Origin of the sequence: Streptodolium elevatio (assembly GCF_040649515.1) — a bacterium.
Lineage (GTDB): Bacteria > Actinomycetota > Actinomycetes > Streptomycetales > Streptomycetaceae > Yinghuangia > Yinghuangia elevatio.
This window is the reverse complement of sequence record NZ_JBEZFP010000028.1, coordinates 1-82,308: the sequence shown is the minus strand read 5'-3', so window position 1 is coordinate 82,308 and position 82,308 is coordinate 1. Positions and strand designations below refer to the sequence as shown.

The window sequence follows — 82,308 nt, the reverse complement described above, 5'->3', positions numbered from 1 at the left end:
GGGCTCCCGACCCCTGTTCGGGAGCCGACCGGCCGCACGACTGGAACGTGTTACAGAAGTGGGGCGGGGACATTCAGCCGTGAAAGACCGCCGAAGTCAATACCGCAATTACTTCCGGTAACACCGGACTTCGCCCGTCCGCAACGCGCTGACCTGCGGTGACACGTGTCGATCCAGACGGCCGCCGACGGCCGTCGGAGCCGGGCGCGGGGTCCGGAAAACCACGGAGGGTGCCGCCGGCATCCCGCACAGGATGTCGGCGGCACCCTCCGAGGTGCCTCCGGTCGGGCCGTCGTACCGGCGTTGCGCCGGCGCCGAGATCAGCGCCCGATCAGCGCCCGTTCCGCGTCAGGTCCCCCGTCAGATCAGCGTGAGCGTCAGGGTCGCCGTGTACGTCCCCGCGAGCGGGAACCCGGGCACGTGGAGCGCGAGCCCCGCGTCCGCCGAGAACTCCCCGCCGCTCGGCAGGCCCGGCGTCGTCTGCGCCGGCATGCCGCACAGCCGCGAGCCGTCGACCGCACCCGGCACGCCGGTGAGCACCGGGCTCGGCGAATCCGGGTTCACCACCGCGCAGTTGGGCGTCCAGTACAGCGCCGCGCCGGGCAGGGTGCCCGTCGTGCCCTGCGTGTCCGAGACGAAGTCGCCTATGCGTCCCGTCAGTTCCCAGCCCAGGGTGCCACCTCGGAAGTCCTGCACGACGACCTGGTTCAGGGCGCCGTTCATGGTCTGCGGTCGTCCGTCGATGGTCACCGGGGAGAGCTCGACGAGCTTGTCCGACGCCCCCGTCCGCTTGAACCCCAGGTGTCCGGGCAGGACTTCGCCGTCCGTGTTGCCGCCGCCCTCGACGGTGAACTTGGCCGCGGCGGCCTTGTTCTGGTCCACGCCCTCGGCGGCGGCGATCTGGTCCGTCTGCGCCTTGGTGACGGTCAGCTGCCCCACGAAGGTGCCGTCCGGCCCAGAATCGAGGAAGGCCAGGTCGAACGTGGGCTGAAGGTCCTTGTCCACGCCCGCGATCGAGATCGCCGTGTTCGGCGTGTAGCCGGTGCCGCGTACCGTCACCACGGTGCCCAGCGGCCCGTGATCGGGCGTCAGCTCCACCTTGCGCAGGTTGGGTGCGGGCGGCTCCACGGTCAGCGGTGCGGTGGCCGTACCGGCCCCGGGGCCCGATCCGATGGTCACCTTGACCAGGCGAGCCCCCTGCGGTGCGGTGGGCGCCAACGTGGCGTTGCCGCCGAGTGCCCCGTCGGGACCCACGCTCAGGGTGTTGGCGCTGAATGCCGTCCCGTCGCACGCGCCGCCGTCCGCCGCGCACAGCTGCACGGCGACCGTTCCGGCGCCCACGGCGGGCCAGTTGACGCCCGACAGCGCGACCGTCTCACCGGCCTTGACCGGACTCGAGGCGGCCGCGAGCGTCGGTGCCGGCGGGACCGGGAGGCCGACCTGCGCCGTCGAGGAGACGCCCGGCGTACCCGAGACCGTGCACGGGGTCGTCTGGGCGATGAGCTTGAGCGCGTAATCGCCCGGACTCACGTCGATCGCGCCGTTCGCGGTGACCGTGAACGTGCCGGTCATGTCGGAGACCTGGACGACCGCGGGCGGCGCACCCGCGCTCGGGTTCTTCTTCGGGCCGTTGACCGTGACGTTGCCGGTCTGGGCACCGGACAGCTTGACGACGCCGGACGGCGTGACGGTGTCCTTCAGCAGGATCACGCCCGGCATCTGCGGATTGCGCGGGTAGTCCTTCCAGCGCCACGTCACGTTCACCACGTCGCCGACGCTGTAATACGGCTTCTCCGGCGTCAGTTCGAGTACCACGCGCGGCTTCCACGGGAAGACGCTGCCGTTCGTCGCCTGCTTGCAGCTGACGTCGTACGCGACCGGCTCCGCCCACGCGGGCGCGTTGTTGCGCACCTTGAGCGGCACCGCCACGGCGGTCGTGCCGGACGAGACGCGGACCTTGTAGTCGCCCTCGCTCGTGGTCGGCGGCACGGACGCGCGGCCCGCGAGGTTGCCGCCGGCGTCGACGCCGACACCGGCCGAAGTGATCCGCGAGGCGGCGCACGCGGTGCCGTCCGCGGCGCACAGCTCCACCGTCGGAGCGGCCCCGCCCGCCGGCCAGTTCGCGCCGACGAGTTGGAACGGCGCGCTGCCGGGCCGCACTTCGGTACGCGTGACACCGAGCGTCGCGGGCTGCACCGAGCCGTCCACCTGGAGAGTGGTGGACACCCCCGGTGTGCCGGTGGCGTTGCACGGGGTCTCCCACGTGCCCAGCATGCTGGCGACGTTCTTGTAGCTGCCGGGCGACAGGTGGAGCGCGCCGGGCTTCGCGATGGTCAGCGTTCCGGTCATGTCCGACAGCCACAGCGGCCGGCCGCTCGGCGTCGAGGCGTTCTTCTTCGGCCCGGACACGGCGACCGTGCCGCCCTGCGCGCCGGAGACGTTGACGGTGCCGAACGGCTGCACCGAGTCGGCGTTGACGGTGACGCCCGACGGGTTGTCGGCAGCGGCCTTCCAGGACCAGGTGACGGTGACCTGGTCGCCGACCGCGTACGCCGGCTTGCTCGGGCTGACCGAGAGGTCGACCTGGGCGGCGAAGTCGAACGGGCCGCCGCCGACGCTGGGCGGTGTGCAGTGAACGTTGTAGGTCACGGTCTCGGCGTGTGCCGCCGGGGAACCCACCGTGACCACAACCCCGACGGCCGCGACGGCGGTGCCGACCACCGCCGCGAGGCCCTTCGCGGGTTTGCGCATAGAGAGCTGTCCCTCCTCGGGATCGTGCCCGTCCCGCCCCGGGGTGAGCGGTCCGTATGCCCGGTCTCCGGGGCGCGGAGGTGCACGCGTACGCCTCGGAGTGCCGTGCGGTGGACGGCGGATGGCCCGGCCGGCGCGGGGCGGGCCGAGCAGGGGTGGATCCGTCGACGCGGGTCGGCCGGCGCCCCACACGCCGGTCTCCCGATCCCAGACTGGAACGTGTTCCAGTTGGGGCCCTGCTATTCAGCGCCGAGATCGCCGGGAAGTCAAGACCGGTACGGGCAGCGGCGGGCGTTCCGTTTCCGCAGGTCGGCGCGGACGGCAGCGGCCCGGGACGCCCGGGCGGAGCACTCCGGGCAGGCCGGGGCGCGGGACCCGTCACGGGCCGTCCGGGCCCCGACCGCGCCGGACGATCGGGCCTCGCTCAGATCAGACTGAGCGTCAACTCCGCGGTGTAGGGCGTTCCTTCGGTCGTGGGGCCGGTCACGCCGAGGGTGAGTGCGGCGTCGACCTGGAACTCCCCGCCGGTCACCTCGCCCATGCTCGGGTTCTGACGGCACAGCAGTTCGGGGCTCGCGCCGGCGGAACCGGGCAGCCCGTTGGACACCGCACTCGACGCGGCCCCGGTCGCCAGGCAGTTGGGGGTCCACGCGAACCCGGACGAGGGGATCCGCGAGCCGTCGGGGGCCAGGAAGTCGCCGATCTGCCCGGTGAGCGTCCAGCCCAGCGTGCTGCCGCGCTGGTCCACGACCTGCAGCGGGTTCAACTGCCCGGTGACCTGGCGGGGCCCGGTGCCGGGCGGCAAATCGCCCATGACCACCGCCTGTTGATCGGCCGTCATGAACAGCGGTCCGGCAGGCGGCGGACCTCCCGCGGCGGGCGGGAGGTCGCCCGGAGCCGGGGCGCCTGCGGGGGCGCCCGTTGCGGTGCCGTTGTCCGCGCCGGGGGAGGGGCTTCCGGTCGCGCTGGCCGTCGGGGCCCCCGAGGCGCCCGGAGTGCCGGTGGCTCCCGGCGTCCCCGTGGGCCCGCCGGGTGCGCCCGGGGTGCCGGTCGCCCCCGGCACGCCGGGAGTTCCGGTGGCCCCGGGCGTCGTCCCGGGCTGACCCGTGGCGGGCGGCGTGGTGCCGGGACCGCCCGGGTTGCCCGGCCCGGTCGGCTGCGGGCCGGGCGTCGACGTCGTACCTGACTGGATGCTCAGCGAGATCGGGGTCGCACCGGTGGGCGTACACGGGGACGGAGGGCCCCACAGCCAGGAGTCGATCGCGTACGCGCCGGGCGCCAGGTCGATGCGGCCTTCCGCGGCGACGGTGAACTTTCCGGTCATGGCCTCGACGGGCAGGGGCTGCCCGCCTCCCGTCGTGGGGTTCTTCGTGGGGCCGGAGACCTTGACCTCACCGGACTGCGCGCCGGACAGCTTCACCACACCGCTCGGCTGGGCGGTGTTCTCGGCGATCAGGACCCAACTGGAGGGGTTGCGCGGCGGCGTGCGCCACGACCAGGTGACGGTCACCTCGTCGCCCACGGCGTACGCCGTCTTCAAGGGCGCGACGGTGAGCTCGATTTTCGGGTTCCAAAGGAACTTGGATCCGTTCGCGAACGTCGGATCGCATTCGACGGCGTTGGTGACGGCGGCAGCCTGCGCCGGCGGGGTGCCGGTGCCGAATCCCGCTGCGGCGGCGACGACTCCGAGGGCCAGGAGAAGTCCGGTGCGCCGTGAAGCCATGGTGCGGTCGCTCCCTATCTGCGTTCCTTGCGGTTCCAGGTGGGCTTACTGACCCGGAGTCGAACAGCAATTCATCCGGTTCCCTGATGGTGTGTCAAGGGTCCGTGTCCGCACGCTTCGTCGCTTTTGGCGGCAGTGGCCACAACAAACCAACCAGGTAGGTGACACGTGGCTCGAAGTTGCGTGTTCCGCCGCACTCTCAAGAGTCCGCCGTGTGCCCTACTCGCCCGTAGTGGTGACACGTGTCGATCCGCGCCACCTCGGCTTTCGCCCGTCAAGCGGCATGTCGACACAGCGATTTCCCGGATTCCGAATGATGCCGAACTGTTTTCCGACGCCACCGTTTTTTCTGTCGATGACTGTTGTTCGCTCATGGGACTTGTCGTACCGTCACCCCATGATCTGACATGACATCAATGACTGGCACAGTCTTGATGTCTCTCGGGGTGCGGTGCGGACGGGGACTTCGATCTTCTGATTCCCAGGTCAGCGTGCCCAGGGCCTGTGCGCTGGTACGGGCCGTCGAGTCCGTCCGAACCATGCGACACGGTGCGGGCGGGGGGACGATCGCAACTCCGGTCCCTCGGAGGCGCGAACGGTCCGTGCAGGACGAGAAGGCCGGAGCGGTCGGGCTGCGCACGCAACGCAGACCGCGCCGGCCGTCGGAAGACGACAGGCAAGTCCCCGAAGGGAGAACCACCCCTATGGTCAAGCTGACGGGTCGAGCGGCAGGCAGCATTGCGGCTGCCGCACTCGCCACCGGTGCGACGCTGATGTTCGCGCCCACCGCGCATGCGGGTACGACCACCGGCCAAGCCAACTGCCCAGTGCCTGCGAACATCCAGCAGATCATGGGCGGCAAGACGAACCTGGCCGGCCCGCAGGCTTACACAGTCAACGGTCCCGCGACAGGCGCGGCCGGCGCGGACGTCGAACTCGACGTCGACCTGGGGCCGAGCCCCGCAGAGGTACCGCTCGACGTGCCCGGCGCCAAGTTGACACCGACGGTGGAGCTCAAGACCGCAGGTGCGTCGACGGCGCCGATCAGCGTCAAGGCCGCGCAGATAACGATGGACCTGAAGAAGGGTGGCATCGACCTGCCGGCCTTCAAGCTGAAGATCAAGATCCCCGCAAGCGCGACCGCGGGCAAGCTCGACCTGACACCGACCAAGCTGACCCTCGACGTCGACGCCATGGGCTTCAAGCTGCCGATGGTCTGCACGGCGACCGGCACTGGCGTCGTGCACAGCATCACCGTCACCGCGGCGAGCACCACGGGCGGTACGTCGTCGGCGAGTTCGTCGTCCAGTTCGTCGAGCTCGACGGGGACCAGCTCGACCGGCACCACCGGCACCACCGGCACGACCTCGGGCAGCAGCACCGGCAGCCTGCCCAAGACCGGTCCGCTGGACGACGCCCTGTCGATGGGTCTCGTCGGCGGCACCGTCGGCCTCCTGGGCATCGGCGCGGTGCTGATCGCGACCCGCAAGGTCCGTGCGTCGCGCAACACCCCCGCCTGACAAAGCGCTTCGGCGGCGCGGTGCGAACCGCGCCGCCGACGGCGGTAACGGCGCAAATGCGGTTTCGACCGCCGCCCGCGAACAACAGGTCATCGGCCCGTCGAGCACGGCCGAGTGATCCCACAAGGAAATGTGCGTGCCGTCGCGCCCGAACTCCCGGGCCGGCGGCACCGTTTCCGCCTGTGCGAACCCGTTTTTCAAGATCGGACTTGTCGGGCCTTGTTGGTGTATTACGCAACTGTTAACGCGAGGCAGCCAAAGCCTTGACATCTGAGGCGCGTAAAGGCATCAATGGCACGCCTGGTTTTTGAAACAGGTTCCACCCGCACGTCGGTCCCGCGCACCTCTACCAGAGCCTTGGGGGCGCAAGGGCCGCGAGACGGCCGCCTCGGCCGTGTGCGACGGAAATTCGAGGCGACCGTCCCAGGACGGCACCGGAGCGCCTGAGTTCATGGTAGTGCGCTCTCGGCTCAACTCCGGTGTGGTGTTCGACTGCCCCGCCCCCCGGCGGCGGCAGCAGCCCCTGGAAGGGAGTAGCACCTCACATGTTCAAGTCCCGTAAGAAGGTCGCCGCGGGCCTGGGTGCCGCGGTGATCGCGGGTACCGCGGGCCTGGTGGCCGTGGCTCCGGCCGCGTCCGCCGGCACCGTCACGGTCAACGCCGTGTGTCAGGTCCCGGTTCTCGGCGAGAAGGTCGGGCCGCAGACGGTCACCGTCGACCTGACCCCGGTGACCGGGCCGGCCGGCATCACGGTCACGGCCAACGTGGACCTCGGTCCGCCGCCGATCACCAGCCCGTTCGCGTTCGCCAACGCGAAGGCCCAGAGCACCCTCCACCTGACCATGTCGGGCGCCGCCACCGGCGTCGTCAACCTGGCGGGCCCCGAGGTGACCCTCGACCTCCCGGCGAACGTCCCGATCGACCCGGCGCCGTTCACCACGACGTTCACCATTCCGGCGAGCGCGGGCGTGGGTGCCATCAACTTCGAGCCCACGGGTTCGACGAATGTCACCGACATCCCGGGCGTCGGCAAGCAGACCGCCCCGTGTGTCTACACGGGCGGCGGGACCGTCGCGACGTTCACCACCAAGGCTCCTCCCGGCCCCGTGACGGCGGTCGTCGCGCCCACCACCATCAAGCAGGGTGAGAGCGGCACCGTCACCGGCACCGGCTGGGAAGGCGCGCTCGACCCCGCCAACGGTGTGCAGCTGTGCGCGGGCGCGACCTGCCAGCCGTACCCGGTGAACAACATCGCGATCGCCGGCGGCAACCTGACCGGTGGCTTCACCGTCGTCGAGCAGGTGCCCCCGGGCTCCTACACCCTGAAGCTCACCAGCGACTCGGGGCAGAGCACGAACACCAACGCGTTCACGGTGACCGGCATCCCGCCGGTGACCCTCGGCGCGAGCCCGAACAACGGTGAGGTCGGCACGACCACCGCCGTCAGCGGCACGAACTGGCCGGCCGGCAGCGTCACGGTCCAGGGCCTGAAGTCGGACAACACCCCGACCTCGGACGCCCCGGTCACCGTGACGGTGGGCGCCGACGGCGTGCTCGCCGCGTCGTACACGGTCAACGACCCGGCCACCGCGAAGATCGGTGCGACGGGCGGCGGCAAGAGCGGCTCCACCCCGTTCACGGTCAAGCAGGGGCAGCAGCTCACGCAGCCGATCGAGGGTGAGGTCATCGGTGGTGGGCTGAAGTTCGAGCAGGCCGCCAGTGGCATCACGCTGACGCCGATCACCCTGAACGGCAAGCCGCAGACCATGAACGGCGCGCTGAACCAGGTCAAGGTGCAGGACTTCCGCGGCACCACGCTGGGCTGGTCCCTGACCGGCCAGATCACCGACTTCACCTCTCCCGCGGTGAGCGGCGTGATCGCGGCCGACCGGTTCACCTGGACCCCGGCGTGCGCCGTCACCAACCCGGACTCGCCGAGCCAGGTGCAGACCGGATCGGCGGGCACCGTGGGCGCGCTCTGCACCCAGACCGCGAACGCTCCCGGCCAGGTCTCCGGCGGTGAGTTCACGGCGGACGCCGCGACGAAGCTCGCGGTCCCGGCGTGGCAGCTCTCCGGCACCTACACCGCCACCCTCACGCTCACCCTCATCTGATCTGAGCGTGGACTAGGACTCCCGGCCGGAGCCTCGGCCCGGCCGGGACCCTGAACGGCTTTGCCGTACCGGTGCCGGACAGCGGGAGCCACCCGCAGTCCGACACCGGTACGACGGGCCGCTGCGGATCGGCGCAGAGCGGAGGGTGGGACGGGCAATCCGGCCCGTTCCACCCACGCCGCTCGGCTCCGGATCCGCACCGCAGGACCCGCACCACCGGCACCACCCAGGCCACGGCCCAGGTCTCCGCTCCCGGGCCGCACCCGCCGCCGATCCGCCAGCCCCGTTGAAGCCGCAGGAGACAAGACATGACGGACACGTCGACACAGCGCAGGGACAGAGCCGCCCGTCCGCGCCGCACCGGCCCGCGTACCCGGGCCTTCTCCCTGCTCGCCGTGCTGTTCACCGTCCTCGCCGGCCTCCTGGTCGGGCCCGTGCCCGCCGCGCACGCGGCGAGCAACGGCGACTGGTCCGTCGACCCCCTCGTGCCGCCCGGCACCGACCAGAACAACCGGCGCTACTTCTTCCTGGAGGCCGCGGCCGGCGACACGGTGACCGACACGGTCGTCGTGGCCAACACCAGCAGCCGCAAGCTGACCTTCAAGATCTTCGGCGCGGACGCCTTCAACACGCCGCGCGACGGCGCGTTCTCGGTCCGCCGCCTCGGCGACCCGATGAAGGGCGTCGGCCTCTGGCTCAAGGTCGCCAACGGCCAGGACACCATCGAGGTCGAGCCCGGTACGCGCGTCGCGATCCCGTTCCAGATCGCGATACCCGCCAACGCCACGTCCGGCGACCACGTCGGCGGCATCATGGCGCTCAACAACGAGAGCATCGGCGAGCAGCAGGAAGGCCAGCTCCGCGTCGACCTGAAGATGCAGGTGGGTGCGCGCATCTACCTCAAGGTCCGCGGTCCGAGCGTGCCCGCCATGGACGTTCGCGACGTGAGCGTCGAACGCGCCACCGGCTTCGGTGAGTTCTTCGGCTCCGACAAGGCCGTCATCCGCTACACCATCGTCAACACGGGCAACGTGATCATCCGCCCGCAGACCGACCTCAAGGTCACCGGACTCTTCGGCCGCACGCTGCTGACCAAGAAGAGCGACCCCGCGAACCAGATCGAGATCTTCCCGGGCGAAAAGGTCGAGCTGGTCCAGACGTGGAAGGACGCACCCCTGCTGGACCGGGTCAACGTCCAGGTCAGTGCGGTCACCGAGCAGGAGAACCAGCAGCTGTCCGACAAGACTTCGACGTCCTACACCGCCGTGCCGTGGCCCGCGCTCCTGGTCCTCGCGCTCCTGCTGATCGGCGGCGGCGTGGCGTGGCAGCTGATGCGCAACCGCAAGAGCGGCGGCGGCAACAGCGGTGACAAGGCCGAGAACCAGGGTCCGAAGGACCCGTCCGGCGGCGAGTCCGCACCGGTCACCGGCGACACCGCCAAGGGTTCGGGCGAGAAGGGCGGCGACACCGCCGAGGGCTCGGGCGAGACGAAGGACCAGCCCAAGGACCAGCCCAAGGAAGAGCCCAAGGAAACCGCACCTGCTTCTGCCGGTGGCGAGGCGGCGGACCCTGCGGGGGTCGGTCGTTGAGCTACCTCGCACTTCGACGCACCCTCGCGGGACCGGCGCATCGCCGGTCCCGCCGAGGGGCGTTCGCGTATGCCCTGCTCGTGTCCGCATTCGTCGCCCTGCTCCTGGCCGCCGCCGCTCCGGGGTACGCGGTCACCCCGCCCAGCCCCACACCCGGCGCGCCCGAAGGCGGTCAGGCGTCGCTCAGCACGACCAAGACCAAGCCCGGCGGCATCGTCAAGGTCACCGGCGTCGCGTGGGCGCCCGGTTCGATGGTCAACATCGCGGTGTGCGGCCAGAACGGCCTGGCCGGCACCAAGACGTGCGCGGTCGCCACGTCGATGAACGTCCCGGTCGCGACGGCGGGCGAGTTCGCCGTGTCCATCCGGGTCGAGACGCCTCCCGTACCGTGCCCGTGCGTCATCCGCGTGGTCACCGTGACCGGCGGACGGTCCCTGGACCGCGCCATTCCGGTGGAGATCGAAGGCGCCCCGTTCGCCGCCATGCAGAACAGCGGCAAATCGCCCGGCCGGCTCACGTTCATCAAGAGCGAGATGACCGGCAAGGACAACGTCTTCACCTGGTTCGGCTCGCCGGTCAGCCGCCGGTTCGAGATCGAGGTCGGCAACATGGGCGAATCGCCCATCACCAACCCGGTGTTCCGGATCGGCACGTTCCAGGGCGTGTACGCGCCCACCTGGGAGGACAAGACCTGGAACGGCACCATCCTGCCGGGCCAGCGGGTCAAGGTCAGCCTCCCCATCGAGCTCAAGCCGCGCCAGCACGGCGAGTTCCGCTACCGGGTCATGTACGACGGCCGGGTGGTCGACGAGATCGGCCTCAAGGTCGGACGCCCCTGGGGCGTCTACCTGTTCGGTGGCCTCCTGCTCATCGTGGTGCCGATGACCGTGTGGCGGCTGGGCACCAGCCTGGTGCGCGCGATCAGGGAGAACCGGGCGGACCGCGACGCCGAGCGCGACCGCGAGGTCGGGGTCCCCGGCCAGTCGATCATCCGGCGCGCCGAGGCGGACGCGGCCGCGGCCGAAACCGCCGCGGAGGCCGTGCCGGAGCGCGCACCGGAACCGGTGCGCGAACCGGTCCTCGTCCCGGGCGGCGGCACTCCGCTGCGCCGCGTCGAGGAGACGATGGTCGTCGGCGCGCCGTTGTTCGCCCGCCCGGCCCCGGCACTGCCCGCCGCGGGCACAGCCGCCGAACTGCCTTCGGGGGCAGCCTCTTCCGCATCGTCGACCGCGTCTCCCGCCGCTTCGGCTGTGTCCGCGGCCGGGCCTGTGGCCGCTCCCGCGAGCGCTCCGCCGGAGTCTCCCGCCGAGGAGACCCGCGTACTGCCGTCGCGGCCCGACACCGACCCGGAGTCCGACGCCGAGGGCGGCACGCCGAACCTGGTGCGCCCCTCGGACGTCGCGCGCGGACTCGCCTGGGGACCGGGAGAGGAGCGCGGGTCGTCATGACGTACCGGCCCGGGCAGGGGACCGCGGCCTTGTTGGGGACGGTCTTCGCCGTCGCCGTGACCACGGCCGTCCTCGCGTCCTTCTTCCTGTTCCCGGGGAGCGGGTGCAACGGGGAGAGCTGCGGCGACGCGTCCGAGCCGACCGTCGTCGCGGTCGGCGAAGTGACGCCGTCGCCCACCGCGCCGTCGACCGGCGACGGCAGCGGCGGCGGAACCGGCCCGGACGGGCAACCGACGGGCGGCACACCGCAGTTGCCTGGCAGTGCGCCGACCACATCGGCCGGTTCGCCGACCGATGGGGACCTGCAGTTCTCCGCGCAGGTCGACATGCCGCCCGCCCTCGAGGCGCAGACCGGCGACCCCGGCGGGGTCAGCGCGATGATCCACGCGGGTCCGCTGCGTGTCCTGACCCCGTCCAGTGCGGGATCGGGCTTCCTCAAGGTCGACCGCACGACGAGCACGGCGAAGGGCCGGCTGGAACCGATGCTCGTCCAGGACTTCCGGGGCTCGCACTCCGGTTGGACGCTCACCGCCACCATGTCGGACTTCTCGGTCCCCGGGGGCCGGACGCTCGACGCGGACAAACTCGCGTGGGAGCCGAAGTGCGGCGCCCATCCGGGCGGCGAGCCGTACCCCAGCACCGCCGTCCCCGGTTCGCCGGTGTCGGCGGGCCGCACCGCCCTCCTGTGCTCGGCCCCCGCGCTGGCGGGGGTCACAGGAGGCCAGTTCGACGTGGGAGCCGACATTCGGCTCCCCGTGCCCGCCGGATCGACGACATCCGGGAGTTACACGGCGACTTTGCTGCTGACTTTGGCCTGACCGGCGCACCGGTCGGGTGACCGAAGCAAGGGGGCAAGTCCCGCCCCGGAGAAGGGAGTACGCAGTCCGATGGCCACGCGGATGAAAAGAGCCGGCCTCGTCGCGGGGGTGAGCGCGGCGTGTGCGGCCGGGGGGATTCTGGCCCTCGGACCGTCGGCGAGCGCTGCCCCGGCGGCGCGCACCGCGATCGTAGTGCTCGACTGCACCTGGCAGACCGCGAGCGGCGGTACGCCCTACGGCTCGGCGTTCAAGCCGAGCCCCGAACTGGTCATGTCCGTCGGCGAGTCCGCCGCGCGGATCGGCACCAAGGCGGATCTGACGGGCAAGGCGAAAGCCGGTCCGCTGCTCACCATTCCGGCCGGGGCCCGGGTCCACAACCTCTCCTACACCGGCGCCTCGCTGACTGCGGACGTCGAGGGCGGCGAGGGGGCCAACGCCTCGGTGACGCTGGCCACTTCCGGTGACAGCGGCACCGTCGGCGCGGACGGCAAGGTGGCCGTGGGCACGCTGGCCGGGCAGTTCGACCTGCCCAAGGCCGGTTCGTACACGGCCGTACTGAAGTCCCTGAAGCTGACCTTCCTGGACAAGGGCGACGGCGACAAGGCGCTGACGCTCGAGTGCGCGGCCTCGAGTACGGCGGGCCGCTGGCCCGGCGTGACGGCGTCCTCCGGCGAGTCGCCGTCCAACGGCGGGACGCTGACGCAGGGCGTCAATGTGGGCATCAGCGGGACACCGACCACGACCACGTCGCCCACCGGGACGCCGACGACCACGGCACCCACGTCGGCGACCCCGACCGCCACCGGTACGACCGCGGCACCGACCACCGCGGCCCCCACCACGACTTCCCCGGGCTCGAGCGGTGGCCTTGCGCCGACCGGTTCGGGCGGCTCGAAGGTGCTCGCCTTCGCGCTCGTGGCCGCTTCGCTGGTGCTCGGCAGCGTCGCGGTGCTCCTGGCCCTTTCGAACCGCCGAAGGAGCCGTCCACTCACCTGACGCTCATTCAGGAATGCGCGAAGCAGCGTCAACCCACTTCGGAGATTGGGACATTCACCTAATGATGAGAGTCAACAAGAGAGCCGCCGCATTCCTCGGGGCGGTGACAATAGCCGGAGGCGCGGGCCTGACGATGTTGGCGCCGGCGGCCAACGCGGCAAAAGTGACGGCCCAGGCCACCTGCCAGGTGCCGGTGCTCGGTGAGAAGAAGGGCCCGCAGGACATCAGCGTGACGCTGACCCCGGTGACCGGCCCCGGCGGCATCGAGGTCACCGCCAACGTCGACCTCGGCCCGCCGCCGATCACCGCCCCGGCGGAGTTCAAGGACTCGAAGGCGCAGAGCACGCTGCACCTGGAGATGTCGGGAGCTGCCACCGGCACCGTCGACCTGGTCGGTCCCGAGGTGACGCTGACCATCCCGGCGAACGTGCCGATCGACCCCGCGCCGTTCACGACGACCTTCACCGTTCCGGCGGGCGCAACGGTCGGCGACACCATCACCTTCAAGCCCAAGGGCTCGACGAACGTCACGGTGCTTCCCGGCCTGGGCAAGCAGACCGCCCCGTGCACCTACGTGGCAGACGCCGTCGCGACGTTCGCCGTGACGGAGCCCGACGTCCTCCCGGGCGACGTCAAGGTGGCCGAGGCGACGGTCAAGGCGGGCGACAACGTCACCGTCTCCGGCGACAACTGGAAGGCCCCGCTCGGCAAGGTGCAGCTCTGCAGCGCGTCGAACGTCTGCAAGGACGTCACCGGCGTCACGCGCACCGAGGCGGACAACAAGATCGCCGGGACGCCGACGATCCCTGCCGACACCGCGGCCGGCAAGTACAAGATCAAGGTCGCGTACGCCGACGGAGTCAGCGCGCTGAGCAATGAGTTCACCGTGCAGGCGCCGAGCATCTCCCTCGACCCGGTCGAGGGCAAGGCCGGCACCAAGGTGAAGGTCACCGGCACGGACTTCCCGGCCGGCAAGGACGTCAAGGTCGAGGGCCTCAAGGCGGATGGCTCGAAGACCGGCGACGCCGCGGTCACCGCCGCCGCCGGCAGCGACGGCAAGTTCTCCGCGGACTTCACCGTCAACGACAAGGACACCAAGACGATCAAGGCGACGGCCGAAGGCGCGGCATCCGAGGCGGCGTTCACCGTCAAGCCGGACGACCCGGTCGGCACCGGGGACGCCACCCTCAAGGGCGGCGTGGCCCGGGTCGAGTACTCGTGCGAGACCACCGGAAGCCCGATCCCGATCCCGAAGCTGGACACGGTTCTGGACGTGACGGTCACCGTGCCGGCCACCGCCAAGGCCGGTGACGACATCGACGTCAAGGCGGCGTTCGCGAACGACGTCGTGGGCAAGATGCCGTCCATCCCCGGCGCGTCGGGGCTGACCATCGAGGTCGAGCCGTCGCTCGCCATGAAGGTCACCGAGGCGGGCGGCAAGGCCGGTTCGGAGCTCACACTCCTCGCGCCGAAGAAGTCGTTCCAGGTCGTCGAGGGCGCCGACATGAAGGGCGGCCCCTTCGAGGCCAAGTACAAGGTGACGGACAAGGGCGAGTGGACCTTCGCGCCCGACACGCTCACCCTCGCCACCACGACCAAGCTGGGCGAGACCGCCCTCACCACGAAGACCGTGTGCAGCGCCAAGAAGGTCACCTGGTCGCCGACCGGGCCGCCGCCGAGCAACAACAACACCGGTGGCAGCGGTTCCACCGGCGGCAACGGTGCCTCCAGCGGCGACCTCGCCAAGACCGGCTCCGGTGGCTCGACCATCAACGCCTTCGCGCTCGTGGCCGGCACCGCCGTCCTCGCGTCGGTGGGTGTGCTGCTGCTCATCACGCGTCGCCGCCGTACCGTCGCCGGAAGCTGACGTACGGGACGGACGGACCGCCGAGATGAGTGACACGGCATGACGCCGAAACGTCGGTGAGGGTCCTCCTCCCGGGATCTCCCGGGAGGAGGACCCTTCGCGTACTGTGCCTCCCGGGAAGATCCCGAGAGCGGCAAGTGGTCAGGCGCACAACGATGAAGGGACCGCGATATCCGATGGCTCGACGTATAGCCAGAGCCGGGTTCGCCCTGGGACTGACCTCCGCGACCCTTGCCGCGTCCGTGGTGGGCCTCGCCCCGCCCGCGTTCGCCGGGCAGGTCGCCATGCAGGTCAACTGCCAGCTCCCGCTCGACCAACCCTCCGCCACCGGCGAGCAGTTGGTGACCCTGGAAGGGCCCGCCGAGGCGGTGCGGCCCGGCGCCAAGGTCAAGATCCGGGTGACGTTGGGACCCAACATCGCGACCAGCCCCATCGCCTTCCCCGGTACCCCGCTGACCCCGTCGATCGACCTCACCATGACCGGCGGCGCGACGGGTACGGTGCGCCTGCTCGGGCCGCAGATGCTCGTCGACATCCCCGGCCACCCCAACCTCATCGTCGTGCCGCCCTACGAGGGCGAGTTGACGATCCCGATAGAGGCTCGCGGCGACATCTCCCTGACGCCCGGGAAGATGGTCACCAACACCGCGATCTTCGGGGTGCAGACCACGACGTGCACCCCGATCGCACCGGTCGAGGTGTCCACGGTCGTCAAGATCACCACCCAGGACCCGCCGCTCGGTCCCGCGCAGGGACCGGCGGCCTCGACCGGCCAGGAGGCCCCGCAGAGCGTCGTACCGGCGACCCCGCCGGGCAGCCTCCCGGCGTTCGGTACGGCGACCGCCACCGCCCCGCAGGAGCCCGAGCCGTCCAGCGCCACCCTCAAGTCCGAGGGCTCCTCGGCGTCGTCGGACGACGGGCTGTCCGGTGCCGCGATCTTCGGCATCGCGGCCGGCGCGTTGGTGCTCCTCATGGCCGTCGTCACGATGCTGATGTCCTGGCGCCGGCACACCGAGGACGACTGACCGCGGCGGCCCCGACAGGGCAAGACCACGCAACGTAAAGGCATTTGTACGACCGGAAAGCGGCGCGCGGAATGAATTCCGTTGCGTCGCTTTCCCGTTGGCTTTTCTCCTTGACTTCCACCGTCATCCTTGACTGATGCTCAGCCGAATTTTCGGTAACACGTTCCACCCAGTACAGGACGGCCTCGGGGGGCCAGACTGTTCGGCGGACGGCCGTTGTGCTCGCCTTCGGCGGTCTGACGGCGATGGCCCCGAGCGCGTCGGCGGGCTCGACGTCCGTCAACGCCTTCTGCGAGACGCCCGTCGGGCCACGCAGCGGTCGGCAGGAGATCAGGGTCGAGTCGGCCGTTCGGCTCTCGCCGGTCGTCTTGAACGACAGACCGCAGCCGATGGCCGGAGCGCTGGAACCAGAACTCCGTGCGGGACTTCCGCGGCACCACGCTCGGCCGGGACCCGACCGGGCAGCTCACGGGGTCGAGCGGTGCGCCGGGGCTGCTGTGCCGACAGGCGGCGAACCCGGTCGGGGTGGTCTCGGGGGTGAGTTCGGGCGCGTACGCAGACCGACGCGCCGACGGGCCGCGGCCGCGACGGGCCCGGTCGGCGCGTCCGGCGTCGCCGTACGTGGCGAGTGCCCGAAACCGCCCGGTAACCCGCTTCGACCGCACTTCTCCGGGACAGGTACGGGACCAGCGGGCTGATGGGTTCTACGATCGGGCCATGACCCGCGTACTGCTCGCCGAGGACGACGCCTCAATTTCCGAGCCCCTTGCACGCGCGCTGCGCCGCGAGGGCTACGACGTCGAGGTGCGTGAGGACGGACCGACGGCCCTGGAGTGTGCCGCACAGAGCGGGGTCGACCTGCTCGTGCTGGACCTCGGGCTGCCCGGGATGGACGGCCTGGAGGTCTGCAGACGACTGCGCGCCGAAGGGCACGGGTTCCCGGTGCTCGTGCTGACCGCACGCGCCGACGAGGTCGACACGGTCGTCGGCCTCGACGCCGGCGCCGACGACTACGTCACCAAGCCGTTCCGGCTCGCCGAACTGCTCGCCCGCGTGCGCGCGCTCCTGCGGCGCGGCGCCGCCGAGGTGGGCCAGGGGGTGCACGGCGTCCGGATCGACGTCGACTCGCACCGCGCCTGGATCGGCGAGGAGGAACTGCAACTCACCGCAAAGGAGTTCGACCTGCTGCGTGTCCTGGTGCGGGACGCGGGGCGGGTCGTGACACGCGACCAGCTGATGCGCGAGGTGTGGGACACCACGTGGTGGAGTTCCACGAAGACTCTCGACATGCACATTTCGTGGCTCCGCAAGAAGCTCGGTGACGACGCCGGCAACCCGCGCTACATCACGACCGTGCGCGGCGTCGGATTCCGTTTCGAGAAGAGCTAGTCGGCGGGGAAGGAACTGGGAACGGCCGTATCTGTGCGTCGCAGGCTCATCAACGCCACGCTGGGCGTCGTGCTCGTGGTGGTGGCCGTCCTCGGCATCCCGCTCGCCTTCGTCGAGACCAACGCGATCGAGACGACCGCGCGTGACAACCTCAAGGCCGAGGCGTCGCGTCTGCTGGAGACCGTCGAGCTGCGCCTCGCGGCCGGCGAGGAGCCGGACACCGCGCTGCTGGCCCGCCAGGTCACGGCGCCGCGGTACGCCACCATCACCATCCCGGGCCGTCCCACGCTGGCCTTCGGCGACGAGCCCAAGGGCAAGTCCTTCGACGTCACGATGAGCGGGGCGTTCGGCGAGCGGGTGACCGTCTCGGAGTCCCGGGCCCGGGTCACCCGCGAGGTACGCGAGTCGCTGCTGCTGATCCTGTGCGCCGCCTTGCTGGCGGTGGCCGCGGCGGCCGCGCTGGCGGTGTGGCAGGCCCGGCGGCTCGCGCGCCCGCTGACCGACCTGGCGGAGACCGCCGAGCGCCTCGGCTCGGGCGACCCGCGGCCCCGGCAGCGCCGCTACGACGTACCGGAGCTGGACCGGGTGGCCGAGGTGCTGGACCAGAGCGCCGAGCGCATCGCCCGGATGCTGACCGCCGAGCGCCGCCTGGCCGCCGACGCGTCGCACCAACTGCGCACGCCGCTGACCGCGTTGTCGATGCGGTTGGAGGAGATCATCGCGACCGAGGACCCCGGGACCGTCAAGGAGGAGGCCGCGATCGCGCTGTCGCAGGTGGAGCGGCTCACCGATGTCGTCGAGCGGCTGCTGACCAGCACCCGGCGCGGGGCGGCCGGCCGGGATCCGAGGACCGCGTCCGCGGTGACGGTCCGCGTCGACGACGTCGTACGCCAGCAGGTCGACGAGTGGCGTCCGGCGGTGGCGAGCGCGCACCGGGTGATCCGGGTGGCGGGGGAGCCGGGCCTCGTGGCGGTCGCGACGCCGGGGGCGTTGGCCCAGGTGCTCGCCACGCTGCTGGAGAACGCGCTGATGCACGGCGACGGCACGGTGACGATCCGGACCCGGCGTACCGGCACGTCGGTCGTCGTCGAGGTGGAGGACGAGGGTGCCGGGGTTTCGGACGTGCTGGGCGCACGGGTGTTCGAGCGCGCGGTGAGCGGGCGCAACTCGACGGGCCTGGGCCTCGCGGTGGCCCGCGACCTCGCGGAAGCCGACGGAGGACGCCTGGAGCTGCTGCAGCTGCGTCCGCCGGTTTTCGCGGTCTTCCTGGCCGCCTACCCCGGGGAAGCCGGCGGGAAGGACGGCTGACGGCGGCTGAGGGGCGTCCTGGCCTTGCCGACGCCCTCGCCCGTCCTTGCCGACCGGACGACGTCCCAGGCCGCCGCTGAGGGCGGCTGAGGGCCTGTGGAGGCGGTCCGAGGTGTCAGCGCCCGGTGGGCGTCGACTCCTCCTCGACCAGGCGGGCGGCCTCGCGGTCCAGCTCCGCCGCGGTGTGCGTACCGGTGAAGACCCACGTGCGGTACGACCAGAAGCGGAACAGCGTGCCGATCGGCAGGCCGATGGCGTAGTTGGCGATGTTGTTCGCCAGCACGCTCGTGAACCCGAGCGCGTAGTTCGAGATCGCCACGACACCGGCGGTCAGGCCCATGCCCACGCCGCTGAAGACCAGGAAGAGCACCAGCTCGCGGCGCCGGTCCTCGGAGCCGCGGTGCCGGTACGCCCAGTAGCGGTTGCCCAGGTAGTTGACCGCGATCGCGGCGGCCGTGGCGATGATCGTCGACCGCACGGGGGCGAGGTCGAGGTGGTTCAGGCAGATGTTGAGCACGACCACGTTGACGACGACGCCGAAGCCGCCCACCGCGCCGAACTTCAGAAGCTCGTGCACGAGGTGCCGGAATCGCCCGTAGGCGGAGGTCAAGCGCTTGATCATGAGGTACCGCCGGCGTTGGACATCGCGGGCTCCGTCGTGGCCGAGGCCTCCGACCGCTTGTGCTTGAACACGAAGGTACGGAACGCCCAGAACCGGAAGAGAGTTCCCAGGGCCATACCTACGATGTTGCCCGAGATGTTGTCCGCCAGCGTGCTGGTGTAGCCGAGCAGGTTGTTCGAGACAAAGACGCAACTTGCCTGGATCCCCGCCGCAATGGCGCTGAACACGAAGAACATCGTGTATTCGCGGGTGACGCCGGTGCGCTCGCGGTGGCGGTACGTCCAGTAGCGGTTGCCCACGTACGCGACGATCGTCGCCGGCACCGACGAGATCACCTTGGAGACGACCGAGTCGAGGCCCAGGTACAGGCACAGGTTGAACACCGCGACGTCCACGGCGTAGGCCAGGCCGCCCGCGATGAGGAACTGCGTGACCTCGGCGCGGACGCGGGCGATACGCCCCGGCTCGGCTTCCGACTCCGCGGGGGCGGCGCTCACCGGCTCTCCTGACTGCGCCTCGGGCACACGTGGGTATACGGACGACTCACCTCACGAGGGTAGCCGCTGACCCGGGCTGCCTTCCTGAGCGGGGGACCGACCTGTTGCACAGTCTTTACACGTTCCTCGGCATGACTTGCCTTGGCGACCGTTCCGCCCCGATACGCCCCCATGCCCCACCGGCACCACCCGTTGCGCCCGGACGGCCCTCCGCGGCGTCCCGACAGCCGGGCCGGGACGCCCGGCCGACCCGCCGCCGACGGCCGGATACCCTTGGTGCCCGTGACATACCCGATCGTCGGCATGGTCGGCGGCGGCCAGCTCGCCCGCATGACCCATCAGGCCGCAATCCCCCTCGGCGTACGCTTCCGCGTCCTCGCGTCCGCCCCCGACGAGTCCGCGGCCCAGGTGGTCGGCGACGCCTTCCTCGGGGACGAGGCGAACCTCGACGACCTGCGCGACTTCGCCCGTTCGTGCGACGTCGTGACGTTCGACCACGAGCAGGTGCCGACCGCGTTCCTGCGTGCGCTGGAGGCCGAGGACGTTGTCGTGCGTCCCGGGCCCGACGCGCTGGTCCACGCGCAGGACAAGGGCGTGATGCGCGAGCGGCTGGCCGCGATCGGCGTGCCGTGCCCGCGCAACCGCATCGTGGCCGACCCGGCGGACGTCGCCGCGTTCGCGGAGGAGGTCGGCGGCTGGCCCGTCGTCCTCAAGACCACGCGCGGCGGCTACGACGGCAAGGGCGTGTGGGTGGTCCGCGACGCGGCCGGGGCCGAGGCGCCCTTCCGGGCCGGTGTCCCGGTACTCGCCGAGGAGAAGGTCGACTTCGCCCGTGAGCTGGCCGCCTGCGTCGTACGCTCGCCGCACGGCCAGGCCGTGGCGTACCCGGTCGTCGAGTCCATCCAGGTGGACGGCATCTGCCACGAGGTCATCGCACCCGCCCCGGAGCTGTCCGAGGACCGCGCCGTCGAGGCGCAGCGCATCGCGCTGACCATCGCGGGGGAGCTGGGGGTGACCGGCCACCTCGCGGTCGAGCTGTTCGAGACGCGCGACGGCCGGATCCTGGTCAACGAGCTGGCGATGCGGCCGCACAACTCCGGCCACTGGACCATCGACGGGGCCGTGACCTCGCAGTTCGAGAACCACCTGCGGGCCGTCCTGGACCTGCCGCTCGGCGACCCCCGGGCCCGGGCCAAGTGGACGGTCATGGTCAACGTGCTCGGCGGCGACTACCCCGACATGTACCACGCGTACCTGCACGTCATGGCCCGCGACCCGGGCGTGAAGGTCCACATGTACGGCAAGGACGTCAAGCCGGGCCGCAAGGTCGGCCACGTCACCGTCTGCGGCGACGACCTGGACGACGTGCGCGCGCGTGCCGACCACGCCGCGGCCTACCTGCGAGGGAGCATCACCGAATGACGGCACGGACCGCGTCCCCGGTTGTCGGGATCGTGATGGGCTCGGACTCGGACTGGCCGGTGATGAAGGCCGCCGCCGAGGTCATGGACGAGTTCGGGATCGCGTACGAGGCCGACGTCGTCTCGGCGCACCGCATGCCGCGCGAGATGATCGCGTACGGCGAGGGCGCGGCCGGGCGCGGCCTCAAGGCGATCATCGCGGGCGCCGGCGGCGCCGCCCACCTGCCTGGCATGCTCGCGTCGGTGACTCCGCTGCCGGTCATCGGCGTGCCGGTGCCGCTCAAGTACCTGGACGGCATGGACTCGCTGCTGTCGATCGTGCAGATGCCCGCGGGCGTGCCGGTCGCCACCGTCTCGGTCGCGGGCGCACGCAACGCGGGGCTGCTGGCCGTGCGCATGCTTGCCGCGCACGACCCGGCGTTGCTGGCGCGGATGACCGCGTTCCAGGCGGACCTGAACGCGCAGGCCACCGAAAAGGGCCGCAAGCTCCGCGAGGAGGCCGGACGTTAGCCCGTCCGGGTGAGTCCGGGTGAGTGGGGTTGGTCCGGTTGAGTGGGGCCGGCGGTCGGTCGGTCAGACCGCCGCGCCGGCCAGGCCGATGCGCTGCATGGTGACCGCCGCACAGCGGTCCATGATCATGTCGAGCCCCGCGGCCGTGGTGCGCTCGTAGGCGGCCAGGTCCACGACGTCGAGCTGGAACCACACCGCCTTGGCGCCGATCTTGACGGCCTGGTCGGCGATTTCGCCCGCGGTGTTCGAGTTGACGAAGACCTCGACCACGTCGACCGGGAACGGGATGTCGGCGAGCTGCGCGTAGCCCTGTTCGCCGTGCACCGTCTCCGCCCGGGGATGGACGGGCACGATGCGCTTGCCCCACTGCTGGAGGTGGGCGGCCACCCCGAAGGCCGCGCGGTGGGAGTTGGTGCTGAGCCCGACCACGGCCCAGGTGCGGTGGGAGAGGATGCGCCGGATGGTCGCGTCGTCGCCGTACGGCATGCTGTGCCCCTCACGTGTTGGGGATCGGTGCGTGTTGGGGATCGTGCGGCCGCTTCGTCCGCACTCCATCGTGCGCCTCGGCGGCTTGCGGGTCGAGGGCGGAACCACAGGATTCGCGGCGGTTTTACCGGCCCGAAACAGTCGGGTCAGGCGCCGATCAGCCGGGGCCACTCGATGGCGGGACAGCGGTCCACGATCACCTGGAGGCCCTCTTCGAGGGCGAGCGCGATCGCGTCGTCGTTGATCACGTCGAGCTGGTACCAGATGGCCTTCGCGCCGATGGCCGCGGCCTGTGCGGTCACGGACTCGGCGAGGTCGGCGTTGACGAACACGTCGACGACGTCGACCGGGAACGGGATCTCCTCGAGCAGCGCGTAGCCCTGCTCGCCGTGGACCGCCTCGGCCTTCGGATGGACCGGCACGATCCGCTTGTCGTGGCCCTTGAGGAACCCCGAGACGCCCCACGCGGGGCGGGCCATGTTCCCGCTCAGGCCGACCACGGCCCAGGTGCGGTGGGTGATCAGGAAGTCCCTGATCGCCTGATCGTCGGTGATGACCCCGTCAGCGACATATGCCATGCGGCCCATCGTGCCCTGCGGACCGCGGGTCCACCACAGGACGGCGCGCGGTCAGGGCCGTCCGAGTGCTCGGAAGGTCCATCCCGCGGCCCGCCAGCGCGGTGCGTCGAGGGCGTTGCGGCCGTCGATGATGTGGCGCGCGGCCACGATCTCGCCCAGTTCCTCGGGGTCGATGGCGCGGAACTCCCGCCACTCGGTCAGATGCAGGACGACGTGCGCGCCGCGGGCCGCGTCGAATGCGGTGTCGGCGTACGCGAGCCCCGGGTACATCTTCCGGGCGTTGTCCGTCGCCTTGGGGTCGTAGACGGTCACCTCGCCGCCCTGCAGCTGCACCTGGGCGGCGACGTTGAGGGCGGGCGAGTCGCGGATGTCGTCGGACTCCGGCTTGAACGCGGCGCCGAACACCGCGACCCGGCGGCCCAGGAAGCCGCCGCCGCACGCCTCGCGGGCCAGGTCGACCATCTTGAAGCGGCGGCGCATGTTGATCGCGTCGACCTCGCGCAGGAACGTCAGCGCCTGGTCGACGCCCAGTTCGCCGGCCCGGGCCATGAACGCGCGGATGTCCTTGGGCAGGCAGCCGCCGCCGAAGCCGAGCCCGGCGTTGAGGAACAGGCCGCCGATGCGCGGGTCGTAGGACAGCGCCTCGGACAGCTGGGTGACGTCCGCCCCGGCCGCCTCGCACACCTCGGCCATGGCGTTGATGAACGAGATTTTGGTGGACAGGAAGGCGTTGGCGGAGACCTTGACCAGCTCGCTGGTCGCGAAGTCCGTTGTCAGGAACGGCACACCGGCGTCGAGCAGCGGTGCGTACACCTCGCGCAGGCGGGCCTCGGCGGCCGCGGAGCGTACCCCGACCACCAGGCGGTCGGGCCGGAGCGTGTCGTTGATGGCGTGCCCCTCGCGCAGGAACTCGGGGTTCCAGGCGAGTTCGGCGGCCTCGCCGACCGGGGCCCGCGCGCTCAGCCGCTCGGCGAGCCGGGCCGCGGTGCCCACCGGGACGGTCGACTTGCCGACCACCAGGCAGGGGCGGACCAGGTGTGGGGCGAGGGCGTCGACGGCCTGGTCGAGGTAGCTCGTGTCGGCCGCGAACTCGCCCTTGCGCTGCGGGGTTCCGACGCAGATGAAGTGCACGTCGCCGAACGCCGCGGCCTCTTCCGCGGACGTCGTGAAGCGCAGGCGGCCCGAGGCGATGTGCGGGGCGATCAGCTCTTCGAGACCGGGCTCGTAGAAGGGGACGCGGCCCGCCTGGAGGTCGGAGACCTTGTCGGGGTCGACGTCGACACCGATCACCTCGTAGCCCAGCTCGGCCATGCACGCGGCATGTGTCGCGCCCAGGTAGCCGGTGCCGATCACGGTGATGCGGGGCGCGGATGCCACACCGCCTCCATACGTTGTCGAATTCGCCGTCGTGCCTACCCCCGGATCGTAGTCGTCCGCCGAACGCCGCACCGGTAGTCGGCGTATGCCCGCGCGCCGTGTGATCGTCGTAGAATCGTCACCAACGATGGCTACTGACGAGTAACAAAAGTCTCGGCATCAAGAGAGGCAGGCCCGCACGTGGCAGGACGAGGCGACTTCGATCTGTTCCGCATCGGCGAGGAGCACGACATGCTCCGCGACTCGGTGCGGGCGCTGGCCGAGGCGAAAATCGCGCCGTACGCGGCCGACGTCGACGAGCAGGGGCGCTTCCCGCAGGAGGCGTTGGACGCGCTGACCGCGAACGACCTGCACGCCGTGCACATCCCCGAGGAGTACGGCGGCTCCGGCGCCGACGCCCTCGCCACGGTGATCGTGATCGAGGAGGTGGCACGCGTGTGCGCGTCCTCCTCGCTCATCCCCGCGGTCAACAAGCTGGGCACGATGCCGCTGATCCTGTCCGCGTCCGAGGAGCTGAAGAAGCAGTACCTCGCGCCGGTCGCGCGCGGCGAGGCGATGTTCTCGTACTGCCTCTCCGAGCCCGAGGCCGGCTCGGACGCCGCCGGCATGAAGACGCGCGCGGTCCGCGACGGCGACTTCTACGTGCTCAACGGCGTCAAGCGGTGGATCACCAACGCCGGCGTCTCCGAGTACTACACGGTCATGGCCGTCACCGACCCCGAGAAGCGCTCACGCGGCATCTCCGCGTTCGTCGTGGAGAAGTCCGACGAGGGCGTCTCCTTCGGCGCGCCCGAGAAGAAGCTCGGCATCAAGGGCTCCCCGACCCGCGAGGTCTACCTCGACAACGTGCGCATCCCCGCGTCCCGCATGATCGGCGACGAGGGCACCGGCTTCTCCACCGCGATGGCCACCCTGGACCACACCCGCGTCACCATCGCCGCCCAGGCCCTCGGCATCGCGCAGGGCGCCCTCGACTACGCCAAGGGCTACGTCACCGAGCGCAAGCAGTTCGGCAAGCCCGTCGCCGACTTCCAGGGCGTGCAGTTCATGCTCGCCGACATGGCCATGAAGCTGGAAGCGGCCCGCGCGCTGACCTACCAGGCCGCCGCTAAGTCGCAGCGCAACGACCCCGACCTCACCTTCCACGGCGCCGCCGCCAAGTGCTACGCCTCCGACGCCGCGATGGAGATCACCATCGACGCCATCCAACTCCTCGGCGGCTACGGCTACACCCGCGACTACCCCGTCGAACGCATGATGCGCGACGCCAAGATCACCCAGATCTACGAAGGCACCAACCAGGTCCAGCGCATCGTCATGGCACGCAACCTCCCGAAGTAGAGCGGGCAAGGCGTAAGCCGCTTGGCCGCGCTCGCCGGCACGCGTTGCTCTGCGGCGAGGCTTCCACGGACGCCTTCCCCTCGTGCGTCTCCCGGCTCCGGTCAGGACGTGAAATGGTCGCGTAGGCGGGTCAGTTTGGCGGTGGCGGTGTCGGCTTTGGTCATGCGGCAGATGGCCAGGGCCGCGTCGATGCGGGCGATGGCGAGCGCCGGCATGTCGAGATCGGCGTGCTCGATGCGGGCCGCGATGGTGACGATCGCGGTGTAGCGGTCCTGGAAGCGCGGAAGCGTGATCTCCAGTCGGGCCACCGCCCGGTCGGCGAGCGCGAGTGCGGCGTCGTTGCGGCCGGCGGTCCACAGCGCCTCGGTCCATTCGGCCTCGGTGTCCGCGCGTTCCAGTGCGCGGTCGAGGTCGGGGCCGTCGGCGGTCGCGGCGTCGAGGAGGGCCGCCGCCTCGGCGAAGTACGCGAGTCCCCGGTGCACGGCGGCGGTTCCGGTGTCCGTTCCGACGTCTGTTCCGGCGCCGGGGGCCGGGACGCGGTTCTCGACGAGGTTCCAGCCGGCCGCGCGCAGCAGGCGGATGACCGTGCCCGGGCGGTCCAAGGGCCGCATGGCCTCGACCGCGGCCGCGAAGGCCCGGTCGGCCGCGTCGCCGCGGCCCGTTCGGGCCAGGGCGAGGGCGGCCTCCGCGGCGATCTCCGCGTGCGTTTCGGGGGCCCCGGCGCGCGCGGTGTCGCGGGCGAGCGCGGCCAGGACGTCCGCCGCCTCGAACCCGTCGCCCAGGGCGGTCAGGCCCGCGGCCAGTCGGCGCCGCGCGAGCCAGGCGGCCTCCTGGCCGAGGAACTCCGCGATGTCGGGCAGGCTTTCCTCCAGCACGGCGACCGCGTCGGCGGCCCGGCCGGCGTTGTGGAGGAGTTCGGCCAGGCCGCGGCGGGCGTACGCGGCACCCGCGCGGTCGCCCAGGCGGTCGAACTCGTGGGCGGCGCGCACCGCGTAGTCGCGGGCGCTGTCCGGGCGGGTGGGGGCGGTCGAGTTCGCCAGTCCGACCAGGACCTCGGCGTAGTCCTCGGGGCTGTCCATGCTGTCGCGCGCGGCGTCGTGCACCGCCAGGTACGCCAGCTCCGCACCCGCCCAATCCCCTTGGTGGAGAAGGAGGCTGCCGAGGACCCGGCCCGGCTGCACGGCCTGCCACGGACGGCCCGCGGCGTGGCAGAGGTCGACCACGGAACGCAAGTGCCGTATGGCGGCTACGTGGTCGCCGTCCAGGAGCGCGAAGTGCGCGCGGGCCTCGGCGGCGTCGGCCTGCCGGGCGGGCAGCGCGAGGCGTTCGGCGGCCTCGGCCAGCCGGTCGACCTCGGCCTCGGCGGTCCTGCGGGCCGCGTGCGCGTCATCGCCGGACTCCGGTCCGGCGTCCGGGTCTTCCGGTGCGCCCGAGGTGAGCATGCGCATGCGGGCGGCGGCGGCGCGGACCGTCAGGACGGTCGCCAGGTCCTCGTCGGTGGCACGGCCGGCCTCGACCAGCCCGGTGACGTCGTCGGTGACCGCGTCGAGGTCGGGCGCGGTGGCCGGTCCGGGGATCCGCGGCGCATCCGGGTGCAGGGCCGCGACGATTGCCCGGGACCGCGCGACCGCGGCCTTGCCCGGCAGGTCGGCCCGGTCGAATGCCTCGGCCGCGGCGCGGAATCCGCTCGTCGCGGCGCCGGTCTCCCCGCGGCTCAGGAGCACCAGGGCCCGGGACAGCGCCAGTTCGGCCACGGCCCGATCAGGCGGCTGGACACCGCGGTCCTCGACCGCGCGGGCGTACTGCTCCCAGACCAGGTGCGCCCGGGGGTGGCCCACGGCGTCCAGCGCGCGGGCGTCCGCGAGGAGTTCGTCGAGCGGCACCGCGGGCGGGGGAGTCGCCGCGATGCGGGGGGCCGGTGCCGCGGTCAGCGCGGAGCGTACGCCCAGCGGCAGCGAGTCGGCCAGCGGCTCGCGGTCCAGGCGTTCGCGCAGGGTCGCACCGACGAAGTCCGAGCCGTTGCGCTCGTCGAAACGCGCCGCGAGGTCGGCCACTTCGCGGTCCAGTACGGCCAGGACGCTCGCCGCCGTGCCGTCCGTCCCGGGCAGCGGCGCGACCGGCAGGTCCCCGCGGCCCAGCGTCACGAGCCGCCGCAGCAGCACCACGACACCGCCGAGGAATTCCAGGCGGTCCATCGCGGACCCCGAGCCGTCGGACAGCCACATGCGGTGCTCCGCGACGATCTCGACGCCCCGGCCCTCGTTGCCGGTGAGCGCGCAGAACTCGATGTGCCGTCCGACGATGTCGTGCATGCCGGCCCGGCCGCGCGCCATGCGGTACCCGCGCAGGTGGTTGGCCCGCGCCTCGTCGAGGCGGCCCAGACGCACCAGCGGGATCAGCGAGTCGGACAGCGTGATCTGCGGTTCCTCGGCGCAGGACCGCGCACCCGTCAGCGTCGGCCCGAAGATCTCCAACGCCCGTTCGTCGTCGTGCTGCTGGGACAGCCAGCGGCCCTGCTCGCGACGCTCGCACGCGTCGCAGTCCGTCAGCGCGTCGCGGTCGGCCGCGAGCCACGCCTCGAACTCGCGGGCGGCACCGGTTCTGTCGCCGGTGTGGTCGTACAGGTAGAAACGGCACTTGTGGACCGGCCGCATGCTGTGGCCGGCCGTGCGGTAGCGCCGTTCCAGGTCGTCGAGGAAGCGGCGGATGGTCGCGAGTGGCACCTCCGGCACGCTGAGCAGCGACGACGTGACCCACTTCAGATACCAGAAGACGTAGTGCGTGAGCCCTTCGTCGAAGGACGCGGGCTCGGTGTCGAAGAGTCGGAGCAGGCGCCCCATCGACACCGCGCTCTTGGGCGATTCGCCGCCGTAGTTGTACGCGACGATCGTCCCCACCAGGGCGTGCCCGACCAGCGCCGTGTCACCGACCCGCTCGGCCGCCGCGAGCAGGGCGTCCGCCTGGGCGCAGCGCGTGGTGCCGTACGGCTCCGCGCGCACGCGCTCGGCGGCGGCGTGGAAGGTCCCGGCGTCGATCACCTCGTCGAACATGCCCGTGCTCCCCGTCACTTGTCCTCGGTGGCCGTCGTCCGTACCGCGCGTTCCAGCAACCCCAGGAACGAGCGGTTGAGCAGCGCGTTCTCCTTCGCCGAGACCGGCCGTCGGCTGAGCAGCAGCGCCTGGCCGTACAGCCCTTCCACGGTCGTGCGCGCCAACTCCGCGTCGTCCACCGTCAGGATGCGCCGGACCAGCGGATTGAGGTGGTTCAGGACGAGCCGCGCCCGGGGCGCCGCGCCGCGCAGCGAGCCGAGGATGCCCGCCCACACGTCGTCCCCGGCGTCCGAGGCCTCGGACTCGGCCTGCGCGCGCGAGCGTTCGTTGCGCTCGTCCCGCCCGTCGAGCAGCAGCGCCGGCACCGCCACCGGGTGGAACGCCCGCAGCGACGCCTCGCATTCGAGCGGATCGAGGACCGAGCGGGCCAGCGCGAGGAAGGTGCCCGCGGCGAGTTCCGCGACCGGCTCGACCGCGTCGAGGTGCGCGGTGACGGTGTCCGGGTCCAGCCGGTCGACGACGACGCCGGGGCGCAGCACGGCCAACCGGCGTACCAGGTCGGCGTCGTACGTGTACCCGCCGTTGACCACGCCCAGCCCGGCCGCCGCCGCGATCGGGGCGATCTGCCGGAACTCGTCGACGGAGTCGGTGAGATGCAGGACCGGGTGGCGGCGGGCGAACTCGTCCAGGCTGACCTGGCCGTCCGTGGTCTCGAACGACAGCCACGGCAGCATGACCTCGAACAACTCGTCGTCGTGCCGGGCCATGGCCTTGACGCCGAGCTGGTGGACGCCGAGGAACCGGGCCAGCCGGTGCGGGTCGTCCGCCGCGAGTCCGGTCAGCCACGCCCGCAGGGTGCTGCCGAGGGCCTCGCGGACGGCGCCCAACGCCTCGTCGTCGTACAGGCTTTCCCGCGAGGCGGTGGGCCGCAGCGCCTCGGTGTCCACCGCGCAGCGCACGAAGAACGCCCAGTCTGGCAGCAGTCCGTCGGCGGCCTCGGTGAGCAGCATGCCCTTGAGGTGCACGCGGTGCTTGCCGCGCATCGCCGGACTGACCGCCGACGGCAGGACGAAGGCCGCGCCGCGCACCCCCGCGAGCGGCACGTCGAGGTCCACGACGTCGAGCGGCGGGAAGCCGAGGATGTCCTCGCAGTAGCGCGCGAGGGCGAGGTGCCGCGCGGTCGGTGTCGCGTACGTCCGGTCCCATACCGCCGGGGTGTCGCCGACCGCGGCGGGCCGCCCGTCGGCCCCGGTGACGGTGATGTCGTAGGGCAGCAGCGCCCCGAAGTCGCGGGCCAGTTGGGTGACCCGCTCGGTGTCGAACCACTCCTCGCACCCGCGGCGGGCCCGCAGGAGCACCGTCGTGCCGGGCTCGACGCGCGCGTCGGCGGCGAGGACCCGTACGCCGTACCGCCCGTCCGCACTCGCCCGCCACTCGACCGGCGGGGCCTCGGCGTCGGTCGCGGAGCGCGTGACCACGGTGATCTCGTCCGCGACGACGAAGCACGCGAGCAGGCCGATGCCGAACTGGCCGAGGTAGTCGCGCCGGGCGGACTCCAGGTCGCCGCGCTTGGAACTGCGGCCGATGGTCGCGAGGAAGCGGTGCACGTCGGCCTCGGTGAGCCCGACACCGGTGTCCTCGACCCGGAGCGTCGCGCCGTCCGCGGTGATCCGCACGGCCGCGGGCGCGCCGGGATCGGCACCGCGCCGCGCGGTGATCGCGTCCACGCCGTTCTGCAGCAGTTCGCGCAGGTACACCTTGGGACTGGAGTACAGGTGGTGCGACAGAAGGTCCACGAGGCCGCGCAGATCCACCTGGAAGGTGTGGTTGTTGACGGGGGCCGGTATCCCGGCCGACCGGCTGTTTGCGTCGGCGGCTTCGGCAGCGTGGTCCATGGGTGACGATGATGTCCGAGAACGCCGACGGCGGGCCAGTCGAAACCGGCCCGCCGCGGGTGCGAAGTTCTTCTCGTGTCAATACCGGGCCGGCTTCCGCCCGGGGCGCGTCAGCGCGGCACCGGCTTGCCGTTGCGCAGCGCGTCGAACAGGGCCTTCGCCTTGGCGTCGTCCCATTGCACGGTCGACCCGACGCCGCCGCCCGGATTGAAGTCCGGGTTCTTGATCGGCACCGTGATGGTCCCGCTCTTGCTGCCGCCGGACAGCGAGCCCATGTCCTTGAACAGGCCGTACAGGTCGAAGAGTCCGGTCTCGTTGTCGACGATGACCGCGCTGAGGCTCGCGTCGGCCATCGGGAAGCCCTTGAACGGGTTCAGGAGCACCGACGGCGACTTGGCCTTCTTCGCGAGCGCCGCGAGGAACTGCTGCTGGCGCTGCATGCGTCCGAGATCCGAGGTCGGGTCGAAGTAGCGGGCGCGCACGAACGACAGGGACTCCTTGCCGTTCAGCGTCTGGCACCCGGCCGGGAGGTCCGCACCCGACTTCTGGTCCTTGATCGGCTTGTCCAGGCACAGGTCCACGCCGTCGAGCGAGTCGACGATGCCCACGAACCCGTCGAAGCCGACCTCCGCGTAGTGGTCCAGCCGCATGCCGGTGGCCAGCTCGACGGTCCGGGCCAGGAGCGGCGCGCCGCCGAGCGCGTACGCCGCGTTGAGCTTGTTCTTCTGCGCCTTGACCTTCGTCTTGCCGTTCTCGTACGCCGGGATCTGCACGTACGAGTCGCGCGGCAGGCTGATCAGCGTCGTCCCGCCCGCGCCCTTGTGCAGCAGCATCATCGAGTCGGTGCGCTTGCCGGCTGCGTCGCCGGTCTTGAGCTTCTTCTTGTCCTCGGCGGACAGGCCTTCGCGCGAGTCGGAGCCCACGATGAGCCATGTCGTGCCGGCCGTCGCCGCGGGGCGGCCCTGGTAGCCCTTGAGGACGTCCTCGTGCCGGATCTTGGAGTCGAGCCAGAAGTAGGTGCCGGTCAGGAACAGCAGGACGACCACCAGGAAGACGGTGATCCCGATGAGGATGCGCTTCTTCCAGTTCGGCGGGCCCTTGGGGCGCCGGCGCGACGGACCGTCGCCGCGTCCCGGTCCGCCGGGGCCGCCCGGTCCGTCCGGGTCGTCGGGCCCGCCCGGCCTGGTGAGCGGCCGGGGCGGCGCGACCGGGTCGGCGGCCGCCTGGGCCGCGGCCTCCTGCGGGGACGGCTGCGCCGGGTAGCCCTGCTGGGGGCCGCGCGCGGCCGGCGGCAGCACCTCGGTCGGCTGCGCGTCCGGAGATATCGGCGGGTACTGCGGGTACTGCTGCGCCGGCGGCGGACCGGGCGGGCGCGACCCGGGCGCCGGAATGGTGCCCTCGGGTCGCGCGGGCCCGCTGCCCGGCGACGGGAGCGTCCCGGGCGGCGGCACCGGTCGGCCGTGACGATCGCGTGGCATCACCGCGGTCGGCTCGGATTCGGGCGCGGCGGGCCGGGCGGGCGGCGGGTTGTGCTCCCGTCCGTCGCGCCGCGGGCCTCCCCGAAGCCCGTCGTCCTCCGCCCATCCGGGCGACCGTGAGTTCATGTGTACGAACCTGCCATCGTGCGCGTGTGCCCGGCAAACCCCGTACCGGACTACGACGTGACTGTGGCCCGGTTGGTACGACTGTGTCCGCTTGTTGACCCCCGACCCGAGCACCGCCCGTCCCCGGCGCCCGCCGCGGAGCGAAGGGAGCGCCCCTAGGCGTTCGCCGCCGCCACCCGCGTCGCCGCCGCCACCCGCGTCGCCGCCGCCACCCGCGTAGCCGCCGCCACCCGCGTAGCCGCCGTCACTTGCACACCACCTTGTCGCCCGTGGTCGCGGTGATCGCGGGCGCCGGGCCGGAGGGCGGGCCGCCGGCGCTCGGGGCGGAACCGCTTGTGACGGGTGCCGAGGCGGCGGCCACCGGGGTGACCCCGGCGTACTGCGACCCGACGACGACCTCGATCGTGCGGCCCAGGCCCTCGACCGGCGCGAGCTTCGAGCCGGGCAGCGCGGTCGCGACGGTCTGCACCGAGCGGTCCCAGCGCGGGTCGTACCGGATGACGGTCTGGGTGACCCCGGTGACCCCGATCGCCTGCCCGCCGCGCGCGGCGGCGTTCATCTTGAACCCGGCCGCCGACAGGTCGGTGTGCGCCCTGCCACCCAGCCCCTGGGTGTCGGTGCCGTTGTAGACCTGCACCCACACCTCGGACGGCGGCACTTCCACGGTCGCGGGGGCGTGCGGCGCGGGGGACTGGCCCTTGCCGGACGGGGTGGGCTTGGGCGGTTCGAGTACGTCGCGGTCGTCGCGGATGGCGTCGAAGAGCACGCGCGCGCCGGCCTCGTCCCACAGGACCGTCGATCCCCAGTCCTTGACCTGGTGGTCCATGGTCTTGAGCGGGATCTGGGCGTACGTCACACCCGAGTTGGACATGCCCTTCATCTTGGTGCCGAGGTCGAGCAGGCTCTTTATCCCGAGGTCTTTGTCCACCGTCAGGGAGTTGAGTGCCGCCTCCAGCACGCCCTTCAGCTTGACCGGGTTGGCCAGCGTGCCGGTGCTGGTGGCGCGGGCCAGGATCTGCGACATGAACTTCTGCTGCCGCTGCGTGCGGCCGATGTCGCCGGTCGGGTCGCTGGCGATGTAGCGGGCGCGCACGTACTTCAGCGCGTTCACACCGTCCAGATGGGTGGTCCCGGCCGGCAGGTCGAGGCCCGACTTGGGGTCCTTGAGCGGTACGGGCGTGCACATGTCGACCCCGCCGAGCTTGTCCACGACGTCGACGAACGCCAGGAAGTTCACCTCGATCCAGTGGTCGATCCGGATGTTGGTGGCCCGCTCGACCGTCGCGATGGTCAGCGGGCGCCCGCCCAGCGTGTACGCCGCGTTGATCTTGCCCTTGGACTCGCCGACCTGTTGCCCGGTGCGCTTGTCCGTGTGCGCCGGGAAGGTGACGTAACTGTCGCGCGGGATGCTGACCACCGTCGCCTTGTCGCGCTTGGCGTTGAGGTGGACGATCATCATGGTGTCCGTGCAGTCGCAGCTCTCGCCGCCGGCGTGCAGCTCGTTGAGCCGGGCGCGCGAGACGCCCTCGCGGCTGTCCGTGCCGACGACCAGGAAGTTGAGGTCGTCGTCGGAGCCGGTGCCCGGACGGTCGTCCAGGCCCGCGAAGGGGTCGACCCGGTTGATCTTGCCGTCCAGGTACTTGACCCAGGCCCAGCCGATGCCGCTCGTGAGCAGGACCAGTACGGCCAGGAACCCGGTGATGGTCATCGCCCACCGGCGGGCCGGGCGTGCGGGGGGCGGGGTACGTCCGGCTGCCGTGTTGCGCGTCGCCATGCCCTGCTCTTCCCCTCCTCCGCCCGGACGGGTCTCCCTCGGGCACCGCCTGATGGCGGCGGTCCCCGCACAACCACTGCCCCGTTCCGCGCCGTTCACCCGGGGGCTGACGCGGAGTCACCACCATAGGGTGACCCCCGCGGACGTCCCCCGAAGGCACGCCGGAGCGCCCGGAGGAGATGATCAGGGCGCGGCGGGCCGCCGGACGGTGTCAACACGTTTCCGCTTCCGCAGTACCCTCGGGTCTCGATGAACCCGATCCCGCAGGCTCCCGACGCCCATGACCGCCCCGGCGACCTCCCGCCGCTGCCGCCGACGCCGCCCGTGTCGATCGTCATGCCCGTGCTCAACGAGTCGCGCCACCTCGAAGAGGCGGTGCGCCGCGCGCTCTCCCAGGACTACAAGGGCGAGCTGGAACTCGTGATCGCGCTCGGGCCGTCGACGGACGACACGGACGAGATCGCGGCCCGCCTCGCCGCGGCGGACCCGCGCGTGCGCACCGTGCCCAACCCGAGCGGGCGTACGCCGGCCGCGCTCAACGCCGCGATCAAGGTCGCCCGCCACCCCGTCGTCGTGCGGGTCGACGGCCACGGCATCCTGCCGCCCGAATACGTGCGGACCGCGGTCGCGCTGCTCAGCGACACCGGCGCCGCCAACGTCGGCGGCATCATGGACGCGGAGGGCACCACGGCGTTCGAGGAGGCCGTTGCCGGAGCGATGACGTCCAAGCTCGGCGTCGGCAACGCACGGTTCCACACCGGCGGCGGCGCGGGCCCGTCCGACACGGTGTACCTCGGCGTGTTCCGCCGCGAGGTGCTCGAACGCCTCGGCGGCTACAACGAGGAGTTCGTCCGGGCGCAGGACTGGGAGCTGAACTACCGCATCCGGCAGGCCGGGCACCTGGTGTGGTTCTCACCGGACCTGCGGGTGTCGTACCGCCCGCGGCCCACCGTGAAGGCGCTCGCCAAGCAGTACTTCCACTACGGGCGGTGGCGCCGCGTCGTCACCCGGCACCACAAGGGCTCGGTCAACCCCCGCTACCTGGCCGCGCCCGTCGCGCTGGTCGCGGTCGTGGGCGGCACCGTCGCGGGTGCGGCCGGGTTCCGGCGCGCGTTCGTGCTGCCGGCCGGGTACGCCGCCGCGATCCTCGCCGGCTCGGTGTGGGAGGGACGCGGCCTCAAGCCCTCCGCGCTGGTCCGGCTCCCGGTCGCGATGGCGACCATGCACGGCTCGTGGGCGGTCGGATTTTTGACCAGCCCGCGCGGGCTCGCCGAGCAGGTGGCCGCCGGCACCGCCGCCGACATCGGCTCGGGTACGGACGCGATGGCACGCGCCGCCGAGGCCGACGCGGCCGCCGTCGCCGAGACCGAGGCCGCGATCGACGCCGTGATCGCGGCGGAGATCGAGGCCGAGGCGGCGGTCGAGGCCGAGATGGAGGCCGATGCCGAACTGGCCGAGGAGGCCGAGTCCCAGGCCGAGATCGCGGTCGAGACCGACCCCGACGCGCAGGCGTCGGCAGAGACGGTGGCCGCGGCCGCGGCGGCCGCCGACGCCGGGTTCTTCGTCCTGGCCGCGGAAGCGGACCCGCTGCCGGGGAGCCCCTCCGGCACCGCCGGGGAGACCGACTCGCGGTGAACATCCTGATGCTCGTCATCACCACCGTCGCCACCGACACCCGTGTGGTGCGCGAGGCGACGACACTGGCCGACGCCGGGCACCATGTGCACGTCATCGGCAGGGGCGTGCCCGAGGACTGGACGCCGCCGCGCGGCGTCACCGTCTCGTCCGTCGGCGGCGCCTCGGTCTTCCAGAAGGCCGGGGCGCCCGTCGGCGGCGGACGCCGGCTCCCGCCGCACATGCGGGCGGCGCGCTGGGCGCTGCTGCCGCAGCACCGCGCGTCGGCGTTCGCGGCGTGGGGCCGAGCGGCCCGCACGGACGCGCTGGCCCGCACCTTCGACGTTGTGCACGCCCACGACTTCAACACCCTCGAACTGGGCGCCGAACTGGCCCGCGAGCGCCGCGTGCCGCTGGTCTACGACACCCACGAACTGTGGTCGGGCCGCCCTCGCGTGGGCCGGCCGACCCCGGTGCGCGCCGCGCGCGAGGCCAAGGTCGAAGGCGAACTGGGGGCCGAGGCGGCCGCGGTCATCACGGTGGGCGAGGGTGTCGCCGACGCCCTGCGCGCCCGCTACGACTGGTCGCACGTCACCGTCGTGCACAACACCTTCCCCAGCGGTACGGCCGCCGCCGACGTGCCGCTGCCGGACACCCCCACGGGCGCGGTGTACGCGGGGCGGATCGCGCCCTACCGCGAGATCGAGGCGATCGTCACCGCCGCCCGCGAACTGACCGACCTCGACGTCACGCTGGTCGGACCGGCCGACGACACGTACCTCGCCGCCCTCGACCGCGGGCCTGTGCAGGTGCTCGGCGCGCTGCCGGTGGACGACGTCGACGCGCTGCTGCGGCGTACCGGACTCGCGCTCGTGACGCACTCGGACCGCTGGGAGAACCACCGGCTCGCGATGCCCAACAAGCTGTTCCACGCGGTGCGGGCCGGGGTGCCGGTCATCGCCACCGACGTGCGGGAACTCGCCCGCGTGGTACGGCAGCACGACCTGGGCACGCTCTACCGGCCGGGCGACGCCGCGTCGCTGGCCGCCGCCGTGCGCGAGGCCCGCGACCGCTACCCGGAACTGCTGGCCAACGTCCGCGCCGCCGAACCGCTGCTGTCCTGGGAGCACGACGCCGAGACGCTGCTGCGGCTGTACGCGGACCTGCCCGTGCCCGACCGCACCTCCTGACCGGCCCCGCGAGCCCGCCGGCCGGACCACCCGCCCACCGCACTCCGCCCGTCCGCGAACGCAGGAAGACACGCCGCCATGACGTCACTCCGGGTTCTCTACGCTCCCCGCGACATCGCCGGGCAACCCAGCACCTGGGCCCGCGGAATGCGCGCGCTCGGCGTCCACGCGGAGGTGTGGAGCTTCGGCGAGCCGGCCTTCGGCATCGTGCCCGACCGGGTGTGGGACGCCGACCGCCTGCTCGCCGAACCCGAGTACCGCTGGCAGGTCCTCGACCACGCGGTCCGCAACTTCGACGTCTTCCACTTCCAGTACGGCCGCTCGCTCCTCAACGCCCACGAGCCGCTCCTGCCCGCCCTGTGGGACCTGCCCCTGCTGCGCTCGCTCGGCAAGAAGGTCTTCATGCACTGGCACGGCTCCGACGTGCGGCTGCGCAGCGTGCACATGGAGCGGGAGCCCGACTCGTACCTGAAGGACGCGGTCGTCGACGAGGTGCGCATCCACGCCATGGTCGAGATCGCCCGGCGGCACAGTGACCGCATGTTCGTCTCCACGCCGGGCCTGCTCGACTACGTGCCGGACGCCGAACTGGTGCCCTTGGCCATCGACGCCGAGGCGTGGCGCACCGAGCGTGGGCCCGAACCGCGCGTGCCGGTCGTCGTGCACCTGCCCTCCAAGCGCGCCACGAAGGGCTCGCACCTGGTCGACGCCGCGCTGGCGCCGCTGCACGAGGAGGGCGTCGTCGAGTACCGGCCGCTGTCCGGGCTGTCGCACAGCCAGGTCAAGGCCGAGTTCGCGCGCGCCGACATGATCGTCGACAGCCTGACCATCGGCGACCACGGCATGGTGTCCGTCGAGGGCATGGCCTGCGGCGCGATCGCCATCGCGCACGTGCACGAGCGCAACCGCGCCCGGGTGCCCGGCTGCCCGGTGGTCGAGGCGGTCGGTGCCGACCTCGGGGACGTCGTACGCCGCCTCGCCGGCGACCCCGACGAACGCGCCCGCCTGCGCGCCGAATCGGTGGCCTGGGTGCACAAGCGCCACGATCTGGGCACGGTGGCACGGCAGTTGCTGGACGCGTACCGCGAACCGCCGGTCAAGGTGGTCGCCGACCGCCCCGACTGGCCGGTGGTCGAAGGCCGGGGCCGCATCACCGCCCTGGAGGCCGAGCTGTCGCGGCTGCGCCAGGCGCTGGGCCGCCAAGGCGACCGCGCCGCGACGGTCCCGCCGCGCTCGGTGCGCGACCGGATCGAGGACAACCCCCGCGTCCACCTGCTGGTGCGGCGCCTGGACGGGGCCCGCAAGCGCGCCCGGGTGAAGCTGGTCAAAATGGGCGCGCTGCGCAAGCGGTCCTGATCCCGGCGACACCGCGCCCCGCGGCCCGCGCGCTGTCCCCGAGCGGAATCGCCGGGCGTGGCAAACTGACCGCGTGATCCGGGCCCACGCACCCGGCCTTGACCACCGCACAGTCGAGAGAGAGTGACCCGCAGTGCAGGGAGCAGAGCAGCGGCCGCGGCTCGCGGTCATGGTCGTCAGCAACTTCGTCGACGGCGACTCGCGCGTGCAGAAGACCGCGCGGTCGGTCGCCGAGGCCGGGTGGGACGTCGTGCTGCTGGGCCGGGCACGCGGGAACACCCGCGAGGAGTACACGATCGGCGACGCGCGGGTGATCCGCGTACCGCTGCGCATGACCGCCCAGACGTACCGCAAGGACAACCCGCCGCGCGGGGTCGCGGGACGCCTCGGCTACCGCTCCGGCGAGCAGGCGCGCATGCGCGTCGACGCGCGCCGCGCCCTGCGCGCCGACCTGGAGGTCGAGCGCCGCCTCGCCGCCCTCGGCGACGACGACCTCGCCGCCAAGCTGCGGCTTACCGGGCTGACCGCGGCCGACCGGGCGCGCGGCTACTGGATCGAGGCCCGGCGCAGGCTCTACGAGCGGTCCGCGGCCAAGGCCAAGAAGCCGGGCGGGCGCACGCGCCTGGCCGTCGGCCTCGGCCGGGACGGCGGCGCGTGGCTCACCCAGCCCCAACTGGTCGACTTCGACACCGCGTTCACTCCCGTAATCGCCGAACTCAAGCCGGACCTGCTGCACGCCCACGACTTCGACACCGTGGGACTCGTGGTGCGCGCGGGGCTCAAACTGCGCGGCACGGGGCACCCCGTGAAGATCGTCTACGACGCGCACGAGTACATCGCGGGCTGGGAGCGGCCGGGCGACCCCGCGTTCCGCCCGGCGATGGCCGCGCAGGAACGCAAGTACATCCGCCTCGCCGACGGCGTCATCACCGTCTCCGACGCCATCGCCGACCTGCTGGCCGCCGACCACGGCCTGGAAGTGCGGCCGACCGTGGTCTGCAACGCGCCGACCGTCGCCGAGCTGGCCTCGGGGGACGACGCGGACACGGTGCCCGACGTACGTGCCGCCGCCGGGCTCGGTCCCGACGTGCCGCTGATGGTGTACGCCGGGATGACCGCGCCCGAACGCTCGCTGGAGACCGCCGTCGCGGCCCTGCCGTCGCTGCCGGACGTGCACCTCGCGATGGTCACCGCACGCAACCCGTACGTCGACGCGCTGGAGCGGCAGGCCCGCGACCTCGGGGTGGCCGACCGGCTGCACATCCTGCCGTACGTCAAACCGCACCAGGTGGTGGGCCATCTCGCGGCCGGCAGCGTCGGCATCGTGACGTCGCTGCACTCGCCGAACTACGAGCTCTCGCTGCCCAGCAAGTACTACGAGTACCTCAACGCCCGCCTGCCGCTGGTGGTGTCCGACCTGCGCACGGTCGGCGCGTTCACGCGGGAGCAGGGGATCGGCGAGGTGTTCCCGGCGGGCGACAGCGAGGCGTTCGCGGCCGGAGTGCGGGCGGTGCTCGCGGACCGCGACAAGTATGTGAAGCCCTACGACGGGGACCTGCTCGCCCGCAACACGTGGGAGGCCCAGGTGCCCGAACTGCTGGGACTGTACGAGCGGTTGGCGGGCTGATGGCGGCGTCCCGGCCCGCAGCCGCAGCAGTGCCGTCCGCCGCGGTGGCCGCCGTCCCCGCGCCCCGTGCGGCCGGCGCGCCGCCGCGCCTCGTACTGCTGCGCATGAACTGGATCACCGGCGACTCGCGCATCCAGAAGCTCGCGCTGGGCATGGCGGAGCGCGGCTGGGACGTCGTGGTGCTCGGGCGGTCGCGTACCGCGGCCCGGGAGGTGACCACGCTCGGCGACCCGGAGCGCGGCGCGGCCACGGTCATCCGTGTCCCGGTGCCCGCGGTGGTGGCCCCCTACCGCCGGTCGCGGCGCCTGCGCGGGGTGCTGGGCCGCATCGGCTTCCTGAGCCGCGAGGACGAGGTCGCCGACCGCGTCGCGGTCAACTTCCTGCGGCGCGAACAGGCCGCCGAAGAGGCCTTCGTCGAGACGCCGGCCGACCGCGTGCGGCACACCCTCAAGGGCGCGGGCGTGACCGCAGCGCGGGCCCGTCACATGGTGCGCCGCGAGGCCACCCGCCGACACGCCGCCCGTATGGCGCGCGTCGCCCGGCCGGGCGCGAAGGCCCGTGCGGTGGCCTACTCCTACCTCGCCGAGGGCTCCGGCTGGCGTGCCACACAGCCGCAACTGGTGGACTTCGAGGCCGCGTTCGGCCCGGAGATCGATGCGCTGCAACCCGACATCGTGCACGCGCAGGACATCACCGCGCTCGGTGTCGGCGCGCGGGCGGTCGAACGTGCGCGCCGCGCGGGCCGCAAGGCCGTGATGATCTACGACGCGCAGGAGTTCATCGCGGGCGCCGGCTACCCGGATCCGGAGCAGAAGGCCGCGTACGTCGGCCTCGAACGCGAACTGATCGCCCGCGTCGACGGCGTCGTGACCGTCTCCGACACCCTCGCCGACATGCTGCGGGACCGCTACGACCTGCGGGACCGCCCGACGGTCGCCACCAACGCGCCGCGCCTGACCCGGCCCACGGGCGGCACCGGGCGGGGCGTGCGCGGCGCGGCCGGCCTGCCCGACGACGTCCCGGTGCTGGTCTACTCCGGCTGGCTCGCTCCGGAGCGCGGCGTCGACACCCTGGCCGAGGCTCTGGTGCGCCTGCCCGATGCGCACGTCGTCGTGGTCGCGGGCGACCGCCGCCCCTACTTCGCGGTGCTGGAGGCGCGCGTCGCCGAACTGGGGGTGGGCGACCGCTTCCACTTCGTGCCCTACGTCGACCCCGAGCAGGTCGTCGACCACCTTTCCTCCGCCACGATCGGCATCATCCCGCTGCGGCACCTGCCCAACCACGAGATCTCGCTGATCACCAAGTACTACGAATACATGCACGCCGGGCTGCCCATCGTCGTCTCCGACGTGAAGACGATGGCGGCCTTCACGCGCGAACTGGGCTGCGGCGAGGTGTTCGAGGCCGACGACGCGGAAGGCCTCGCCGCCGCGGTCCGCAAGGTCCTCGCCGACCGCGAGCGGTACGTCAAGCCGTACGCCGCGGACGGGCTCCTGGAGGAGCACTCCTGGGACCGCCAGACCGAGAACGTCGCCGCGTTGTACGAGCGCCTCACCGGACTCGTGCCCGAACCGATCGCGTCGGGCACGCTCGCGGCGGAACTCGCCGCGGGAGCGGCCGGATTCGCGGACCTGGCCGCCGACGCGCCGACGGTGGCACCGGCGGCCGTCGCCGAAGGGCGCCCGCCGGCCGAACTCACCGACGCCGCGGGCATCCCGGCCCCCGCCGCGCGCAGCGTGGTGCTCGTCGCGTCCGCGACCGGGGTACGCCGCGGCGTGGTCACCGCACTCGCCGACCGGGCGCGCGCCGAGGGCCATGACACCGTCGTCCTGGCCCCGGACCCCGACGGCCCGGGCGACAGCACCCGCCGCCCGCCGCAGGCCCCCGACGCCGCCCAAGTGCTCCTCGTCCCGGCGCCGCGCACCGTCGCCGCGGGCCGCGACCGCAGGCGCGGGACGGACGAGTCCGTGGCCCGTGCGGCCCGCACGTACGCGGAGTTCCTGGGCCGCAAGAGCAGTTCGTTGTTCGAGCGACTGCCGGACCTGCCCTCGGTCGGCTGGCGCGCCGCACTGCCCGAGGCGGTCGACACCGAGGTCGCGCTCGCGCCCGTGCTCGACGCGCTGGCTCCCGAAGTGGTGCACGCGTGCGACCCCGTGGCGCTCCTGATCGCCTCGCACGCGGCCGCCCGGGCGAAGAAGTCCGGACGCAAGCTGGTCGTCGAGTACCACCGCCCTGGCGCCGACCCGACGGGTCTTCCGGAGACCCACGAGGCGCGCCGCGCGCTGCGCAGCCTCGAACGCCTGTGCACACCACGGGCGAACCGCGTGCACTCGACGCCCCCGACGCCGACACCTGACACTCGCGGGGCAGCAGGCAGTCCCACCGCGTCGACCCAGGGGGCCGGTGCATCCGGGGCCGGGTCACCGACGTCCGCGGTCTCGGCGGACGCGGAATCGGTTGCGCAGGCGGTCACCGTGTCCTTCGGTTCGCAGCTGCGGTCCGTCGCGGCGGGTTCCCCGCCCGGCTCGGCGTCCCTGATGATCGGGCCCGCCAACATGGCCGGCCAGGGATGGGCCTGGGGGCAGGCCGCGGAGCGGCATCTCGGCGTACCGGCCGAGGTCTTCGCGTTGCGGCGAGAGGGCCCGCTGCGGTTCCCCGCCGACCGTTACCTCACCACCGCGGGCTGGGAGTCGGTGGTCGTGCACCTCGCGTTGCGGCGGCACGCCGTGCGTACGGCAACGCACGTACTGCTCGAATCGGGACTGCCGTTGACCGGCAAGGCCGCGCGGTCGGGGCGTTTCTCCGGGGACGCCGACGTGCTGCGCGACGCGGGGATCGCCGTGGGGCTGGTGTTCCACGGATCCGATGTGCGCGACCCGCGCCGGCACCGCGAACTCTACGCCGAGTCGCCCTTCGCCGATCCGAACAGCCAGGTGTCGCAGGACCTTCAGCCGCGTTACGACGCGCGCATGCGCGATGTGGCCGACTGGGACGGACCGGTCTTCGTCTCGACCCCCGACCTGCTGGACTTCGTCGTCGAACGGTGGCCGCACGCGGTGTGGCTGCCCGTCGTGGTCGACCTGGCCGCGTGGCGCCCCGGCGACGAACCGCTGCGCCGCGACAAGCCCGTTGTGCTGCACGCCCCTTCGCGCGGCACGCTGAAGAGCTCCCCGGTCGTGGACGCCGTCGTCGGCGACCTCGCCGCGCGCGGCCTGGTCGAGTACCGCCGCGTCGAAGGGGTCCCGCCGACCGACATGCCCGCGCTCGTGGCGGACGCCGACATCGTGATCGACCAACTTGCGATCGGGAACGTCGGCGTCCTCGCCGCCCAGGCGATGGCCGCCGGGCGCGTCGTCGTCGGACACGCGGCGCCCAGCGTCCGCGAGCGCTTCACCGGCGGAGTGCCGCAGGTCGAGGCGACCCCGCAGACGCTGCGCACCGTGCTGACCGGGCTGCTCGACGAGCGCGACGCGGCCCGCGAAGTCGCGGCCCGCGGGCCCGCGTTCGCGGCGGCCCACCATGACGGCCGCCGGTCCGCGGCGGCACTCGCTTCCTTTCTCGCCAGGCATGCACCATCCCAGGGAGAGACCTGATGGCCGAAACGGAATCCGTCGTGACCGAGGGCGGGGCTGACGCGGGCGACGCGGGCGAGACGGCCGAGGCGGTGCCGGAGAACGCGCGGCGTGCGCTGCCGCGCGTCGTCCTGACGGCGGACGCCCCGGTGGGCAAGGCCGGGCCGGAGATCTCGGCCGGGCGCGCGCTCGCCGACGCCGGCAACTACGTGCTGCTCGCGGCGCCCGCCGAGGCCGCCGAGGTGTCCACGACGGCCGCCGTGTCGGACACGGGCGTGCTGCGTGTGCTCAATGTGCCGGTGGATGCCGATGCGGCCGCCGAGATCTCGGTGGCCCGCTCGAACGTCGCGGCGCTGGCCGGCTCGGGCCTGGTGACGGGACTGCGCCGCAAGCTGGCCCGCCGCAAGCTCGCCGCGGTGCGCGACCGGGTGTGGCAGGCCGCGGCCGCGGACGCGCGGTGGGGGGAGCGGTGCGAGGCGGCGTTCCGGCCGTACGCCGAGGCGTTCGCACCGGTCGCGCAGGCCCCTGTCGGGCAGGCCGCGACCGTCGACGCCAAGGGCGCCGTACCCGAGGGCGTGGTGCTGGGCGTCGGGCCCACCAACATGGCCGGGCAGGGCTACGAATGGGCGCGCGCCGTGGAGCGCCGGCTGCCGGGAGTGCGTGCGGAGACGTTCACCCTCAGCTCCGGCAACACCTTCGGGTTCGCCGCGGACCGCACCATCTCGACGGACGACTGGCTGTCGCGCACCTGGCAGTTGGGGCAGCTGGCCTACGTCCTCGACAACTACTCGCACGTGCTGGCGGAGTGCGCGATGCCGCCGTTCGGCAGGCTCAACGGCCCGTGGGCGAACTTCGACCTCGCCGAACTGGCCGCCGCCGGGGTGGCGGTGGGGCTCGCGTTCCACGGCTCGGAGATCCGCGACCCGGCCGCGCAGCGCGCCCGGGTGCCGTTCTCGCCGTTCGACCCCGACCACGAGCTCACGCGTGCGCTGCAGAGCAAGGTGGACCGGTTGGGGCCGGTCGTCCGGGCCATGGACGTACCGAAGTTCGTGTCGACGCCCGACCTGCTGCACGACGTCCCGGACGCGGCCTGGCTGCCGGTCGTCGTGGACCCGCAGGTGTGGGCCACCGACAAGAAGCCGCTCCGCCGGGAGCGGCCCGTGGTGGTGCACGCCCCGTCCAGCCCGTTCACCAAGGGCACCGGGCTGATCGAGCCGGTCGTCGAGGAGATGCACGACGCGGGGCTGATCGAGTACCGCCGGATCAAGGGCGTGCGGGCGTCGGAGATGCCCGCGCTGCTGGCCGACGCGGACATCGTGCTCGACCAGTTCGTGTTCGGCTCGTACGGCGTCATGTCCGTACAGGCGATGGCGGCCGGCCGCGTCACCGTCTGCTACCTGCACGAGTCGGTCACCGAACACCTGCCCGACGACGTCCCCATGGTCAACGCCGACCCGGATACGCTGGGAAGCGAGCTGGAACGCATCCTCGCGGAGCGCGACGAGGCCGGGAAACTGGCGGCGCGGGGACCGGCTTATGTCCGCGACAACCACGACGGCACCCGCAGCGCGCGCGTCCTCGCCGAGTTCCTGGGGGTCACACCGTGACACGGCCTCGCGTGGCCATGCTGGTGGCCAACGACATCACGCGGGACTCCCGCGTGCAGAAGGTCGCGTACTCGGCGGCCGAGGCGGGCTTCGACGTCCTGCTGCTCGGCTACGACGCGAACGCGCCCGCGGTGCCGACCAGGACGACGCACATCGGTGCGGCGCGGGTCGTGCGGACCGGGCTGTCCAACCGCTTCAAGCTGAAGTCCGAGCAGTACGCGCACGCCACCGCGCCGGCCGACCGGGCCAGGGCGGGCGCGCTTCGCGCGGCGAGCTTCGCGACCCGCATGGACTACAAGGCGCGCCGCCGCCTGATGAAGAGCGTCAAGGAGCCGGGTACCGGTGGTCCCGGGGTCAAGGACAAGGCCAAGGAGACGCTCTGGAAGGTCTACATCCGCGACGGTGACTGGCGGCGTACCGCACGTCACCTGCTGCTCCTGGAGGACGCCTGGAGCGCCGTGGTGGAGGAGTTCCGGCCGGACGTGATCCACGCGCACGACATGCACACCCCGGGCATCGGTGTCCGGGTCGCCGACCGCATCGCGCGCGCGGGGGGCAAGCGCCCCAAGGTGGTGTATGACGCCCACGAGTACGTCGAGGGCGTGCACATGCCGACCCAGCGGAAGCTGGCGTACACGGGTCTGGAACGGGAGTTCGTGCGCCGCGCGGACGCCGTCGTGACGGTGTCGCCGACGCTCGCCGACATGCTGCTGGAGAAGTACGCGCTGCGCACCCGGCCGACCGTCGTCGCCAACGCGCCGATGGTGGACCTCGATCCGGGCGCGGAGCAGGACAAGGTCACCGGGATACGGGAGACCATCGGTTTGTCCGACGAAGTGCCGCTGCTGGTCTACAGCGGGGCCATCTCGCCCGCACGCGGCGTCGACATCATGGTCGAGGCGCTGCCGTTGCTGGACGGTGTGCACGTGGCCGTCGTGTGCGGTGACAGGAAAGACCCCTATGTCCGTTCGTTGGTCGCTCGTGCGGGTGAACTTGGCGCGGGCGACCGGATCCACACGGTTCCGTACGTCGCGCCGCACCACGTCCCGGAGTTCCTTTCGTCGGCGACCATCGGGGTGATCCCGATCCTGCACACCGTGAACCACGAGATCGCACTGATCACAAAGTATTACGAGTACATGCACGCCAAACTGCCCATCGTGGTCTCCGACGTGGAGGCGATGGCGGACAAGACGGTCGAACTCGGGTGCGGCGAGGTGTTCGCGGTGCGCACGACCGACGAAGTGGCGGACGCCGCTTTGCGCAAGCGGGACGCGGAAGCCTTCGCGGAAGCGGCCGGCAAGGTCCTGGCGGACCCGCGGAGCTACGCCGCGGCGTACACTGAATCGCTTCTGGCCGAGAACTCTTGGGAGGGCCAGGCGAGTGTCCTCGTGGCGCTCTACGGCGCGCTTGCGGGCCGGGCTCCGGAGCCTCTGCCGGGACACCGCCCGTTCGCCGAAGCGGAGTGATCCGGGAACCAAGTGAGCTGCCAGGGACGACTGTGACGCTGAGGAGTGTGCATGATCCGGATGGTCCGCGATCGATGGGCGATCAAGGAATCCGGTAACCTCGGCGGCGCCGCCGCGCGGCCGTCCGAACGTCGGGACGTCCGTGTGTGCTCCGACCACAGCCCCCGACCGGTATCACCGGTATCGTCGGTATCCACCCGTACGGAGCGGTTCGCGGTCGTCAGTTCCGAGGGGTGTACCCCGCAGCCGAGGAGAAGCCGGTAGTGGCGGTCATGGATGCCGAGGCGCAGGTGGCGAAGAAGAGCCGTGCGGCCGAGAGCGTGCCAGTGCACGTATACGAGCCGTACACCGCCCACCTGCCTCCGCTCAAGACGTATATGCACGACCTGGGGCAGCGGAGACGCTTTGCGTACCGCATGGCCCACGCGACCCTGAAGGGCCGCAACTACGAGACGGTGTTCGGGCAGCTGTGGCTGGTGATCAACCCGCTGCTGCTGGCCGCCGTCTACTTCATGCTCGTGACGGTCCTGACCGGATCGCACGAGGGCGGGGCGATGAAGGGCTTCACCCTCATCCTCTGCGGCTTGTTCTCGTACTACTACACGCGCAACATCGTGCAGCTGTCGTCGACGTCGATCACCGGCGGCGGCAAGATGATCATGAACATGGCGTTTCCGAAGGCGTTGCTTCCGCTTTCCTCGCTGTTCTCGTCCTTCATGATGTACTGGCCGACGCTCGTGGTGTACGCCATCGCGCACTTCGCCGCCGGGCGCTCCGTCGGCATCGCGTTCACGTGGCTGATCCCCATCTTCGTGATCCAGACCGTATTCAGTTTCGGCTGCGGGCTGTTCTTCGCGGCGATGGCGGTCTACTTCCGCGACACCGCGAGCCTCCTGCCGTACGCGCTGCGGATCTGGATCTACCTGTCGCCGGTGCTGTTCACCGTCGAGCAGGCCAGGGAGAAGCTCGCGGGCAACGAGTGGCTGCTGTGGATCTTCAAGGTCAACCCGCTGTACCCGATCATCGGTTCCTGGAACCAGGTCATCCTGGAGAACCGGGCGCCCGACGGGATGCTCATGTTGTACGGCACGGCCTGGGCGGTCGTGGCCCTGTTCGGTGGAGCCTGGTTCTTCCTGTCCCGGGAGCGTGAATTTGCCTACCGCATCTGACCCCGAGGTCCTGGAGTCCGCCGTGTCCGACGCCGCCGCCCCGGGCGAGGCCGCCGGTCCCGCCCGTCCCGACCCGCGCGACCAGCCGCTCGCGGTCAAGGTCGAGAACCTGGCGATCACCTACCGCACCTCGGTCGAGAAGGTGCCGACGCTCAAGAGCGCGATCAAGCGCGTGGGCCGTCGCGAGCGGATGATCAAGGAGATCGAGGCGGTCAAGGACGTCTCGTGGAGCATCAACCACGGCACGGTGCTCGGCGTGGTCGGTGCCAACGGCGCCGGCAAGTCGACCATGCTGCGCGCCATCGCCGGCATCCTGCCGCCCACCCGGGGCCGCATCGAGGTGCACGGCCGGGTCAGCACCCTGCTCGCGCTGGGCGTCGGCTTCAACAGCCAGCTCACCGGGCGCGAGAACGTCATCCTCGGCGGTCTCGCGCAGGGCAAGAGCGAGGCGGACGTGCAGGCCAAGTACGAGGAGATCGCGGACTTCGCGGAACTGGGCGAGTTCATGGACATGCCCATGAAGTCCTACTCGTCCGGTATGTACCAGCGCCTGGCGTTCTCCGTCGGCGTGCACATGGACCCGGACATCCTGCTCGTCGACGAGGCACTCTCGGCGGGCGACGCGCGGTTCAAGCGCAAGGCCGCCGCCAAGATGGACGAACTGTGCCGGGCGGCAAGGACGATCATCCTTGTCAGCCACGGCATGGCATCGGTGCGCGAGATGGCGAACCACTGCCTCTGGTTGCACAAGGGGAAGCTGATGGACCAGGGCGACCCGGAGACGATCATCGGGGAGTACATGCGCTTCCTCGAGGTCGGCGAAGAGGCGTTCGCGATGGAAGACGTCTGATCCAGAGGCCATGACCGACGCCACCAGCGAGACCAGCAGTGCGGCCGGCCGCACGCCGGGTGACCGCACCCCGATCGACGTCAGCATCATCAGCTCCGGCCACGACGTCGCCGACGCGCGACTGCACCGCACCGCGGCGGCCCTCATCCGGGCGGGCCTGACCGTCGAGGTCATCGCCCTCGGCGACCCGGCCGGCGGACCGCTCGGCGCGCGCATCGTCTCGCTCGGTGCGCGCGGCGGCGCCATCGACCGGGCCCGCCGCGACCTGACCGTGCCCTTCAAGGCACGTGGCAAGGTCGTCATAACCCTGGACCCCGACCTGGTCCCGACCGCCGCCGCCGCCCGGCTGCTGCGCCGCGGCCGACTCGCGGTCGACGTGCACGAGGACTACCTCAAACTGCTGCGCGACCGCCCGTGGGGCAGCAGTTGGAAGGGGCGGGCCGGGGAGTCCCTGGTCCGCCTGTGCACGGCCGTCACCGGCCGCGCCGACCTCACCGTGGTGGCCGACGACCACGTCCCGCCGCTCGCCGCGCGCAGCCGCCTGGTGGTCAAGAACCTCCCCGACATGGGCTACCTGCCGGAGCCCGGGGAACTCGACCCCACCCCCCGCGCCCTGTACATCGGCGACGTGCGCCGCTCGCGCGGGCTGGCCACGATGCTCGCCGCTGTCGAGGCCGCGGACCCGTGGGAGCTCGACATAGTCGGCCCGGTCGCCGGCACCGACAAGGTGTGGCTGGAGGAGTGGCGCCGGTCCTCGCCGGCCGCCAAGCGGGTCCGGCTGCACGGCCGGCTGTCGCCGGAGGCGGCATGGCGGTTCGCCCGCGGCGCGTGGGTGGGATTCGCACTGCTCGACGACACGCCCGCATTCCGCGAGGCGGTCCCCACAAAGCTGTACGAATACCTGGGAAGCGGACTCGCCGTGGTGGCGACCCCCCTCCCGCGTATGGCTAGGATCGTGGGCGAGTCCGGGGCGGGTCGGGTTGTCCGCGACGCCGAGGACGCGGGGCGGGTCCTGCGCGACTGGGCCGACCACCCCGAGGAGCTTTGCGTGATGCGCGAGGCCGCACTCGAGTGGACCGCTCGCCATCTCGCCGGGGTGTCACCCTCCGACGAACTCGCCCGCACCATAAGTGATCTTGTCCGTGCCGCCGAGCGCTGACCCTGACGAGACTGAGGAGCGCTGAGTGGAGTCCACGGGCACCGACCCTTCCGCTGTAAGCGTCATGCCGAGCGCCGATGTCGACGACCGGGCCAAGATCGGTGCCGGGACGATCATCTGGCACCTCGCGCAGGTGCGTGAGGGTGCCGTGCTCGGCTCGGGCTGCATCATCGGCCGCGGCGCGTACGTCGGCCCCGACGTGCAGCTCGGCGACAACGTGAAGCTGCAGAACTACGCGCTCGTCTACGAGCCCGCCCGGCTCGAGGACGGGGTCTTCATCGGCCCCGCCGCCGTGCTGACCAACGACGTGTATCCTCGCTCGGTCAACCCGGAGGGAACCCTCAAGCGCGGGGGTGACTGGGACGCCAAGGGCGTCACCGTGCGGACCGGCGCCGCCATCGGCGCGCGCGCCGTGCTCGTCGCCGGCGTCACCGTCGGGCGCTGGGCGCTGGTCGCCGCGGGCGCCGTGGTGACACGCGACGTACCGGACTACGCGCTGGTCGCCGGGGTGCCGGCGAAGCGCGTGAAGTGGGTGGGCAAGGCCGGGCTCCCGCTGGTCGAGGAGCAGGCCGAGGCGGAGCAGCAGGTCGAACAGCAAACGGGGGAGCACCGCGGCGGCCAGACCCCGGTCGCGCGGCGTTGGGTGTGCCCGGAAACCGGTGCGCGCTATATCGAGATCGACGAAACCCTTTCGGAGGTAACCCCCTGATGGCCGGAACCATCCCCGCCGCGGCGCCGTTCTTCGGCGCGGAGGAGCGTGAGGCGGTCGACCGGGTGCTGCGCAGCGGCATGGTCGCCCAGGGTCCCGAGGTCGCGGCGTTCGAGCAGGAGTTCGCGCAGATCGTCGCCGGCCGTACCTCGGTCGCGGTCAACTCCGGAACCTCCGGCCTGCACCTGGCCCTGATCGCCATGGGCATCGGCCCGGGCGACGAGGTGATCGTGCCGTCGTTCAGCTTCGCGGCGACCGCCAACGTCGTCGCGCTGGTCGGCGCGACCCCGGTCTTCGTGGACGTCGAACCGGACCACTTCTGCATCGACCCGGCCGCCGTCGAGGCCGCGATCACGCCGCGCACCGCCGCGATCATGCCGGTCCACCTGTACGGCCACCCCGCCGACATGGTGCGCCTGGGCGAGATCGCCGAGCGCCACGGCCTCGCGATCATCGAGGACGCCTGCCAGGCGCACGCCGCCGCACTGCACGGCACCCCCGTGGGCGCCTTCGGCAAGACCGCGGTCTTCAGCCTGTACCCCACCAAGAACATGACCTCCGGTGAAGGCGGCATGGTCGTCACCGACGACCCGGAGATCGCCCGCAAGCTGCGCCTGCTGCGCAACCAGGGCATGGAGAAGCGGTACGAGAACGAGGTCGTCGGCTTCAACATGCGGATGACCGACCTGCACGCGGCGATCGGCCGCGTCCAGCTCGGCCGCCTCGCCGGCTGGACCGAGCAGCGCCGCGCCAACGCCGCGTACCTCGACGCCGGCATCGCCGGGTCGGGCATCGTCACCCCGGCGGTCGCGGCCGGTGCCACGCACGTCTACCACCAGTACACCGTCCGGGTGTCCGACGAGGCGTTCCCCGGCGGCCGCGACGCGTTCGCGGCGCGCCTCACCGAGCGCGGCGTCGGCAGCGGCGTCTACTACCCGGTGCCGATCCACCGCCTCCCGTCCTTCGGCCTGACGCTGGATCTGCCGGAGACCGAGCGGGCGGCCCGCGAGGTCCTGTCGCTGCCGGTGCACCCGTCGCTGTCCGAGGGCGACCTCAAGACCGTCGTCGAAGCGGTGGTCGGACAGTGAGCGGGCACAGCCGGCCCACCGGTCAGAGCAGTGAGGAAACGGCATGAGTCCTGAGACGGCACCGCTCCGCGCCGGCCTGATCGGGCTCGGCATGATGGGCCGCCACCACGCCCGGGTCCTGCGCCGCCTGGCGGGCGTCGAACTCGTCGGTGTCGCGGACCCGATGGGCGACCCGCACAGCGCGGCGCAGGGCGTACCGCGCTTCGACACCGTCGAGCAGCTGATCGACCTGGGCATCGACTACTGCGTGGTCGCCGCCCCGACGGCGTTCCACGAGAAGCTCGGGCTGACCCTCGCGAACGCCGGCGTGCACGCGCTGGTCGAGAAGCCGCTCGCACAGGACGTCGCGTCGTCGCGCAAGGTCGCCGAGGCCTTCGAGGCCGCCGGCCTGGTCGGCGCGGTCGGCCACATCGAGCGCTACAACCCGGCACTGCAGCAGCTGCGGGCGCGCCTGGAGGACGGCCAGCTGGGCAGCGTCTACCAGGTGGTCACGCGCCGCCAGGGGCCGTTCCCGAACCGCATCTCGGACGTCGGCGTGGTCAAGGACCTCGCGACGCACGACATCGACCTGACCGCGTGGGTGACCGGGCAGGCGTACCGCTCGGTGTCCGCGCGCACGGCGTACAAGAGCGGTCGCGACTTCGAGGACCTGGTGGCCGTCGTCGGCCAGCTCGCCGACGGCACCGTCACCAACCACCTGGTGAACTGGCTGTCGCCGATGAAGGAGCGGGTCACGATAGTGACCGGCGAGCGCGGCTGCCTGATCGCGGACACGCTGAACGTCGACCTGACGTTCCACAACAATGCCGAGATGATGACGCAGTGGGAGGCGCTGTCGAACTTCCGCGGCGTGTCCGAGGGCGACATGATCCGGTACGCGATCTCCAAGCCCGAGCCGCTGCAGACCGAGCACGAGGCGTTCCGCGACGCGGTCCTCGGCAAGGACTCGGACATCGTCACGATGCGCCAGGGCCTGGTCAACGTCGTCGTCGCGCAGGCGATGCTCGACTCCGCGTCCGAGGGCGTCACGGTCTCCGTGGAGTCCTGACCCGGGAAGCACGACACATCGGCGGCCGCGGATCACCGTGGCCGCCGATGGTGTTTTCGGTGCACGCGCTGCGTGCGCCGCGTGCCGAACCGACTGCGGAGCGTACCAGCGCTCCGCCGTGGTCCGGGAGCACCGAACCGGCGTCGTACGCTGGCTCCGTGAAGGTCATCAGCGTCGTCGGCGCCCGCCCCCAATTCGTCAAGCTGGCCGCGGTGGCCGAGGCGTTCCGCGGCACCGGCCACGAGCATCGCATCGTGCACACCGGCCAGCACTACGACGCCGACCTCTCCGACGTCTTCTTCGCCGACCTGCGCATCCCCAAGCCGGACGTGCACCTCGGCATCGGCTCCGGCGGGCACGGCGCGCAGACCGGCGCGATGCTCGCGGCACTGGACGACGTGCTGCTCGGCGACACGCTATTCGGCGGGGAACGCCCGGACTGGGTGCTCGTGTACGGCGACACCAACTCGACTCTGGCCGCCGCGGTGTCCGCCGTGAAGCTGCACCTGCCGCTCGCGCACCTGGAGGCGGGCCTGCGCTCGCACAACCGCCGGATGCCCGAGGAGCACAACCGCGTGCTCACCGACCACGCCGCGGACCTGCTCCTGGCCCCCACGGACCTCGCGGTGCGCAACCTCGCGGGCGAGGGCCTCGCCGAGCGCACCGTGATGGTCGGCGACGTGATGACCGACATCCTGCTGCGGGTGCGCGACGCGGTGGACGGCAAGCCGCTCGAACTGCCGGGCGAGGACGAGCCGCACGCCGCGGCGCCGGCCGGGACCGTGGGTGGCGCGGGCGCACCGGACCTGTGGCAGGACCGCGGCCTCGCCGACGAACTCGGCGGCCGCGGCTACCTCGTGGCGACCGTGCACCGCGCCGAGAACACCGACGACCCGGATCGGCTGCGCGCCATCGTCGAAGGGCTCGCGGCCCTTCCGCTGCCCGTGCTGCTGCTGGCGCACCCGCGCCTGCGCGACAAGGCCGCCGCCGCCGGGATCCCGCTGCGGCAGGGCTCGCTGCGGGTCACGCGGCCGCTGCCGTACCCGCAGATGGTCCGCGCGGTGCTCGGCTCGCGCGGCGTGGTGACCGACTCCGGGGGGCTGCAGAAGGAGGTCTTCCTGCTGCGCCGCCCGTGCACGACGCTGCGTACCGAGACGGAGTGGCCGGAGACCCTCGACGGGGGCTGGAATCGGCTCTGCCCCGACCCCGCCGGTCTGGCCGACACCGTCCTGCGGGACACCCCGGTGCCGGTGACCGGGCACCCCTACGGCGACGGCCACGCCGCCGAGAAGGTCGTCGCCGCGCTGGCCGACCGCACCTGAGCCGACCCGCCCCACGTACGCGCCCCGCACCGACCGCGCGCCGGGGCATCATCCGCGCGCGGCCCCGACCAGCGGCTTCGACCCCGGGGAAATGCGGCCGGTACGCTGGCCGCACCGGATCACCGTCTGGACCACCTCGACCGAAGGTTTGCGCATCGTGAAGATCTGTGTCGTCGCGCTCGGGAAGATCGGCCTCCCGCTTGCCGTGCAGTTCGCTGCCAAGGGCCACGAGGTGGTCGGCGCCGACGTCAACGCCGCCACGGTCGAAATGGTCAACAAGGGAGTCGAGCCCTTCCCCGGCGAGGCGGAGCTCGACGTGCGGCTGCGCAAGGTCGTCGAGTCCGGTGCGCTGACCGCCACCACGGACACCACGGCCGCGGTCGCGGCGAGCGACTACGTCGTGGTCGTCGTGCCGGTCGTCGTGGACGCCGAGGCGCGCCCCGACTTCCGTGCCATGGACGCCGCCACGGCGGCGATCGCGGCGGGCCTCAAGCCGGGCACGCTGGTGTCGTACGAGACCACGCTGCCGGTGCACACCACCCGCGAGCGCTTCCTGCCGCAGCTCGAGGCTGCGTCCGGCCTGACCTGCGGCACCGACTTCTTCCTGTGCCACAGCCCGGAACGCGTGCTGACCGGCCGCATCTTCGCCGACCTGCGCCGCTACCCGAAGCTGGTCGGCGGTGTCGACGAGGTCAGCGCCAAGAAGTCCGTCGAGTTCTACGAGGCGGTGCTCGACTTCGACGAGCGCCCGGACCTCGCGCGCGGCAACGGCGTGTGGGACATGGGCAGTGCCGAGGCGGCGGAGCTCGCCAAGCTCGCGGAGACGACGTACCGCGACGTGAACATCGGGCTGGCGAACCAGTTCGCGCGCTTCGCGGACTCGGTGGGCATCGACATCTACGCGGTGATCGAGGCGTCCAACTCGCAGCCCTACAGCCACATCCACCGCCCCGGCGTCGCGGTCGGCGGCCACTGCATCCCGGTCTACCCGCGCTTCTACGCGTTCAACGACCCGGACGCCACGATCGTCAAGGCGGCCCGCACCACCAACGCCGGCATGCCGGGCTACGCGGTCGGCCTGCTGGACGGGATGCTGTCGGTCGGCGGCGGGACGGGACTGCGCGGGGCGCGCGTCGCCGTGCTGGGTGTCACGTACCGGGGTGCGGTCAAGGAGACCGCGTTCTCCGGGGTGTTCCCGGTCGTGGAGGCGCTGCGCGCGGCGGGGGCCGAGGCACTGGTGTCCGACCCGATGTACGCGGACGACGAGATCACCGCGCTGGGTCTGGCGCCCTACCACGCGGGGGACGCGGTCGACGCGGTCATCGTGCAGACCGACCACGCGGAGTACCGCACGTTGTCCGCCGAGCAGTTCCCCGGCGTACGCGCACTCGTGGACGGCCGCCGGGTCACCGACCCGGACCTGTGGGCGGGAGTCGCCCGCCGCACCATCGGCGGCGGTCGCTGATCCACCCACGAGAGTTCGGGGTAGCCACGTGAAGGTGAACGCGGGCAAGGTGGCCGCGGGCGGCATCGCCGCCGCGATGCTGGCGGTCCTCGGCGTCGTGGCCGTCCAGGCCGAGGAAGTCTCGTCCTGCTGGCAGGACTTCGACACGCTGACCGACAACGAGGTCTTCCCGGACGCCTTCACGGTGCGGCTCGTCGACACGTACGACGACGAGGCCCTGCGCGCCGCCAACGCCGACCCCGGCTTCGACGCCGCCGCGGCGTTCAAGGGCGACGCGGCCTTCGGCGGCCCGGTGTGGACCATCGCCGCGCCCGGGCCGAACCCGACGTTCACCGACCAACTTGGCCTGCTGGCCGCGCGCGGCGGCGCCGACCCCGGCGACCTGGCGATGTACGAGGGACGCAACGGCAAGCGCCACTGGATGCGTTCGGCCGTCGAGCCGGCGGACTTCTTCATGAAGAACCTGCGGGCGCTCACCTTCGTCCCGCAGTCGGACGGCTCCACGCGCGTGATGGGCGCCGACGCCCGCTCCGGCTACCTCCAGTGGTGCGCCGAGGTGCCGCTCGCCCCGACCGGCGACCGCCCGGACCAGGACACCGGGTGGGCCACCGGCACCACCGGAAACGGCCGTACGGTCATGATGGTCGGCCAGGCGAAGGGCGCCAAGGCCGGCACCTCCGCCATCGCGACGCAGGACGTCGTGACCGGCAAGGTGACCCGCCGGTGGACCGTCGAGGGCACCTGGACCGACGTCGCCTCCGACGGCAAGCTCGTGTACGTGGCCGCGCCGGGTGCGGTCGCCGCCTTCAAGCCGGGTGCGGCGACGCCGGTCTGGCGGGCCGAGGTCCCGGCCGGCGGCGAGGCGGCCTTCCGGTCGGTCGCCGACGGCCAGGTCCTCGTCGCCACACGCCCCGCGGGAGGCGGGCCGGGAGCGGTCACGGCGTTCGACGCGACCGGCCGCCGGGTGTGGTCGGTCGGCGGCTCCGATCCGCAGGACGCGATCGTGTCGGGCGGTGTCCTGGCGCTGCACGAGACGCGCGGCGCCGCGGCCGGGGTGGCGGCGTACCGCATCGCCGACGGAACGCCCTTGTGGTTCAGCGCTGTTCCCGACCTGAAGACGCTGGCCGACGGCGGCACCGACGGCACCCTGCTGTACCTGCCGGGCGTCGGCGGCCCCCGCGTCCTCCGCCTTGCGGACGGCACCACGCAACCGACCACCCTGACCGCCCCGGTGGACCGCATCCTGGTGAGCGGGCAGCGCATCGTCGTCCAGCGCACGGTGTCACCGGAGTTGGGGTGGACGATCGCGTACCTGACCCCGAAGGCCCAGGCCGATTCCGGCACCCCGGCCGAGGACCCGCGTCAGCGCTGAGCAGTCCGCTGCGAGCACCGCCGAGGCGTCGAGGCGGGCTGAGACACCGAGTTCGGTTGAGACACCGAGGCCGCTTGAGAACACAGGTCGGCTGAAACGCCGAAGTCCGCAACCGCGCCCGTTTCCGGGGCGGTTGCGGACCTCGGTGCTGCCGCCGGTGCTTCCGCCGCCGGTCAGCCGCCCTTCGAGTACTTCGTCTTGATGCACGACGTGTTGTCGGCGGTGTTCAGCTTCATGTCCTCGCTGGACGGCGGCGTCACCGTGGCGGGCGGCTTCGAGGACGCGGGGGCCTTGGACGACGAGGCCGGGGCCTTCCCGGTCGGGTCCTTGTCGTTCAGCCCGGGGAAGTCGAGGCCGATGACGATCTCGAACTGCTTGGCCGTCGCGCTCTCGATGATCGCCGTCTCCGGTAGGCCCACCGCGGCGGCGAGCTGCCTGGCGGCGTCGGCCTTGCCCTTGGGGTGGACGAGCGAACTGGCGCCCTGCTCGGTCCCCTTCGTCCGGTCGACCGTCGCGGCGTACTTCTTGGCGACAAGCTGGTCCACGACGGCCTGCGCCTTCGGCACGACAGTGGTGTTGCGCACCGAGACCTTGATTGTGGCCGGGTCGATCTGCGGCGGGGCCGGGGCCTGCGAGCTCGGCGCCACCGAACCGGCGGGCGCGGGATCGCCCTTGGTGACCGCGACGTCGTTGCGTACCGACGCCCAAAGATTGTCGGCCGCGGGCTGCCGCGCCTGGACGTGCACCTTCGGGTCCTCGTGCGGCACGTCCATGACCGGGAGCGTGGTGAACGCCATGCGCTTCTCGGGGACCTTCTTGATCTCGTTCCCCAGCGCCACCAACTTCTCGATGCGGTTCAGCCCGTCGTCGACCGTGATGTTGCCGGTTGCGGCCTGGGCTATCTTGAAGATCGCGGCCGGGTCCTTCCACGTGGCACTGGTCTTGATCTCGCGTGCCAGCGCCATCAGGAAGGACTTCTGCGCCTCGATGCGGGCCAGGTCGCTTTCCCCGTAGAAGCCGTGCCGGGCGCGCAGGAACCTCAGCGCGTCCTCGCCCTTCAGCCGGTGCTCGCCGGCGGGAAGGTCGAGGCCGGTGCCCTGGCCGGTCTTCTTCGGGTCGTACAGCCGGTCACACAAGTTGATCGGCACGCCGCCTACGGCGCTCGTCATCGCCTTGACGCCCTTGAACTCGATCATCATCCAGTGGTCGATCTTCACCTTGAGCATGCTCTCGACCGTCGCCACCGTGCACGGCGGTCCGCCCGGATTCAGCAGGGTGGCGTTGAAGGCGAAGTTCTGCTTGGCGGGCTGTATTTCACCGTTGTCCAGCTTGCAGGACGGACGGGTCACCAGGGTGTCGCGCGGGATGCTCACCACTGTCGCGTTGGAGCGGTCGGCGGACAGGTGCAGCAGCAGCGTGGTGTCCGCGGTGCCTTCCTTGCCGTTCGCGCCGTAGCCGGTGTTGCCCTCCCCCAGGCGCGAATCGGAGCCGATGAGAAGGATGTTCATCGGCGTGCGGCCGAACTCGTCCTCGGCCGCCTCTGGGACCTTGTCCACCGAACCGCTGAGGTCGTCGGTCTTGATCCGGCTGTTGAGGTATTCGTAGTAGCCGTACGCCCCGCCCACGAGCACCACCAGCAGCACGGCGACGCTGATCGCGGTCACCTTGAGCCGGCGCTTGACCTTGCTCTTGGGCGGCGGCCGCCGTGTGGAGCGCCGGGACGGCGGCGTGGCGTCCGGTGCCTCGGTCGGCTCGACCGTGACCACCTTCGCGGCCTCGATCTCCTCCGGAGTCTTCATCCGGTAGGCGCCGGTCTCCTCGTCCATGATCCACAGGTCGGCGACGTCCGCGTCGTCCATCGCGCCGAGTTCGCTGCCGCGTCCGTCCCGCGCGCGTCCGTGCCCCGAAGCCATGCCGTGCGTCCTCTCCCCGGCGCCGTGCCTGAACGACCGCCTGGTGCTGTCTTGCCGTTTCTGGCGCTACCTCTTTTTGCCTGTGGAGATACAGGCCGTGTTGTCGGCGGTGTTCAGCTTGATGTCCGCGGAAGGCGGCACGATCACCGGGGCAGGCGGCGGCGTCGGCTTGCCCGCGGACGCGGCCGGGATCTTCGCGGTGGGCGAGGTGAGGTCGGGGAAGTCCGAGCCGATGATCAGCTCGAAGGTGCTTCCCGCGGTGGTGTTCTCCTCGACGGCGGTCTCGGGAAGGCCCACGGCGCGGGCGAGTTGCCTCGCCGCGTCGATCTTGCCCGCCGGGTACTTCACGACGCTGTTGTCCCGCGGGCGGCTGTCGTCGGTCGGCACCGAGGACGCCTGGTACTTCAGCGCCTTCAGCTGGTCGGCGACGGCCTTGCCCTTCGAGGCCTTCGTCGTGTTGTGGACCGTGACCCGGATGGTCGCGGGGTCCACGGTCGCCACGGGTACGGGCGGCGGCGCCGCGACGGAGGCCGTCGGGGCGGGGGCGGGGGCGCCGGCCGTGACGGAGGTGTCCGTCTCCAACGCCCGCCACAGCCGGTCGGCATCCGGCTGGCGCGGCTGGACCCAGGCATCCGGGTTGCCCGGGTAGGGCTCGACGGGGAGCGTGGTGAAGGCCATGCGCTTCTCGGGGACCTTCTTGATCTCGTTGCCGAGCCCCGCGAGCTTGTCGATGGTGCCCAGGCCCCGGTCGACCTGGAGGTTGTCGACCGCGGCGTTGGCGATGTCGAACACCGCCTTGGGGTTGCTCCACTTCGCGTTGCTCTTGATCTCGCGCGCGAGGGCCATCAGGAAGCTCTTCTGCGCCTCGATGCGGGCCAGGTCGCTGCCGTCGCCGAACGCGTGCCGGGCGCGCAGGAATTGCAGGGCCTCCTGGCCCTCCAGGCGCCGCTCGCCGGCGGGCAGGACCAGGCCGGTGCCGCCCTGCTTGTTGGGCAGGACCGGGTCGTTGATCGCCTCGCAGAGGTTGATCGGCACGCCGCCGACGGCCTTGGTCATCTCCTTGACGCCGTTGAAGTCGATCATCAGGTAGTGGTCGACCTGGACGCGGAGCATGCGCTCGACGGTCGCCACCGTGCACGGCGCACCGGGCTCGCCCACGAGAGTGCTGTTGAACTGCACCTTGCCGTTGGACGCCGGCTGGACCTTGTTGCCGCCGTCGTACTTGCACGCGGGCCGGTCGACCATGGTGTCGCGCGGGATGCTGACCATCGTGGCGTTCGAGCGGTCCGCCGACAGGTGCATGAGGATCGTGGTGTCGGCCAGGCCCGGGTGCCCCGCTTCGCCGCCGATCTGGTTGCCCTTGCCGAGCCGGGTGTCCGAGCCGATGAGGAGGACGTTGAGCGGTCTGCGGCCGAACGGGTCCGCGGCCGACTTCGGGATGTCCTCGACCGAAGCGGTCCGGTCGGTCTTCTTGATGCGGCTGTTGAGGTACTGGTAGTACCCGTAGGCCCCGGCCGCCAGCCCGACGAGCACGGCGGCCAGGCCTATCGCGGTCCACTTGAGGCGCTTCTTGGCCTTGCTCTTGGGACGGCGCGGCGGAGACGCGGGCTGGGTCTGCGGCTCGGGGTCGGCGTCGGGAGCGGTACGCGGCGGTACGACCGTACGCGAGCCGGGTCCGCCCGCGGCGTTGGCGGCATTCACGCCATTCACGCCATTCGCAGCATTCGCGGCATTGGCGGCGGAGTCGCGGTACAGGCCGTCGAACGGGTCGTCTTCGGCGGAGGGTCGCCCCGGTTGCCCCGGCGCACCGGCGCCCGCCGCGGGGGTGGCCGCCGCCGCGTCGCCTGCCATCGGGGCGTCGGGAGTGCGGAGCCGGTAGTGGCCGGTGTCCGGGTCCATCACCCACAGGTCGGCCACATCGGCGTCGTTCAGCGCGTCGAGGTTGTGGTCCCCGCGCCCGCCCGGCCTGGGCCCGTTGCCTGTGCTCACGACCCGCTTCCCCTCCCGATTGCCCGAGCGGCAGCGCTCGACGGCTGTGTGTCCGACGACTGGTTCGCGACCGCTGGACCCGGGCAGCCCCCCGGCCACGGTCTGATGGTCGCACCGTGTTCTCGGCTGCTTGTCGGCCTGCGTACGAAACAGTCACCCTAGCGGGCGAGTTCGCGCCGCTGTGCGCCTGTCCTCAAACCTGCCATATCAAGATTGGGGCGAAATGTTGCGAGATCGCCCAATGTTGCGCGTTACTGACCGGCCGATGTCAACTTTCCTTTCGAATTCTGTACGTCGGCAGATCTCATGTGCAGGTGTCCTCATCCACGGTCCGGCCGGTCACCGTGACTATCGGTCCGGCCGGAACCGGCTGCGTCGCGGACGGTGACGGCGGAGCCGTGGCCGCCCCGCTGCCCGGCGGGCCGGTGGTCGGCCCCGGGTCACCGGCGGTGGCGGTGGCGGTCGGGACCGTGCCGGTCGGGACGGCGCCCGTTGGGACGGCGCCGGTCGGGATGGTGAAGGTGTCGGTCGGGTTCGGGTCTGCCGGGGTACCGCCGTCCGGCGCTCCGGTTCGCACCGGCGTACCCGAGGGCTGAGACGTCGTGCGCCGCCCCGGCGGTTGCGTCGTTCCGGACGACGGTTCGACCGGCTCGGCCGCGGGCTCGTCGGCCGGTGCGGGCGCGTCGATGCGGACGCTGCCGCCGGGCTCGAGCAGCGTGCCCGGGTCGGCCTTTCCGACGGCGACCCGGTCGTACCGGATCGCGGTGAACAGCGCGTCGGCGTCGGGCTGCACGAGCTCGTCGCGGTTCGTGTCGTAGCGGTACTGCTGCCGCGGCACGGTCAGGAAGGCCGACTTGTCCGACGGGATGTTCGAGACGCTCTTGGAGAGCTTGGTCAGCTCGTCCAGCGAGTCGAGGCCGGGGTCGGCGGTGATGGAGCTGGTGCCGGCGTCCAGCAGGTCGTACAGCTTCTTGGGGTTGAACAGGACGCCGTTGGACTTCACCTTGTTCATCAGCGACGCGAGGAAGCGCTGCTGCCGCACCATGCGCTGGGTGTCGCTGCCGTCGCCCAACTCCTTGCGGGCGCGGACGAACGCGAGCGACTGCTCGCCGTTGAGCTTCTGCAGCCCGGCGCCGAGGTCGAGCTTCGCGTCGTAGTCACGCAGCGGTTCGGACAGGCACACCTCGACGCCGTCGACCGCGTCGACCATGCGCTTGAAGCCGGTGAAGTCGATGACGATGTGGTGGTTTATCTGCACCCGCGTCATCTGCTCCACGGTCTTGATCGTGCAGGCCGAGCCGCCGATCTCGAACGCGTGGTTGAACTGGTCCTTGTACGCCGCCGACACCGAGCCGTCGTCGCGCACGCAGGACGGGATCTGCACCATCAGGTCGCGCGGGATGCTCACCGCGACCGAGCTCTTCCGGTCGGCGGAGAGGTGCAGAAGGATTGTCGTGTCGGAGCGCCTGGTGGTGTCGTAGATGTTGCCGTACTTGACGTTTGCGCCGGAGCGGTCGTCGGAGCCCATCAGGAGGATGTTGACGGCGCCGTACGCCTCCGGCATCACCTTGGGCCGGTAGGGGCCGATCTTCTCGGTGACTTCCTCGGAGGTGATCTGGTTGTCGAGGCGCCGGACCAAGACGTACGCGGACGTCACCGCGCCGGCCGCCAGGACCGCCATCGTCAGCGCCATGCTCACCAGCACGCGGCGCACCCGGCGCCGACGGCGCTTGGGTGCGGGGGTGACGGGCGGGGCGGGCGGCAGCAGTTCGCCGAGAAGCGCGGGCTCGCCGGCGGCCGCCGGGACGACTTCGGTGGGGCCGTCGGAGCCGGCGGCGTCACCGGCTACGGCGTCAGTCGCCACGGGGTCACTCTCTACGGCGTCACTGTCTCCTGAGGCGCTGTTGCCCGCGTCGCCGTGCGGGGAACTGCTGTCCGCGGAGCCGCTGTCCGCGGAGCCGCCGTCCTTCGAGTCACCGTCCCCGGCGTCACCCGGCCCGGCGTCACCCTGCGCGGTGTCGTCCTTCTCGGCGTCGTCCTCGGCGGCGTCGTCCGCCCCGGGCCGGACCGGCGGAGCGGTCGGCCCGTCCGGCCCCGGATCGGGGACCGGACCCGACGCGCTCTGGTCCTTTTTGCCTTTGCCCACGAGGTTTCCGCTCTCTGCCACGCGATATGGATCGGCCCCCGCGTCCGGTTGTACGCAGCGGCGAACTCCCGGTGGCCGGTGTCCAGATAGACGTACCGGCTGACAGGTGAGTTGCATCTCGCACGACTCATGTGAGCCAAGTCACATCACGATGCTGTGACGCGGAGTGCTGAAACCGTACGCCGAGACGTCGGCACGATACGTTGCCTCGTTCGGCAGCGGCGCCGAGGGGGTTGCGGTGCCCCGGTCCGCGGTCAGGTCGCCTTGCAGATGTCCTGGTCGCCGTCCCGCGTCGCGACCTTCAGGGGCGGCGGCGCGGAAGACGCCGGGGCGGCCGCCGGCGTGCCGCCCGATGGCACCACCGCCTTGAACGACGAGCCGATCGTCAGCACGACCGCGTCCGTCGCGGAGTCGCGCGGCTCGAGGACGGCCCCGGGGACCGCGCCCGCGAGCGTGCGGGCGTGGTCGGCGAGTTCGGGGGCGTGTTCGATCGTGGTCTCGGCCGTCGACTTCGTCGCGTTGCCGGTGGAGTCGACGACGAAGCCGCGCTTGGCGAGCGCGTCGCTCACCTCGCGCGCGGCGCCCGGGCGGCCGCTGCCGTTCAACACCTTCACGTGCACCTGCGAGGCCGGGACCGCGGGCGGCGGCGCGGCAGCCGGCGGCGGGGGAGCCGCCCCGGGCTTGCCCGGCGCCGCGGCGGGGGCCGGCGGCGCGCCGGAACCGCCGCCGGGCTTGCGGCCGTTGAGGGGCTCGTCGGTGTTGACGGCCTGGAAGAGGCGGCGGGCGTCCGGCTGGATGAGTTCGAGGCGGTTCTTGTCGGTCGGGGAGTCGTAGACCGGGACCGTCACGAACGTCATGTCCGAGGTCTTGATGCCCTGCACGCTCCGCGCGAGGTCGACGAGCGCCTTGACCGAGTCGAGTCCCTCGTCCGCCCGGATCGACTTGGTCAGCGCGTCGGCGAGGTTGAACACCCGGGCCGGGTTGAGCAGCACCTTGCTGCTGGTGATCTGCTTCGCGAGTGATGCGATGAACGCCTGCTGGCGCTTGATGCGGCCGAGGTCGCTGCCGTTGCCGCCGATCGCCTCGTCGTGCCGAAGGCGTACGAAGTCCAGCGCCTCCTTGCCACCGACCGTGCGCTTTCCGGCGGCCAGCGAGATCTTGCCGGTCTTGTCCTGCACCTCCTGCGGGAGGCAGATCTCCACGCCGCCGACCGCGTCGACCATGCCCTTGAAGCCGGAGAAGTCGACGATGATGTGGTGGTCGATGCGCAGGCCGGTCATGCGTTCGAGCGTGTTGCGCGTGCACGCCGCACCGCCCAACTCGTAGGCCGAGTTGAACATCTGGCGGTCGCGTTCCTCGGACTTGGTGCCGTCGCGCAGCACGCACGGAGGCACCGTCACGAGGATGTCGCGGGGGATGCTCATGACGACCGCGCGCTTGCGGTCCGAGGACAGGTGCAGCAGCAGCGTGGTGTCCGAGCGCTCGCCCTCGTCCCTGCCGCCGCCGAGCGACTTGTTGGCCCCCGCACGCGAGTCGGAGCCGATGATCACCAGGTTCATCGGCTTGCCCTTGCCGTTGCCGCCCACTTCGGGGCGGTCGGCGCTCAGCTTGCCCTCGACCGAGTCGGTCTTGATGTTGCCGTTGAGCGTGCGGTAGGCGACGTACGCCCCCGCGACGCCGGTCAGCAGCAGGAGCGAGCCGACGACCACCAGCGGGATGACGATCTTGCGTCGGCGGTTGCGCTTGCGGCGGGCTCGGCGCTGGGCCGCGCGCCCTCCCGCGTCGGAACCGCCTTTCGTGCCGCCGTCCTCGGTTGCGTTGCCGGACGGAGTGCGCTTGTCGGCCATGCCCCGTCGTCACCTCCCCGCACGCGGTTGCCCCGGGGCAGGCGATCGCGTCGGTGTGACCGCGGCGCGTGGCCGGCCGGGGTTCAGCCTTCGGAGTCAGTGATCGTACGGGTGACTCGCTCGGTCGAAATCCGTCGTTCCAGGGCGGATTCGTCCAATCGTTCGATGTTCCGGCACAAAACCACAGGTACGGACGCCGCGAGAGGTGCAAGCAGGCCCGCACGCAGTCCACTCTCACGAGTGAACGGAAGCGTCGACAGGAGGCGGTCGCCGGACCCCAGGCCCCAGTCCTTCGCCGCCTCCGCACCGATCGCGGCGAGCTCGGCGGCAGAGTGCACGCGGCCCCCCAGATCGAGGGCGGGAGCGTCCGCGGCCGGCGGGACGTACGGGACGAACCGGTCGCCGTGCCCGGCCACTTCCGCCGCGTAGTCGAGGAATCCCTCGGGCGCCTCCGCGAACCGCGCCCCCATCGGACGCAGCGCGAGCGCGACCCGCTCCCCGGCGCACTCCCGGGCCTCGTCGAGGGTGTCCGGCCCCGAGACGACCAGGTCCGCGTCGGCGGGCGCCCCGCCGGGCACCACGACCAGCCCGACCGACCAGCACGCCGCCAGCCACACCTGCGTCTGCCAGTGCGTCGGCAGCAGCAGCGCGACGCGTTGCCCCGGCTCGGCCGCGAGGTCGTCCTGCAGCAGGTTCGCGGTCTTGGCCACCCAGTTGTCGAACGTGGCCACGGACAGTTCGACGCGCTCGCCGGTCGCGTCGTCGTAGAACGTCGTGAACGGGCGGGTGGCGTCCGTGGCGAGGGCGGCGCGCAGAAGGCTGACGGGTGTCTCGGGCATGGGGGCCACTGTAAAGGGCGGTCGCCGGCGGACCGTTCGCCGCGGTCGCGCCCGGGGCTGCGCCATCCGGGTGGGCTTCGGCGGAAGAGCCCTACACAGGGGCGACGGAGGAACCAGAAGACAGTTGTGAACCACGTATGAGGCAAGTGCCGCCCGCAAGTTCCCGAAGAGGTCGTCCGTGACACCCCTGTACGCCCGCAAATCCGTGAGTCCGCCCCTGAAGGTTGCCGCGCTGCTGACGGCCGCCGTCCTGGCGCCGGTTCTGTCCGTGCCCGCCCACGCGGTCGGCGAGGACGGCGTACCGGAGGCCGTGAAGGCGCCGGTGGCGGTGTCCGGGGCGACGTACACCGTCTCGCTGCCCGGAGTTCCGGGGGCCGCGGTACGGACCCCCGGGCCGGGGCGGCCCGCCGTGCTGACGTCCGCCCGGCCGACGCGCGCCTTCTCGCTGGTCGGCGTCTCCTGGGACGACCCGGCGGCGCGGCCCGACATGACGGTGACCGTACGGACCAGGACCGCGGCCGGGACGTGGACTCCGTGGCAGGCCCTGCACACCGGTGACGCGATGGGCCAGCACGGCGACGCCCCCGAGCCGACCGCGGCGCGCGGCGCCACCGAGCCGCTGTGGGTGGGGCGTTCGGACGCCGTGCAGGCCCGCGTGGAGGTCCGGTCCGGCGGCCTCCCGGGCGGCCTGCGGCTGGAACTGGTCGACCCGGGCACGTCGCCCGCCGACGCCCGCATCGCGGCCCGGGCCACCGGCTCCGCCGCGGCCGGGCGGGGCGCCGGGCGCCCGGCGATCGTCGGCCGCGCCGAGTGGGGCGCCGACGAGCAGTTGCGCGACCTCGACCTCAAGTACACGGACACCGTGAAGGTGATGTTCGTGCACCACACCGCGGACAGCAACGCGCTCACGTGTGCCGAGTCGCCGTCCGTGCTGCGCTCGATCTACCGCTACCACGTGAAGACGAACGGCTGGGCCGACCTCGGCTACAACTTCCTCGTCGACCGCTGCGGGACCGTGTTCGAGGGCCGCGCGGGCGGCGTCGACAAGCCGGTCCTGGGCGCGCACACGCTCGGCTTCAACACCAATACTTCGTCGGTCGCGGCCATGGGCACCTACACCGACACCGCCCCTCCGGCGGAGATGCTCGACTCCCTGTCGCGCGTCATCGCGTGGAAGCTGGGCCTGCACGGCGCCGACCCGCTCGGCAAGGCGCAGCTGACGTCGGGCGACAGCGGGAGCCGGTTCCCGGCCGGGACCAACGTACGGTTCAACGTGATCTCCGGGCACCGCGACGCGTTCAACACCGAGTGCCCGGGAGAGAAGTTGTACGAGGCCCTCCCGCAGCTGCGCCGCGACACCGAACGCCGCACGCACTGACGCCGGACCCGCGGGGCCTGGTTCCATGCGGTCTAGGACCCCTTGCCCACCATCAACTCCAGCCGCTCCACCAGCGGTTCCACGACCGACTGGGGCGTGAAGCGCTCGCGCGCGAGTTCGACCGCCGCGCCGCGCAGGCGGGCCACCTCGGCCGGATGGCCTGCCAGCCGGCGCAAGGTGTCCGCCAGCGCGTCCGGGTTGCCCGCCGGCACGAAGCGGGCCGCGCCGCCGAGGAGCCGGTGCTGCGGCGCGGTGTCCGACGTGACGATCGCACACCCGGCCGCCGCCCCCTGGAACACCTTGTTGGGGACGACGCGCAGCGCCTTGGCGCCCGTCCCGAACACTCCCAGGCACACATCGTGGCGCGCCACGAGCCGGGGGAGTTCGGAGCCGGGCACCCAGGCGTGCCAGCGCACCCGCGGGTCCTGCCCCACCAGGTCACGGGTGCGCTGGAGTTGGAGGCCGCGGCCGACCATGGTGACCGCGAGGGGGTAGCCGTCGAGCTGGCGCAGCGCGGCACCGATGACGGGTGCGCCCTGCACGGGGGAGTAGAGGCCGTACGCGACGATCCGCAACGGGTGCTCGGTGCTTGCCGGTTCGGGGGCCGGCTCCAGGTCCGCGCCGACGTCCCGGCCCGCGTCGAACCAGTGCGGCGCGGCACCGATCGGCACCACGACGGCCCGCTGCCGGTCCGCCGGGGCCAGCATGCGACGGTGCTCCTCGGTGTCGACGAGCACCAGGTCCGCGGCCCGGATCGCGGACGCCTCGACCCGCATCGCCAACCGCAGGCCCGCCCGCGGCGCGCGTCCGGTGCGGTCCGCGACGTCGTCGACGCTCTCCAAGTGGTCGAGCACCAGCGGCACATGCGGGAACAGGCGCCGCGCGACCTGGATGTCGACCCGACCCCGGTATCCGCACAGCACCGCGTCCGGCTTGGGCAACCTCCGTGCCCTGGCCGCCAGTTGGCCGAGTCTGGCGGCGTGCCGCACCCGTGCCTTCGTACGGCTGCCGCCTTGCCGGTTGCGCGGCGGTCTCGCGGAACTCAGGTCCTCCTGGTCGAGCGCCGCGTTGCACACGACGACGTCGACCCCCTGGCGCTGCAACCCCTCGACGAGGATCCCGACCCGGGGGTGCACGGTCGTGTCGTACGTGCCGAACACCATGACCCGCATATGCCGATTGTGCGCAGCGTGACGGCCCGAAAACCAGATGTAGGGGCGCTTCTCGTTCGGCGGGGTGGTATCGGGAGGTTCCGGCCGGACGTCTGGCGCGCCGGTGTTACCGTGACGCCCTGATCAGCCGGGGACGGTCCCGGTCGGGCCGGACGCCGCGTCCGCCGGCCACCGCCGTCCGCCGGACATACCGACTCGGGAGGCTGCGCGCGGATGGAACGCACGCGCACTTGGCGGCCCCCGTACGACCTCGACCTGCGTCTGACACTGGGTCAGTTGCAGCGCGGGCACAGCGACCCCACGTACCGGGTGGCCCCCGACGGCGCGGTGTGGCGCAGCGCGCGTACGCCGGCCGGACCGTGCTCCCTGCGCATCACCGCGTCACGCACCACCGGCGAGGTCACCGGCCAGGCCTGGGGCCCCGGCGCCGAGTGGCAGCTCGACCGCTTCCCGGACCTCCTGGGCGCCGACGACAACCCCGCCGCCTTCCCGTCCCACCACCACCCGCTCCTCCACGACGCGTTCCGCCTGCGCCGCGGGATGCGCATGCCGCGCACCGGACTGGTCCTCGCCGCGCTCATCCCCTCCATCCTGGAGCAGAAGGTCACCACCATCGAGGCGCGCAAGGCGTTCCGCCTGCTGGTCCACTGGTACGGCGAACCGGCCCCCGGCCCGGCGCCCGCCGAGCTGCGCGTCATCCCCGACGCCGCCACGTGGGCCCGCATCCCCACCTGGGACTGGCACCGCGCGGGCGTCGACCACAAGCGCTCCCGCACGATCATGGCCGCCGTCCGCGTCGCCCCCGCACTCGAACGCACCGCGCCGCTGCCCAACCCGGAGGCCTCCCGCCTCCTCAAGCTCGTCCCCGGCATCGGCGTCTGGACCACCGCCGAGACCATGCAGCGCTCGCACGGCGACGCCGACGCCGTCTCGGTGGGCGACCTCCACCTCTGCAAGCAGGTCACCTACGCCCTCACCGGCACCCCCGGCGACGACGCCCGCATGCTCGAACTCCTGGCCCCCTACCAAGGCCACCGCCACCGCGCCGCCCTGCTCATCCGCATGTCCCCCGGCGCCAAGGTCCCCCGAAAAGCCCCCCGCTTCGCCCCCCGCAACTACACCCGAATCTGACCCGCGACCCACTCCGCCAACTGCCGCCGAAGCCGTGCCCGACCATCGGCGCGGCGATTCGGGGGACGGTCAATCTTCACGTGGTCCGGTCATGTGGTCGTGCTCCGCGGCTGCGCGCGTAGTTGGGACTTGGCGCCGTCGGTGAGGCGGTTGACGAGTTGCCAGACGTTGGTTGTGGGGTTCTTCGTGTACTCAAGCCCTGAAGGGTCGAGGCGATGGGCTCGGATTCGTGCGTCGGCGAGTCCTGCGGCGTAGTCCGCGAACCGGATCCTGGTCTTGTCGTAGTGCGGGATGTGGCGCTTCAAATACGGCTCCAGTTCGCCGTACGAGCCGCAGTGGGCCTTGTGGTCTGCCACGTGCAGCAGCAACCAGACTTCGAAGCAGGGGTTGGAGATCGCGAGTCGGATGCCCACGTCCTTGGCGCTGGTTCGCGCAACCTGGAGATCCTGAAACTGGTCGACGTCGACCACACACCAGACCTCGTCGAAGGCGTTGCGGTCCTGATTACGTAACTGCTTTGCGTACTCGACCACTTGGTTCGGCGCCGCGGCCTTGACGGCGACCTTCACGGTGACGGCGGGGTTCGCTATGTAGTCGCGGAGGCCCTTGAGGTATGCGGGTTCGGTAACCGCCGCCCCGCAGACGACCAGCAGCCGGTCGCGGGGCTCGCGAACGCCGCTACGTCGCCTGATGTCGGATTCGTACCCCGGTCGGCGATCGCTACCTGACGGCTTCTTCTGGCGTGCCATCGCCGCATCCCCCTCGTACGGCCACGGCTGCCTCGAAGCGTTCGTCGGAGACGAACGGGACGGCGCCGTAGCTCCCACCCAGATAACGGCGTTCGCGATTCTCGTCCTTGCGCGGTCGGAAGTCGGACAGCGGGAACAACGTGGTGGCCCCGGCTTCGTCCTTCTCGACGAACCACACCTGGTCTCGCTCCAACACGTCCTCGCCGCCAAGTTTGCCCAGCAGCGTGGCGTCGTGTGTGGTCAACAGGAGTTGCGCGCCGCAGGGGTTCGTCGACTGCGAGCGGAACAACTTGACGATGTGTGCCGTGATGAGCGGGTGAAGGCTGGCGTCGATCTCGTCGACGACCATGACGCCGCCGCTGTCCAGGACACTCAGCAACGGCCCGGCGTAGCGGAAGAGAGCCTGGGTTCCTGCCGACTGCACGGCGAGCGGGAGTTTGACCTCCCCGGCGCGGGACTTCTGGATGAAGTGGACGCGATCGCGTTGTCGGGCGCGCGTGTGCAGCAGCTGCGCATCGCGGACTGCCTTGCGCAGGTTGTGGATTGCCTCGGACTCCGCGTCGCTCGCGACGGCGCGCCGCAGTTCCTGCTCGGTCTGCGCGAGTAACCTTTCCGCGTGTGCGGACTCTTCCGAGCGTTCCAGCACCACGTCCTCGATGCCCAGATCTGCTTCCCGCAGCAGCGAGACGACGCGGTCATGGGTGTCGCCTTCGGCCAGTCGGCGCATCGTCGTGAGTGCGCTCACGTGGGTCATGAAACGCAGTTGCGTGGTGAACCAGTTGAACACCGGTAGGACCGCGTCCTGACGTGACCTCGCCGCCACCGACAGAAGGAGTACGTTCGGCGCCGTGATGTCCTCGATCAGCGAGAACAGTTCGCGTTCCCGGGCGCCGACGTCGCTGCCGAGCTTGATCCCGTCGTTCGTGCGTTGGAAGACGACGCGCTTGCGGCCCAACGGGTACGAGAAAAGCCATTCCTCGCGGACGCCGTGGCCGTCGACGCTGAACCCATACGTGTAGCGGACGCCGCCCAGGCCGAGGTCCGCCACGTACCAGGACGGTTCCGCGATCCCCGTCGGATCGAGGACGAAGGGCGTGCGCTCTACGCCGCCGCCGGGGACGGCCGCGTCGTGCGAGCCGCGAACCATGCGGGCCATCCAGCGGAGCGCGTCCACCAGGTTCGACTTGCCCGCGGCGTTGGGCCCGAAGACGGCGGCGACGGGTACACAGCGCAGCTCGGTGCCGTCGGACACGCCCGCGTCGTACACGGGCGTCAACGCCAGTTGCTGTTCCGCGTGAATGGAGAGGTGGTTGGCGACGCGGAAGCTGAGCAGCACCCCGATCCCCTCTCTACGGCGTTCTCGGCGCCTCGTGCGCTTGTGAAATGCGAAATCCGACTCCTGATTGCTCCGAGCCAAGGATCTCATCGCCTACGAGGATGAGCTATAGGAACGCGGAAGCCGATCGAGTTCCGCGTTGTTCACTCGTTCGGCCCAGTCGGTCAGCGGGTGGTGATGACTTCGTCGGGGGTTCTTGGCGGGCGGGGGCGGGGGGGGTCGGCGGGGTGGCCTACGGCGATGGCACCCATGGGGTCCCAGGTGGGTGGCAGGTCCAGGGCCTCGCGGACGGTGTCGCGGCAGAACATCGTGGAGGAGACCCACGCGGAGCCGAGGCCCTCGGTGGTGAGCGCGACCAGGAAGTTCTGCACCGCGGCGCCGGCGGAGACGACGAACATCTCGCGTTCGGCGGCGGTGCGGACGGGGTCCGGGTAGGTGTGTGCGCCGTCGGTGACGAGGCAGGGGACGGCGATGTGGGGGGCGTTGCGCAGGAGGTCGCCGCGGGCGACGCGGCGGGTGATCGCGTCCTCGGCGAGGCCGTCGGCGCGCAGGTCGCGGATCCAGGCGTCGCGCATCGCGTCCAGCAACTGCGTGCGCGACTCCCGGGATTCGAGCAGGACGAAGCGCCACGGGACGGTGTGGTGCGGGGCTGGCGCGGTGATCGCGGCGGCGACCGCGCGGCGTACGGCGGCGGGGTCGACCGGCTCGGCGGTGAAGGCGCGGGTGGTACGGCGGGCGGTGACGGCGTTGCGCGCGCCCTCCCGCATCGCGTCGTCGGTGCCCAGGCGGAACATGTCGTCGGCCGAGCTGCGCACGACCGTGCGGATGCCCTCGCCGTCCGCGTCGGTGACCAGATGCGGCAGACCGCGCACGATCGCCACCGGGACCGCCCCCGCCTTGCCCTTGACCAGCTCGGCGGCGGAGGCCAGTTCGTCCACGACGGCGGTGACGGTGACGGCCAGTTCGTTGCCGTGCGTGTCGGTACGCCCCCGGTGGTCGTCGAGCGCGTCCAGGCCCGCGACGCCGATCGCGACGTCGGTGAGCCCGGTACGCCACGGGCGGCCGAAGGTGTCGCTCACCACGATGCCGAGGCGGCGAGAGGTGCGTGCGGCGAGGCCGGCACGCAGCGTGCGCGCCGACGCGTCCGAGTCCTCGGGGAGCAGGAGCAGCGTGCCCGGCTCGGTGTTCGAGGCGTCGACCCCTGCCGCGGCCATCACGAAGCCGTGCCGGGTCTCCACGATGCGGGTGTTGCCGCGCTTCGCGACCACCCGCACGGCCTCGGAGTCGATCACCTTGTCGCGGTCGACGCCGCGCAGCAGCCGGCCCTCGGCCTTGCTGACGATCTTGGAGGTGACCACGAGGATGTCGCCGTCCAGCAGGCCGGGCCCGTCGGCGGCCGTCGCGGCGGCGGCGATCAGCGCGGCGAGGTCGTCGCCCTCGCGCACCTCGGGGATGCCCGGTACGCCGAGGACCTCGTATCCGCGCGGCGGGGTCATACGCCGCCCTCCGCCCGCACCTCGGCCGCCATGTCGAGGGCCGCGCGCGCCATGGCCGCGGTCGCCTCCACGTCGGTCATCATGAGCGGGATCGCGCGGCACGGGATCCCGGCCTCCTCGACCGCGGCGACCGAGTCCGCGTCGGTGGAGTCGACGAGCCAGCCGTCCAGCAGCCCGGGGCCGTAGTGCTTGGCCACCGCGACAGCCGACGTCTCGACGCCGACCGCATCGAGGACCTTGTCGGCCATGCCGCGCACCGGCGCGCCGCCCACGATCGGCGACAGCCCGACGACGGGCGCCTCGGCCTCGACCAGCGCGTCCCTGATGCCCGGTACGCCGAGGATCGTGCCGATGCTGACCACCGGGTTCGACGGCGGGAACAGGATCACGTCCGCCTCGGCGATCGCCGCCAGCACACCCGGGGCCGGCTTGGCCTCCTCGATGCCGACCGGGACGATCGCGTACGCGGTCGGCGCGGCACGCAGCTTGACCCAGTACTCCTGGAAGTGGATCGCCTTGCGGGTGCCGGGACGGTCGCCCGCGACAGCGTCAGCGAGCTCGGCGGTGTCCACCACGACGTGGGTCTCGACGCGGTCGTCCGACATCGGGATCAGGCGTACGCCCGGCTTCCACCGCGCGCACAGCGCCTCGGTCACCGCGCTCAGCGGGTAGCCGGCGCCCATCATCTGGGTCCGCACGATGTGGGTCGCGTAGTCGCGGTCGCCGAGCCCGAACCACGTCGGCTCGACGCCGTACGCGGCCATCTCCTCGCGGATGCTCCACGTCTCGTCGCGGCGGCCCCAGCCCTGCTCGTCGTTGATGCCCTCGCCGAGGGTGTACATCACCGTGTCGAGGTCCGGGCACACTTTGAGTCCGAACAGGTGGATGTCGTCGCCGGTGTTGCCGACGACAGTGATGTCCGCCTGGGGTTCCGCTGCCTTGAGGCCCCGCAGGAACCGTGCTCCGCCGATCCCGCCGGCCAGTACCACGATGCGCATGCGGACCAGTCTCGCAGGCTCGGCGGCTACCGGAAGCCGCCGGGGCGGGTGAAGACGCGACACGTGTGGACGTGCGTTCGAGATGTGTCCGCCGACGAGCCGATCTCTTACGAAAGCCTGACGCCCCGCCATGTCGCCTCCGGGGCCCGGCCCCCGCGGCCTAGCGTCGTCGGCATGAGGATCCTCGTCACCGGCGGCGCCGGCTTCATCGGGTCGCACGTCGTGGACGCCCTGCTCGCGGCGGGCCACGACGTACGCGTGCTCGACGCGCTGCTGCCCGCCGTCCACCGGGCGCCGCCGCAGGTCTCCGCCGACGTCGAGTTCCACGCAGGGGACGTACGCGACGCCGCCGCGGTCGCCGCCGCACTGCGCGGCGTCGACGCGGTCAGTCACCAGGCCGCGATGGTCGGCCTCGGCCTGGACCTGGACGACGCACCGGCGTACGTCGGCTGCAACGACCTCGGCACGGCCGTGCTGCTCGCCGAGATGGCCCGCGCGAACATCGGCCGCCTCGTGCTCGCGGGGTCGATGGTGGTCTACGGCGAGGGCCGCTACACCTGCGGGGAACACGGCCTCGTCGTACCGGGCCCGCGCCCGGAGGCCGATCTGTCCGCGGGGCACTACGAACCGCGCTGCCCCGGTTGTGCGGGTGATCTGACACCGGGGCAGATCGCCGAGGAGGCCGCGCCCGACCCGCGCAACGTGTACGCGGCGACCAAGCTCGCACAGGAACACCTGGCCGCCGCATGGGCCCGCACGGTCGGCGGCACCGCGACGTCGCTGCGCTACCACAACGTGTACGGGCCGAGGATGCCGCGCGACACCCCGTACTCCGGCGTGGCCTCGGTCTTCCGCTCCGCACTGGAAGCGGGCGTCGCACCGCGCGTGTACGAAGACGGCGGACAGCGCCGGGACTTCATCCACGTCGCGGACGTCGCCGCCGCGAACGTCGCGGCCCTGGGGCGCGCGGCCGTCGGCATGCGCGCCTACAACGTCGGGACGGGCCGCCCCCGGACCGTCGGGCAGATGGCCGGCGCCCTGGCCGCCGCGCGAGGCGGCCCCGAACCGGTCGTGACCGGGCAGTTCCGGCTCGGCGACGTCCGGCACATCACCGCGTCCCCGGCCCGCATCGAACGCGAACTCGGGTGGCGCGCGCACGTGGACTTCGAGGCAGGTATGACGGAGTTCGCCAACGCCGGCCTGCGGTGAGGGCGGGAACGGCACCGCATGGAACGGCACCGCATGTTAACGGCACCGCAGGAGCGGCACCGCACGGGAGCGGCACTACACAGGAAGCCGGACCTCGAACCGGCAGCCACCGCTGATGTTGACGACGCCGACCGAACCCTTGTGCGCCTCCACGATCCCCCGCACGATCGCGAGCCCGAGGCCGGCGCCTCCGTCCGGTCCCGGAGTTCGCGCGTGCGAACCGCGCCACCCGGTGTCGAACACCCGCGGCAGATCGTCCTCCGGGATGCCACCGCACGCGTCCGTCACGGTCAGCAGCACGCCGTCCGGCCCGGTGCGCACCCCGACCGCCACGGTCCCGTCGGACGGCGTATGCCGGATCGCGTTGACCAGCAGGTTCGTCAGTGCCCTGGACATCTCGCGGCTGTCCACGTGAACCGGGACGGGTTCGATCACCTCGCCGCGCAGCCGTACCGCCCGGGACCGCGCCAACACCTCGGTGCCCGCCATCGCGTCGCCGACCAGGTCGTACAACGACACGCGTGACAACGACAGTTGCAGAGCACCCGCCTGGATCCGCGACAGCTCGAACAGATCGTCGACCATGCCGCTCAGCCGGTCGACCTCGATCCGCATGCGCCGGTGGTAGCGCGCCGGATCGGCGGCGACGCCGTCCTCCAGCGATTCGGCCATCGCCCGCAGCCCGGCGAGCGGCGTACGCAGGTCGTGCGAGATCCACGCGATCAGCTCGCGCCTCGACTGCTCCACCGCCCGCTCGCGGGCCCGCGCCTCGGTGAGGCGGGCGCTCGTACGCTCCAACTCACGGCTCAGATCGGCGAGTTCCGCTATCGACGAAGGCCGCGGCGGGTGATACGCCGGGGCGGTGTCGGACGACGCCGACCCGAGGCCGTGTGCGGCCTGCTGCAACGCGCGTACGTCCGCCACCACCGGCCTGCCGAGCACCGCCGCCACCGCGACCGCGAGCACGGCGGACACGCCGCACACCACCATCATCACCGTCAGGTCGTGCGACGACAGGAACATCGCCTGCGCGACCCCGACCGTGCCGGCCGCCATCGCGGCGACGGTCACGACCGAGACGGCGCCGAGCGCCACCGACAGCGGACGGTGCCGTGTCAGACGCAGCAAGGCCATGCCGCACAGCGTCACGGCCAGACCGCACGCGGCCGCGATCAGGCAGATGAGCAGGAAATCCTTGAGCGGCATGCGGCGTCACGGCCTGGTGGACGGGTGCGGAGATGCGCCCGAAGCCGGGTCCGCAGTTGCGCCGGGAGAGTGGGCCGGCAGCGCCGAGTCCGCGGGCCCCGCCGAGTCCGCCGGCCTTGGCGGCTCAGCCGGATCAGCCGGATCAGCAGCGCCTGCCGCGTCAGCCATGCCTACCGGGTCGGCCGAGCGCACTGAGTCCGCCGCTTCCGCCGCTTCCGCCGAGTCCAGTCGGTACCCCACGCCCCAGACCGTCACCAGCGTGCGCGGCGCCGCCGGGTCGTCCTCGATCTTCTCGCGCAACCGCCGCACGTGCACCGTCACAGTCGAGCGGTCCCCGAACGACCACCCCCACACCTCGTGCATCAGCTCCTCGCGCGAGAACACCCGGCCGGGATGCTGGAGCAGGAAGCACAGCAGATCGAACTCGCGTGCGGTCAAGGACAGTTCCCGGCCCGCCCGGGTGGCGCGGTGGGCGGCCACGTCGATTTCGATGTCGCCGTGCCGCAGCAGGTCGGTCGCGGTCGACGGAGCCGCCCCGACTCTCCGAAGCACCGACCGCACCCGCAACACCAGTTCGCGCGGGCTGAAGGGTTTGGTCACGTAGTCGTCCGCGCCGATCTCCAGGCCGAGCACGCGGTCGCTCTCCTCGCCCAGCGCGGTCAGCATGACGACGGGCACAGGTGCGCGCCGCCGCAACCTGCGGCAGACCTCCAAGCCGTCCATGCCGGGCAGCATCAGATCGAGCACCACAAGGTCCGGGAGTGACTCTTCGGCCATCGCCAGCGCCGTCGGCCCGTCCGGCGCATGTGCGGTGGTGAAGCCCGCCCGGCGCAGGTAGTCGACGACGACCTCGGCCACGGTCGGGTCGTCGTCCACCACGAGAACGGTGCTTGTCATACGGCGGAGTCTACGGACGGCGCGCGCCGCGTCGCGGGCGTCGCCGATGGGCCGTTCGGATTCCGTAAGACCTCGCCGAGACGTGTTCGACCGGCCTTCGGCGAGGGTGTTCGAACACCGCGCGGGACCGGCGCGCGCCGCGGCCCGACGTACGAATTTCGTAAGCACGCCGCGCCCGGGAATCCCGGTCCGCGCTGCCTAGCGTGAATGCCATGGACGTTGCCCCCACCCCGCCCGCCGCCCGCGTCGATGTCGTCCTGCCGTGCCTCGACGAGGCCGGGGCCCTCCCGTGGGTCCTGGAACGCATGCCGTCCGGCTATCGGCCGATCGTCGTCGACAACGGCTCGGCGGACGGTTCCGCCGACCTCGCCCGCGCACTGGGCGCCCACGTCGTCGAGGAGCCGGTACGCGGCTTCGGCGCGGCCTGCCACGCGGGCCTGCTCGCCGCCACCGCGCCCGTCGTGTGCTTCTGCGACTGCGACGCGTCCCTCGACCCGGGTGAACTCCCGTACGTCGCCGACCCGGTGCTGACCGGCGACGCCGACCTCGTGCTGGGCCGCCGCCGCGCCGCGACCTGGCGGGCCTGGCCACCGCACGCCCGCATCGCCAACCGCGTCCTTGCCCGGAAGCTCCGTGCCCGCACCGGGGCCCGCCTGCACGACCTCGGCCCGATGCGCGCCGCGCGCCGTGCCGACCTGCTCGGCCTGGGGCTCGCCGACCGCAGGTCCGGCTACCCGTTGGAAATGGTCGTGCGCGCCGCCTCGGCCTCGTGGCGGATCCGCGAGACCGACGTGCGGTATCTGCCCAGGACCGGACGTTCCAAGGTGACCGGAACCGTACGCGGCACGATCACCGCAGTCCGCGACATGAGCGCGGTGCTGGCCCATGTCTGACCTGCCCCCCACACTCCTCGTCATCGCGAAATCGCCCAGCCCCGGACGGGTGAAGACCCGCCTCACCCCGCCGCTCACCCCCGAACAGGCCGCCGACATCGCCGAGGCCGCCCTCGCCGACACGCTCGACGCGGTACGTCTCGCCCCCGCCCGCCGCCGGGTCCTCGTCCTGGACGGCCGCCCGCGCGCCTGGTTCCCGCCCGACGTCGAGGTCGTCCCGCAATGCGGCGGCGGGCTCGACGAGCGGCTGGCCGCCGCCTTCGCCGCCTGCACCGGGCCGACGCTGCTGATCGGCATGGACACCCCGCAGGTCACCGCCGACCTGCTGACGGTCGACTGGACGCTCGCCGACGCGTGGTTCGGCGCCGCGTCCGACGGCGGCTTCTGGGCGCTCGGCCTGCGCGACCCCGACCCCGCGCTGCTGCTCGGCGTGCCGATGTCCGTCCCGCACACCGGGCGCGTGCAGTACGAGCGCCTTCTCGCGGCCGGCCTGACCGTCCGCAACCTGCCCGTCCTCAACGACATCGACACCGCGGACGACCTCGCCGACGTGGCGCGGAGTGCTCCGCACACCCGGACCGCGCGTCTGGCGTTCGCGTACGACGCCCTGGCCGCGCGGACGACGAGAGCCGACATCCCGGCCCGCGCGGGCGGCCCCGCGTGAGGGCTGCCGCGGTCGGGAACGCCGCTTTCGAGACCGCCGTGTCAGGGCCGGCCGCGTCCGGTGCCGCCGCGTCCGGGCCATCCGCGTCCGGGCCGGCGGCGACCGGGCCATCCGCGACCGGGCCATCCGCGACCGGCAGTTCCGCGCTGGAGCCGTACGAGCACGCCCTCCGGACCGGCGGCCCTGTCTACCTCCGCCGCGCCGACGGCCGCCGCCACGCCCTCGACATCGCCCGATGGACGGCCGAACCCGACGCGGCCGACCGCAGCATGCTGGTGCGCTGCTGGGGGCCGACGCTCGACATCGGATGCGGGCCCGGCCGACTGGTCGCCGCACTCGTTCGCCGGGGAACTCCCGCACTCGGCATCGACCTCGCGCCCGCCGCCGTGCACCTGACCGTCGCGTCCGGCGGCGCCGCGCTGCGCCGCTCGGTATTCGATCCGCTGCCCGGCGAACGCCGGTGGGGGACAGCCCTGCTCGCCGACGGCAACATCGGCATCGGCGGCGACCCCGCGGCACTGCTCACTCGGACCGCCGCCCTGCTGCGGGACCGAGGCTGCCTGATCGTCGAGACGGAAGCCGAAGAGCCGTACGCACACGAGCGGTTCGCGGCATGCGTCGAGGACGCCCGCGGCCGGACGGGGGCGCCCTTCCGATGGGCCCGCCTGGGCGTACGGGCTCTTGAGGGGCTGGCCCCGGCCTGCGGCTTCGCGGTGCGCGAGACGTGGACGGTCGGCGACCGGCAGTTCGCCGCGCTCGTCGGAGCGCCCTGACCGGGCCGAGTTGTCCGGTGTACCGGTTCGATCGACCTGACACACACTCAGCGTGCCCGCTCCGCAAGCCATTTGCGGACGCCGATCACCATCCCCGTGACCGCCAGGACCGCACCCCAGATCAACGCCAGGTTCCGCCCGTAGTCCAGCGGCAGGACCGACGGATTCGGCGGCGGCCACGGCCGTACCAGCGCGGGCAGCGCGATCAGCGTGGCCGCCACCCCGACCGCCAGGCCGCCGAGCAGCGTACGCCGCACCCAAGGCGCCGGCCCGCGACCCGGAAGCATGCGCATCACCAGCCAGCCGGTCCCGAACACGAGGCCCGCGAAGACGATGTCGTGCAGCAGCAAGCCGCCGACCAGCCAGCGCAGGACCGCCCACTTGTCTACGTACGCGGGCTGGTCGAGCAATCCGGCGATGCCGTAGCCGATGCCGGCGAGTCCGACGGCTCCGAGCAGCAGACGGAACACGCGTACCGTCCCCGACACTTCGTGCTCTCCGGACCTGTACGTCGCCAGGCCCTCGCGCGCTGCGTTCGCCGCCCCGTCTTCGTGCGCCTCGCCCCCGCTCACGTCAGCACCTCCATCCGCGTGACCCACTTCGTCTGCAGCACACCTGGTCGGTTCGGCGCGATGATCCGCGCCGGGTACCCGTGGTCCTCCGCGAGCGGCTCCCCGTTGATGCCGAGCGCGAGCAACGTCAGCGGGTCGCGGGTGTATTCGCGCCGCATCTCCATGACCGAGTACGGGCTGAACTGCTCCAACGAGAACACCCGGAGTGTCGCGTCCGCGGGTGCGCCGACGCGGTCCATCAGGTCCCGGATCCGAACCCCCGTCCACCGGGCGGACGCACTCCAGCCCTCCACGCACGCGATGGGCAGCCACACCGAGTGCTGCGGCATCGCCAGCAACTCAGCGCGTGACAAGGACACTTCGAGCGGTCCCGTGATCGTGAGCCGCCACTCCGGATCACGAATGGGTTGCAGAACGCCCGCCTGCGCGGCGGTCCGGTTGACGGGCAGCCGCTGCGGTCCGACCCCGGGGCGGCGCGGTGCCAACGGGGAAGCCTTCGCCAGCGGGGACACCGTCTGGCCGATCGTCGCGAGCGTCACCACGCCGACCGACGCTCCGAGGGCGACCAGCAGGCCGCGCCGTGAGGGGGTGGCGTCGTCCACGGGCCGTGGATCCGCCTCGGGGCCGCGGCTCCAGTGCTCGGTGATCACCGGGAGCTGTACGCCGATGTGCAGGATCAGCGCGCCCGTCAGCACCCAGCCGATCCAGTAGTGCACCGGTACGAACGGGAACGCCCACGGATACCACTGCACGATGTTGATCAGCCCGGTGGCCAGTTCGAACACCGCCGTGGCGACCAGGACGGCGATGGACAGCCGTTCCAGGGCGTGGCGCAGCGAGCGGGCCGGAGGCCACACGTACAGCCTCGGATAGACCACCCACAGCTTGGCCAACAGCAGTGGAACCGCGGCGATCCCGGCCGCCACGTGCGCCCCCTGGGTCACCCGGTAGCCCCAGACCGGACGGCTGGGCAGCGCGAGCCAGCCCGGTTGATGCTGCATCAGGTGGCTGAGCAGACCGGTCAGGAAGCACACGATCAAGGCGGTCCCCAACAGGCGTCCGACCACCACCGCCGTGCGCGGATCGTGCAGCGCGGTGCGGAACGCGCCCGCGCGCAGCGGGCCTTTGCGCAGGACCTCGGGCGGCGCCGGGAGCGGGATGTCGTGGGGCAGGCGGCGGGCGCCGGGAACGCGGGTGCTCCTCATGCCTGCACTCAATCCCCGAGGACGCCTCCATGTACCGCCCCTGGTGCTTACGGAGTGCTGACGTCCGGACGCGGCGGACCTGTTCCGGGCTTCCGGGGTGCCATCGTCGAGGCATGCCCGCAGGCAAGACCCCTTCCCCTTCCCCTTCCCCTTCCCGGGGCACGCCGGCCCGTCCGTCCGCGACGCCGCCCACAACGGGTACAACGGCTACAACGGCACCCACAACGCCGCCCGCGACGCCGTCCCGGCGCGCCGTGGTCGCCTGGACGGTGTCCGCCGCGGCGGTGGCCACCGCCCTCGGCGGCGCCCTCGCCTACGCCGTCCACGGCCCGTACGCGCGCCCCGACACCACCGCCATCCACGCCGTCTACGCCGTCGCCTGGTCGCTGTTCGCCCTCGCCGCCTGGCTGGTCGTACGCCGCGTGCCGCGCCGCGCCGCCGTCCCGCTGATCCTGTTCGGGGCGGTCGCCTTCCAGGCGGTGGCCATGACCGCGGTGCCGCAGACGAGTGACGACGCGTACCGCTACGCCTGGGACGGGCGCGTGCAGGCGGCCGGGATCTCGCCGTACCGGCACAGCCCGCAGGACCCGGCTCTCGAACACCTGCGCGACGACTGGCTGTTCCCGCCCGGCGACTGCGTCGGCTGGTTCCGGCACCCGCTGCCGGACGGCGCCTGCACGCTGATGAACCGCCCGTCCGTGCACACGATCTACCCGCCCGTCGCGCAGTTCTGGTACCGCGGCGTGCACGCCGTGACCCCCGACGGCGGGCGCGAGCCCGTGCAGGCCGCGGCGGCACTCGTGGCGGTGGCGGTGACCGTGGCGCTGCTGCTCGTGCTACGGCGCTTCGGCCGCGATCCCCGGCACGCGGTGCTGTGGGCGTGGTGCCCGATGGTCGTCCTCGAATCCGGCAACAACGGCCACGTCGACGGTCTCGGCGTCCTGTTCATGGTCCTCGGCCTCGCGGCGGTCGCGGCCCGCCGGCCGGTCCTCGGCGGCGTGCTGACCGGGGCGGCCGTCGCGGTGAAGATGTTCCCGGCGGCGTCCCTGATCGGGAGCACCCGGCGTAGGCCGCTGCTGACCGGGGGAGTCGCGGTGCTCACGGTTGCCGTGTCCTATGTGCCGTATCTGCTGATGTCCGGCTCCGCCGTGGTCGGGTACCTGCCCGGCTACTTGCGGGAGGAGCGCTACGACGACGGCGCCCGCTTCGGGCTGCTCGGCCTCGTGCTGCCCGAGAGCGCGACCCCGTACGCCGCCGTGGCCGTGCTGCTCGCCGCCGCCGTGGTGATCGGCCGCCGCGCCGACCCGGACCGCCCGTGGGGCGCGGCGCTCACGATGACGGGGACCCTGCTGCTGGTGCTCACCCCGAACTACCCGTGGTACGCCCTGCTCCTGGTCGCCCTCGTGGTGCTCGACGGCCGCGCCGAGTGGATGGCCGTGGGGCTGGCCGGATACGCGGTCTACTTCACGTGGTTCCTGGGGGTGCCGGCCGAGCGGATCCGCCTCGTCCACCAATCGGCCTATGCGGCCGCGTTCCTGGTGGTGGCCGGCGCGGCGGCGGTACGCGCGTACCGCC

General features: G+C 72.0%; 60 protein-coding genes and 1 pseudogene. 36 read left to right on the top strand and 25 right to left on the bottom strand.

Features of this window, described 5'->3' with window-relative positions:
• Positions 1-360 precede the first annotated feature (360 nt).
• A complete protein-coding gene (locus AB0C36_RS13805; protein WP_358353344.1) occupies positions 361-2,751 on the bottom strand; it encodes a hypothetical protein in 2,391 nt (796 codons plus the stop codon).
• Between the two features lie 424 nt (positions 2,752-3,175).
• Positions 3,176-4,474 carry a hypothetical protein gene (locus AB0C36_RS13800; RefSeq protein ID WP_358353342.1) on the bottom strand — a complete coding sequence of 433 codons (1,299 nt, stop codon included), beginning with the start codon at positions 4,472-4,474 and terminating at the stop codon, positions 3,176-3,178.
• Between the two features lie 704 nt (positions 4,475-5,178).
• Between AB0C36_RS13800 and AB0C36_RS13795 the strand changes: the two genes are divergently transcribed.
• From AB0C36_RS13795 to AB0C36_RS13750, 10 genes are all read left to right on the top strand, one after another.
• Positions 5,179-5,994: a hypothetical protein gene (locus AB0C36_RS13795; RefSeq protein ID WP_358353340.1), complete on the top strand. Its 816-nt coding sequence runs from the start codon at positions 5,179-5,181 to the stop codon at positions 5,992-5,994.
• Positions 5,995-6,539: 545 nt separating this feature from the next.
• The gene (locus AB0C36_RS13790) at positions 6,540-8,108 is read left to right on the top strand and encodes a hypothetical protein (protein ID WP_358353339.1); all 1,569 of its coding nucleotides are present in this window, start codon (positions 6,540-6,542) and stop codon (positions 8,106-8,108) included.
• A 308-nt stretch (positions 8,109-8,416) separates the two neighbouring features.
• The gene (locus tag AB0C36_RS13785; RefSeq protein ID WP_358353337.1) at positions 8,417-9,697 is read left to right on the top strand and encodes a WxL protein peptidoglycan domain-containing protein; all 1,281 of its coding nucleotides are present in this window, start codon (positions 8,417-8,419) and stop codon (positions 9,695-9,697) included.
• Between the two features lie 80 nt (positions 9,698-9,777).
• Positions 9,778-11,145 (top strand): hypothetical protein, encoded by a 1,368-nt coding sequence (locus AB0C36_RS13780; RefSeq protein ID WP_358353336.1) that lies wholly within the window; start codon positions 9,778-9,780, stop codon positions 11,143-11,145.
• The gene (locus tag AB0C36_RS13775; protein ID WP_358353334.1) at positions 11,142-11,963 is read left to right on the top strand and encodes a WxL domain-containing protein; all 822 of its coding nucleotides are present in this window, start codon (positions 11,142-11,144) and stop codon (positions 11,961-11,963) included. Before AB0C36_RS13780 ends, AB0C36_RS13775 begins: the two co-directional genes overlap by 4 nt.
• A gap of 81 nt (positions 11,964-12,044) precedes the next feature.
• Positions 12,045-12,959 carry a hypothetical protein gene (locus tag AB0C36_RS13770; protein WP_358353332.1) on the top strand — a complete coding sequence of 305 codons (915 nt, stop codon included), beginning with the start codon at positions 12,045-12,047 and terminating at the stop codon, positions 12,957-12,959.
• Between the two features lie 103 nt (positions 12,960-13,062).
• Positions 13,063-14,826, top strand: coding sequence for a hypothetical protein (locus AB0C36_RS13765; protein WP_358353330.1), 1,764 nt, complete (start codon positions 13,063-13,065; stop codon positions 14,824-14,826).
• A gap of 176 nt (positions 14,827-15,002) precedes the next feature.
• The gene (locus AB0C36_RS13760) at positions 15,003-15,851 is read left to right on the top strand and encodes a hypothetical protein (protein ID WP_358353329.1); all 849 of its coding nucleotides are present in this window, start codon (positions 15,003-15,005) and stop codon (positions 15,849-15,851) included.
• A gap of 717 nt (positions 15,852-16,568) precedes the next feature.
• A complete protein-coding gene (locus tag AB0C36_RS13755) occupies positions 16,569-17,240 on the top strand; it encodes a response regulator transcription factor (RefSeq protein ID WP_358353327.1) in 672 nt (223 codons plus the stop codon).
• Between the two features lie 33 nt (positions 17,241-17,273).
• The gene (locus AB0C36_RS13750) at positions 17,274-18,548 is read left to right on the top strand and encodes a sensor histidine kinase (RefSeq protein WP_358353325.1); all 1,275 of its coding nucleotides are present in this window, start codon (positions 17,274-17,276) and stop codon (positions 18,546-18,548) included.
• Positions 18,549-18,663: 115 nt separating this feature from the next.
• Here the strand turns inward: AB0C36_RS13750 and AB0C36_RS13745 are convergent, their stop codons facing one another.
• Positions 18,664-19,158, bottom strand: coding sequence for a GtrA family protein (locus AB0C36_RS13745; RefSeq protein ID WP_358353323.1), 495 nt, complete (start codon positions 19,156-19,158; stop codon positions 18,664-18,666).
• Positions 19,159-19,166: 8 nt separating this feature from the next.
• A complete protein-coding gene (locus AB0C36_RS13740; RefSeq protein WP_358353321.1) occupies positions 19,167-19,667 on the bottom strand; it encodes a GtrA family protein in 501 nt (166 codons plus the stop codon).
• A 282-nt stretch (positions 19,668-19,949) separates the two neighbouring features.
• Here AB0C36_RS13740 and AB0C36_RS13735 point away from each other — a divergent pair, with 282 nt between their 5' ends.
• The gene (locus AB0C36_RS13735; RefSeq protein ID WP_358353319.1) at positions 19,950-21,089 is read left to right on the top strand and encodes a 5-(carboxyamino)imidazole ribonucleotide synthase; all 1,140 of its coding nucleotides are present in this window, start codon (positions 19,950-19,952) and stop codon (positions 21,087-21,089) included.
• Complete coding sequence (gene purE, locus AB0C36_RS13730; RefSeq protein WP_358353317.1) at positions 21,086-21,598, top strand: 5-(carboxyamino)imidazole ribonucleotide mutase; 513 nt, start codon at positions 21,086-21,088, stop codon at positions 21,596-21,598. Before AB0C36_RS13735 ends, purE begins: the two co-directional genes overlap by 4 nt.
• A 63-nt stretch (positions 21,599-21,661) precedes the next feature.
• Here the strand turns inward: purE and AB0C36_RS13725 are convergent, their stop codons facing one another.
• The 3 genes from AB0C36_RS13725 to AB0C36_RS13715 all read right to left on the bottom strand — a co-directional run bounded on the left by AB0C36_RS13725 (position 21,662) and on the right by AB0C36_RS13715 (position 24,039).
• Positions 21,662-22,084 carry a CoA-binding protein gene (locus AB0C36_RS13725; RefSeq protein ID WP_358353315.1) on the bottom strand — a complete coding sequence of 141 codons (423 nt, stop codon included), beginning with the start codon at positions 22,082-22,084 and terminating at the stop codon, positions 21,662-21,664.
• A 146-nt stretch (positions 22,085-22,230) separates the two neighbouring features.
• A complete protein-coding gene (locus tag AB0C36_RS13720; protein WP_358353313.1) occupies positions 22,231-22,662 on the bottom strand; it encodes a CoA-binding protein in 432 nt (143 codons plus the stop codon).
• Between the two features lie 51 nt (positions 22,663-22,713).
• Positions 22,714-24,039 (bottom strand): UDP-glucose dehydrogenase family protein, encoded by a 1,326-nt coding sequence (locus tag AB0C36_RS13715; RefSeq protein WP_358353311.1) that lies wholly within the window; start codon positions 24,037-24,039, stop codon positions 22,714-22,716.
• 180 nt (positions 24,040-24,219) lie between these two features.
• Here AB0C36_RS13715 and AB0C36_RS13710 point away from each other — a divergent pair, with 180 nt between their 5' ends.
• Positions 24,220-25,380, top strand: a complete 1,161-nt coding sequence (locus AB0C36_RS13710) for an acyl-CoA dehydrogenase (protein ID WP_358353309.1) — start codon at positions 24,220-24,222, stop codon at positions 25,378-25,380.
• Between the two features lie 101 nt (positions 25,381-25,481).
• Here the strand turns inward: AB0C36_RS13710 and AB0C36_RS13705 are convergent, their stop codons facing one another.
• The 4 genes from AB0C36_RS13705 to AB0C36_RS13690 form a co-directional block, all read right to left on the bottom strand.
• Positions 25,482-28,430 carry a hypothetical protein gene (locus AB0C36_RS13705; protein WP_358353307.1) on the bottom strand — a complete coding sequence of 983 codons (2,949 nt, stop codon included), beginning with the start codon at positions 28,428-28,430 and terminating at the stop codon, positions 25,482-25,484.
• A 14-nt stretch (positions 28,431-28,444) separates the two neighbouring features.
• Entirely contained in the window at positions 28,445-30,325 is a 1,881-nt protein-coding gene (locus tag AB0C36_RS13700; protein WP_358353305.1) for an HSP90 family protein, read from the bottom strand.
• A 110-nt stretch (positions 30,326-30,435) separates the two neighbouring features.
• Entirely contained in the window at positions 30,436-31,929 is a 1,494-nt protein-coding gene (locus tag AB0C36_RS13695; RefSeq protein WP_358353303.1) for an LCP family protein, read from the bottom strand.
• Between the two features lie 244 nt (positions 31,930-32,173).
• Positions 32,174-33,703, bottom strand: coding sequence for an LCP family protein (locus AB0C36_RS13690; protein ID WP_358353301.1), 1,530 nt, complete (start codon positions 33,701-33,703; stop codon positions 32,174-32,176).
• A gap of 306 nt (positions 33,704-34,009) precedes the next feature.
• Between AB0C36_RS13690 and AB0C36_RS13685 the strand changes: the two are divergent.
• The 16 genes and pseudogenes from AB0C36_RS13685 to AB0C36_RS13610 all read left to right on the top strand — a co-directional run.
• Positions 34,010-34,990 (top strand): annotated as a pseudogene (locus AB0C36_RS13685) (glycosyltransferase family 2 protein); the annotation flags it as partial.
• A gap of 344 nt (positions 34,991-35,334) precedes the next feature.
• Positions 35,335-36,507, top strand: a complete 1,173-nt coding sequence (locus AB0C36_RS13680) for a glycosyltransferase family 4 protein (protein WP_358353299.1) — start codon at positions 35,335-35,337, stop codon at positions 36,505-36,507.
• A 78-nt stretch (positions 36,508-36,585) separates the two neighbouring features.
• Complete coding sequence (locus AB0C36_RS13675) at positions 36,586-37,863, top strand: glycosyltransferase family protein (protein ID WP_358353297.1); 1,278 nt, start codon at positions 36,586-36,588, stop codon at positions 37,861-37,863.
• 133 nt (positions 37,864-37,996) lie between these two features.
• A complete protein-coding gene (locus AB0C36_RS13670; protein ID WP_358353295.1) occupies positions 37,997-39,490 on the top strand; it encodes a glycosyltransferase family 4 protein in 1,494 nt (497 codons plus the stop codon).
• On the top strand, positions 39,490-43,083 hold the full coding sequence (locus AB0C36_RS13665; RefSeq protein ID WP_358353293.1) for a glycosyltransferase: 3,594 nt from the start codon (positions 39,490-39,492) through the stop codon (positions 43,081-43,083). Before AB0C36_RS13670 ends, AB0C36_RS13665 begins: the two co-directional genes overlap by 1 nt.
• Positions 43,083-44,669, top strand: a complete 1,587-nt coding sequence (locus AB0C36_RS13660) for a glycosyltransferase (RefSeq protein ID WP_358353291.1) — start codon at positions 43,083-43,085, stop codon at positions 44,667-44,669. Before AB0C36_RS13665 ends, AB0C36_RS13660 begins: the two co-directional genes overlap by 1 nt.
• Positions 44,670-44,686: 17 nt before the next feature.
• Positions 44,687-46,138, top strand: coding sequence for a glycosyltransferase (locus AB0C36_RS13655; RefSeq protein WP_358353348.1), 1,452 nt, complete (start codon positions 44,687-44,689; stop codon positions 46,136-46,138).
• A 233-nt stretch (positions 46,139-46,371) separates the two neighbouring features.
• Positions 46,372-47,307: an ABC transporter permease gene (locus tag AB0C36_RS13650; RefSeq protein WP_358353289.1), complete on the top strand. Its 936-nt coding sequence runs from the start codon at positions 46,372-46,374 to the stop codon at positions 47,305-47,307.
• On the top strand, positions 47,291-48,157 hold the full coding sequence (locus tag AB0C36_RS13645; protein WP_358353287.1) for an ABC transporter ATP-binding protein: 867 nt from the start codon (positions 47,291-47,293) through the stop codon (positions 48,155-48,157). The genes AB0C36_RS13650 and AB0C36_RS13645 overlap by 17 nt, the downstream gene beginning before the upstream one ends.
• 10 nt (positions 48,158-48,167) lie before the next feature.
• On the top strand, positions 48,168-49,316 hold the full coding sequence (locus AB0C36_RS13640) for a glycosyltransferase (protein WP_358353285.1): 1,149 nt from the start codon (positions 48,168-48,170) through the stop codon (positions 49,314-49,316).
• Positions 49,317-49,380: 64 nt separating this feature from the next.
• Complete coding sequence (locus AB0C36_RS13635; RefSeq protein ID WP_358353346.1) at positions 49,381-50,025, top strand: acyltransferase; 645 nt, start codon at positions 49,381-49,383, stop codon at positions 50,023-50,025.
• Positions 50,025-51,113 carry a DegT/DnrJ/EryC1/StrS family aminotransferase gene (locus tag AB0C36_RS13630; protein ID WP_358353283.1) on the top strand — a complete coding sequence of 363 codons (1,089 nt, stop codon included), beginning with the start codon at positions 50,025-50,027 and terminating at the stop codon, positions 51,111-51,113. The genes AB0C36_RS13635 and AB0C36_RS13630 overlap by 1 nt, the downstream gene beginning before the upstream one ends.
• A gap of 43 nt (positions 51,114-51,156) precedes the next feature.
• Positions 51,157-52,161 carry a Gfo/Idh/MocA family protein gene (locus AB0C36_RS13625; protein WP_358353281.1) on the top strand — a complete coding sequence of 335 codons (1,005 nt, stop codon included), beginning with the start codon at positions 51,157-51,159 and terminating at the stop codon, positions 52,159-52,161.
• A gap of 158 nt (positions 52,162-52,319) precedes the next feature.
• Positions 52,320-53,483, top strand: a complete 1,164-nt coding sequence (locus tag AB0C36_RS13620; protein ID WP_358353279.1) for a UDP-N-acetyl glucosamine 2-epimerase — start codon at positions 52,320-52,322, stop codon at positions 53,481-53,483.
• 157 nt (positions 53,484-53,640) lie between these two features.
• Complete coding sequence (locus AB0C36_RS13615) at positions 53,641-54,948, top strand: nucleotide sugar dehydrogenase (RefSeq protein WP_358353277.1); 1,308 nt, start codon at positions 53,641-53,643, stop codon at positions 54,946-54,948.
• A 28-nt stretch (positions 54,949-54,976) separates the two neighbouring features.
• Positions 54,977-56,320 carry a PQQ-binding-like beta-propeller repeat protein gene (locus tag AB0C36_RS13610; protein ID WP_358353275.1) on the top strand — a complete coding sequence of 448 codons (1,344 nt, stop codon included), beginning with the start codon at positions 54,977-54,979 and terminating at the stop codon, positions 56,318-56,320.
• A gap of 173 nt (positions 56,321-56,493) precedes the next feature.
• On the opposite strand, the gene AB0C36_RS13605 is transcribed toward AB0C36_RS13610, so the two are convergent.
• The 5 genes from AB0C36_RS13605 to AB0C36_RS13585 all read right to left on the bottom strand — a co-directional run bounded on the left by AB0C36_RS13605 (position 56,494) and on the right by AB0C36_RS13585 (position 65,054).
• Entirely contained in the window at positions 56,494-58,233 is a 1,740-nt protein-coding gene (locus AB0C36_RS13605; protein ID WP_358353273.1) for an LCP family protein, read from the bottom strand.
• A gap of 66 nt (positions 58,234-58,299) precedes the next feature.
• The gene (locus tag AB0C36_RS13600; RefSeq protein WP_358353271.1) at positions 58,300-60,222 is read right to left on the bottom strand and encodes an LCP family protein; all 1,923 of its coding nucleotides are present in this window, start codon (positions 60,220-60,222) and stop codon (positions 58,300-58,302) included.
• Positions 60,223-60,526: 304 nt separating this feature from the next.
• Positions 60,527-62,368, bottom strand: a complete 1,842-nt coding sequence (locus AB0C36_RS13595) for an LCP family protein (RefSeq protein WP_358353269.1) — start codon at positions 62,366-62,368, stop codon at positions 60,527-60,529.
• A 254-nt stretch (positions 62,369-62,622) separates the two neighbouring features.
• Positions 62,623-64,215 carry an LCP family protein gene (locus AB0C36_RS13590; protein ID WP_358353267.1) on the bottom strand — a complete coding sequence of 531 codons (1,593 nt, stop codon included), beginning with the start codon at positions 64,213-64,215 and terminating at the stop codon, positions 62,623-62,625.
• Positions 64,216-64,298: 83 nt separating this feature from the next.
• Complete coding sequence (locus tag AB0C36_RS13585; RefSeq protein ID WP_358353265.1) at positions 64,299-65,054, bottom strand: TIGR03089 family protein; 756 nt, start codon at positions 65,052-65,054, stop codon at positions 64,299-64,301.
• Positions 65,055-65,232: 178 nt separating this feature from the next.
• On the opposite strand from AB0C36_RS13585, the gene AB0C36_RS13580 reads away from it, so the two are divergent.
• Entirely contained in the window at positions 65,233-66,432 is a 1,200-nt protein-coding gene (locus tag AB0C36_RS13580; RefSeq protein ID WP_358353263.1) for a peptidoglycan recognition protein family protein, read from the top strand.
• A 32-nt stretch (positions 66,433-66,464) separates the two neighbouring features.
• On the opposite strand, the gene AB0C36_RS13575 is transcribed toward AB0C36_RS13580, so the two are convergent.
• On the bottom strand, positions 66,465-67,604 hold the full coding sequence (locus tag AB0C36_RS13575; RefSeq protein WP_358353261.1) for a glycosyltransferase family 4 protein: 1,140 nt from the start codon (positions 67,602-67,604) through the stop codon (positions 66,465-66,467).
• 213 nt (positions 67,605-67,817) lie between these two features.
• On the opposite strand from AB0C36_RS13575, the gene AB0C36_RS13570 reads away from it, so the two are divergent.
• Entirely contained in the window at positions 67,818-68,735 is a 918-nt protein-coding gene (locus tag AB0C36_RS13570; RefSeq protein WP_358353259.1) for a DNA-3-methyladenine glycosylase family protein, read from the top strand.
• Positions 68,736-68,824: 89 nt separating this feature from the next.
• Here AB0C36_RS13570 and AB0C36_RS13565 read toward each other — a convergent pair whose 3' ends face one another.
• The 4 genes from AB0C36_RS13565 to cofD form a co-directional block, all read right to left on the bottom strand.
• Complete coding sequence (locus AB0C36_RS13565; protein WP_358353257.1) at positions 68,825-69,484, bottom strand: RloB family protein; 660 nt, start codon at positions 69,482-69,484, stop codon at positions 68,825-68,827.
• Positions 69,456-70,901: an AAA family ATPase gene (locus tag AB0C36_RS13560; RefSeq protein WP_358353255.1), complete on the bottom strand. Its 1,446-nt coding sequence runs from the start codon at positions 70,899-70,901 to the stop codon at positions 69,456-69,458. The genes AB0C36_RS13565 and AB0C36_RS13560 overlap by 29 nt, the downstream gene beginning before the upstream one ends.
• Positions 70,902-70,984: 83 nt before the next feature.
• Positions 70,985-72,316, bottom strand: a complete 1,332-nt coding sequence (locus AB0C36_RS13555; RefSeq protein ID WP_358353253.1) for a coenzyme F420-0:L-glutamate ligase — start codon at positions 72,314-72,316, stop codon at positions 70,985-70,987.
• Positions 72,313-73,314 (bottom strand): 2-phospho-L-lactate transferase, encoded by a 1,002-nt coding sequence (cofD, locus tag AB0C36_RS13550; RefSeq protein ID WP_358353251.1) that lies wholly within the window; start codon positions 73,312-73,314, stop codon positions 72,313-72,315. Before cofD ends, AB0C36_RS13555 begins: the two co-directional genes overlap by 4 nt.
• A gap of 174 nt (positions 73,315-73,488) precedes the next feature.
• Here cofD and AB0C36_RS13545 point away from each other — a divergent pair, with 174 nt between their 5' ends.
• Positions 73,489-74,523 (top strand): NAD-dependent epimerase/dehydratase family protein, encoded by a 1,035-nt coding sequence (locus AB0C36_RS13545; protein WP_358353248.1) that lies wholly within the window; start codon positions 73,489-73,491, stop codon positions 74,521-74,523.
• A gap of 75 nt (positions 74,524-74,598) precedes the next feature.
• On the opposite strand, the gene AB0C36_RS13540 is transcribed toward AB0C36_RS13545, so the two are convergent.
• Together AB0C36_RS13540 and AB0C36_RS13535 are read right to left on the bottom strand one after the other, a co-directional pair.
• Positions 74,599-75,729 carry a sensor histidine kinase gene (locus AB0C36_RS13540; RefSeq protein WP_358353246.1) on the bottom strand — a complete coding sequence of 377 codons (1,131 nt, stop codon included), beginning with the start codon at positions 75,727-75,729 and terminating at the stop codon, positions 74,599-74,601.
• A 6-nt stretch (positions 75,730-75,735) separates the two neighbouring features.
• On the bottom strand, positions 75,736-76,626 hold the full coding sequence (locus tag AB0C36_RS13535; RefSeq protein ID WP_358353244.1) for a response regulator: 891 nt from the start codon (positions 76,624-76,626) through the stop codon (positions 75,736-75,738).
• A 212-nt stretch (positions 76,627-76,838) separates the two neighbouring features.
• On the opposite strand from AB0C36_RS13535, the gene AB0C36_RS13530 reads away from it, so the two are divergent.
• Genes AB0C36_RS13530 through AB0C36_RS13520 form a run of 3 tightly spaced genes read left to right on the top strand, consistent with a single transcriptional unit; the run spans position 76,839 to position 78,956 of the window.
• On the top strand, positions 76,839-77,519 hold the full coding sequence (locus AB0C36_RS13530) for a glycosyltransferase family 2 protein (RefSeq protein ID WP_358353242.1): 681 nt from the start codon (positions 76,839-76,841) through the stop codon (positions 77,517-77,519).
• Positions 77,512-78,183 (top strand): TIGR04282 family arsenosugar biosynthesis glycosyltransferase, encoded by a 672-nt coding sequence (locus tag AB0C36_RS13525; protein ID WP_358353240.1) that lies wholly within the window; start codon positions 77,512-77,514, stop codon positions 78,181-78,183. The genes AB0C36_RS13530 and AB0C36_RS13525 overlap by 8 nt, the downstream gene beginning before the upstream one ends.
• Positions 78,180-78,956 carry a class I SAM-dependent methyltransferase gene (locus AB0C36_RS13520; protein WP_358353239.1) on the top strand — a complete coding sequence of 259 codons (777 nt, stop codon included), beginning with the start codon at positions 78,180-78,182 and terminating at the stop codon, positions 78,954-78,956. The genes AB0C36_RS13525 and AB0C36_RS13520 overlap by 4 nt, the downstream gene beginning before the upstream one ends.
• Before the next feature lie 47 nt (positions 78,957-79,003).
• Here the strand turns inward: AB0C36_RS13520 and AB0C36_RS13515 are convergent, their stop codons facing one another.
• Together AB0C36_RS13515 and AB0C36_RS13510 are read right to left on the bottom strand one after the other, a co-directional pair.
• Entirely contained in the window at positions 79,004-79,528 is a 525-nt protein-coding gene (locus AB0C36_RS13515; protein ID WP_358353237.1) for a hypothetical protein, read from the bottom strand.
• The gene (locus AB0C36_RS13510; protein WP_358353235.1) at positions 79,525-80,733 is read right to left on the bottom strand and encodes a molybdopterin-dependent oxidoreductase; all 1,209 of its coding nucleotides are present in this window, start codon (positions 80,731-80,733) and stop codon (positions 79,525-79,527) included. The genes AB0C36_RS13515 and AB0C36_RS13510 overlap by 4 nt, the downstream gene beginning before the upstream one ends.
• 254 nt (positions 80,734-80,987) lie before the next feature.
• Between AB0C36_RS13510 and AB0C36_RS13505 the strand changes: the two genes are divergently transcribed.
• The coding region (locus tag AB0C36_RS13505) for an MptA/MptB family glycosyltransferase (RefSeq protein ID WP_358353233.1) at positions 80,988-82,308 on the top strand (1,321 nt) is incomplete at its 3' end.

Bases quoted from the DNA above. Each gene is read 5' to 3' on its own strand.
- AB0C36_RS13805 (WP_358353344.1), bottom strand. From the start codon at position 2,751: ATGCGCAAACCCGCGAAGGGCCTCGCGGCGGTGGTCGGCACCGCCGTC.
- AB0C36_RS13800 (WP_358353342.1), bottom strand. From the start codon at position 4,474: ATGGCTTCACGGCGCACCGGACTTCTCCTGGCCCTCGGAGTCGTCGCC.
- AB0C36_RS13795 (WP_358353340.1), top strand. From the start codon at position 5,179: ATGGTCAAGCTGACGGGTCGAGCGGCAGGCAGCATTGCGGCTGCCGCA.
- AB0C36_RS13790 (WP_358353339.1), top strand. From the start codon at position 6,540: ATGTTCAAGTCCCGTAAGAAGGTCGCCGCGGGCCTGGGTGCCGCGGTG.
- AB0C36_RS13785 (WP_358353337.1), top strand. From the start codon at position 8,417: ATGACGGACACGTCGACACAGCGCAGGGACAGAGCCGCCCGTCCGCGC.
- AB0C36_RS13775 (WP_358353334.1), top strand. From the start codon at position 11,142: ATGACGTACCGGCCCGGGCAGGGGACCGCGGCCTTGTTGGGGACGGTC.
- AB0C36_RS13770 (WP_358353332.1), top strand. From the start codon at position 12,045: ATGAAAAGAGCCGGCCTCGTCGCGGGGGTGAGCGCGGCGTGTGCGGCC.
- AB0C36_RS13760 (WP_358353329.1), top strand. From the start codon at position 15,003: ATGGCTCGACGTATAGCCAGAGCCGGGTTCGCCCTGGGACTGACCTCC.
- AB0C36_RS13755 (WP_358353327.1), top strand. From the start codon at position 16,569: ATGACCCGCGTACTGCTCGCCGAGGACGACGCCTCAATTTCCGAGCCC.
- purE (WP_358353317.1), top strand. From the start codon at position 21,086: ATGACGGCACGGACCGCGTCCCCGGTTGTCGGGATCGTGATGGGCTCG.
- AB0C36_RS13725 (WP_358353315.1), bottom strand. From the start codon at position 22,084: ATGCCGTACGGCGACGACGCGACCATCCGGCGCATCCTCTCCCACCGC.
- AB0C36_RS13720 (WP_358353313.1), bottom strand. From the start codon at position 22,662: ATGGCATATGTCGCTGACGGGGTCATCACCGACGATCAGGCGATCAGG.
- AB0C36_RS13705 (WP_358353307.1), bottom strand. From the start codon at position 28,430: ATGTTCGACGAGGTGATCGACGCCGGGACCTTCCACGCCGCCGCCGAG.
- AB0C36_RS13700 (WP_358353305.1), bottom strand. From the start codon at position 30,325: ATGGACCACGCTGCCGAAGCCGCCGACGCAAACAGCCGGTCGGCCGGG.
- AB0C36_RS13695 (WP_358353303.1), bottom strand. From the start codon at position 31,929: ATGAACTCACGGTCGCCCGGATGGGCGGAGGACGACGGGCTTCGGGGA.
- AB0C36_RS13690 (WP_358353301.1), bottom strand. From the start codon at position 33,703: ATGGCGACGCGCAACACGGCAGCCGGACGTACCCCGCCCCCCGCACGC.
- AB0C36_RS13675 (WP_358353297.1), top strand. From the start codon at position 36,586: ATGACGTCACTCCGGGTTCTCTACGCTCCCCGCGACATCGCCGGGCAA.
- AB0C36_RS13665 (WP_358353293.1), top strand. From the start codon at position 39,490: ATGGCGGCGTCCCGGCCCGCAGCCGCAGCAGTGCCGTCCGCCGCGGTG.
- AB0C36_RS13660 (WP_358353291.1), top strand. From the start codon at position 43,083: ATGGCCGAAACGGAATCCGTCGTGACCGAGGGCGGGGCTGACGCGGGC.
- AB0C36_RS13655 (WP_358353348.1), top strand. From the start codon at position 44,687: ATGCTGGTGGCCAACGACATCACGCGGGACTCCCGCGTGCAGAAGGTC.
- AB0C36_RS13640 (WP_358353285.1), top strand. From the start codon at position 48,168: ATGACCGACGCCACCAGCGAGACCAGCAGTGCGGCCGGCCGCACGCCG.
- AB0C36_RS13635 (WP_358353346.1), top strand. From the start codon at position 49,381: ATGCCGAGCGCCGATGTCGACGACCGGGCCAAGATCGGTGCCGGGACG.
- AB0C36_RS13630 (WP_358353283.1), top strand. From the start codon at position 50,025: ATGGCCGGAACCATCCCCGCCGCGGCGCCGTTCTTCGGCGCGGAGGAG.
- AB0C36_RS13625 (WP_358353281.1), top strand. From the start codon at position 51,157: ATGAGTCCTGAGACGGCACCGCTCCGCGCCGGCCTGATCGGGCTCGGC.
- AB0C36_RS13605 (WP_358353273.1), bottom strand. From the start codon at position 58,233: ATGGCTTCGGGGCACGGACGCGCGCGGGACGGACGCGGCAGCGAACTC.
- AB0C36_RS13590 (WP_358353267.1), bottom strand. From the start codon at position 64,215: ATGGCCGACAAGCGCACTCCGTCCGGCAACGCAACCGAGGACGGCGGC.
- AB0C36_RS13585 (WP_358353265.1), bottom strand. From the start codon at position 65,054: ATGCCCGAGACACCCGTCAGCCTTCTGCGCGCCGCCCTCGCCACGGAC.
- AB0C36_RS13575 (WP_358353261.1), bottom strand. From the start codon at position 67,604: ATGCGGGTCATGGTGTTCGGCACGTACGACACGACCGTGCACCCCCGG.
- AB0C36_RS13570 (WP_358353259.1), top strand. From the start codon at position 67,818: ATGGAACGCACGCGCACTTGGCGGCCCCCGTACGACCTCGACCTGCGT.
- AB0C36_RS13565 (WP_358353257.1), bottom strand. From the start codon at position 69,484: ATGGCACGCCAGAAGAAGCCGTCAGGTAGCGATCGCCGACCGGGGTAC.
- AB0C36_RS13555 (WP_358353253.1), bottom strand. From the start codon at position 72,316: ATGACCCCGCCGCGCGGATACGAGGTCCTCGGCGTACCGGGCATCCCC.
- cofD (WP_358353251.1), bottom strand. From the start codon at position 73,314: ATGCGCATCGTGGTACTGGCCGGCGGGATCGGCGGAGCACGGTTCCTG.
- AB0C36_RS13545 (WP_358353248.1), top strand. From the start codon at position 73,489: ATGAGGATCCTCGTCACCGGCGGCGCCGGCTTCATCGGGTCGCACGTC.
- AB0C36_RS13540 (WP_358353246.1), bottom strand. From the start codon at position 75,729: ATGCCGCTCAAGGATTTCCTGCTCATCTGCCTGATCGCGGCCGCGTGC.
- AB0C36_RS13535 (WP_358353244.1), bottom strand. From the start codon at position 76,626: ATGACAAGCACCGTTCTCGTGGTGGACGACGACCCGACCGTGGCCGAG.
- AB0C36_RS13530 (WP_358353242.1), top strand. From the start codon at position 76,839: ATGGACGTTGCCCCCACCCCGCCCGCCGCCCGCGTCGATGTCGTCCTG.
- AB0C36_RS13525 (WP_358353240.1), top strand. From the start codon at position 77,512: ATGTCTGACCTGCCCCCCACACTCCTCGTCATCGCGAAATCGCCCAGC.
- AB0C36_RS13510 (WP_358353235.1), bottom strand. From the start codon at position 80,733: ATGAGGAGCACCCGCGTTCCCGGCGCCCGCCGCCTGCCCCACGACATC.